The sequence below is a fragment of the Kribbella sp. DT2 genome, from assembly GCF_049844575.1.
Taxonomy (GTDB): domain Bacteria; phylum Actinomycetota; class Actinomycetes; order Propionibacteriales; family Kribbellaceae; genus Kribbella.
On the sequence record NZ_JBNCLH010000016.1, the window covers coordinates 1 to 96978 of the forward strand.

Sequence of the window (96978 nt, forward strand, 5' to 3'; positions counted from 1 at the left end):
TTGGCAGCTCGCACTTCACCCGGAGGTCTTCCCCATGTCAGCACGCCACGCCGTCACCAACGTCCGTGGTCAGTACACCTAGAGCGGGACCTGGAACCAGCCGCCGATGTCGATCCGGCCCGAGGCCTTGGCGGCCTCCAGCGCCGAGCGGTTGTTGGCGTGGATGACGCCGAGCAGGATCGGGCGTTCGTCCGGGAGCGCTTCGGTGAGCAAGGTGGGCAGGTACCGGCCGTAGCCGCGGCCGCGATAGGCCGGGTCGAGGATGAGCTCGCGGACGACGTACGCCGGCATGCCGAGCGTCTCCTCGTTCACGAACGCGCAGACGTACCCGGCCCACTCGCCGTCGACCAGTACGTCGAACAGCAGCCCGGCCTCGACCGACTCCGCCAAGTTCTCGGCCGGCTCGATCTTCGCCTGGTCCGGATGGCCGGGGTGCGCCCGGTCGATCGCCTCGTACGCCGCGACCGCCCGCGGGTAGTTGGCGAGGTCCTTCGCCGGCGCGAACCGCAGCTCGGGCGGGCTCGTCAAGTGGCTGCGGAGCTCGCTGACCAGGCCTGCCATGAACCGCCGGTCGACACCTGTCCCTGGGAAGTGGCCGATCGGCGCGGCACTCCACAGCCGCACGTACCTGGGCTCCAGTACGCCGTACTCCCGCCGCGCGGCCTCGGCCAACGCCTGCAGGTCCCCAGCGCCGACCGGCCGTGTCAGCGGAGTGGCATCGACGAACGGCTTGGTCGCGTCGCCGCCCTCGTACCGCATGCTCAGCATCGCGTGCAGGTCGCCGACCGGCGTCCAGCGGTTGAGCAGCAGCTCCGGCGGGTGCCCGGGCGCGAACCGCTCGGCCCGCACGGTCGCGATCCCGAGATCGGTCGCCAGCTCGACGTCCAGCGCGTGCTGCTCGGCGAGCAGCACGCGACGGACGTCGTCGGCGACCCACGTGCGCGTGACCGGGTGCTGCGCGGCGAGGCTGTACGCCGCCAGTTCCGTTGCCGTGGGCACGTTCAGGACTCGTCGGCCTTCCGGACCCAGACCTCACGGATGATCAGCAGCACCGCGGCCGCCGTCGGGATCGCCAGCAGCGCGCCGACCACACCGAGCAGCGCGCCACCGAGCAGCGCCGCGATCACCGTGACCGCGCCCGGGATGTTGACCGCGCGGCGCATGATCCGCGGCGCGACGATGTAGTTCTCGATCTGCTGGTAGATGATCCCGTACGCCAGGCAGGCGACACCGATCCACAGCCCGTCGGTGAACCCGATCGCCGCGACCAGGACGACACCGATCAGCCCACCGACCATCGGGATGAACGCGGTGAACATCACCACGATCGCCAGCGCCACGGCGTACTGGTTGAGGCCGACGATCTCCAGGAACACGAACATGAAGAACCCGGCGCACAGCGCGACCAGGAACTGCCCGCTGACGTACCCGCCGACCCGGCCGAGCACCTCGTCGCCGAGGATCGAGACCCGCTTGCGGCGGGACGCCGGGACCAGGCTGTACGCCGCGCGCTTGACCGTGGGGAGCGAGGCGAGGAAGTACAGCGTCAGGATCAGGATCGTGAAGCCGGAGAACAGGGCGTTCGCGACCACCTTGCCGACACCGAGGATGCCGCCGAACGCGCGCTGCGCGAGCGCCGGGTCCTGGATGTAGTCCTGGGCCTTCTGGATGAACTGGTAGCGGTCGTTCAGCTCGTTCAGCGTCTTGGACTTGGTCAGCAGGTCGAGCCAGTCCGGGGCGTTCTTGATCAGCCCGTTGATCTGGTCGGTGACCACCGGCACGATCGCGAACCCGACGCCGGACACCGCGAGGATCATCAGGATGAACACCACGCCGACGGACAGGCCACGCTTGAGGCCGCGGCGCATGAACCACTCGACCAGCGGGTTGAGCCCGACCGCGATGAACATCGAGACGACCAGCAGGATCAGGACCGACTTGGCCTGCCCGAGCGCGTTCCACAGGCCCCAGGCGACCAGTACGCCGAGCGCCGCGAAGAAGCCGAAGACGAACGGGTTGGAGCGCCGCAGCGGCGGGCCGGGACGGCCCATGCCTTCGTCCGGGTGCCGCTCGTCCATCAGGAGCTGCCCGGCGATGTTGTCGTCGGTGTCGGCCTCCTGCGCCGACTTCCGCGCGACACTCGCGGACTCCCGCGCCACCCCGGCCGAGGTCTCCGCCTCGTCGGCGGACTCGTCGGCTTCGTCCGCCGACACGTCAGCCTGCTGCGCCGCACCCGTCGCCTGCTCGGCGGACTCGTCCGCCTCGTCGGCCGACTTGTCGGCGAGCTGTGCCGCCCGCGCGGCATCCGCCGCGGCAGCCTTGGCCTCCGCCGCAGCCGCCGCGATCGCCGAAACCTGATCGGCCCCGCCGTTGGCTTGGTCGTCGGAGGGCTGCTCCGGGCCCCCGCCGGTGGGCGGGGGGCCTGGCTTCTTGCTGTCTTCCGTGGAGTTGTCGTCGCCGGCTGGCGTCACTTCTCATCCTTGTCGGCGGCGTCGTTCTCAGGGTCCTTCGGCGCGAACGGGCTGTCGCCGGTGATCCGGGTCTCCTCGGCCGTCAGGTCGTCGAGCCGGAACTCGTCGATCCTGGTCGAGTCCTTCGGCTCGTCCGCGTCCTTGCTGTCCTTGTCGAGCACCTGCGGGTCGACCCGCAGGTCGGTGTCGATCCGCGTCTCGTCGACCCGCGCCGCACCGGCGTCCGCCCCGGCGAACGGGCTCCGCCCGGTGAACGTCGCCGACGCGTCGTCCTTCGAGTCCACCGGGTACGAGCTGTCACCCGGGGCCTTGTACGACGACTCCACCGGGTACGCCGCGTCGCCGGCCGGTACCGCGAACGGGTTGGCCGAGGAGGCAGACTTGTCCTCCGCGAAGGGGTTCGCCGACTTCCCTTCCGCGAACGGGTTGGCCGACTTCTTCTCCGCGAACGGGTTCGCCGAGGATCCGGCGTTCGAGCCGTCCGCCGCGAACGGGCTCGCGGACGGCGCCGGCTTGCCGGTCGCGAACTGGTTGCCGGAGACGCCGGCCGCTGAGTCGCCTGCCGCGAAGGAGTCCGACTTGTCGCCCGCGAACGGGCTCGCGGAGGATCCGGCGTTCGACTCGTCCGCCGCGAACGGGCTGGCCGGCGAGTCCGACTTCTCCGCCGCGAACGGCCGCGCCGACGAGTTGCCCGCCGGGGCGTCGTACTGGTTCGCCGAGCTCGCTTGGCCGTCGTACGGGCTGGCCTGCGCGTTGCCGGTCGGGCCGGCGGTCGAAGCGTCGCCGGTCGTTCCGGACTCCGCCGCGAACGGTCCCGCGGCCGGGGCGTCGTACGAGCTGCTGTCGGACGGCGCAGCCTTGTACGAGCCGCTCTCCGACGGGCCGCCGGTCGAGGCGGCGTCGTACGAGTTGCTCGACGTGTCGCCGCTCGGGGCGTCGTACGTGGTCGGCGGGGGTGTGTACGAGCTGGTCGGTGCGAACGGGCTGCCGGCCTGCGGGTTCGCCGGGGGAGCGGCGAATGGGTTGTACACCGCCGGAGCGGCCGTCTCCGAGTCGAGCTCGGCGGCCTGGCGCGCGATGTTGCTCGCGATGTCGTTGAGCCCGGCGATCTGCGCCAGGATCCCGTCGCGCCGCTTCGCCAGCCGCTCGGTCTCCCGGGCGACGATCGTCCGCGACCGCTCGGCCTCGTCCGCCGCGCTCGCCAGCTCGGCCTCGGCCCGCGTCCGTGCGGCGGTCAGCACCTGCTCGGCCTCGCGCCGCGCGCGGGTCAGCGTGCGCTCCGCCGACTCCTCCGCCTCGGCACGGATCTTGCGCGCCTGCTCGGTCGCCTCCGCGACCCGCCGCTCGGAAGCCTCGGCGGCCTCCTTCATCTGATCCGTCAGGTTCTCGGTGTCGGCCGCGATCTGCTGGTGCTTGTCGGCCAGCTCCTTGGCCTGCTGCTCCCGCTCGTCGGCCAGCCGCGCCCGCAGCGCCGCCGACTCGCGCTGGATCGCGGTCCGGATCTTCTCCGCCTCGTGCAGCGCGCCGTTCTTCAACGTGCTCGACTGCGACTCCGCCGTCAGCTGCAGCTGCTCCGCCTTGCGCCGCGCGGCCGCGAGCACCTCGGCGCCCTCGGTCTCCGACGTCCGCCGGATCTCGGCCGCGTCACCCTCGGCGGTCCGGCGCATGCTGTCGGCCTCGTTCAGCGCGACGGTCCGGATGTCCTGCGCCTCGCGCTCACCGGTCGCCCGGGCCGCGAGGGCCTCCTTGTTCGCCGTCGACCGCAGCTCCTCGGCCTCGCGCCGGGCCTCCTCGAGGGCCTCCGACGCCTGGTCCTGAGCGAGCCGCAGGATCTGCGCGGCCCGGTCACCGAGCCCGGCGTACGACGGGTTGGCGCTCGCCTCGAGCTGCCGCTTCGCCTCGTCCAGCTGCCGCTGCAACGGCGCGGACCCGGCCTGCAGCTCCTCCGCCTTGCTCCGCGCTTCGCCCAGCTGCGCCTCGAGCGCGCGGACGTAGTCGTCCACCGCGTGTTTGTCGTACCCACGGCGTGCGACGGGGAATCCCCCGGCCGCGGTCGCCGTACGGTCGAAGAACGGCAGGCTCGACTCGTCGCCCATCCCTGAGTGTCCCTTCTGGCGGAGCGGATGAAACCCCCAGCGTAAGCCTGTCAGAACCCAGGCCCACAAACCTAACCGGCGACGGTCGGCCTGTGGACGGCGAGCTGACGCCGGCGCACCCGGTTGCTCTCGCACTCACGGCCGATCCGGGTCAGGCCTGTCGCGCCCGCCCGCCCCCTGTGTGGACGGGCGGCGTGCTCACGCTGACGCCGGCCGCACGACGGCCACCTCACCGACGCGTTGCCCGACGACTGACGCCTGGCCTCACGACTGACGCGGTCCATCGCAGCAGCCGTCAAACAACGCGGCAGTCGTCAAACAACGCGGCAGTCAACGCCGTCGCTACCGCGCCGCGGGTACTGCGCCGGTGAGACCTGCGCAAATGCGGCTGGGCAGCCGCTCCCGGACCTGATTGGCAGCGCCCACGGCCGCGGCTTCTACTCCCCGGCGCGTGGACCAGCGTCCCCACGGTCGGCAGGCCCGGCGACCAGTCCTCCCAGACCCCGGTCGACCCGCGTACTACCAAGCCCTACTTGTCCCGGAAGCGGTTGATCGCATCCAGGTGCTCGGCGCGCAGTTCCTCGTCGCGGACCCCCAGCCCCTCCGAAGGCGCCAGTGTCAGCACCCCAACCTTCCCCTGGTGCAGATTCCGATGTACGTCGTACGCCGCCTGCGCCGTCTCCTCCAGCGCGTAGACCCGGCTCAGCGTCGGGTGTACCATGCCCTTTGCGATCAGCCGGTTCGCCTCCCACGCTTCGCGGTAGTTCGCGAAGTGCGATCCGATGATCCGCTTCAGGTTCATCCACAAGTACCGGTTGTCGTACTCGTGCATGTAGCCCGACGTCGACGCGCACGTGACGACCGTGCCGCCGCGCCGCGCGACGTACGTGGAAGCACCGAAGGTCTCCCGGCCGGGGTGCTCGAACACGATGTCCGGATCGTCGCCGCCGGTGAGCTCGCGGATGCGGGCGCCGAAGCGCTTCCACTCCTTGGGGTCCTGCGTCGTCGGGTCCGACCAGAAGCGGTAGTCGTCGGCGTTGCGGTCGATGATCAGCTCGGCGCCCATCGCGCGGCAGATCTCGGCCTTCTCCGGCGACGACACGACGCAGACCGGGATTGCCCCGCCGTTCAGCGCGAACTGGGTCGCGTAGGACCCGAGCCCGCCCGAGGCGCCCCAGACCAGGACGACGTCGCCCTGCTTCATGTTCGCGCCGTTGGCGGAGACGAGCTGCCGGTACGCCGTACTGTTCACCAACCCGGGCGTCGCCGCCTCTTCCCAGGTCAGGTGGGCGGGCTTCGGCATCAGCTGGTTCGACTTCACCAGCGCGATCTCGGCCAGGCCGCCGAAGTTGGTCTCGAAGCCCCAGATCCGTTGCTGGTCGTCGAGCATCGTGTCGTTGTGGCCGTCGGGGGACTCCAGCTCGACCGACAGGCAGTGCGCGACGACCTCGTCGCCGGGCTTCCACGCGTTGACGCCGGGGCCGGTGCGCAGGACGACGCCGGCCAGGTCGGAGCCGACCACGTGGTACGGCAGGTCGTGGCGGGCGGTGAGCGGCGAGAGCTTGCCGTACCGCTTGAGGAACGAGAACGTCGAGACCGGCTCGAAGATCGACGTCCAGACCGTGTTGTAGTTGATCGCGCTGGCCATCACCGCGACCAGCGCCTCACCGGGGCCGAGCTCGGGCGTCGGGACGTCGTCCAAGTGCAGGCTCTTGCGCGGGTCCTTCTCCTTCGTCTCCAGGCCCTCGAACAGACCGGTCTCGTCGGCGTGCACGGTGATCCCGCGGTAGTGGTCGGGGACCTCCAGCCCGCCGAGGGCGGCACTGTCACCGGCGAGGATCGCGTCGAGGATCTGCTTCACGTCATACCTCCTGGAGCGGCGGTCGGGTGAGCGGAACTTACCGTCGAGTATGCAGTGCTCGCTGTGCTGCGTGACACAGTTCGCGCCTGGTGAGACCACCATCACTTTTCCAGTCCAGCGGATGCAGTGGTCTTATCGCCGCGCTGTCCTTCGATGTCAGTACGGCGTCAGCGCGCGCGGGTGTGAAGCCGGACCTGCGTCCCGTCCGCGCCCGACCGGACCTGCACCAGGTCGCAGAGCTGGTTGGCCAGCCAGACCCCGCGCCCGCCGGGCCCGTCGACCGGCGGCAGCACCCGCCCGATCAGCAGGTCGTCGATCCGGCCGTGGTCGGCGACGTCGCAGACCAGTTGGCCGTCGGCCGCCCACCACGACAGCGTCCCGCGGCCGCCGCCGAAGCGGACGCTGTTCGTGCAGATTTCGTGCAGCGCCAGTTCGAGATCGTCGATCCGGTCGTCGGTCAGCTGCAGGGATCGAGCGGCCACGTTCACGCGACGCCGTACGGCGTTGAGGTCGCCCATGCCGAACTCCTGCTGCTCCGCCTCGGCCGGTACGGCGGGCAGCGGGCACCGGAAGCTCAGGTCGGCGCCGCGCTGCGGCCCGGTCGAATGCAGCTCGGCGGGATCGACCGCGAGCTCGGCTGAGTACGGGCACCGCAGCTGGAACCGCCCGGCGTACTCGGTGAAGGCAACGCCCAGCAGGTGCTCGTGCAGGGCGGTCTCCTCGAGCTCCGCCGGTGAGCGGCCGACGTACGCCGGTTCGCCCAGGCCGCGGATCGGGAGGTCCGGCGGCACCTGGTCGAGAAGCCTGCGCCACAGCGGGATGAGCCGCGCCGGATTGCGGCCGACCTCGCCCATGTCGAGGAAGATCACCTGGTCCGCGACGCCGTCGAGAGCCTTCCGCAGCAGGCTGTTGCGGTCCTCCGGGAGGACAGCGACGACGGTCTCGCCGGCGTCCAGGCCTTCGTGCACGTACGTGGCGGACTGCCGGACGAAGTCTTCCTCATCGGTGTAGACGAAGGCGTCGTGCCGGAACCCCGATGCGACGGGGTGGTAACGGTCCGGAGCGCTGTCCCTCAGCACCTCAACAGACTAGCTCCGTACTCACGGGTTGTGACCGTCGGCAGCGCGTCTTGGGCAGAACTTCACGCACCGTCAGCACAGGAAAACGTTTGAGTCAGCGGACGCCGACGCGATCCGGCCTCAGCGGGCCGGCTCGACCAGTTCGACGAGGACGCCGCCGGCGGACTTCGGGTGGACGAAGTTGACCCGGGAGCCGGCCGTGCCGCGGCGCGGTTCGTCGTACAGGAGCTGGGCGCCGCGCTCGCGCAGGATCGCGGACACCTCGTCCAGGTTGCCGACCCGGTACGCGAGCTGCTGGATGCCGGGCCCGTTGCGGTCCAGGAACTTGGCGATCGGCGAGCTGTCCGACAGCGGAGCGAGCAGCTGGATCGACGAACCGGAGTCGCCGACCGACAACATCGCCTCCCGGACGCCCTGCTCCTCGTTGACTTCCTCGTGCGCGACCGTCATGCCGAAGGTCTCGGCGTAGAACCGGACCGCGGCGTCGAAGTCCGCGACCGCGACCCCCACGTGGTCGATCGCCTCGAACAGCGTCTTGGTAACGGGCTCCATCCGACCAAGATGGCCCGGCCGTCAGCAGATGCCAACAAAAGGTGGCGGATGCGACACTGGACGACTCGATGAGTGTGACGCACGACATCTACCGGCTGGTGCTCGGCCCGTCCTGGTCCCGGGCCGCACCAGCTCGGCTCGAAGCCGCCGTCGGCGACCGTGTCGTGCTCGTCACCGGCGCGTCCTCGGGCATCGGAGCCTGTACGGCGGAACTGCTGGCCGCCGCCGGCGCGCACGTCCTGCTCGCCGCCCGGCGCGTGGATCGCCTGCAGGAGTTGGCGGATCGGATCACCGCGACGGGCGGCCGCGCGACGCCGTACGGGGTGGATCTGACGGATCCCGAGGCGGTCGACCGGCTGGTCGTGGACGTGCTGGCCGACCACGGGCGGGTGGATGTCGTGGTCAGCAACGCCGGCAAGTCGATCCGGCGCTCGCTCGCCGCGACCGAGGGGCGCTTCCACGACGTGACGCGGACCGACGGGGTCAACTACCTCGGTCCGGCGCGGCTGCTGTCCGGCCTGCTGCCCGGGATGCGGGCACGCGGAACCGGTCACATCGTCAACGTGAGCAGCCTGAACGTCGACCTGCCGGTCGCGCACTGGGCCGGGTACAGCGCGTCCAAGGCCGCGTTCGAGACCTGGCTGCGCTGCGTGGCGCCGGAGATCCGCGCGGACGGGGTGGTGGTGACGTCGATCCATTTCCCGTTGGTGCACACGCCGATGAGCGCGCCGACGTACAGTCCTCGTCTGCCCGGCCTGACCGCCGAATCCGCCGCTGAGGTGATCGCCCGCTCGCTCGTTCACCGCCCACGCCTGCTCGTCCCGTGGTGGGTCCGCCCGGCCGCCGTCCTGACAACCCTTGCCCAAGGCCCCTATGAGGCCGTCCAGTCCCAGGTCCTCCGATGGTCACGCTGACCGGCCTGCTGCGCCTCCTCCGAGCCGTCCCGCTCTGGCGCCCTCAGGTCCTCCGAACCCTTTACGCACAAGGCCTCACGCTGAGCGCGTTGATCACCGTCGCCGCCCTCAAGAATCCCGACGGGGTTGCTCTGATCGACGACGACGGTCCACTCACGTACGCCGAGCTGGACCAGCTGATCGAGGAGGTCGACGTCAGCACCACCCGGGTCGACGTCCGCGAGCCGAACCACAGGACCTTCGTGGTCGCAGCAGCCGCAGCCCTCCGCCACAACGCGGACGCCGTCCTCCATGCACCGGCGGGGCGGGAAAGGAGGGGCGAGAAGCGGCCGCCAGACGGCGAAAGCGTGGTGCTCGGCGGGCGGGCTGGATCGGGAGACGACGCCGAGGGAATGGTGCTCGGCGGGCGGGCTGGATCGGGAGACGAAGCCGAAGGCGAGTCGGGGGCGGCGGCTCACCCTCCCCACCCTTCTTCTCCTCGCCGCCGCGACCGCAGGTCGCGGCGGCGAGGGCAGGTGATCCTGCTGACCTCCGGCAGCACCGGCGTACCCAAAGAAGTCGAGCGTGGGGGAGCGCGCCTCGCGCAAGCACTCCCCATCGGCACCCTGCTCGGTGTGCTGCCTGTCCATGGGCCCGTGGTGCTGACCGTGCCCTTGTTCCACGGCTTCGGCCTGGGCTTCCTGGCGCTTGGCCTGGCGCTCGGAGTGCCGGTGGTGATGTGGCGAAAGGTGGACGCCCGAACAGTCGCCAGGTTCATCGGCGAACACCCCGGCTGCCTCCTCGTAGGAGTACCTCCGGTGCTGGCCCGGATCGCCCGTCTGCAAACCGCCGCACACCTGTCGGCCGTGGTCAGCGGAGCCGGCCAGCTCCACCCGATCGTCGCCGAACGCCTGCGCACGGCGTACGGAGACGTCGTCTTCAACTTGTACGGCTCCAGCGAGGAAGGCTGGTCGACGATCGCGACCCCAGCCGACCTGCGTGCGGCGCCGGGGACGATCGGGCGCGCGGCGGCAGGGGTGAAGGTGGCTGTGCTGAATGACGACGGACGCCCGGTGGGAGACGGTGAGGTCGGGCACCTGTGCGTCTCGGGACGGCTCGAGTTCAAGCAGTACGGCGATGGCGGGCGCCGCGCCCGCCTGGGTGGGATGAGCGACTCCGGCGACCTCGGCCACCGCGATCCCGACGGCCGGTTCTTCGTCGACGGCCGCACCGACGACATGGTCGTGACCGGCGGCGAGAACGTCTTCCCGGCCGAGGTCGAGAACGTGCTGCTGCAGCACCCGGCCGTCGCCGAGGTCCGCGTCGACGGCGTACCGGACGACGAGTACGGAGCCCGTCTCGAAGCGACCGTCGTACGGCGTCACGACGTACAGGCCGAGGAGCTGATCGACTGGGCGCGCGCCGGACTCGCGGGCGCGAAAACCCCACGGGGAGTGCGATTCGTCGCCGAGCTGCCGGCAACCGCGAGCGGCAAGTACCGGCGTCGTGTGACCTGATCGACACCGGCGTACCAGTGCCGTCGCAGGTATCGTGACAAACATGTCTGACACCACCAGCGCGCAGAGCGCAACCGTCATCGTCGCCGGCGCCAGAACCCCGATCGGGCGGCTGCTGGGCGGTCTCAAGGGCTTCACCGGCGCGGAGCTCGGTGGGTTCGCGATCAAGGGCGCGCTGGACAAGGCCGGCATCACCGGCGACCAGGTCGAGTACGTGATCATGGGCCAGGTGCTGCAGGCCGGCGCCGGCCAGATCGCCGCGCGCCAGGCCGCGGTCAAGGGCGGCATCCCGATGCACGTCCCGGCGATCACGATCAACAAGGTCTGCCTGTCCGGGCTGAACGCGATCGCGCTGGCCTCGCAGCTGATCAAGGCCGGCGAGTACGACGTCGTCGTCGCGGGTGGCATGGAGTCGATGACCAACGCGCCGCACCTGCTGCCGAAGTCGCGCGAGGGCTTCAAGTACGGCGACACGACGCTGGTCGACTCGATGGCGTACGACGGGCTGTGGGACGCGTTCACCGACCAGGCGATGGGTGCGCTGACCGACCAGGCGAACACCGAGGGCCTGAAGCTGACCCGCGAGGAGCAGGACCAGTTCAGCGCGCGGTCGCACCAGCTGGCCGCGGAGAGCTGGAAGAACGGCGTGTTCGCCGACGAGGTGGTTCCGGTCGAGGTCCCGCAGCGCAAGGGTGACCCGCTGACCGTCGACACCGACGAGGGCATCCGCGGCGACACCACGGTCGACACGCTGGCGCGGCTGCGTCCGGCGTTCGGCAAGGAAGGAACGATCACCGCCGGTTCGGCCTCGCAGATCTCCGACGGCGGCTGCGCGGTCGTCGTGATGAGCAAGAAGAAGGCCGAGGAGCTCGGCCTGACCTGGATCGCCGAGATCGGCGCGCACGGCTCGGTCGCGGGTCCGGACTCGTCGCTGCAGAGCCAGCCCGCGAACGCGATCGCCAAGGCCTGCGCGAAGCAGGGCGTCGACCCGGCGTCGCTGGACCTGATCGAGATCAACGAGGCCTTCGCCGCGGTCGGCATCGCCAGCGCCCGCGAGCTGAACGTCGACCTCGACAAGGTCAACGTCAACGGCGGCGCGATCGCCCTCGGCCACCCGATCGGCATGTCCGGCGCCCGCCTCGTCCTGCACCTCGCGCTCGAGCTCCAGCGCCGCGGCGGCGGCACCGGCGCCGCAGCCCTCTGCGGTGGCGGCGGCCAGGGCGACGCCCTGATCCTCCAGGTTCCCGCGAAGAGCTGACAGGAGCCTGATGCCGACGCCGGTCCCGCCCCCACCCCGGCCGCTGCCCCCGGCGTCGGCTCACCACTCAGCCTGTACGCCGACTCACCCAACCCGGTCGCCGTTCCCGGCGTCGGCTCACCACTCGGCCCGAACGCCGACTCACCCAACCCGGTCGCCGGTCGCGACGCCGGCTCAGCCGATACTGATCTGATGCCACGACGTACGCCGCCGGTCGCCGAACTGGTCGAACGCGCCCGGGCCGGTGAGTCCCGGGCGGTCGCCCGGTTGATCTCGCTGGTCGAGGACGAGTCGCCGCTGCTGCGCGAGGTGATGGCCGCGCTCGCGCCGCACGCGGGGCAGGCGCACATCGTCGGCATCACCGGCTCGCCCGGCGTGGGCAAGTCGACGTCCACGTCAGCGCTCGTCTCGGCGTACCGGGCCACCGGCAAACGCGTCGGCGTACTGGCGGTCGACCCCTCGTCGCCCTTCTCCGGTGGGGCTTTGCTCGGGGATCGGGTCCGCATGCAGGACCACGCGACGGACTCCGGCGTGTTCATCCGGTCGATGGCGTCGCGCGGGCACCTGGGCGGTCTGGCGTGGTCGACCCCGCAGGCCCTGCGGGTGCTCGACGCGGCCGGCTTCGACGTCGTACTGGTGGAAACCGTCGGTGTCGGACAGTCCGAGGTGGAGATCGCCGGCATGGCGGACACGACGCTGATCCTGCTCGCGCCGGGGATGGGCGACGGGATCCAGGCCGCGAAGGCCGGCATCCTCGAGGTCGGCGACATCTACGTGGTCAACAAGGCCGACCGCGACGGCGTGCAGAACGTCACCCGCGACCTGCGCGCGATGCTCGCCCTGGCCGAGCGCGACGCCGACGCGTGGACGCCGCCGATCCTGAAGACCGTCGCGAGCCGCAACGAGGGCGTCGACGAGGTCGTCACGGCGATCGAGGAGCGGCTGGTGTGGATGCGCGCGTCCGGCATACTGGAGGATCGGCGCCGCAGCCGGGCCCGCGACGAGATCGAGGCCATCGCGATGACGGCCCTGCGCTCGCGCTTCGCGCACCTGCACGGTGACGCCCGCCTGGACGTCCTCGCGGCCAAGGTCGCGACCGGCGCCACCGACCCGTACTCAGCGGCCGACGAACTGATCTCCGCGCTCTGAGACGTCTCGCTGCGACAGCTGATGACTCTCTGTCACAGTGTCGGCCGAAGGTGGTTGGATGGTTCCGAATACGGGCAGGTAACCCGGCGCATCCGGGCGGTGAGCGATCTGCGTCTCACGGCGGCGCGCCGGTGGCTGCCATGCCCCCCGATCCGTAACACAATGGGACTTGTAGCTGGTGAGCATCATGCTGTGGGCTGTGTTCAGTCAGTGACAGATGGTGACTATCCGTGATAGAAACACAGTCGACCGACAAGGTTTGCGAACGAGGAGTGGTGACATGCCGAAGAAGCTGCTGATCTGGCTGGTCATCGCCTTTGCGGCGTTCTACCTGTTCACCCAGCCAGAGGGTGCTGCGGACGCCGTAGGAGGTGCGTTCTCGGCCGTCGGTGATGCGTTCGGGAGCGTGATCACGTTCCTGTCCGCGCTGTTCAACTGATCATTGCGTCAAGTGTCCCGGCACGACCGTTCGTGCGGGACACTTGGCTGTAAGGATCGTGGCCGAAGGGCCGACAGCGGGGTGGACAGGGGAGTGAGTGGATGGCCGGAATAGGCCTGTTCCGGATTTTCGATCCGAAGGTCCGGCGCCATCTCATCTCGGACGAGGGCGAAGTCGTCATCGACGAGGTGCGGCACCACTGGGTGGTGTTCGCGGTGCCGATGCTCGAGGTCGCGCTGGCGACGGTGCTGCTCGCCGTCACGCTGTGGCAGACCCCCGGAGCGGCGGCCGTCGCGCTGCTGGCGATCGTGCTGATCCTGCTCGGGCACGCCTTCTGGCGTTTCCTCAGCGAGCACCGGGACCGGTTCGTCGTCACCAACATGCGCGTCATGCGCATCCGGGGCGTGTTCTCCCAGACCGTCGCGACGACGCCGATCGCGCGAATCCTCGACATCACCCTGCAGAAACCGATCACCGGAAGGTTCCTCGGCTACGGCCACTTCGTCTTCGAGTCGGCCGCGCAGGACCAGGGTTTCCGTGAGATCCGGTTCGTCAGCCGTCCCGACGACCGCGACCTGACCATCCAGCGCGTCATCCAGCGGACCGGCCTGCGGGCCTCGGCCTCGGTCGACGTAGTCCAGTCCGACGACGATGACGACACCGACGACGACGGTACCGGCCCGATCGGGATGGACACCGCGCAGGAGGTCACCACGACCATCCCGCGCCAGGCCCCCGCGGCCTCGGCGTCCACCCGGGTGGCCAGCAGCAGTTCGAAGTCGATCTTCAACAGCGAGCAGGCCAACTGGACCGACCAGGACCGCGACGACTAGCCCGTACGGCGTACTGCCCGAAGTTTTCTTCCAGCACAGGTCAAGATCCCGCGACCGGGTCCGACCTGATGGCGAGGGTCCGCCGCCCGGCGGTCCTCGTCATCACAGGAGGAACACGTGGCGCAACTGCTGAAGGTCCAGAACTTCAACGTCTCGAGCGACGGGATCGCCGCCGGGTTCGGTGATCTCCAGACGCTGGAGAGCCCGTTCGGTCTGCCCAGCCCCGAGCGCCTGTTCGGCTGGGCGGGCGCCACCGCGAGCTGGCCCAACCGCACCGAGCCCGGCGGCAGCCGCGGCCTGGACGACTTCCTGACCCGCGACTTCACCCACAACATCGGCGCCGAGATCATGGGCCGCAACAAGTTCGGCCCGTACCGCGGCCCGTGGGAGAACGAGGACTGGCGCGGCTGGTGGGGCGACGAGCCGCCGTTCCGTACGCCGGTGTTCGTGATGACCCACCACGTGCGCCCGTCGTACCGGCTCTCGGACACCACGTTCCACTTCGTCGACGGCGACCCCGCGACCGTGCTCGCCCAGGCCCAGGAAGCCGCCGAGGGCAAGGACGTCCGGATCGGCGGCGGGGTCACGACCATCCGCCAGTTCCTCGACGCCGGCCTGATCGACACTCTCCACGTCGCCGTCTCCCCGATCGAGCTCGGCTCCGGTCTTCACCTTTGGAAGTCCCCCGACGAACTGCTCGACCGCTACCACCTGGACGTCGTACCGAGCCCGAGCGGCGTGACCCACCACCTTTTCTGGCGCAAGTAGCGGCATGATCCAGGCGGGGCGGCCGGCAGTGCGGGTCTCGAGAAGTCGTCAGTCTCGCCGGGCGATCCTCGGACGAGCGGGGTCCTCGTTGTCGACCACGATCTGCGCCCGCGACCGCGGCCGGATCTGGTCGACGTACAGGCGCTCGCCGGGGATGTACCTGCTGCGGTAGCGCTCCGCGGCCGCGGCCGCGGACGTCATCCACGCCTGGTCGCGGGCGGTCCCGCGCCGCAGGACCTCGTCGAAGCTGACGTCCACGTAGATCCGCAGGTCCCAGTGGTCGATCAGGGCCGGCACCTGCAGGAACGCGCCGTCTGCCACCAGTACGGCGTCCGGAGCCGCCGTGTGAACGGATGCCTCGGCCAACGCCCGGCCGTTGGATTCCCTGATCGCGGTCGTGTACCGCCGGTCGCCTCCCGGCCCGAGCGGCACCAGCAACCGCTCCCGGATCGCATCGTGGTCCCAGCTGTCCAGGTAGTAGCTCTCCGGCGATTCGACCGGGTACGCCGTGCGCAACTCCGGCGCCCGCTTGAAGTAGTCGATACCGGCCCGAACGACCTCACGGGTGGTCCGGCTCCGCAGTACGCCGGCCAGCTCGTCCGCGAGCGTCGTCTTGCCCGCCGCCGAACAACCGTCGACCGCGACCCGCACCGGGTGCACCCGCTCGACGCTCAGGATCGCATCGGCCAACCCGGCCAGAACCCCGCTCCGCTGGCTCATTGCGTCTCCTTCTCGTTTCGGCTGTTTCGGATAGGATGGAGCCGAGAGGGGGTACCGTGGCTGCGAAGAAGAGCGTAAGTGCTGTTCGGAAGGTAAGAGCGAAGAAGCTCGCCGGGTCTGCGGCGCGCAGGCACGGTTCGGGTCATGACGCGGCGTCGGGCCTTGCCGCGACGGCGCCGACTCGAACCAAACGCCGTCGGAAGCCGGCTGAGGAGTCAGGTCACAAGCCTCCGGCGCAGCTGGCAGGGGCTTCTCGGCGGGGTGCGTTGCTGATGCCGATCGCATCACCTCCGCGCGACCGGCTTCGGGAGCTCGAAATGATCGTCGCCAGGGGTGGAGAGATCACGATCGTCGAAGGTCAGTCCAGCCTGAAGGTCGATGGACAGACACTTGCCGCGATTCGTCAGATCCTCGCCGCACTCAGTTCCGGTTCGGTGACCTTGGTTCTCGGCAACACCCGCGACACAGAGTTGACCAGCCAAGAGGTGGCTGACCTGCTGAACGTCTCCCGGCCGCACGTGGTCAAGCTCGCCCGCGAAGGCAAGCTCTCGCACAAGATGGTGGGGAATCGTCACCGGTTCCTGCTCTCCGACGTCCAGGAGCACGGCCGGCGCCACCGGCTGGAACGTGAGCAGGCGCTGACGGCGATGGTCCCCGGCGATGGCTACGACCCGGCGGACTTCTGACGGATGTCGTCCGTGCTGCCGGAGTGGCCCGTAGCCGCTCTTGACGCGTGTGTGCTGATTCCTCCGGGCCTACGGGACCTGTTGCTGTCGTGCGCCCACGAATCAGTGTTTCGCCCTGTCTGGCAGGACGAAATTCTCGACGAGGTGCGACGGAACTCGGTGACGCAGCTGATCGAGCGGTCGGAGCTGTCCAAGGACGCGGCGGTTGCTGCCGTGGGGCAGACCATGGCTCAGATGCATCGAGCGTTTCCCGACGCATGTGTGCCGGGCGAGTTCTGGATTCCCCTGGTGCCTGACCTGACGTGTCATCAGAAGGACCGGCACGTTCTTGCTGTCGCGGTCGGCGTCGAGGCAACCCACCTGGTGACCGACAACACGCGGGACTTCCCGGTCGCGTCTCGGCCGGCAGGGCTTGCCGTCCTGAAGCCGGACCGATTCATGCTGGAGCGAATGGCCGCTGTGCCCGATCTGGTGCTGGAGGCTGTCGAAGGCATGTCCAACCGGATGCGAAACCCGCGGAAGACCCCGGCCGAGTTGGCGGCGTACATGGCCAAAGGGCAGCACCTTCGGCGTTTCGGCGTGCAGCTCGGGGAGATGCTTGCGGGCTCCTGAGCGGCCGGTCATGCCCGGCAGGATCGGCCGGTTTCGGCGTTGGTGGTGGCGGCGGTGATGACCTTGTCGAGTCTGTCGCGGGTGGTGAGGAGGGCCGTGGCCTGCTCGGTGATGCGGTCGCGTTCGGTCGCGAGGCGGGTGATGAGCGCGGGAGTGGCGCGGCCGTCGACGACGCAGGGGAGGAGGTCGACGATCGACTTGCTGGACAGGCCCGCGGCGTACAACTCCTGGATGAGCTGGACTCGGTCGACCGCGCTCTCCGGGTAGAGGCGCTGGCCGCTGGGGCTGCGGGTGGCGTCGAGGAGGTCGTGCTCTTCGTAGTACCGGAGGGCGCGGACGCTGACTCCTGCTCGGGTGGCTAGTTCGCCGATGCGCATGGTGACCTCCGTAACAAGACTTGCCCCTGACGTCAGCGTCAGCTTTTAGCGTGGATCCATGATGACATCGAACGCCGGGTTGACGCCGGCGAGTCCCATTGTTTCGGTCAAGCCGGTGGTGCTGGCGGCGCCGGGTCGTGGTGTGGACCTGAGGGTGAAAGTCAGCGCGCCGGTGAGCGGCGGCGCGCTGCCGGCCGTTGTGCTGTCGCACGGCCACGGGTCGTCCTTGGAGGGATATGGGCCGCTGGCGGACTTCTGGGCTGCTCACGGGTTTGTGGTGATCCAGCCGACGCATCTCGATTCGAGGACCGTTGGGCTGTCGCCGGATGACCCCCGTACGGCGAGGTTGTGGCGGTATCGGGTCGAAGATCTGAAGCGCATCCTCGACCAACTGGATCTGCTCGAGGCCGCCGTACCGGGGCTTGCCGGGCGGGTCGACCGGGATCGGCTGGCGGTGGCCGGTCATTCGTTCGGCGGTCAGTCGGCGGGGGTCCTGCTGGGCTTGCGAGTGCTCGAACCGGCTCGCGAAGTCCTCTCCGACTCGCGGGTGCTCGGTCCAGTAGGCGAGGATCTCTCGGACTCGCGGGTCAAGGCCGGCGTACTGATCGCGACCGCGGGCAAGGGCGGCGCCGATCTGACGCCGTACGCGGCTGAACACTTCCCGTTCATGAATCCGGACTTCACCCACCTGACGGCGCCGGCCCTCGTCGTTGCCGGGGACAAGGACGACTTGCCGCTGACGCATCGCGGCCCGGAGTGGACGACGGACCCGTACCACCTCAGCCCTGGCGACAAGAGTCTGCTGACAGTGTTCGGGGGTGAGCACTCGCTGGGTGGCATTGCCGGGTACGAGGTCCGCGAGACGACCGACGAGGACCCAGATCGCGTCGCGCTGATCCAGCACACGACCTGGGCCTACCTCCGGCACGCACTCGGGATCGAGAGCGCGAGCTGGTCCGCGGTACGAAAGGAGCTGTCGGCAACCAGTAATCCTCGCGGGATGATCGAGTCCAAGCAGGGCTAGGACGCACGGTCGCCCGGCCCGGCCCGGTCCGCTCGATGCCGGTCCGCCCGCCCGGCCGGTCCGCCCGGCATCGAGGCCCGCCGACCTGCCCGGTCTCGAGGGCCGCCCGACCCTGCCTGCCCGGCGTCGAGGCCTGCCCGGCCTGCCCGGCCTGCTCGGTCTCGAAGGCTGCCGACCCGCCCGACCTACTGGTGCTGTTCGTCGCGCGGGAGGTCTTCTCGCTGCCGCTGACCGGTCTCGAGGCCCCCGTCGAGGAAGAACGCGCGGACGTCCTCGGCGAGCAGGTCGGGGACCTCCATCGCGGCGAAGTGGCCGCCGCGGGGGAGCTCCGACCAGTGGACGATCTGGTAGCGGCGCTCGGCGAGGGGACGGACCGACTGTGTGATGTCGTGCGGGAGGACTGCGACGCCGACCGGTACGGGGCAGGGCTCGATGCGGCGTGGCGCGTCGTGGTGGAGGCGCGCCGAGGACGCGGCGGTGGCGGTCAGCCAGTACAGGGAGATGTCGGTCAGCATTCGGTCGTCATCAATCGGTGAGGCCGGGTCCGTCCACTGGGCGAAGCGCTCGGCGATCCAGGCCAGCTGGCCGACCGGTGAGTCGGTGAGCGCGTAGCCGATGGTCTGCGGGGCGCTGGCCAGCAGAGCTTGGTACGGCGGGCGGTTCGCCATCAGCTCCCTGGTTTTGGCGAGACGTGCCTCGTCGGTTGCGGACAGTTCGAGGTTCAGGTCGGGATCCGGGCGGGTGGGCAGGTAGTTGACATGAACGCCGACCACCCGCTCGGGTGCCACCGCGCCGAGGGCGAGCGAGATGCCCGCTCCGAAGTCGCCGCCGTGGGCGCCGAAACGGTGGTAGTCCAGGCGGCTCATCAGTTCGGCCCAGGCGCTTGCGATCCGGACGACGTCCCAGCCGCGTTCGTGGGTCGGCCCGGAGAAGCCGTAGCCGGGGATGGAGGGGACGACCAGGTGGAAGTCCTGCGCCAAGGGCTCGATCATGTCCAGGAACTCGAGGAACGAGCCGGGCCAGCCGTGGGTCAGGACCAGGGGGAGAGCGTCGGGCTTGGGGGAGCGGACGTGCAGGAAGTGGATGTTCTGGCCGTCGATCTCGGTGGTGAAGTGCGGAAGCTCGTTGAGCTCGGCCTCGTGCTTGCGCCAGTCGTACGTCGTGCGCCAGTGGTCGGCGAGCTCTTGGAGCCGGGCCAGCGGGAAGCCGTAGTCCCAGCCGGCGTCGTCGACCTCGTTGGGCCAGCGGGTGCGGGCGAGGCGGTCGGTGAGGTCGTCGAGGTCGGCCTGGGGGACGGCGATGCGGAAGGGCTTGATCATGCTGCTCGGCTCCTGCTGGTCGTTAGTGGGATTAACGTTAGGACAACTAACGTTTATGGTCCGAACGATAACACGATCGTTGGGAGGACTAACGATTCGCTAGGGTGGGGGGATGGAGAACTCGTCCGACAAGGCGTCCCCTGCGTGGATGAAGCTGCCCAGCTGGCTGTTGTCGCAGACCGCCGGTCATTCGCAGCGACTGCTGGCGGAGGGTTTCGCGTCGGTAGGCGCGCGGGGGTACCACTACCGGCTGCTGGCGACCCTGGAGGAGTTCGGGCCCGCGAGCCAGGCCGAGCTGGGGCGACGGAGCGGGATTCATCTCAGCGACATGGTGGCGACCCTCAACGAGTTGGCCGAGGAGTCTTTCGTCGAGCGTTCGCCGGATCCGGGTGATCGGCGGCGCAACGTGATCTCGCTGACCGCGGCGGGCAAGCGACGGCTGCGGGTGCTGGAGGGGCAGTTGGCCCAGACCCAGGACGAACTGCTGGCACCGCTGTCACCGGCGGACCGCCGAAAGCTGACCGGCTTGCTGACCAGGCTTCTGGCCCACCACGACCAGCAAGCCGGCGAGGCCGAAGGTCCCTGGCGCTGAGCGGCACCGGAGCGGCGGTCGCCGTGGGCGCGGCGATCGCCGGGCGGGGCCTGTGGGTGGAAGGAGGGCGATGAGCCACACGCACCAGGTGGAGATCGACGGTGAGGTGGTCACCAAGACGTACGTCGACTGGAGCCGGGGCGAGCATCTACGGGAGTGGACCGTCCTACAGGTGGTCTCCGCGGCGAGACCCGACTTGGTGCCGGTCCCGCTCGAACTCACCTTCGCCGCACCGGGCGGAGAGACCGGACCGGATGGGGGAGCAAGTCCGGCGCCGGGAGGGCGAGCAGCCGGGGAAGCGCATCCGATGTCAGGTGGGGGAGCGGGGCCGCTGCCGGAAGCGGGAGCGGGGCCTGTGCTGGGTGCGGGATCGGGTGGGGGTGTGCGGCCGGCGCCGGGAGGGCGAGCGGCTGGGGGAGCGGGGCCGCTGCCGAGTGCGGGAGCGGGGCCTGTGCTGGGTGTGGGAGCGGGGCAGGTGCCCGGGGCGGGTGGGGGAGCGGGGTCGCTGCCGGGTGGGGGAGCGGAGTCCGTGCTGGGTGCGGGATCGGGTGGGGGTGTGCGGCCGGCGCCGGGAGGGCGAGCGGCTGGGGGAGCGGGGCCGCTGCCGGGAGCGGGAGCGGAGTCCGTGCTGGGTGCGGGATCGGGTGGGGGTGTGCGGCCGGCGCCGGGAGGGCGAGCGGGTGCGGGACCGGGGCCGCTATCGGGTGCGGGACCGGGGCCTGTGCTGGGTGCGGGAGCGGGGCAGGTGCCCGGGGCTGGTCGGGGAGCGCATCCGGTGCCGGGTGAGGGAGCGGCTGGGGGAGCGGGACCCGTACTGGAAGCGGAAGCGGGTGGGGGAGCGGGACCCGTACTGGAAGCGGAAGCGGAAGCGGGTGGGGGAGCGGGACCCGTACTGGAAGCGGAAGCGGGATCGGGTGGGGGAGCGGGGCCGGTGCCGCGAGGGAGTGCGGCTGGAGGAACGGGGTCGCTGCCGGCTGCTGGATCGCGGCCCGTGCTGGGTACGGGATCCGGATCCGGATCGGGTCAGGTGCTCGGGTCGGGTCGGGGAGCGCATCCAGCGTCCGGGTCGGGAGCCCGAGTGGGTGGGGTGCCGGGGCTTGGAGGGGGAGCGGGCCCGATGTCCGGGGCGGAAGCGGATGCGGTGCCGGGGCCGGGAGGGGGTGTGCCGTCGGGGGTGGGTGCTGCGGTGGTGGGCGCTGCCTTGGCGGGGGTGCGGCCGGTGGTGCGCATGAGTCGGCTTCCTGGGTGGGCGTTGGGGGGAGCGTTGTCGGCGGCGCAGTTGGATGGGCTTCAGGTGGCGTTGGATGCGTTGTGGTCGGTTCGTTCGGGGGAGGTTGAGCCGATCGACTTCGAGGGATTTGTTGCGCGGGTCAGGCGAGGGATCTCCTCCTGGGATGGTGGAGGTCTCGTTGGCGAGGCCCATCGGGCCGCGGGGGAGTGGCTGGCGGGAACGGCGGTGGACGCGCTGGTGGAGCCGGCGCATCCTGTGATCGGGCACGGGGATCCGAACCTGGCGAACTACCTCTGGGACGGCGAGCGCGTGCGGATCATCGACTTCGAGGATGCCGGGGGCAGTGATCTCGCGGTGGAGCTGGCCAACCTCGTTGAGCACCTCGCGTCCCGTGGGACCGACTGGAGTGCGTTCCTCGGTCGCTACCCGGTGGATGCCGAGCGGCTCGCGGATGCGCGGCGACTGTTTGCGGCGTTCTGGCTCACGTTGATTCGCCCGGGTGGTCCGTCAGCTCATCGCAATCCGCCGGGAACCGCAGAACGACAAGCCGAACGCTTCCTTGGGCTGCTCGAGTAGCCGACGCCGACGCCGGCATCGCGGTCTGCTGTGCGACGCCGACGCCGACGCCGACGCCGAGGCCGACGCCGGCATCGGCCCAGCTGCATGTGGTGGTTCGCCGTCGCCGGCCATCGACGCGCGGTGGTTCGAGTTGGTCGGCGGAAATTGTCGGAGCAGTGGGCCAGACTGCTGGAATGGCTGCTGACTTCGTACAGAGTGACCAGTTTCAGGGTGGGCGGATTCATCTGTCGAACCTTGCCGGGCTCGAGATTCGCGACTGTGAGGTCGACGGGCTGAAGATCGTCGACTGTTACGGGAGCGAGGTCTCTCTCGGTGGGGACTTCGAGCGCCTCGTGGTGAACGACGTCGACGTGACCGCGTACGTCGAGGGAGAGCTCGACCGGCAGCACCCCGCGCGGCGGATGGCGCGTGAGGTGCAGACCCCTGACGACTACCGCGCGGTCTGGGATGTCGTCGAAGCCCAGTGGGCGGAGACGATCGAGCGCGCCAGAAAGTTGCCTGAGGCAACGCTTCAAGAGCGGGTCGATGGGGAGTGGTCGTTCGTGGAGACCCACCGGCACCTGCTGTTCGGCAGTGATGCCTGGCTCGGGAACGCGGTGCTCGAGGAGGCCGAGCCGTACCACCCGCTGGGTTATCCGGCCGGTGGGATGCCGGCCGAGGAGTCGGCCAAGCTCGGGCTCACCACCGACGCCAAGCCGTCGCTCGATGAGGTCCTCGCGCTGCGGCGGGCGCGGATGGCCGTCATGCGTCGGACCGTCGACGCGCTCACCGAGGCCGAGCTCGACCGCGTCTGCGGGCGCAAGCCGGCCGATCCCTACCCGGACCAGGAGTACGTCGTACGGCGTTGCCTGAAGGTGATCCTGAAGGAGGAGGCCGAGCACCACCGGTACGCCGTACGGGACCTGGCGAAACTGCAGGCGTAGACGGTGTCGGATCGCGGCCGCGGCGTTCGTTGCAGGGATGAACGACCACAGACGAGGAGAGCACCGTGACCGCGATCTACACCTACGACATCTTCGCCAGCCTCGACGGCTTCGCCTCGTACGACGCTCCCGGCGACTGGGGCGGCTACTGGGGCAAGCATGGCCCGGAGTTCCTCGAACGCCGCCTTGCCCTGTACGGCGAGGAGCAGCGCCTGGTCCTCGGCGCGACCACCTTCCGCCAGATGGCGGAGATGCTGGGCTCGATCGAGCTCGACCCGGTGAACGCCCGGATGCGTAGCCTGCCGACCACGGTCGTGTCGACCACCCTCGAAGGCCCGCTCGACTGGCCCGACGCGACCGTCGTGACCGGCGTCGACGCCATCGCCCGGCTCAAGGAGGAGTCGCCGATCCCGCTGCGGTCGAACGGCAGCCTGTCCCTCAACCGCGCGCTGATGGCCGCGGGCCTCGTCGATCGCGTGCAACTGACGATCTTCCCGGTGATCACCGGCCGGACCGGCGCCGAACCGGTCTTCCAGGGCGCCGCCGACTTCGACCTCGAGCTGCTCGAGAGCCGGACCCTCGACGGCAACATCCAGGAGCTCATCTACCGACCGACCCTCCACGACTGACACCCCACGCGGTCCGCCCGTCCTGCGCCGGCCGGAACGTGCTCAGCACCTACGACCGACGCCCACGGCTGCCGCTCGCCGCCCACGACTGACAGCCCAGCGCCGACACAGCTACCGCCGACACAACTACCGCCGATAAGCCCCGTACCGCCGCAGCCAATCAGCCTGGACCTCCGGCGGATGCGCGTCCTGCACGCAGAACTCGTTGCCCTCCGGGTCGGCCATCACGATCCACGGCCGGCCCTCGCCCTGCCCAATGTCGACGCACGTAGCGCCCAGCGTCTCCAGTCGGGCGACCTCCGCCGCCTGGTCCTCGGGGCGCAGGTCGAGATGCAGCCGGTTCTTGCCCGACCGGGCCTCGGGCACCTTGATGAACAGCAGGTCGGCCACCACGCAGTCCTCGCGACTCCCCTCGGGCGGCTCAACAACCCACTCGGGATCCACGTCACGGCTGATCACCCAATCCAGCGCCTCCGCCCAGAACCTGGCCAGCCGGCCGGGATCGGCGGAGTCGACGATCAGTGCACCGATGCGCAGGCCCATGCGGCCACCGTACGGACGGCGGCCGCGCGACGTCGACGGAGTTTCAGCGCAGGTGCTTGATGACCTCGGCGAACGCGTGAAGCGATCGACCAAGACACGACATCTGGACGCCGAGGTCGACGGCCTGAGCGTGCACTACCGCGAGGCCGGCGTACGGTCGTCGACCGCGGTGGTCCTGCTGCACGGCTTCCCGAGCTCCTCCTACTCGTTCCGGGACGTGCTCCCGGCACTGGGCGAGCGCAACTACGTGATCGCCCCCGACCTGCCGGGCTTCGGTTTCTCGGACGCGCCACAGCTGGACGAGTGCACGTTCGAGCGCCTGGCGCAGGTCGTCGAAGCCCTGATCGCCGACGGCGACGCGTTGGCCGGCTGGATGCGTCACGCGGGACTGCGGCCGGCCGATGCCGCGCCGTCGTCCGCCGCCGACGACGTGCTGCTGCACGAAGCCCGGGCGCTCCGCAGCCTGCTCTGGCCGATCTTCGACGCGCAGGCCGACGGTCGCGACGTACCGGTCGAAGCTCTCGACGGGCTCCTCGGGGCAGCACGGAACGGCGAGGTCTCCTTGAGCTTCGACGGGACCATCACGCCCCGAGATGCCCGTGGCGCCCAAGCGTTTCTCGCCCTGCGCGGCATCGGGCTGGTGCTGAACCCGCCCGATCGTCCGGTCCGCAGGTGCGATCGCTGCGGCTGGTTCTTCCTCGACCACTCCCGCGGCCGCCGGCGCCGCTGGTGCAGCATGAAGACCTGCGGCAACCAGGCCAAGGCCGCCCGCTACCGCGCCACTCATCCCTGATCAGGTCGTGCACTCCGCGACGCGACCACGGAAGGCCTTGACGGCCTCTGGAGACCCGGACGTCTGTACGGCGCTGTCGTCGTGCCGGCCCCAGAGCCAGAGCAGCACGTCAGTGGGGTCGCCGTAGATCTCGGCGGCGACCTCGGCGTCGGTGTCGCGGGTGACGATCGCGCTGGTGGCGTCGGCCTTGATCGTCCAGGAGTTGCCGTCGGCGGTGACGCGGACGGTCGCGTCGACGGGCGCCGTCGTGTCGCCTTCGGCCCACCAGGGCCCGCCGACCATCAGCGTGAGCACCTCGTCGATGCCGTCGAGCGCGAGGTCGCGGTCGATCGGCGTCACGACGGCGTGGGCCAGCTCGGCGTCGACCCGGTGGACAACGGTTTCGAGGGCCATTCGGCGGTACCAGAAGCCCGAGGTCCGGTCCGACGGGGAGAAGGTCCAGGTCTCCAGCGACGTGCCGGCCTTCTCCAAGGCGTTCAGGAGGGCCGCCCGCGCTTCGTCGTACAGGGCCAGTGGTTCGCGGTCGGTGAGGTCCGGCGGCCACGGGTCGGGCAATCGGCCGAGGCGGAGGATCTCGATCTTGTGCAGGTACACGGTCGCGGTGTGCCGGACGACCGAGTCGACGGTCCAGCCGGGGCACGACGGTACGGCGGCGGTCAGGCCGAGGCGGGCGACTTCCGCGAGGCGGTCCGAATCGGCGCGCAGGCAGTCGAGGTAGAACGCAGCAGGCAACGACATCCGCAGAGCATGGCAGGTCCCACGGACAGTTCTGCCACGGCAGTGGCCGGGGACGGTTAGTGTTTCGGGCATGGCGAGGAAGAAACCGTTGCCGTTCGACCCGATCGACGAGGCTTCGCGGCAGTGGGGGCGGCGCTGGGGTGCGGTGGAGCAGATGCGGGCGGTGACCTCGCTGATGCGGGCCCAGCAGATCGTCATCGGTGAGCTGGACGAGATCCTGCGCAAGCACAACCTGAGCTTCGCCCGGTTCGAGGCACTCGTGCTGCTGACCTTCTCCCGCCGCGGGTCGCTCCCGCTCGGCAAGATGGGCGAGCGCCTGCAGGTCCACCCGACCTCGGTCACCTCGATCGTCCGGCGGCTGGAAGCGGCCGGCCTGGTCACCCGCACGCCGCACCCGGACGACGGCCGGGCCGTCCTCTGCGAGATCACCCCCGAGGGGCGCGAGCTGGTGGAAAAGGCCACCGACGACCTGGTCAAGGCCGACTTCGCGCTGCGCGGACTGACCGACGAGCAGCTCAAGGTGCTCTGGTCCGTGCTCGAGCCGCTGCGGCACAACGCCGGCGACTTCTGAGGCAGGAAAACCCGCCCGACACCTCCCCGCGCTGGGAAATAGTTGGACGTCCTAGTATTTTGGGGTCATGGACGCTGAGCAGATCGGTGCCGGCCGCAGCCGGTGGCAGGCGCGGTACGACGCTTCCCGGCGGCGGGAGGCAGACTTCACCACGCTGTCCGGCAGCGAGGTGGAGCCGGTCTACGGCCCGCCCGAGGGGTACGACGACCCGCGGATGGAGCGGATCGGCTGGCCGGGCGAGTTCCCGTTCACCCGCGGGCTGTACGCGACGGGGTACCGGGGGAGGACCTGGACGATCCGGCAGTTCGCCGGGTTCGGCAACGCCGAGGACACCAACGCGCGCTACAAGATGATCCTGAACGGCGGCGGTGGCGGCCTCTCGGTCGCGTTCGACATGCCGACGCTGATGGGGCGCGACTCCGACGACCCGAAGTCGCTGGGTGAGGTCGGGCACTGCGGTGTCGCGATCGACTCGGCGACCGACATGGATCGCCTGTTCAAGGACATCCCGCTGCAGGACGTCACCACGTCGATGACGATCTCCGGGCCCGCCGTACCGGCCTTCGTGATGTACCTGGTCGCCGCCGAGCGGCAGGGCGCCGACATCACCAAGCTCAACGGCACGCTGCAGACCGACATCTTCAAGGAGTACATCGCCCAGAAGGAGTGGCTGTTCCCACCGGAGCCGCACCTGCGCCTGATCGGCGACCTGATGGAGTACTGCGCCGCCAACATCCCGGCGTACAAGCCGCTCAGCGTCTCCGGCTACCACATCCGCGAGGCCGGCTCGACGGCCGCGCAGGAGCTGGCCTACACGCTGGCCGACGGTTTCGCGTACGTCGAGCTCGGGCTGAGCCGCGGGCTCGACGTCGACGTGTTCGCGCCCGGCCTGTCGTTCTTCTTCGACAGCCACCTGGACTTCTTCGAGGAGATCGCCAAGTTCCGCGCGAGCCGGCGGATCTGGGCCCGGTGGCTGCGCGACGAGTACGGCGCGAAGACCGGCAAGGCGCAGTGGCTGCGGTTCCACACCCAGACCGCGGGCGTCTCGCTGACCGCCCAGCAGCCGACGCTCAACGTCGTCCGGACCGCGGTGGAGGCGCTCGCCGCGGTGCTCGGCGGCACGAACTCCCTGCACACCAACGCGCTCGACGAGACGCTCGCGCTGCCGACCGAGGGGTCGGCCGAGATCGCGTTGCGGACCCAGTCGGTGCTGATGGAGGAGATCGGCGTCACCAACGTCGCCGACCCGCTCGGTGGTTCCTGGTACGTCGAGGCGCTGACCGACCAGATCGAGGCCGAGGCCGAGGCGATCTTCGCGCGGATCAAGGAGATGAGCCCGGACGGCACGATGACGGCAGGCATCCTGCACGGCATCGAGGAGGGCTGGTTCATGGCCGAGATCGCCGACGCCGCCTTCGAGTACCAGCAGAAGCTGGAGAAGGGCGAGAAGAAGATCGTCGGCGTGAACACGCTGACCGACACCGTCGCCGGCGAGCTGGAGATCCTCCGGGTCAGCCACGAGGTCGAGGTCGAGCAGTGCCGGGTGCTCGCGGAGCGCAAGGGGCAACGCGACGAGGACCAGGTGCGTCGTACTCTAACGGCGCTGGTCGCAGCGGCAAGGGGGACCGGCAGCCTGATCGAACCCATGCTGGAGGCGGCGCGTGCGGAGGCCACGATGGGGGAAATCTGTGACGTTCTTCGGATCGAGTGGGGCGAGTACCGAGAGCCCGCCCGCTTCTGAGGAGACCGTCGCCGAGGTCCCGCCGTCCACAGGACGCCGGCGGGGCCGTGCCTCCACCCAGGCTGACAAGCAGGCCCAGACCCCGGACAGCAGGGCCGTGGTGGTCTGCGGGTCCGACCGGACGATGCTCCGCGTCGTCACCGAGCTGGTCAGCTCCGGCGAGCAGGTCATCGCGATCGTCAACCCCGCCTCGCGGCACATCGAGCGGATCGGTGAGCTCGGCGCGCAGGTGATGGGCGTGCGGGTGGTCAGCGAGTCCGTCCTGCGGCGCGCCGGGATCGACAGCGACGGGACCAAGCCGTCGGCCGCGCGGGCACTGGTGCTGCTCGACGCGGACGACGTGCACAACGTCCACACCGCGCTGACCGCGCGCGACATGGACGAGAACTTGCGGATCGTCGTCCAGATGGTCAACCCGCGGATCGGCGCCCAGCTGCACCAGCTGCTCGGCGACTGCGTGGTGATCTCCGGGCCCTCGCTGGCCGCGCCCGCGTTCGTCGCGGACGCGCTGGAGGACGACGAGCTGACCTGGCTCGAGCTCGGCGGCCGCCGGATGGTGGCCGGCCCGGCCGCGCTGATCCGCGAGAAGGTCACGGTGCTGGCCGACACGACGTCGTCGGCCACGCCTGACCTGCTGCCGCAGTCCAGTGACGACCCGGCCGGGGACATCGTGCTCGGCACCGGCGTACGGCACGACGTACGGCGCAAGCGGGACGTACGACGTAAGGGCTGGGTGATGGCGACGCGGGACGTGCTCGACCGCCGGGTCCGGATCATCGCGGCCGTGATGGCTTCGCTCGTGGTGGTCGGTACGGCGCTGACGCACTGGATCACCGGCGTGGAGTGGCTGCGCGCGCTGTACCTGGTGATGGGCGCGGTCACGTCGGCCGGGATCGAGGACGACGTGTTCGCCGACGCCCCGCCGTACGCGAAGGTGGCGGCGGTGGTGGTGCAGCTGACCGGGATCGTGCTGGTCGCGCTGCTCACCGCGGTGATCGTCGACTCGCTGATCGGGGCGCGGCTGTCACGCGTGATCGGCGGGGTGCGCGGGCGGCCGCGCAACCACGTGATCGTCTGCGGGCTCGGGACCGTCGGCGCGCGGGTGCTGGAGATCCTGTCCGAGCGCGGGGTCGCGGTGGTCGGCGTCGAGCAGGACGAGGAGGCGCCCGGCGTACAGACTGCTCATCGGTTGCGGATCCCGGTGGTGATGGGCGACAGCAGCCAGGAGGAGACGCTGCGGCTGGCCGGTGCACCGCAGGCGCAGGCCGTGCTGGCGCTGACCGACGGAGACATCACCAACCTGGAGACCGCGATGGTCGTCCGGGACCTGAACGACGACGTCCGGATCACGATGCGGATGTTCGACCACGACCTGGCGCACAAGGTCGAGCGGATGCTCGGGCTCGGGCACAGCCGGTCCGTGTCGATGCTGGTCGCGCCGGCCATCGCGGCCGCGGTCGCGAACCGGCGCAGCCAGACGACCGTGCCGGCCGGACGCCGGGTGCTGCTGCTCACCGAGGTGACCGTCGAGCGGGACTCGGTCGCGGTCGGCCGACGGCTCGGCGAGCTGGACGAACCGGGCGGACTGCGGGTGCTGGCCAGGGCGGACGGCGTCGAGTGGGACTGGACGCCGACCTTCGAACGGGCGCTGCGCGCGGGCACCCGGCTGGCCGTCGCAGGGACCCGGAGCGGGCTGGCCAGACTGCTGCTGGTGACCCGCGCGCCACACCGGCCGGACCGGTCGGGGAGGATAGGACCATGAACCGAGACGTAGTGACCGGAGGGCAGCGGTGAGCCAGCCGAACTTCTCCCGACCTGGAGCGATCGACCTGTCGGCCTTCCGGCAGCCGCCCGCGCGTCCCGGCGGCGCCGGACCGGGTGGTCCGGGCGGCCCGGGGGCCGGTGGACCTGGCCCTGGTGGCCCGGCCGGACCTGGTGGCGTGACCGGCCCGTACGTGCTGAACGTGTCCGAGCCGACCTTCCAGTCGGACGTGCTCGAGCGGTCCGTCCAGCACCCCGTGGTGGTCGAGTTCTGGTCGCCGCGGTCCGAGGCGTCGGTGGCGCTGAGCCCGATCCTGGCCCGGCTGTCGACCGAGTACGACGGCAAGTTCGTGCTCGCCCGTGTCGACGTCGACGCGAACCCGCAGCTGGCCCAGGCGGTCGGCGTCCAGAGCATCCCGCTGGTGATCGCGGTGCTGCGCGGCCAGGTCGTGCCGCTGTTCCAGGGTGCGCTGGGTGAGCCCGAGGCCCGGCAGTACCTCGACCAGCTGTTCACGGTCGCGGTCGCGAACGGGATCACCGGTCGCGCCGAGCCGGTCGGGCCGGCGGCCGCCGGTGACGAGGCTGCTGAGCCTGAGTCGGACCCGCGGTACGAGGCCGCCGAGGATGCTGTCGCTGCCGGAGACCTGGACGGCGCGATCGCGGCGTACGAGGCTCTGCTCAGGGAGGCCCCGGCCGACGCCGAGGCGAAGGCCGGGCTGGCGCGCGTCCAGCTGGTCAAGCGGACGCGCGACGTACCGGCCGAGGTGCGCACGCGGGCGGCGGAGAACCCCGAGGACGTCGAGGCGCAGATGCTGGTCGCCGACGTGGACCTGATGGGCGGGCACGTCGAGGACGCGTTCGCCCGGCTGATCCGGACGATCCAGGCGACCGCGGGCGACGAGCGGAACACGGTGCGGCTGCACCTGCTGGAGCTGTTCGAGGTCGTCGGCGGTGACGACGAGCGGGTGATCCGCGCGCGCAAGCAGCTGATGACCGCGCTGTTCTAGAAGTCGGTGGGTGGCACCGGTCCGGTGCCACCCATTTCTTTGGCGTGGGGTGTGAACTATTGACAGTTGTGCTGTCAGGTTCTGAGAATCATTCACATGCCTGCCGCCGAGTCACCGCCCTCCAGCGTGGAGGCGCGCATCCGGGGGTTGCTGCCGTCGCTGAGCCCGGCGCAGGCGCTGGTCGCGCAGGAGGTCCTGCGGGATCCGGCGACCGTGGCTTCCTCCACGATCGGTGAGTTGGCCGCGCGCTGCGGTACGTCGCTGCCGAGCGTGACGCGTTTCTGTCTGGCGCTCGGGCTGCCTGGGTACGCCGAGCTGCGGCTGGCCCTCGCCGCTGAGAGCGGGCGCAGTTGGGAGCGGGGGACCGGCACCGAGGTCAGCCCGGACGACACGTTGGCCGACGTACTGCGGACTCTCCTGCGCTCGGACACCAAGGCGCTGGAGGACACCGTCGCGCAGCTCGACGTCGAGGCGCTCGGCGCGGCTGTTCGCGCGGTCGCGAGCGCACGACGGATCGACCTGTACGCCGTGGGCGGGTCCGCGTCCGTCGCCGAGGACCTGCGGTTGCGGCTGCACCGGATCGGTCACGTCGCGAGCTGCTGGAGCGACGTGCACAACGCTCTGACGACCGCCGCGCTGCTCGGTCCGGGAGATGTTGCCCTCGGCATCTCTCATACCGGGGAGACCAACGAGGTGCTCGAACCGTTGCGCCGGGCCCGTGCTCTCGGGGCCACGACCGTTGCCGTCACCAACTACCCGCGCTCGCCGCTGGCGCGGGCTGCGGATCTCGTGCTGGTCACCGCCGCGCGGGACATCACCTTCCGGACCGGCGGGATGGCCGGCCGGCACGCGCAGATGATCGTGCTCGACGCGCTGTACCTGGGGGTCGCGCAGTGCGACTACCAGCGTTCCACCCAAGCCTTCGACCGCACTGCCGAAGCGGTCGCCGACCACCGAACTCCCCACCGCTGAGCTCCACCGCCATGGAGGAACCATGCAAAGCCCCCACCAGAAGCTAGGCCCTACTCGCCGGACGCTGCTCCTGGGCGCCGGTGCCGCAGCCGCCGCGGCGGCTACTGCCGCACCCGCGGTCGCCGCACCCGGCTCCGACTCGGCCGGCTCCGCCGCGTCGGGCTCCGGCCCGGCCGCGGCGTCCTCGTCCCAAGTAGTTGCCACCAACAACATTCCGTCGCCGGACGACCTGCCGCTCACCGGCGGCCCGGACTTCCCCATCGGCCTGTTCTGGCCGCCGCACCCGTACGAGAGCACCGCCAAACGCTTCACCGAGATCGCCGACGCCGGCTTCGACTTCGTCCTGTCCGGCAACTACGCGAGTGACGGCAACATCTTCCAGTACCAGCTCGACCTGGCCCGCACCGCCGGCCTGCAGATGCTGATCTCCGACGACATCCAGATCCGCAACATGTCCCGCTGGTTCTCGATCTCCGACCAGCCGGCCGACTTCCTGAGCATCAGCCCCGCCGAGGCCCGCGAGTTCTACACCCGCGCCCGCGACGCCTACGGCCCGTACTCCTCGCTCGCCGGCTTCAACTTCTACGACGAGCCCGGCGCCGGCTGGTTCCCGACGCTGGCCAAGGCGCTCGCGATCTCCCGCGAGCTCGCGCCGCAGCTCCTGCCGTACGTCAACCTCCTGCCGTCCGACGACCCGGCGTACTACAACTCCTTCGTCGACGTGGTGAAGCCGTCGCTGGTCTCCTTCGACCGCTACCCATTGCTCGCGGACGGCCAGGAGGACGGCAACTACTTCCACAACTGGGCGATCGTCCGCGACGCCGCGCTGCGCGGCAACGTGCCGGCGTGGGTGTTCATCCAGACCCTCGCCTACAACGGTCACCGCGAACCGACCGCGGCCGAGCTGCTCTGGCAGGTCAACATCAGCCTCGCGTACGGCGCCAAGGGCATCCAGTACTTCACCTACTGGACGCCGGAGGCCGCTCGCGGCGAAGGTTTCGGGCCCGCGCTGATCACGGTCGACGGCAAGCGCACACCCCGGTACGCCGCAGCCAAGAACATCAACAACTCCTGGCTGCACCCCGTCGGGCGCGAGTTGAAGCCGCTGGTCTCGGAATCGGTCGTTCACGCCAACGAGACACCGCTGCCGAACGGGACGGTCGGCTTCACCCCGACCGACCTCGTCACCGCTGTGACGGGCTCCCCGACGGTGATCGGCACGTTCCGTTCCCGCGACGCGTCGTCGACCGACCGCTGGCTCCTGGTCGCCAACCGCTCCCACTCGACGGCCTCCCGGACGACGCTCACGTTCAACCCGGCGAAGGTGACGGGCGTCGACGTCTTCCACCCGGTGTCGGCCAAGTTCGGCGCGAACCGGGGGAGCGGCCTGCCGGTCAACCTCCCCGCGGGCGGAGCCCAGTTGCTCCACCTACACACCCGCTGACCCGCGCCTCACCCCGCAGAGCGCACTTTGTGCACCGGCCAGCCGTCACCAGCGCGGATTCCCGGCTGAGCCGTGCACAAGGTCGCGATCCGTGGACCTGCACAGAACCTTCACGAGTCGTCCCCGGTTCCTGACCAGTCCGGCTCCTAGGCTCGCAGCATGCCAGTCAACGGAACGGGCGCGAGGATCCTCGTCGTCGAGGACGAGCCGGTCATCAACCAGGCGGTCGCTGACCGGCTGCGAGGATCCGGGTACGACGTCGTACAGGCCTGGGACGGTCCAGGTGCGGTGACGCAGTACGAGTCGACCCAGCCCGAGCTGGTGGTGCTGGACGTGATGCTGCCTGGGTTCGACGGCCACGAGGTGTGCCGCCGGATCCAGGCGGCGCGCCCGGTCCCGGTGCTGATGCTGACCGCCCGCGACGACGAGGCCGACATCCTGATCGGCCTCGGTGTCGGCGCCGACGACTACCTGACCAAGCCGTTCCGCATGCGCGAGCTCGTCGCCCGCGTCGGCGCCCTGCTGCGCCGGGTCGAGCGCGCCACCGAGCTGGCGAACCGCCCGGACACCCCCGACCTCGGCGATCTCCGCGTCGACGCGGCCGCCCGCCGCGTCTGGGTCGGCGGCGCGGAGATCCACCTGACGCCGACGGAGTTCGACCTCCTCCTCTGTCTGGCCGCCAGCCCGGGCGTCGTACTGACCCGCGAGAACCTGTACGCCGAAGTCTGGGGCTGGCCCGGCGCGTCCGGCACCCGCACGGTCGACAGCCACGTCAAGGCCCTCCGCGCCAAGATCGGCCCCGACCGAATCCGCACGGTCCACGGCATCGGCTACGCCCTGGAACCAGGCAGTACGCCGTGAGCAGCGAGTCGAAGGACCTTCCTTTCACCGAGGGAGCCCCGCGGTCCGCACCGCTCGACCAAGTGCGCTCGGTCAAAGCCAAGCTCGGCCTGCTGGTCGCCGTCAGCACCACTCTGGCCTCCGTCCTGGCGGCGGTCGGCGCCGTCGGCAGCGTGCCGGTCTGGCTCAGCATCCCGGTCACCGTCGCCCTCGCCCTCGCGGTGACCCAACTACTGGCCGTCGGCATGACCTCGCCGCTGCGCGAGATGACCGCCGCAGCACGCGGCATGGCGCGCGGCGACTACTCGGTCCGCGTCACCGCGTCCTCCAGCGACGAGGTCGGCGAACTCGGCCGCGCCTTCAACCGCATGGCCGAGGACCTCGCCGCCGTCGACCGCCAGCGCCGCGAACTCGTCGCGAACGTCAGCCACGAGCTCCGTACCCCGCTGGCCGCCCTGTGCGCCGTACTGGAGAACCTTGTCGACGGTGTCGCCGAGCCCGACCCCGTCGCCCTGCGAACGGCTCTGGACCAGGCCGAGCGCCTGTCCGCACTGGCCTCCGACCTGCTCGATCTCGCCCGCGTCGACGCGGGCAAGGCCAAGCTGACCACCACGCAGGTCGCCGTACAAGAGCTCCTGGACCGCGCCGTCGCCGAGGCGCGGGTGACCGCCAGAGAGGTCCGGTACGACGTCCGCGTGACCCCTGCGGCCCTGACCGTCCCGGCCGACCCCGCGCGCCTGCAGCAGCTGATCGCCAACCTGCTCGACAACGCGTCCCGGCACAGCCCAGCCGGCGGGGAGGTCCGCATCACCGCCCGCCGCAGCGCCGACGGCTGGCGCCTGGAGGTCGCCGACGACGGCCCTGGCATCCCCGCCGCCGACCGCGACCGCGTGTTCGAACGCTTCGGCACCCTCGCCGAAACCGACGGCGGCGGCGGTACCGGCCTCGGCCTGGCGATCGCCCGCTGGGTCACCGACCTCCACGGCGGCACCATCCACTTCGTCGACCCCGAACCGACCCGCCCCGGCGCCCGAGTCCGCGTCGACCTCCCGAACCACCCTCGCCCCGGCCCGCAGGTCGCCGCTGACCTTCCCCAGTACCCCCGCCCGTCCGCCCCACCGCGCCCGCCCGCGCCAGCATCCGCACAAGCACCGAGAGAGGCACAGGAACCAGCGATGACGACACCAGGCGACACCCCAGACCGGCGCTCCGACGCCGAGTCCGACGGCGCGCCCAAGGCTGCAGCCAGTACGCCGCCGCCCGCACCCCCCGGCAGCAAGCCGATGGCTTTGCCGAGCGCTGTCTCCAGCACCGCGACCATCACCCCACCCGGCGCCAAAGCTGCGACTGCGCCCCGCCCGCCCGAGTCCGGGATGGACCTGATGTTCGGCAAGTTCTGGCCCGACGCGCCGGTGCCAGGAAGCTTGCGGGCCTTGGTCTGGTGCCTGGGCGCCGGTCTGCTGGCGGCGATCATCCTCCCGTTCCGCGATCTCGGGCTGGGGACGTTCGTGGTCCTGGTGGCGGCCGGGGGAGTGATTCTCGGGTTCAGCGTCAACCGGCGTTCGCGGTTCACGGTCACCTGCGCGGCGCTCTGCTTGTTGCTGGCAGCAACAGTCGTCGTACGGGACGCCGAATGGATCGCCGTTCTGTGTCTGTTCGCCGGTGGAGCGCTCTGCATGGCGGCGCTGGTGAACGGTCGCAGCGTCCCGTCCTTTGTGCTGGCCGGCATCGCCTGGCCGCTAGCCGGGCTTCGCGGGCTGCCCTGGCTGGGCCGTTCGGTGCGCCGCGTCGGCGGGCTGCGGGCCAACGCCGCGATGGTCCGGACGATCGCCATCTCCGCTGTCGGCGTACTGGTCTTCGGCCTGCTGTTCTCGTCGGCCGACGCGGTCTTCGGTGAGTGGATGGGCGCGATCGTCCCCGACCTCGAGCTGGACTCGTTCGTGCTGCGCGCCTTCATCACCATCGCCGTCGGCGGCGTCGTACTGGCCGCGACGTACCTCGGAATCAACCCGCCGAACGTCGAGGTCGACGCCGGTACGGCGCGGCCGGTGGCGCGACGGTACGAGTGGCTCGCGCCGGTGCTGCTCGTCGACGGGGTCTTCCTGGTCTTCCTCGCCGCGCAGACGACCGTGATCTTCGGCGGGCACGACTACCTGGAGCGGATCACCGGGCTCACGTACGCCGAGTACGTACATCAGGGCTTCGGGCAACTAACCATCGCGACCGCGCTCACCCTGCTCGTCGTCTGGGCCGCTGCCCGCAAAGCACCTCGTACGACGTCCGCCGATGTCCTCTGGCTGCGGGTCTCGCTCGGCCTGCTGTGCGTACTCACGCTCGTGGTCGTTGCCTCGGCGCTCTACCGGATGCACGTCTACCAGGAGGCGTACGGCTTCACCGAGCTGCGCTTGCTGGTTGATGTCTTCGAGGGCTGGCTCGGGTTGCTCGTCATCGGCGTGATGGTTGCCGGGGTCACCCTCGAGGCCGGTTGGTTGCCTCGGGCAGCGCTGCTCAGCGGGGCGAGCTTCCTGCTGATGCTCGCGGCAATCAATCCCGACGCCTGGATCGCTCAGCACAACGTCGACCGGTACACCGCGACCGGCAAGGTCGACTGGTGGTACCTGCACAACCTGTCCGACGACGCCGTACCGGTGCTCGCGAAGCTGCCCGACGAGGTCGCCGACTGCGCGCTGTCCGGCTACGAACGCAGCACCGACGACTGGCTCGAGTGGAATCTTGGCCGGCATCGTGCGCAGGACCTGATCAGCCCGAGCTCCACCGGGCGAATGTCCCCGCCGCCGACCTGCCCGCGGGGCTGATCGGGGGAGCAGGTGACAGCCACCTCCCCACGTGAAGAGGTGGTTTCGGATCGGCTTTGCGGAAGCAGCCGAAGGGCTGAGGTCGCGCGTCAGGTGGTCTCAGGGCCGGTGTAGACGCCCAGGGTGCGGAAGCGCAGCGGTGGGGCCGCGTACTCCTCCAGTGCGTGCGCGGTCCACCCGATCGTCCGGGCGATCGCGAACAGCGCCTCGCCGGCCTCACCGGGCAGACCTTGCGCGTGCAGTACGGCGGCCAGCGCGAGGTCCGAGTTGGGGAAGCTCGGTACCCGAGCCGTCAGTTCCTCGACAGTTCCGACGACGGGATGGTCGCCCAGCATCCCGAGCAGCACCTCCGCACGCGGGTCGCGCTCGCGGTAGATCTTGTGCCCGAACCCAGGAACCGGCTCACCCGACCGAAGCTGCTCGGACAGCGCTTTGGTCGGATCGGCGAGCGCCCGCCCGAGGAAGTCGTAGGCGAGAGTCGGAGCGGTCCCGTGCAGATGCCCGTCGAGCGCGCCGAGCCCCGCCGAGACGACGGCGTACAGATTCGCCCGAGCACTGGCCGCGACCCGCGCCGCGATCGTCGAGACGGCAAGCCCGTGATCGGCGAGCAGGATGACAGCCGCATCCAGCAGGTCACCATCGGTACCAGGGCCGCGAGGCCGTCCCGGCTGGGTGGGAGTAGCGAGCTTGGGGCGGAGGCGGGTGCCGAAGGTTTGGGCCGTGGCAGGGTCGGGGCCGGGGAGGGCCGCCACCAGGGCTCCTAGGAGGCGGCGGGCGGTTCGGGTGACAGCTTCGGGGGAGAGGTCGTAGCGGAGGGGGTCGCCGGCGCCTAGTACGGCTACGGCGATTCGGAGTTGGTCGGTGAGGCGGGCGCCCGGGGGAGCTGCGGCTATCGCTTGGCGGGCGAGGGTGACGTCCTGGGGCGCGGCGGGGAAGAAGGAGGCGGCCGTCCGGGGGCTTGGGAGGGTGCCTGTCCACAGGAGGGTGGCTACTGATTCGACGGGGTGGGTGGTGACCAGGTCGCGGACTCGGTGGCCTCGGTAGAGCAGGTCGTCCTTGTCGGTGATCAGGGTGAGCTGGGACTCGATGCGTTCGATGGCGCCGGGGTGGTCGACGGTGCGGCCGGCCAGGCGGTCGACGTCGGCGGCGACGAACAGGCTGCCGCGGCGGCCGCGGGCGCGGGTGCTGGTGAGCAGGCCGCGGCTGACGTAGGCGTAGACGGTCTCGGGTTTCACCTTCAGGCGCGCGGCGACCTCGGCGGTGGTGAGGTAATGCTCGTCACTCGGATCGGGCACGCCACGCTCCCAGCTGCGGTGAGGTTGACTTGATCAACATTGACAATAGTGGATTCTGAGATCAACTTGAATCCATGTCAATCAATGTAGATCAACTCTTCGAGGTGCCGCCCGGGCTGCGGAACGTGGTCGTGACGGAGACCGAGCTGGGCGACGTACGAGGTGACGAAGGCTTCTATCACTACCGGCAGTACTCGGCGGTCGAGCTCGCGAGGACGAAGACGGTCGAGGATGTCTGGTTCCTGATGTTCGAGGGGCGACTGCCGAGCGCGGAGGAGCGGGCGAAGTTCCTGGCGGAGGTCGCGCCGTTGCGCGTGCTGCCGGACGAGGTCCGGGGGATCCTGCCCGCTGTCGCGGCGGCCGGCGTACGGGAGAAGCCGCTGGCGGGACTGCGGACGGCGCTGTCGGTTCTGGCTGCGGCGCGCGACCTGCCGCCGTTGTGGGACGCCGACCCGGTACGACGGAAGGCCGACGCGATGCTGGTGTGCGCGGTGACGCCGACGATCCTCGCGGCCCTGCATCGGCTGCGGCAGGGCGAACAGCCGCTCGAACCGCGCGACGACCTGAGCGCGGCGGCGAACTGGCTCTACCTCGTCAGCGGGACAGAGCCGACGCCGCAGCAGGTCGCCGCGATCGAGAGCTACCTGATCGCGACAGTCGACCACGGCTTCAACGCGTCGACCTTCACCGCCCGCGTGATCGCGTCGACCGGGGCGGACGTGGTATCGGCCGTCGCCGGAGCGCTCGGTGCGTTCTCGGGCCCGCTGCACGGCGGCGCACCTGATCGAGCGCTGGCGAGTCTCGACGAGATCGGTACGCCGGACCGTGCGGACGCGTGGGTGCGGGCGAAGGTCGCGACCGGGGATCGGATCATGGGGTTCGGGCACGCGGTCTACCGCACCGACGACCCGCGCTCGCTGATGCTCCGGGAGATCGCGCAGGACATCGGCGGGGACCTGGTGGACTTCGCCGTCACCGTCGAGCGGACGGTGGTCGACGTACTGGCGGAGCTCAAGCCGGGGCGGAACCTGTACGCCAACGTCGAGTTCTACGCCGGCGTGGTGATGGAGCTGTGCGGGTTGCCGCGGTCGATGTTCACGCCGACGTTCGCCACCAGCCGGGTGATCGGGTGGACCGCGAACATCCTCGAGCAGGCCGACGACGGGAAGGTCATCCGCCCGTCGGCCCGCTACGTCGGCCCGCCGCCACCGGCCCCGATCGGCTGACGGCAGTACAGAACCGAGCTAGCTGAAATGCAGATCCGGATTCGTCAGCTTGCCGAAGCGTAGGGCGACCAAATCCCGTGGGTAGTTCTGCCGGAGGCGCCAGGGGCCGGTAGTGCCCTGGCGAGGGAGTAGGGCGGCGGCTCGCTGGATATAGCCGGAGGTGAGGTCGACGACCGGACGGGCCGGCTTCTCGTACTCCTCGGCGGCGATCTCCGGGAGACAGATCCTCGTACCAGTGCGCGTCAGGTGGTTCAGCAGCCGGCAGACGTACTGCGAGGTCAGGTCGGAGCGCAGCGTCCAGGAGTTGTTGGTGTAGCCGATGCACCAGGCGAGATTCGGGACGCCGCTCAGCATCATCCCGCGGTAGACGAAGGTCTCCCCGACCGGCACGGCACGCCCGTCGACCGTCAGAGAGACCTTGCCAAGAGCAACCATCTTCAGTCCGGTGGCGGTGACGACGACGTCGGCGGGCAGGTGTTCGCCGGAGCGCAGGCGGATGCCGTCGGGGGTGAACGTGTCGATCTCGTCGGTGGCAATCGACGCCGTCCCCGCCCGGAAGGCGCGGAACAAGTCGGAGTCCGGGACCAGGCACAGCCGCTGGTCCCACGGCTTGTAGCGGGGGACGAAATGCGGTTCGGCGGGGATCGACGAAGGCAGCTGGCGGGCCGCCGCCTTGTTGAGGAAGGCCGCGGCGTGAGCAGGGAAGCGGCGGAAGGCGCCGTACGCGAGGGAGCTGAAGGCAACGTTCTTCCCGCGGATCACTCGATGTGCAAGCCGCTCGGGCAACACAGCGCGGAGCCGGTCCGAGACGGCATCGACAGCAGGACGGGAGGCGATGTACGACGGCGAGCGCTGCAGCATCGTCACGTGCTCGGCGCGCCCGGCCATCGCGGGCACCAGCGTGACGGCCGTCGCGCCGCTGCCGATCACGACGACCCGCTTGCCCGTGTAGTCGAGATCGTCGGGCCAGTGCTGCGGGTGCACCACCCGCCCCTCGTACGACGACAGGCCCGGGAAGTCCACGACGTACCCGCTGTCGTAGTCGTAGTACCCGCTGCACACGTACAGGAAGTTGCACGTGTACGACTCCTCCGGCGTCTCCACCGTCCACCGCGCATCGGCGGTCGACCACGACGCCGACACCACCCGGCGCCCGAAGCGGATCTTCGAGGTGATCCCGTACGCCGACGCGGTCTCGTGCAGGTACCGCAGGATCGACGGCCCGTCCGCGATCGCCTTGGCCGCCGTCCACGGATGGAACGGGAAGCCGAGCGTGAACATGTCCGAGTCCGACCGGATCCCCGGGTAGCGGAACAGGTCCCAGGTCCCGCCGAGGTCCTCGCGCCCCTCCAGTACGGCGTACGAGCGACCGGGGCTCTGCGTCTGCAGACGGTACGCCGCACCGATGCCGGACAGGCCGGCTCCGACGATCAGGACGTCCAGGTGTTCCACGCGTGCCTCCCTGCCGCGGCCGGGGCCGCCTTGTTGAGTACCTCGTCAACAATAGTCCCCCGCGACGTCACGTGACCCACACGCAAAGTTGCCGTCGGGGTCTGTCGATTCCGCTCGGACGCGATCGTCAGCAAGATGTCAGTAGAAGCCCGAGACGAGGGAGCCCGTGATGGCGCAGTACATGTTCATGCTCTTCGACAGCGAGGAGTGGTACGACCAGGTGACGCCGGAGGAGTGGCAGCAGCAGATGAAGCTGCACACCGAGTTCATGGCCGCCGTGGAGGCCGCCGGGGCGCGCGTCGTCGGCGGGGAGGCGTTGCTGCCGTCGTCCACCGCGAGCACGATCAAGAAGGGCGACGGCGAGCCGCTGGTCACCGACGGCCCGTTCATCGAGACCAAGGAGGCGCTCGGCGGCTTCTACCTCGTCGAGGCCAAGGACCTGGACCAGGCACTCGCGCTGGCCAAGCTCGTCCCGTCGGGCACCATCGAGGTCCGTCCGGTGATGGACACCTCGGAAGGCTCCGAGGCGCCGGCGTAGTCGCTGGGGCGGACGCGGAGCGTCCGAAGAAGCGAGTACCGCGTCGTAGCGTCCGAAGAGGCGAGCGCTATAGCCTCGGCTTCTTCGGACGCAGCGAGTTTCTTCGGACGCTCTGGCGGTGCTTCGGAGGAGGGAGGGGGAACGGTGGACGTCACTGCCAGGGTGGTGGCCGAGCGGGTGGAGGCGGCGCACCGCGAGTCCTGGTCGGTCGTGCTGGCCTCGACCGTCCGCGTCACCCGCGACCTCGACCTCGCCGAGGACTGCGCGCAGGAAGCCTTCGTACGAGCCCTGCGGACCTGGCCCGAGCAGATCCCCGACAACCCCGCCGGCTGGCTGACGACCGTCGCCAAACGGCTGGCGCTCGACAAGCTCCGGCGCGAGACGACCCTGCGGCGCAAGTTGCCGCTGCTCGTCGAGGAGCCGGGCGAGACCGAGGAGCCGACCGATCCGCTCAGGCTCGTGTTCACCTGCTGCCACCCGGCGCTGGCCCGCGACTCCCAGGTGGCGTTGACGTTGCGGCTGATCTGCGGGCTGACGACGCGGGAGGTCGCGGCCGGCCTGCTGATCAGCGAGGCGACGGCGGCCGCGCGGATCACCCGGGCGAAGAAGAAGATCGCGGCCGCCGGCATCCCGTACCGGATCCCCGCCGACGACGAGCTCGCGAGCCGGCTGGACGTCGTACTGACGGTGGTGCAGCTGGTCTACACCGCCGGGCACGTCGCCGCCGGACCGGAGCTGACGCGCGCGGACCTGACCGGGCGCGCGATCGAGTTGGCGCAGCTGCTGGTGCGGCTGATGCCTGACGAGCCCGAGCCGCAGTCGTTGCTGGCCTTGCTGCTGATGACGCAGGCCCGGGGTGACGCGCGGGTGAGCGAGGACGGCGAGCTGGTGCTGCTCGCGGACCAGGACCGGTCGCGGTGGGACATCAAGATGCTCGCCGAAGGCGTCAGCCGCGCGACCGCGGCGCTGCGGCAGGGAGAGCGGGGAGCGACGGCGGCCGGCGGGCAGACGTCGCCGGAGCCTCGGGCGCCCGGGCGGTTCGCCTTGCAGGCGGCGGTGGCCGGCCTCCACGTGACGGCGCCGAGCTGGGAGAAGACCGACTGGGTCCAGGTCGTTCGCCTGTACGACGCGATGCTCGTCGGCTGGCCCTCGCCGATCGTCGCGCTCAACCGGGCGGCCGCGCAGAGCCTGGTCCCGGGCGCGGACCTGGTCGAGGTGCTCGGCGAGTTGGATGCCTTAGGCAAGGAGCCGGCGCTGAAAGCCTACGCGTACCTGCCGGCCGCGCGCGCCGACGTACTGGCTCGGTTGGGACGGCCGGACGAGGCGGCCGAGGCGTACGACGCAGCGATCGAGCTGACCGCGAACGGCGCCGAGCAGCGCTTCCTCCGCCGCCGGAAGTCCGAGCTCGCCCACTAGGGTGTGTCTCCTGATTCCCGCCTACTGCGCGGCACTCGGCACGGCGGGAACCAGGAGACACACCCTAGGTCAGTACGGTGAACCGTCGCGCAGGTTGTGCAGCACCGAAGGATTCGCCAGCAGCACCGGCAGCCGGCGCGCGTTGAGCGGCGAGACCAGTCCGGCGAGGTCCTCGGCGGCGTACCAGTCCACTCCGAGGATCTCGAACCCGTCCGGCTGCAGCGTGGAGATCAGCGACGCCTCGTGCACGCCGCCGTCGTACAGGATCTCGATGGCGTCGCCCCAGCCCTCCCAGCGCGGCAGCCAGTCGATCGCGAGCACGCCGTTGACGGGCAGCACCGTGCCGAGCTCTTCCTCCATCTCGCGCCGGGCGCCGGTCAGTGGGTCCTCGTCGGGCTCGACCACACCGCCGGGCAGCTCGAGGTCCTTCTTGTAGCTCACCTTGCACAGCAGCACGCGCCCGGCCGGGTCCCGGACGACGACGTGCGCGATCACCCGCTTCTTCGGCAGCACCGAGTCCATCAGCGCGGTCCAGCCGGACAGCGTGTCGGCCCGCGGGTCGTCGCGGCGCAGGCCGTAGACCGCGACGTCACGCCGCTCACCCTGCAGTACGGCGCCGCCGCGCAGCAGCCCTTCGCGCCGGAAACCGGACCGGATCGCGACCCGCGCAGCGGCCCGGTTCTCCGGGTCGACGTGGACCTGCAGCCGGTCGAGCCCAAGCTCGCCGAACGCGTACACCACCAGCACCCGGACCGCGCGCCGCGCGATCTGCCGGCCGCGGTACGGCTTGTACGTCGTCCAGGTGACCGCCCCGACACCCGGTGAGATCCGCCGGACCTCGACCGTGCCGACCGGGCCGGTCTCGCCGGCCAGCTCGACCACGAAGTTCACCGCCGACCGGTCGTCGGCGTACGCGCGGTGGGACCGCTCGACCGCGTCGGCCAGGTCGGACCGCGGCGGCGTACCGGCCAGGCCGAACCAGCGGACCATCTGGTCGTCGGCCAGTCCGTGCACGACGTCGATGTCGTCGTCGCGCCAGGGGCGCAGCGTCAGGTCCCCGTCGGTCAGCGTCGGTTGCGGCGGCACACCAGTCACGTCCGGAACGGTACCCGACGCAACTTGATCGGCCTCCGCTGCATCGAGGAGGCTCGCCGACCGTGGGACGAGACCTACAGCGGCATCTTCACGCTGACCGTTCGCTGAACCTTTCGGGCGAGTCCTGCATCGTTCCACGTAAGACCGCCTGGGGGGCACATGCTGAAACGAACACTCGCACTCGCGCTGCTGCTGACCGCACCGGCCGCCGTTCCGGTCCCGGCGCACGCCGCCGGGACCGGGATCGGAGCGGTGACCATCGCGTGGTCCGACGCCACGCACACGAAGGTCCGGATCACCTGGACCGAGACCGCGCCGGTGGCCAACACCGTGGCTGTCGAGACCGGCGAGCTGGGGAAGACGACCGCCGCGCAGCCCGACCAGCTGGTCCTGAACGCCGTGGACTTCCCCAAGAGCTCGGCCGGCCAGAGCCTGCACGTCACGGTCACCGGGACGGACGGCACCGAAGCGGTCTCGGTCGCGTTCGACAGCTACGTCGATCCCGGACGAGGGATGACGATGTCGTTCCTGGCGTACGACCAGCTGCGGTGGACGCTGCGGCCCGACACCACTGTCGACACCACGCCGAACGATCCGCTCGATCTGCCGGACTCGTACAGGTACGTGGTCAGCCGGGCGATCGACCCGCGACCCGAGGTGTGGAGCAGCTCGGACTGCACCGAGACCACACCCGCCGAGAGCACGGCCCCCACCGGCGTGATCCCGAGGCCCGACGCCCCGTTCGAGCTGCGGGTCAGGCCGAAGAACGAGTGGGGGACGTGGCAGTTCGACTACGCCTCGCGGTCCGTCAACGTCATCCCCGATCTCCAGGTGACCGGTCCGACCGCGACGCCGTACGGCGGAACGACCACGCTGACCGGGCACGTGGACGAGCACGGGATGTTCATCGAGTGGATGCCGCAGACCTGCGACTCGCACCGCTGGCCCCTGGTCCGGACGGACCTCGTCGTGCACCAGCGCACTTCGCCCACGGCACCCTGGACGGTCGTCGGCACGACCAGGACCGGCGACGACGGCAACTACGTCGCGACCTTCCGCAACCCGGGCCCGCGCGAGTACCGCGTGGTCGCGGTCGACACCATCGACTCCCTCGGCACCCCGCGCTTCGGCGCCGACAGCTTCACGCACTCCGTCCGCTCCACCACCCGGGTCGTCTCGGCGAAGTTCATCCAGCCGACCGTCAATCTCGGCACCCAGCCGCAGGCCTACCTGTGGGTCGATCCGCCGGGCAGCCAGAAGGCCGCGCTGCAGTTCAAGAACGCGTCGGGTGCCTGGCAGGGCGTCACCTACAAGACCTTGTACGCCGGCCGCGGCCTGCTCACCTTCCCGTGGAACAAGCGCGGCACGACCCAGTTCCGCTGGGTGGTGCCGGCCACCGGGTCGATCGCAGGGACATCCAGCGGCACCTTCACCCTCACCGTCCGCTAAGGGGACCAGTCATGCTGAAACGAACTCTCGCACTCACTCTGCTGCTGGCCGCACCGCTCGCGATCCCGGTCCCGGCCGATGCCGCCGGGACCGGGATCGGTCCGGTGACGATCGCCTGGTACGACGCGGCCCACACCAAGATCCGGATCACCTGGACCGAGACGAGCCCGGTGGCCAACACGGTGAAGGTGGAGCAGGGGTTCTTCACCGGCGTGCTCGGCTCCACCCCGGCGACCGGCGCGAACGAGCTCATCGCGAACGCCACGTCCTTCCCGCGGTCGGCGGTGGACGAGAAGACGCAGCAGGTCGTCGTCAGCGGTGCGGACGGCACCTCGGCGCGCTCGGTCGCCTTCGACAGCTACGTCTACGGTCCCGGCTACCCCAGCCTCGTCCTGTCGTTCCCGGCGTACGACCAGCTCCGTTGGACGCTGCCGGCCGACCCCGGAGTCGACGCCACGCCGAACGACCCGCTCGACGTTCCGGACGGGACCAGCTACCTGGTCACGCAGGGGTTCGACCCGGAGCCCGACACGTGGGGGACCTGGTCGTGCACCGAGACCACGACCGTCAGCACGGCCCTCACCGGCGTGCTGCCGAAGGCCGGGCACGCGTTCACGCTGAAGGTGACGCCGAAGAACGAGTGGGGCCGTTCGTCGTACGGCGGCGGGACGGACGTCGGCACGACGCCCGTCGTCCAGGTCACCGCTCCTGTCGCCACGGCGTACGGCGGCACCACCACGCTGACCGGGCACGTGGACCAGACCGGGATGATCGTCAGCGGAAGCCCGCCGCAGTGCGACGAGAACCGCTACGCCTCCGGCCAGACGTCCCTCATCGTCCACCAGCGCACCTCCGCCGCGGCACCGTGGACGGTGGTCGGCACCACGAAGACCGGGGACGACGGCAACTACACCGCGACGTTCCGGAACCCCGGCTACCGCGAGTACCGCGTCGTCGTCGCCAGCGGGCTCGTCGAGGGCAGCTATCCGCGCTTCGGCGCCGACAGCCAGACCGTGGCGATCCGCTCGACGACGCGGGTCGTCTCGGCGAAGTTCATCCAGCCGACCGTGAACCTGGGCACGCAGCCGCAGGCCTACCTCTGGGTCGACCCGGCCGGCAGCCAGCAGGCGGCCCTGCAGTTCAAGAATGCTTCAGGTGCCTGGCAGGGCGTCGGCTACAAGACCTTGTCCTCCGGCCGGGGCATCCTCACGTTCCCGTGGAACAAGCGCGGCGTCACCCAGTTCCGCTGGCTCGTTCCCGCCTCGCCGGGCGTCGACGCGGCGTACAGCGCGACCTTCTCCCTCACCGTCCGCTGAAGGGGATCACCCATGCTGAAACGAACTCTGGCCCTCAGCCTGCTGCTGACCGCGCAGGCCCTGCCCGCACCCGCTGCACCCGCTGCGCCGGCCGCGATCGGCCCGGTCACCGTCGCCTGGTCCGACGCGACCCACACCAAGATCCGGATCACCTGGACCGAGACCACCCCGGTGGCCAACACGCTCTCGGCGGACTCCGACGCCGACGAGGGCGACGGCTTCCCGGTCGGGGAGTTCGGGACGACCACCGCGGCGCAGCCGAACGAGTACCTGGTGACGGCGAAGCAGCTGAGCAAGACGACCGACCCGGCCTCGCACAGCTGGATCGTCGTCGCGGGGGGCGGGACCCAGGCGCGGTCGGTCGACTTCGACCAGTTCCTGTACGACGGGGACCTGCAGCTGTCGTTCGTCGGGGACAAGATCCGGTGGACGCTGCCGCCGGACGACTCCGTCGACGGCACTCCGGGTGACCCGCTGGACCTGCCGAAGAAGTTCACCTACACCGCTCGCCAGCGGGTGGACAGCAACCCGGCCAGCAGCGACGAGTGCAGCAACACGGACTACGTGTCCACGACCCCGACCGGAGACCTGCCGAACCGTGGTCAGGCCTACGCGCTGCCCGTCTTCACCGAGAACGAGTGGGGCGGCCGCGTCGACTACGGATGGGTCGCGTACACCAAGAGCATGTCCGTCGCCTCACCGGCCAGTACGCCGTACGGCGGGACGACGACGCTGCGGGGCACCGTCAACGAGACGGTGCTGAACGAGGAAGTGAGCACGCCGTACTGCGAGGAGCTGTTCCTGCCGGCTGCCGACGAACCCGTGACCGTGATGCAGCGGACCGCGGGGAACGCGCCGTGGACGGTCGTCGGCACCACGAAGACCGACGGGCTCGGCAACTACACCGCGGTCTTCAGGAACCCCGGCCATCGGCAGTACCAGGTGGTCCGCCCGAGCAAGGTGGAGTACGGGACCAGCGCGACGTATGGCTACACCCGGTACGTCGAGCCGGTCCGGGCGACGACGCGGATCGTGTCGGCCAAGTTCATCAATCCGGTGGTGAACCTCGGCACGCAGCCGCAGGCCTACCTGTGGGTCGATCCGGCCGGGACGCAGAAGGCGGCGCTGCAGTTCAAGAACGCATCGGGTGCCTGGCAGGGCGTCACCTACAAGACCCTGTACGCCGGTCGCGGGCTGATCGCGTTCCCGTGGAACAAGCGCGGCGTCACCCAGTTCCGCTGGTACGTCCCGGCGACGCCGGTGGCCGATGCGTCGTACAGCGGAGTCTTCACGCTGACCGTGCGATGAGTCCGCAACTTTCCGCGCGACGCGTGCATCATGACGGGTAGAGACAAGGGGATGAGCATGCTGAAGAGATCTATCGCGCTCGCTGGGGCGGCAGCGCTGGTGACCGGGCTGGGCGTGCAGACCGCCGCGGCCACGCCGGTGCGGGCCGCGAGCGTGAGCAACGTCCAGCTCGACTGGGCCGACGCCGAGCACACCACGATCAAGATCACCTGGACCGAGTCGGCGCCGTCCGCGAACAAGCTGACGCTGTCCGGTGCCACCGAGTTCGGGACGACGACGGCCGCGCAGCCGAACGAGTACCTGGTCGACTCGGCGAGCCTGTCCAACACCAGCGATCCGGCCGACAAGAGCTGGATCGAGGTCGCGGACAGCTCCGGCGTCGCGACGAAGTCGGAGCTGTTCGACCGTTTCAACTACGGCGGGGGACCGGCGAAGGCCTCGTTCACCGCCGACGGCAAGCTGCAGTGGACGATGCCGGCCGACACCTCCGTCGACGGTACGCCGGACGACCCGCTCGACCTGCCGAAGAACTACACCTACGCGCCGCAGCAGCGGGTCGACATCGACCCGGTCGGCACCTACGAGTGCGAGGACACCAGCCTCCCGGCGACCACCGTCCCGACCGGCACGGCGCCGAACCCGGGCAAGGCGTACGACCTGTTCCTCGACGTCGACAACGAGTGGGGCGCCGCGCGGTACATCTACGTCCCGGTCGGCACGACCAAGAGCCTCACGATCGCCGGCCCAGCCGCGACCAGGTACGGCGAGACGACCACGCTGACCGGTGTGATGACCGGATCGTTCCTGTTCGAGCAGGGCAGGCCGCCGGTCTGCGAGGAGACCACCGAACCGGTGGCGAACGAGTCGGTGGTGATCCAGCAGCGCACGTCACCGACCGCGGCCTGGACCACGGTCGGTTCCACCAAGACCGATGCCAACGGCAAGTACACGGCGGTCGTGAAGAACCCGGGCCACCGCGAGTACCGCGTGATCCGGCTGAACACGGTGCACACCGAAGGCGCGTCGTACGGTCTGACCGGCGGCAGCAAGTCCGTCCGCGCGACCACCCGCGTCGTGTCGGCCAAGTTCATCAACCCGGTGGTTGCCCTCGGCACCCAGCCGCAGGCCTACCTGTGGGTCGACCCGGCCGGCACGCAGAAAGCGGCGCTGCAGTTCAAGAACGCGTCGGGTGCCTGGCAGGGGCTGAGCTACAAGACCCTGTACGCCGGCCGTGGCCTGCTCGCCTTCCCGTGGAACAAGCGCGGCGCCACGCAGTTCCGTTGGTGGGTCCCCGCTACGGCAACCGCCGACGCCACCTACAGCGGAGTCTTCACGCTGACCGTCCGCTGACCCACATTCGTTGCAGGCGGTGCCCTCAATCCCCCGGCCCCGCCTGCAACTTCTTTTGGGCGGAGCAACAACTTTTCCGTGCGGCCGTGCATCGAGCCACGTAGACGACTACTGGGGAGCTCGCATGCTGCAAGGACTCCTGGCCACCGCCCTCGGCCTGGCCTTGGTTACCAACCCTTTACCCGCCTCCGCCGCCGCGACCGTCGACGGCGTGACGATCGCGTGGGCCGACTCCACCCGCACCAAGATCCGCGTCACCTGGAACGAATCGGCGCCGGTCGCCAACACGCTGCGGTTCGAGAGCTCCGGTGAGCCGCTCGACCTCGGCGCCACGACGGCGGCCCAGCCGAACCAAGTACTGCTCAACGCGTCCCACCTCGGATCGTCCGGCCAGTACGACGAAGGCCGCGTCGTCGTCACCGCGACCGGTGGCACCGAGGCGAGCTCGCCGGCCTTCGACCGCTTCCTGCCGGACATCCAGCCGGCGCTGAACTTCGCGGCCGACGGGCGCTGGACCTGGCGCACCGAGTTCTCCGTCCCGGACGACACCACGCCGGACGATCCGCTCGACGTCGACCTGCTCGCCCGGTACACGCCGCGGCTGCTCGTCGACCAGGAACCGCGGGTGCTCGGCGGCTGCGGCGTGATCGATGGACCGACCACCAGTACGACGACCGGCCCGGTGCCCGTGATCGACCAGGCCGCCGCACTGGTGATCAGCTCGGCGAACGAGTGGGGACCCGGCGGCCGCGCCGGCCAGAGCCTGCCGGTGACCACCGCCACGATGTCACTCACCGCGCCCAGCAGCACGGCGTACGGCGCTCCGCTGGTGCTGACCGGCCGGTCGATGGAGAAGCGGATCATCTTCTCGCCGTCGACCGGTTCCTGCGGGATCTACAACGAGTCCCTGAGCGGCACCCGCCTGGAGGCGCGCGACTCCGCCGGCGGGCCGTGGTACCTGGTCGGAACGCTTCCGCAGCAAGGTGGCGACGGAGCCGTCGAGGCCAACCTGGTCAACCGAGGCGCCCGTGAGTACCGGTTGAGCCGTCCCGAGATCCACTCCTCGAACTACGTCTACATCGGGGCCACCTCACCGATCCGGGCGGTGCGCACCACCACCCGCGTCGTCTCCGCCAAGTTCATCCAGCCGGTCATCACGGTCGGCACCCAGCCCCAGGCCTACCTGTGGGTCGATCCGGCCGGCAGCCAGACCGCCGCGCTGCAGTTCAAGAACGCGTCGGGCGCCTGGCAGGGCGTGACCTCCAAGACCCTGTCCTCCGGGCGCGGGCTGGTCGCCTTCAACTGGAACGTGCGCGGCACGTTCCAGTTCCGCTGGTGGGTCTCCGGCAGCACGACCGGTCTCACGGTCGACCCGACGTACAGTCCCGTCTTCCCTCTCACGATTCGGTAGATCCGCTGATGATGACTTCCTTGCTCGCGACGACTCTGCTCTCCACCGCGCTGACCGGTTCGCCGTCCGTGCTCGCCGCCGACGTCCAGCTCGCCTGGACCACCGACGGCAAGATCCGGATCATCTGGACCGAGACCACGGCCGCGCCCAACACCGTCGCGCTCGAACGGGCGGGCGCCGCCGACCTGCCGCTGGGCACCCGGACGGCGGCCCAGCCGAACGAGCTCGTCGTCGAACCGGCCGCGCTGGACCCCTCGACCGCCGGCACCAGCGCCGCGCGGATCGTGGTGTCCGAACCGACCGGCGACGTCGCCCGCTCGGCAGCCTTCGACCGCTACACCCGCGACCGCGCCGTACCGCAGATCAGCCACCTCCCGAACGGGGACCTGGCCTGGTCGGTGCCGCCGGACACGGTCGCCGACAGCACGCCGAACGACCCGCTCGACTCCGACCAGCCGACGACGTACGGGTTGCGGCTGATGACGGGGGAGAAGCCGTGGACCTACGACCGGTGCCGGATCGACTACACGACACCCACCGTCGCGCCGAACGGCGTGGTGAGCAAGCAGGGGTCGATGGAGATCAGGACCATGGCCTACAACGAGTGGGGTCCCTCGGAGCTCGACTGGCGGCTGGTCGGGAGCAGCAGCGTCACGCTGAACGCCGCGAGCACGTCGCCGTACGGCGGGACGACCACGCTGACGGGCAAGGTCGCCGCCCACGGGATCTACGAGAACCCGGCGCCGCCCAACGGCGCCCTGCCGATCTGCTTCGACAACGACGCCGACGGTGTCCGCGCCAACACGGCGATCACCCTGCAGGCGCGGGACTCCGCCACCGGTCCCTGGTACGTCGTCGGCCCCGGCAAGACCGATGCCGCAGGCAACTACAAGTTCGCGCTGCGGACGCCGGGCACCCGCGAGTACCGGGTGACGGTCGGCGGCACCTCGACGATGCGGCCCGCCACCAGCCCGGCCGGCACGGTCCGTGCCACCACCCGGGTCGTCTCGGCCAAGTTCATCGACCCGACCATCACCGTCGGCACCCAGCCGCAGGCCTACCTCTGGGTCGACCCCGCGGGCACCCAGAAGGCCGCGCTCCAGTTCAAGAACGCGTCGGGCGCGTGGCAGGGCCTCACCTACAAGACCCTGTACGCCGGCCGCGGCCTGGTCGCGTTCCCGTGGAACGTCCGCGGGACCTTCCAGTTCCGCTGGTGGATCCCCGCGAGCACCACCTCGACCGGCCTGCCGGTCGAAGCGGCGTACTCAGGAGTGTTCTCGCTGACGGTTTCCTAGCCGTCGTACCGGAACCAGACGGCGGCCAGCGGCGGTACCGAGATCTCGGCGCTGCTGGCCATGCCGTGCCAGCTGGTGCCGTTGGCGTCGACGCCGCCGAAGTTGCCGACGCCGGAACCGCCGTACGCCGCCGCGTCGGTGTTGAGGATCTCGTGCCAGTGGCCCTCGAACGGTAGGCCGAGGCGGTAGCCGTGGTGGGGGACCGCCGAGAAGTTCACCACAGCGGCGACCGTCGGCTCACCCTCGCCGCCGAAGCGGACGAACGAGAACGTGTTGTTGCCGGCGTCGTTCGCGTCGATCCAGCTGAACCGCTCGGGCACGTGGTCGTTGGCCCACAGCGCCCGCAGCTCCTTGTACGACACGTTGAGGTCCTTGACCAGCTGCCGCAGGCCCTGGTGGTCGGCGTGCTCGAGCAGCCACCAGTCGAGCTCACCCTTCTCCGACCACTCCGACTCCTGGCCGAACTCGCCGCCCATGAACAGCAACTGCTTGCCCGGGTGCGCCCACATCATCCCCAGGTAGGCGCGCAGGTTCGCCAGCTGCTGCCAGCGGTCGCCGGGCATCTTGCGCAGCAGCGAGCCCTTGCCGTGCACGACCTCGTCGTGCGACAGCGGGAGCACGAAGTTCTCGGAGTAGGCGTACATCATCGAGAACGTCAGCTCATGGTGGTGGTACTGGCGGTGCACCGGCTCGTGCTCCAGGTAGCGCAGCGAGTCGTTCATCCAGCCCATGTTCCACTTGAAGCCGAAGCCGAGCCCGCCCAGATGCGTCGCCCGGGTGACGCCCGGCCAGGACGTCGACTCCTCGGCGACCGTGATCACGCCGGGCACCCGCTTGTAGAGCGTCGCGTTCATCTCCTGCAGGAACGACACGGCCTCGAGGTTCTCGCGGCCGCCGTACTGGTTCGGCACCCACTGGCCTTCCTGGCGCGAGTAGTCCAGGTAGAGCATCGAGGCGACCGCGTCGACCCGCAGGCCGTCGATGTGGAACTCCTCGGCCCAGTAGAGCGCGTTCGCGACCAGGAAGTTGCGCACCTGCGGCCGGCCGAAGTCGAACACCAGCGTGCCCCAGTCGGGCTGCTCGCCGCGGCGCGGGTCCGGGTGCTCGTACAGGGCGGTGCCGTCGAACTTGGCCAGCGCCCAGGCGTCCTTCGGGAAGTGCGCGGGCACCCAGTCGACCAGCACGCCGATGCCGGCCTGGTGCAGCTTGTCGACCAGGAAACGGAAGTCGTCGGGGTCGCCGAAGCGCGAGGTCGGCGCGAAGTACGACGTGACCTGGTACCCCCAGGAGCCGCCGAACGGGTGCTCCATCACCGGCATGAACTCGACGTGGGTGAAGCCCATCTCGTTGACGTAGGCAACGAGTTCGTCGGCCAGCTCGCGGTAGCTCTTTCCCTTGCGCCACGACCCGATGTGCACCTCGTACACGCTCATCGGCTCGGCGTACGCCTCGGCGGCCGCGCGGCGCTCGAGCCAGTCCGCGTCCTGCCACGCGTACGTCGTCTCGTGCACGACGGAGGCGTTGGCCGGCGGGACCTCGGCCAGGTTCGCCATCGGGTCGGCCTTCTGCCGCCAGACACCGTCGCGGCCGCAGATGTCGAACTTGTACCGGGTGCCCGGACCGACGCCCGGGACGAACAGCTCCCAGACGCCGCTCGACCCCATCGTGCGCATCGGGTGCGCGCGGCCGTCCCAGAAGTTGAAGTCGGCGGTCAGCCGGATGCCCTGCGCGTTCGGCGCCCAGACCGCGAACGACGTGCCGGTCACGGTGCCGCCCGGGCCGTCGTACCGGCGGACGTGCGCACCGAGCACGGACCAGAGCTGCTCGTGGCGGCCCTCACCGATCAGGTGCAGGTCCATCTCGCCGAGCGACGGCAGGTACCGGTAGGGGTCGTCGACCTCGAGCGCGGGGCCGTCGGTGTAGGTCACCTCGAGCCGGTAGTCGGGCACCTTCTCGACGTCGAGCACGCCGACCCAGATGCCCTCGAACTCGTGCTCCAGCTCGATCCGCTCGTCGTCGTACAGGGCGGTCACCGTCGCCGCGAACGGCCGCAGGACGCGCAACGTCACCGATCCGTCGCCCAGGTGCGGGCCGAGGACCTGGTGCGGATCGTGGTGAGTCCCGGCGACCAGCCGCTCGAGCACCGACCGATCGACGTCGACCCGCTGCACACCGGCCGTCGCGGTACCGGTCACGACCTGCCCGGTCGCGGTCGGAACCACCTGCTCAGCAGGCTTCCTGACCGGTTCCGTCATCGCCTCCGACAGCGGCGTCCGCACCTCGGAGTCGTGCTCGTCGCGCTCGTTCGATCCCATGCACCCAATCCTGCCCGATGGACTCTTCGATTCCCGCATCCCGTACCCGTCCGGCAGGGACGTACACAAGAAACGCCTACCGCTGCAGCGTGTAGTCGCGCACGGCGCCGGGCACCCGGAAGCGCCGGCCGTCGTGGTCCTCGACCAGCAGCAGGTTGCGGTCCGCCAGCTCGGTCAGCGCCGGAGCGACGTCCCGTGGGTCCGCGGCGATGCGCTCGGCATCCTCCAGGGTGAATCCGCCGGCGAAGACGACGACCTCGTGCAGGACCTTGCGCTCCGCCGCGCCGAGCAACTGGTACGTCCAGTCGAGTACGGCGGACAGGCCGCTGCTCAGCTCTTCGGCCACGCGTGCGACAGACAGCGTGCGGGTGAGACCCGCAGCCAGTTCGATGCCGAGCGGCAGGTGCTCGGTCGCGGTGCAGATCGCCGCGACCTCCGAGGCGACAGCTGCCTGCGCGTCCGCGGCGCAGCGCTCGGTGAACAGCTGAGCGGCGGAGTGCTCGTCGAGTGGTTCCAGCATCCGCAGCTCTTCGTCGGGCAGCTGGAGAGGTTCGCGAGAGGTGACCAGCACGGTCAGGTTGGTGCGTTCGAGCAGGTGGGCGACCGTCTTCGCGACCGGCTCCAGCTGGTGCTCGGCGTCGTCGAGCACCAGGAGCCCGGTCTCACGGCGTTGTGCCGATTCCAGCTCGGTGGCCTCGATTGCCCGGAGCGGGATCAGCTGCACCGGGTGTCCCGCGGCGGCCATCGCCCGGGTCGCTTCGAAGGCCAGCCGGGACTTCCCGCTCCCGGGCGCACCGGTGAGCGTGATCAGGCCGGGGGTGCGCAACCGTCGTACGAGGTCGGACAGCTCGGCCTGGCGGCCCACGAACGTTGTCATAGGCAACGGAAGGTCGAAGGGCTCGGGAGGGGCCGCGTGGACCTGGAGGCTCGGGTCCTGGCGCAGCAGGCGGAGCTCCATCTCGGCCGTCTCCGGCGCCGGGTCCACGCCCAGCTCGTCCGCCAACCGTGCCCGCAGCTGTGCCAGCCGGTTGAGTGCATCCGCCTGCCGGCCGGTCCGGTAGAGCGCTAGCGCGAGCGAGCACCACAGCCGTTCGTGCAGCGGATGTTCGGCGGCCAGTGCCTCCAGCTCGCGCCCGGCCTCGGTCGCGCCGCCGAGGGCGAGCTCGGCATCGAGTCGCTCCAGCTGCAGATCCAGCCGCCAGGTGTCCAGCTGCTCGGCCTCGGTCGCGGCGTACGGAACCGCACGCAGATCCGCGAGCGAAGCGCCTCGCCACAGCCCGAGCGCTTCCCGTCCGAGCGCGCTCACCGTCGCGTGATCGCCTGCGCGCGCGGCGGCGTACAGGCTCTTCGCCAGCGATCGTGCGTCGACGAGGTCCGTCATCTGCGCGGACAACGCGTAGCCGTTGGAGGCTCGCGTCAGTACGTCGGGAGTGCCGAGCGCCGTGCGCAACCGGGAGGCGAGCACCCGCAGGCGTTCGGTCGGACGGGCCAGATCGACGTCGCCCCACAGATCGACAGCGAGCCGTTGATCGGGAACCGGCAGACCGTTCGCGAGCGCGAGCCGCACCAGCAGCGCGCGCTCCAGGGGCCGGTCGACCGCGATCGCTCGCCCGTCGAGCCGCACGGCGAGAGGTCCCAGGACGAGGACCTCCAGCTGCGGCTCGGACGGCATAGCCAGCAGTATGTCAGCGCGCCAGCTCTCCAGGCCGGGCAAACCGTCGCTTGTGGACACCCCTGCGGGCGCCCACAATCGCGACCTGCCGCAACCGGTCAGTCCTCGTCGTCGTGGGACTCCGTCGTGCTCAGCTGAGCGGCCGCGGCGAGCGGGATCGGGAGCCAGCTCGGGCGGTTGCGTGCCTCGTACATGGTCTCGTAGATCACCTTGTCGGCCAGGAACGCGCTGAGCAGCACACCCTGGTCGCGCGGGTCCGTGCCCGCGACCTCGGCGTACCCGTCGCAGAAGGCGCGACGGTTCCGGTTCGCCCACTCGGCCGCCCGGTAAGCGATCTGCTGATCGCCCTGGTGATCGGCCAGCAGCGACCGCGCCGCGTAGTCGAACGAGCGCAGCATCCCGGCGATGTCCTTGATCGGAGTGTCCAGCGCCCGCCGCTCGATCAGTGACTTGGCCGGCTCGCCCTCGAAGTCGATCAGCTTCCAGCCGTCGATCGTGCGCAGCACCTGACCCAGGTGGAAGTCACCGTGGATCCGCTGCACCGGCACGGCCTCGCCGTACTCCGCGAGCGCGGTGAAGGCCCGGCTCAGGCCCTCGGCGTACGGCTGCAGCTCCGGGATCGCGGCGGACGCCTTGTCCAGCCGGCGCTGCATCGCGGCCGCGTGCTGAATCATCAGGTCCGGCGCCCAGACGTCCGACCCGAGCGCTTTGGCCAGCTCCGAGTGCACCTCGGCCGTCGCCGCACCGAGCCGGTGCGACTCCCCGGCGAAGTCGCCACCGACCTCTTCGGCGTGCAGGTCGGCCTCGGCGTACAGGTCCCGCACGGACGTCGTGGCGTACGACCAGCCGTCGGTCGAGTTCTTCTCGAACGCCGTCATCATCGCCAGGTCGCCCGAGTCCGTGCCGCCGCCGGCGCGCGGCCAGGAGCCACGCGCCGACCCGAGCACCTCGGGCACCAGCTCGGAACCCGCCTCGGTGAGCGCCGACTCGATCTCGACCCCGGGGTTGCTCCCGGGCTCGAGCCGGCGGAACACCTTCAGCAAGGCGGTGTCGCCGAAGACCAGCGACGTGTTGCTCTGCTCGACCGTCAGCACCAGCGACTGCGCGTCGTCCGGTACGACGAGCGTGCGCTCCGGCGAGTGCACCGGGTGGAACTCCAAGCCTGTTAACTGCCGCCCGTGGGTCAGTGCGTCCAGCCAGTACGGCGTGGCTTCCTTGTCGTGCAGGGCGTCGTACACCCAGACCCTGGTGTCACCCAGGTCGGGCTCGGACCAGTCGCCGATCAACGCGTGGCCGAGGTTGTCGACCGGCGCGGTGCGGTAGCTGAGCGGCAACTGGTACACCCGGATGGCGGTCGCCGCCCCGGGCGGGCCCGAGCAGTAGACGAACCCGATCCGGACCGCGGGCCAGACGCCCTCGTCCGACAGCCACGCTGAGGTGGCCAGCGCTTCGACGTCGACGTCATGTCCTTTCTCACCGAACCATCGCTGGTGGGTGCAGAAGGACTGGACCTGGTCCAGATGGGAAGTCACGAAATGCTCTCCTCACGATCGGCCGACCTGTTCACCGGCAACCGGAACCAGTAGAAGCCGTGCGCGCCCAGCGTCAGCAGGTACGGCAGCTCACCGATGGTCGGGAAGTGCACACCGCCGAGCAGCTCCACCGGCTCGACGCCCTGCCACTGCCGCAGGTCCAGCTCGATCGGCTGGGGGAACCGCGACAGGTTGTTCACGCACAGGACGACGTCGTCGCCGAACTCCCGGATGTACGAGAGCACGCTCGGGTTCGAACCGCCCAGGTCCGTGAAGGTACCCATGCCGAAACACGGGTGCTGCTTACGGGTCTGGATCATCCGCCGCGTCCAGTGCAGCAGCGACGAGGCGTTCTCCATCTCGGCCTCGACGTTGACCGCCTGGTACCCGTACACCGGGTCCATGATCACCGGCAGGCTGAGCTTGCCCGGCGTCGCGGTCGAGAACGAGGCGTTGCGGTCCGGGGACCACTGCATCGGGGTCCGGACGCCGTCGCGGTCACCGAGCCAGATGTTGTCGCCCATGCCGATCTCGTCGCCGTAGTACAGGATCGGGGAGCCGGGCAGCGACAGCAGCATCGCGGTGAACAGCTCCATCCGGTTCACGTCGTTGTCCAGCAACGGCGCGAGCCGGCGGCGGATCCCGATGTTGGCCTTCATCCGCGGGTCCTGGGCGTACTCGCCCCACATGTAGTCGCGCTCCTCGTCACTGACCATCTCGAGCGTGAGCTCGTCGTGGTTGCGCAGGAAGATGCCCCACTGACAGGTGTCGGGGATCTGCGGGGTCTGGGCCAGGATCTCCGAGATCGGGAAGCGCGACTCGCGTCGTACGCCCATGAAGATCCGCGGCATCACCGGGAAGTGGAAGGCCATCTGGCACTCGTCGCCGCCGGAGTCGCGGTCGCCGAAGTAGTCGACCACGTCGGCCGGCCACTGGTTGGCCTCGCAGAGCAGGATGCGGTCGGTGTAGTTCGCGTCCACCTCCTTGCGGACCCGCTTCAGGAACTCGTGCGTCCTGGGCAGGTTCTCGCAGTTGGTGCCCTCCTCCTCGAACAGGTACGGCACCGCGTCGAGCCGGAAGCCGTCGATGCCGAGGTCGAGCCAGAACTTCAGCGCCTCGATCATCGCGTCCCCGACCGCCGGGTTCTCGAAGTTGAGGTCGGGCTGGCTGGAGTAGAACCGGTGCCAGAAGTACTGCTGGCGGACCGGGTCCCAGGTCCAGTTCGAGGTCTCGGAGTCGACGAAGATGATCCGCGCGTCCGAGTAGGCCTCGTCGTTGTCGGACCAGACGTAGAAGTCGCCGTACGGGCCGTCGGGATCGGTGCGCGACGCCTGGAACCAGGGGTGCTGGTCCGAGGTGTGGTTCATCACGAAGTCGACGATGACGCGCATGCCACGGGTGTGGCAGGCGTCCATGAACGCGGCGAAGTCGGCGATCGTGCCGACCTCGGGCATCACGTTGGTGTAGTCGGAGATGTCGTACCCGCCGTCACGCAGAGGTGAGGGGTAGAACGGCGGTAACCACAGACAGTCCACGCCGAGCCACTCGAGATAGTCGAGTTTCTCGGTCAGGCCTTGCAGATCGCCGATTCCGTCGGCGTTCGAGTCCTTGAATGACCGCACGAGGACCTCGTAGAAGACGGCCCGCTTGAACCACAGCGGGTCACTCTTCGTCAGTCCGTGGTGCTGCTCCGGCAGCATGTCGGTCACGCTCACCTCCATCGGGTGTATTCCCCTCGGTCCAAACCTAGCGGTACTTGCGGCTGCCACCACCGGACGATTCCGGCGACGCGCGGGTGGACACCGGGGCGGGCTCCGATTCCAGTACCCGTCGCGCGGGCATCTCAAAAGGAACCAGGGTCCGGGGTGTCCGGGGGTGCAGTGGATTGACGCCGTGGGACTCGGTCCGGACCGGCGTTGAAGTCAGTGTGACGCCGCTTTGCCAGTACAAGCAAATAGGGGCCACATCACCCTATTCCAAGGCCGATTCGTTACCTCGACCGCGTTGCTTCCGCGCCGTTCGCGCGTTAGTTCTGGTCAGTCCGTGGCGACCGGCGGGGCTTGCGGACGTACTTGGTGAAGCCGGCGCGTTCGGCGTCGGCCTCGGTGCGGAACCAGACCTCGGGCTTGGTGCGGCCGTAGTACGGCGAGTCCGGCGTGTGGAAGAGCATCGACTGGGCGTTGCCCTTGATCGTGAACCCGTCGGGCGGGCTCTGGTGCTCCACGGCGTCGGCCGAACCCGGTCCGTACTTCCCCGGTACGACGGCCCGCCCGGACCCGTCGAACAGCGTCGGCTGCGAGGAGTCGACCAGGTCCATCCGCTGGGAGAAGGCGGGTTGCTCCTCCGCGGGGGTCGGCTTCGCCGGAGCCGGGCGAACCTCCGGCTCCACCTGTTGCTCTTCGCTTCGCGCGAGCGGCGCCCCGGCGGTGACCAGCACCTTCTCTTCTTCGACCGCTGCTTCTTCAGGTACTTCGGCAGCCACCGGCTCCCGGCGGTTGAGCAGGAGCCACGTGATCACCGCTCCCAGCGCGAACGCCAAGAGCTCCCACGGCCAGTTGTTGCGGGCCAGGGTGCTCATCGCTGGGTGCTCCGGTGGATGACGTAGGCGGCGGCGCTGCCCAGGACGAAGGCGGCCAGCAGCAGTACCCACAGCTGCGCGTACAGCGAACTCATCGACGACCCCTACAGGACTCGGATCTCCACCCGGCGGTTCGCGATCCGCCCGGCGGAGGTGTGGTTGGACGCGACCGGCTCGGACTCGCCGTACCCGCGGCTGATGATCCGCCCGGCCGGCACTCCCAGCCGGACCAGCTCGGTCGTCACCGCCTCGGCGCGCTGCTGCGACAGCGGCAGGCTCGTCGCCGGGTCGCCGAGGTTGTCGGTGTGACCGCCGACCTCGACCCGGGCGGTGGCACAGCTCTTCAGCAGCGCGGCGACCCGCGCGACCGATCCGCGCGACCGTTCGTTGACGATCGCCGTACCGGACAGGAACACGATCTTGTGCTGACCGGTCACCTGCGCCAGCCGGTTCTCGAACGTCTGGCAGGCCTCGCTCACCGGCGGCTTGGTCGCGGTCGGCACGCGCAGCTGGTTCGCGACGACGGCACCCGGTACGGCCTTGGCCGCGGCCCGCGCCGCCGTCGCCTTGGTCGCCTGGTCGGCGACGTCACCGGTCAGGGTGACCGTCTCCCCGTCGTACCGGACGGCGACGTCACCCGTCGCCGACCGCAGAGCTTGCAGTACGCCGACGAGCGCGTTCGGGTTCACCAGGCCGGTCGACTCGTCGACCGTCAGCTTGTCGCCGAAGGTCTCGCCGTCGTCGAGCAACGCCTGGATGTCGCCGGCGACCTTGTCCTTCGCGGCCTGGTTCCGCAGCACGGCGGTGACCTGCAGCCCGTCGGTCTCGGTCCAGGCGACGGAGAACGGAGCCGCCTCGGGCTCGGCCGGTACGACGCTCGCCGACTCACTCGGTGCCGGGGGAGTGGTGCTGGGCGGTCTCGTCGCGGGCGCTTCCGGCGTACCGGCTTCGTCGGCGGTCGCGTTGCTCAGACCGTCGCCCTTGAAGGCGACCAGGACCGCGGTGAGCAGCAGCGGAACGACCAGAAGGGCAAGCAGCCAGATCCGAGCGGGTCGCCGCGGTGATCCAGGCACGTGTTCCTCCGTCGATACGGTCATTGACCGTGCGCGAGGAGATTACTCCGTGAAGCGGTTCGGATGCACGCCGGACCACGGTCTGATCCCGGCGTCGTCCGAGGCAGGCCAGGACCTCGTGACCGAGGGGTCCGGTGATCGCGTGAACATTTTTATTTGGGTTTCTTCTTTTCTTAACCCGGTGTGCTGAGTAGGGTGCGGACAGTGCCTCTCCCGCCCCCCTGGAGGAACACCATGAGGATCCGAACCCTGCCCACCCTGGTCGCCGCGCTCGCACTGCTCGGCACCGGAGTGGTCCCCGCCGCCGTCGCGGCCACCCCGTCCGAGGACGCCGGCTCACTGCCGACCCAGGTGGTCGAGCAGCAGGACGGCACCCACGCGACCGCCGCCGGCAAACGCGTCGTCGGCTACTTCACCGAGTGGGGTGTCTACGACCGCAACTACCACGTCAAGAACATCAAGACGAGCGGGTCGGCCGCGAAGCTGACCAACATCGTCTACGCCTTCGGCAACACGACCGGCGGCCGCTGCACGATGGGTGACTCCTACGCGGCGTACGACAAGGCCTACGACGCCGCCGGGTCGGTCGACGGCGTCGCGGACACCTGGGACACCGGTGCGCTGCGCGGCAACTTCAACCAGCTGCGCAAGCTGAAGAAGGAGTTCCCGAACATCAAGGTGGTCTGGTCGTTCGGCGGCTGGACCTGGTCCGGCGGCTTCACCGAGGCCGCCAAGAACCCGGCCGCGTTCGCCGAGTCCTGCCACGCGCTGGTCGAGGACCCGCGCTGGGCCGACGTGTTCGACGGCATCGACATCGACTGGGAGTACCCGAACGCCTGCGGCCTGAGCTGCGACACCTCCGGACCGAACGCGTTCAACAACGTGATCAGCGCGCTGCGCACCAAGTTCGGCTCGTCCGCGCTGGTGACGGCCGCGATCACCGCCGACGGCACCAACGGCGGCAAGATCGACGCCACCGACTACGCGACCGCGGCGCAGAAGCTCGACTGGATCATGCCGATGACCTACGACTACTTCGGCGCCTTCGCCGCCCAGGGGCCGACGGCACCGCACTCGCCGCTCACGTCGTACAACGGCATCCCGACCGCCGGGTTCTACAGCGACGCGGCGATCCAGAAGCTCAAGTCCAAGGGCGTCCCGGCGTCGAAGCTGCTGCTCGGGATCGGCTTCTACGGCCGTGGCTGGACCGGCGTCACCCAGGCCGCACCCGGCGGTAGCGCGACCGGCGCCGCTCCCGGCAAGTACGAGGCCGGCATCGAGGACTACAAGCTGATCTCCACCCGCTGCCCGTCCACCGGCACCGTCGGCGGTACGGCGTACGCGTTCTGCAACGGCCAGTGGTGGGGCTACGACACCCCCGCGACGATCCGCAGCAAGATGTCGTACGCGAACCAGCAGTCCCTCGGCGGCGCCTTCTTCTGGGAGCTGTCCGGCGACACCAGCAACGGCGAGCTGATCACCGCCGTCAAGACCATCGGCTGATCCGGCAGCCCTCCCCGCGTCCGGTCCTCTGCCCCGTCCGGCAGAGGGCCCGGACGCCTTCGGCTACCCCCGACACCCGGCTCCGCGTCTGGCGGCGCAGCCGGGCGTACGCCGTACTGCGGGCGTTCGCAGTACGGCGTACCGGCATGTCCGGAGGCCACTACTACGGGAGACGGATCAACGGCCGGCGCACCGGCGCGGCGAGGTGTCCACCGTGGCTGGTGTCAGCCAGGTCGCATTTGTGCCACGCGCTCGCGCAGGGTTTCCCTTGACTTCACCTTCGCGGTTGAGCGTACTTGTCTCTGCGCCTGACCCGGCAAACGTTTGAGCGGAGGGGCCCCATGGAGGCTGTGCCGGACTCGTCGTTGATCATCGGCGTCGCCACGACCAGTGCCGAACGCGTCCAGCTGGCACGCCTGCTGAGCGGTGCCGATGCCCTGCTCTTGGTGTCCAGCGCCGAACAGGCAAGGACCTTCCTGGACCTCACCACAGCCCTCGGCACCCAGCCCGTGGTCCTCGCTCCAGGCGTCCTCCCACCGGATCCCGCCGTTGAGACTCCTGCCCAGATCGAAGCAGCCTTGCCCAGAACAGACAACGTGGTCGCCCTCCCAGCCGCCCTACGCCTCGACGAAGACCGCCGAGTAGTCCGCTGGAAGGACCGCGAGGTCCCCCTTACCCGCCTGGAACACGACTTCCTCCACTGCCTCGTCCAAAAACCAGGCCAGGTCTGGACCTACCAGCACCTCCACCACGCCGTCTGGGGCAACGAACACCTCGGCCACGGCTCCCACATCCACTCAGTGGTCAAACGCCTCCGCCAAAAACTCGCCCACCTGGGCGCGACCGTAACCATCCACGCAGTCCGAGGCGTCGGCTTCCACTTGCTGCCTGCGGCCTGACCGGGCGGAGCGCCGACCCAGTTCGGAGCGGACAGCCGCCCGGCCTGCACGGCAAGACCCGGTCACGGGCGGGCCGCTGGTTTGCCGGCCGATTACGGTGGCGTGATGACAGAGGTGAAGCTCGGAATGTCCAAGCACGAGGTGACTGAGCTGCTCGGGCCGCCGCTGGACTACATGTCGCTGGGTGGTCTGCTCGGCACGACCCCGTACAGCGGGACCTTGTACGGCGGGACTGTGCGGCCTACCGGCTTGTTCGGCCGCTTCCGCAAGCCCAAGGTGGTGCCGAACGATCAGGTGCGGCTCACCGGCGGCAAGGTGACGTGGCTTTACCGTGACGTGCCGCCGGGCATGGAGACGCTCGTGACGTTGACCAACGGCGTCGTCACCGACGCCTTCGACCGGCCGTACGACCCGTCAACTCGCACACAGCCCGATCACGAGTGGAGCCGGGAGCTGCTGCCGATCGCACTCACGAAGGTCGAGGCCGACCCGACCTTCGCGCAGACCGTCCGTCTGCCCGGCTGGCAACGCCAGCGCAGCGACGAAGTCAGCGAGTTCGTGGCCGGTGCCTCCGCAAGGTCGGAGGACAACGAGCTCGGCCGGTCCGCGAGCAGATTCGGCGAACTGGACGTCATCGTCAGCTACTGCGAGGACCTCCCGATCACCGACGTGCGCCCGCGCTACTTCCCCCACGGCTACCTGCCGGTGCTGACCGGCCTCGTCGACGGGTTCGGGATCCCACCGCGCCGGCGTGACCTCGCGCACTGGGTCCTCTGCCGCTCGACCGAAGGCGAGACGATGGCCCACCTGGTCTACCTCCCAGCCACCGAACAGACGATCGTGCTGCCCTGGGACCTGATGTCCCCGGAAGAGCAGTCAGGCCGAACCCCCAGCTCCTGACCCGTTCAGTTCATCAGCCCCCGGGCTGTTCGCACCCGGTTCGATCAGAAGCCCGCGCGAGAAGTTTCGCCGGTGAGCCAACCTGAGAGGACCCGGCTCGAATCCTGTTGGGTGTGACCGAGAGCCTTCCCGCGCACGTCGTGGTTCGTGAGGAGTCCGGCCGCCTCTCGGCGGATGCGGACTTCGAGGGCTTCGTCGCGGCCAACTACCAGGCCCTGGTGAGGGTCGCGTACCTGCTCACCCAAGAGCGGCAGTTGGCCGAGGACCACGTCCAGACCGCGTTGCTCAAGTGCTGGAGGGTGTGGGGGAGGATCGAGGCCGAGGACCCGTACCCGTACGTCCGGCGGACGTTGCTCAACACGTACTTCGCGTGGTGGCGCCGTGCCAAGGACCGACGTGAGCACCTCACCGAGGCGATCCTCGACTCCGGTTCGTACGACGCGCACGCGGTCGTCGACAACGCCGACCTGCTGGCCGCCCTGCGCCGGCTCCCGAAGAAGATGCGCGCGATCGTCGTACTGCGGTACTTCGAGGACCTCAGCGAGGCGGACACCGCCGCCGTCCTCGGTTGTTCCGTCGGTACCGTGAAAAGCCAGTCCCACCGGGCGCTGAGCAAGCTGCGCCTGGACCCCGACCTCACCCAGGCGGCCCGACCGTGAACGAGCAGGAACTCCGGACCCGCCTCCACAACCTCAGCGAGGCAGTCGCTACGGCCGACCCCATGCCGGTACTTCGTCAGCGCCGCCGTCAGCGACGCATCGCCAAGACGGCACTCGTGGCTGTGGCGGGTCTGGCGGCGGCGATCGCAGGCACCCAAGGGATCGCAAGCGTGCTGTCGCGCACCACGGATGCGGCGGCATCACCGCTGACCTGGGAGGAGATGCTCCCCGCGCACGCCGACGGATTCGTCCTGACTGAGCGGCTGATGGAACCGCCGATGGCCAGCAAGCTGCGCCACGAATTCGCTGCTGCCGGGGTGGATCAGGTCAGGGTCGCCGCTCGCTGCACCGGCGCACGGACAACCGCCATGGTCGTCGTCAGCACGTCGGAGACCATCATCCAGGGCCCCTTCCTGGACTGCACCCCCACCGGAGCCAGCACGTCCGTACCGGTCGCCTGGGCCGTGAACGGCCCCCAGGGACGCAGAACGAGTGTCACCGTCACGGTCGAACTGACGCTGGACAACGGCGCTCCCCGGAACATCGGCGCGGGGGCCGAGGTCGCCATCGGCCTCTACCAGAACCAGGCCACGCCAACCCCCGAACGGTAGGCAGTCACGGCCACACGACCCTGTTGTCGGTCCAGGTGACCTCTTCGTGGCGGCACAGGCAGAAGGGGTGCCCGGCCTCGAAGTCGAGGTGGAACTGCTTGGGGTGTTCGTCGCCAGCTACTCACCCGGTGCTGGGTCGGCATATCGACGACTGGTTCCTTCTTCGACCGCTGCCGCGATGTACCGCGCCAGTCGTCCAACAACGAGCCAGTCGACCGCGGCGGAACGGCCCGGCCCCCGTCCAGAGGTTCCTGGGCGGGGGCCGGGGGTGTTGCTAGGTGGTGACTACTTGATGGCCTTCAGGGCGAAGTCCTCGGTCACCGGTTCGCCTGCTACCAGGCGGGTGGCGCGGGTCTGGGGCTTGTAGCCGTCCTTGGCGGCGATGAGGGTGAGGGGGTTGTTGCGGCGGTCCAGCCAGTAGGCGTAGTTGCCGCTGGTGTCGGTCGTGAAGGTGTACGACGACGCCCACGAGTCGACCTGGACGATCGCGCCGGGCAGGGGAGCGGTGCTGCCGTTGGTGGCGACGCCGGTGACGGTGCCGGACAGCTTGCTCCACGTGGTCGGCGGGGTGACGTTCATCGTCACGGCCACCGGCTCCACGCTGTACGGCGTGTTCTCGGCGATGGTGACCGAGCCGGAGTACTTACCGGGCTGGTCGACGCTCGCGGTGAGCGTGACCTTGACCGTCGTGCTGGCGCCCGGGGCCAGGGTGGCCTCGGTCTTGTCGATGCTCAGCCAGCTGACGTCGGCCGACGACTCGGCGCAGTCCTCGAGGCCCGGCAGGGCCTCGCTGTCGACGGTCGCGGTGAAGCCGCCGGACGAGCCGCCGACCTTGTAGAAGCCGCACGCCGCCCCACCGCGGTACCGCGGCTGGTTGGCGTTCGGGAGCGCGGTCCACGTACCGGCGGCAGCGTCGAACGAGAAGCCCGCGTTCGTCACGGCACCGGCCTGGACACCGCCGACGACGAGGAGCTTGCCACCGGCGACGGCGAACGACGCCGCCCAGTGGTCGGTCGGGGCGTCCGGGATCGACGACCAGGCGTTGGTCGACGGGTCGTAGACGTAGCTGGACTTCAGTGCCGCGACGCCGTCGTTGCCGCCGGAGCAGTAGACCTTGCCGTCGATCGCGCCGCAGGAGGCGAACGCCACCGACTTCGGGTAGTTCGCAATCGGCGCCCAGGTGTTGGCGGCCGCGTCGTAGGCGACCGCGGTGTTCGACATCGGGGTGCAGTTCGCGGTGGTGCAGCCACCGACGGCGTACAGCTTGCCGTCGAGCACGGCCTGACCGGCCGCCGCACGCGGCGACGGGTTGTCGGCCACGGCCGACCAGGCGTTCGCGGCCGGGTCGTACGACCAGGTCGCGGCGTCCGGTCCGGCGGCGCCCCAGCCGGAGCTGGCGATGATCTTGCCGCCGACGGCGCCGACGGTGATCGCGTTGCGGGCGCCCGGCAGCGGGGCGATCGCGGTCCAGGCCAGCGAGGCCGGGTCGTACACGTAGCTGTTCGCACTGGACACGGTGCCGTTGCCGCCGCCGAGCGAGTAGATCTTGCCGTCGACGGTGACCACGCGGTTGTCCATCACGGTCGCCGGGTAGTCGGCGATGTCGGCCCACGGAGCCGCGAGCGGCTTCGGTACGGCGGGAGCGACCGGCATCTTGCCGGACATCTTGCTGCCGAACGAGGTCGGCACCGAGAGCCGCTGCAGCGGCGCGCCCTGGCCGGTGAGGACCTGGGACTTGGTCGTCTTCGAACCGTTGGCTCCTGCGATCTCGAAACCACCGTCGCGCTCACCGAACTTCACGTCCACCGGTGCGCCACCGGTGTTCTTGACCGTGAAGGACTTGGTGACCTTGCCGGTGGGCAGCTTGAGGTCGCCGGTGATCGCACCCGGCGTGACCGACAGCTGACCGGCCAGAAGGGTGTAGTCGGCGGCGGTGACCCAGTCGGCCTCGACGTCGACGTTCTTCTTGCCGTCGCTGTAGCCGCCGGCTTTGGCGGTGTAGCCGTGCTCGCCCGAGTCGGCGGAGTACAGCCAGTAGAAGCCGTCGTTCAGGCCGGTGTCCTCCGGCGTGGCGACGGTGGTGGCGGTCTCAGTGGCCTTGTCGTCACGGGTGACGACGGCGCCGTTGACGAAACCGTTGGTGTTGGCGTCCTTGACGTTGCCGACGACGAGGCCGCCGCCGGTCGGCTCACAGGTGATCTGGCTGCCGATCAGCACGCTGTCGACCTCCCACCACCACTCGTACGTCGCGTCGTAGTAGTGGAAGCGAACCTGGACGTCGGCCTGGCCGGCCGCCTGCGGGATCGCGATCTCCTTGACACCGGTGACGTCGGCGGTCGCCTGGCTGAGCACGTTGCTCCAGGTCTCGCCGCCGTCGATCGACAGGTCGACGTCAGCCTTCTCGCCGCCCTGCCAGTTGTAGCTCTGGTTGAAGCGGATCACCGGCGCCGCGACGTCGGTGAGGTCGACCGTCGGGCTGACCAGGGAGGAGTCCTGGGACTGACCCGAGCCGTAGTCGTCGCTGTCGATGATGGCGAAGCCGCCACCGCCACCGGTCAGGTTGCCCCGCGCACCGGCGTCGTCGAACTTCCAGACCTGACCGTTGCCCTTGTTGTCGACGATGGTCCAGCCGCTCGGCGCCGAGGTGGCGTCGAAGGTCTCGTAGACACCGTCCGAGCCGTTGCGGTAGCCCGGCGCGGTCGCGCAGGCGTCGCTCCGGACCGGTACGGCGACGTTCTTGGTGACGTTGCCCGCGCCGACCGTGACCGGCTCGCTGACGGTCTCGTAGCCCGGGTACTGCGACTCGACCTTCAGCGTGTACGTCGTGCTGGACGGCACCTTGAAGCTGTACCGGCCGTTGGTCGGGGTGGTGTAGTCGAACACGCCACCCGGTCCCTCGACGCTGACCTTCGCGTACAGCGGCCAGCCGTGGCCGGAGCCGTCCGTGACGGAGCCGCCGATGTTGACGGTCGGCGCGGACTCCAGCGCGAAGTCCTTGGTGGTGGTCGCGTTGGCGGTGACCGTGGCGGTCGCCGTCAGGCTCTTGTAGCCGAACGACGCGGCGGTCAGCGAGTACTCGCCGGCCGGGAGCGCGGACGAGTAGCGATCGTCCGCACCGGTGGTCAGCGCGCGGTCGGGCTGACCGGCGGCCTTCACCGTGACGGAGGCGCCGGCGAGCGCCGTACCGGCGGAGGTGACCTTGCCGGTCAGGGTGCCGGTGTCACCGATCGGGGCGGCGTTCAGCAGCGCGAGCGCGTCCAGCCGGCCCTCACCGAAGACGTTGTTGTCGTCGGTGGTGCCACCGCACTGGGCGTCGCCCTTGTCGACCGACGAGTTGTCGAGCAGCGCGCGGGTGGCCGCGACGTCGCCCTTCAGTGCCGGGGCCGCCGACCACAGCAGCGCGACGGTGCCCGCGAGGTGCGGGGAGGCCATCGACGTACCGTTGAAGCTGGCGTAGGCGTTGCCCGGGACGCTCGAGCGCACGTTGACGCCCGGGGCCGCGAGGTTCGGCTTGATCTCGCCGTTCTGGCCGGCACCGCGGCCGGAGAAGCTGGCGATGTTGTTGTTGATGTCGTAGGCGCCGGCCGAGTAGTTGCTGACCGAGCTGCCCGGAGAGCCGCTGGTCTGGCAGGCCGAGCCGCTGTTGCCGTTCGACCAGGCACCGAAGATGCCGGAGGCGGTCCAGGCGTTGGTGACGTCCTCCATGAACGGGTCGTTGGAGGGCAGCTGGGAGCCCCACGAGTTGTTGATGATGTTCGGCCGCTTGCTCGCGTCCGGGTTCTGCCCGGCGAGGTTGGTCGGCTCGAGCATCCACTCACCGGAGGTGACCAGGGCCGCGTCGGTCGGGCAGCACCCGTTCGCCGCGATCCACTTGACCGCCGGGGCGACGCCGATCTGGTTGCCCGCACCGTCGTCGCCGGCCATCGTGCCCATCGTGTGGGTGCCGTGGCCGTTGCCGTCGGCGGGCTGGTTCGGTGAGGTGCCGGCCGCGTCGAACCAGTTGTAGTTGTGGTCGAACTGGCCGCCGCCCAGGTTGCCGCGGTAGGAGTTCACCAGGGCCGGGTGGTCGAACTGGACGCCGGTATCGATGTTGGCGATGACGATGCCCTGGCCCTTGTCGCCGTACTGCGACCAGACGTCGTCGGCGTTGATGTTGGCCAGGCCCCACTCGAGGGCGTTGACCTGCCGCTCGTCCTTGCCCTGGGTGACCTTCGGCACCTCGATCGTCGTCGGGTTGTACAGCCCCTCGACCTCGGCGTGCTTGGCCAGGTTCTGCGCCAGCGCCAGCGAGCCGCCGTTGATCCGGATCGCGTTGGTGCCCCAGAAGGTCTGGTACTTGACGTGCTGCGCGTCGAGCTCGGCCTTGACCGCCACCTGGCTCTCGGCCGCGGTCTTGCGCAGCGCCGCGGCGACCGCCGTACCGCGGGCGTTCCAGTCGGCGATGGCACTGGCCTTGGTCAGGTCGGCCTTCGCGGCGAAGCGGACCCAGTAGTCCGTGGACTCCTTGGCGTCCTTGCCCTGGAGCTTGCTGAGCAGCTCGGGCTTGATCTTGGAGGCCGGGTCAGCGGCCGGTTTGGTCGGCGGTGCGGCCTGGGCGGCGCCGGTGGCGGCCAGCCCGGTCGTGACGACGGCCACTGCCGCCAGAGCACTCACCAGAGATCTGGCCAGGCCCCTTCGTCTCATGTGTGACATTCTCTGCAGCCCCTCACTTGAACGACCCCGAAATCGACTCCCCCGAGTCATTGGTGCAGAGGTGCTCGTGTTCGCCGCTCCGGTCGTGGTGAACCGGTTCTGCGACGCCCCGTGCCCCCCAGGTCGCAAGCTGTGACGCTGCGAGCCTGTCGTGGACCTTATGTGTCAGACATCGGCGCGAACAAGCACACTTGGTGAGCAAGTTGTCACCAGGGGTGGAGCCGTTCTGGGCAAGTTCCGCCAGATTTTGTCAGTCCGTTGACGATAAGAGGCAGAGGTTGACATCGTGACCGGATGGTCACCGCCCGTGTCCCCGCCCCTGGTGACGACGGAACCATCGATCACCAGGACTTCCCGCTGCTGATCGCCGTCGCCGCATCCGTCGAAGAACGCGTCCGTCTCGCCGAACTGGTCGACGACGTCGCTCCGCTGCTGCTCGTCTCCAGCCTGGACGAGCTGCGCAGACTGCTGACCCCCGCGCAGGATCCACCGCCTGCTCCGGCCGAGCACTCCGACCCACCCCGTACGCCGGACGCCGGCCCGAGTGCTGGGGACGACGACCCGTTGACCATCGACTCGCGCCGGTCGCTCGCGCGGTGGCGGGACCGTGAGGTGCCGCTGACGGATCTCGAGCACGACCTGCTCACGCAGTTGATGACCGAACCGCTGAGGGTGTGGACGTACGAGGAACTGCACCAGGCGGTCTGGCGGAAGCGGCACCTGCGCGGTACGGCGGACGTGCACTCGCTGGTGAAGCGGCTGCGGCGCAAGCTGGACGAGCTCGGGACTACGGTCACGATCGACGCGGTTCGGGGGACGGGGTTCCGGTTGGCGGATCACCAGCGGCCGGCGATCAGTGGGCTGCGGGCTGGGTGAGTCCGGACTGTAGACGGTGTACGGCGGTCAGTAGCCGGGCGGAGTAGCGTCCAGCTCGTGCGCTTCTCCGCTTTGACCCAGCTGGAATGTCCCAAGTGCGGCCTCCGCCACGACCCGGACCAGGTGATCGGCCTGTGCTCGTGCGGCTCGCCGTTGCTGGTCCGGTACGACCTGGACGAGGTCCGGGCCGGGCTGACCAAGGACGACGTCGCGGCCCGGCCGCCCGACCTGTGGCGGTACCACGAGCTGCTGCCGGTCCGCGACCCGGCGAACATCGTGACGCTGGGGGAGGGGATGACCCCGCTGCTCCGGCTGCCGTCGTACGGGCGTGAGCTCGGCGTCGAGAACCTGCTGATGAAGGACGAGGGCCTGATCCCGACCGGGACGTTCAAGGCGCGCGGCGCGGCCGTCGGTGTGTCGCGGGCGAAGGAGGTCGGGGTCCGCAAGATCGCGATGCCGACGAACGGCAACGCCGGGTCCGCGTGGGCGGCGTACGGCGTCCGGGCCGGGATGGAGGCGCTGATCGCGATGCCGGAGGCGGCGCCGGAGATCTGCCGGCGCGAGGTCAGCGTCGTCGGCGCCGAGCTGCAGCTGATCGACGGGCTGATCAGCGACGCCGGGGTGTGGATCCGCGAGCAGCTCGCGATCCGCGAGGGCTACCAGGACGTGTCGACGTTGAAGGAGCCCTACCGGATCGAGGGCAAGAAGACGATGGGCCTGGAGATCGCGGAGCAGCTCGGGTGGCGGCTGCCGGACGTGATTCTCTATCCGACCGGTGGTGGCGTCGGGCTGATCGGGATCTGGAAGGCGCTGAACGAGCTGCTCGAGCTCGGCTGGGTCGAGGGTCCGCTGCCGCGGCTGGTCGCCGTACAGGCCACTGGGTGCGCGCCGATCGTGCAGGCGTGGGAGCAGGGCAAGGCCGAGAGCGAGCCGTGGCCGGACGCGAAAACCGTTGCCTTCGGCATCACCGTGCCGAAGGCCCTCGGCGATTTCCTTGTCCTGCGGGCGATCCGGGAGACCGACGGCTGTGCCGTCGCCGTGGACGACGAGGAGATCCTCGCCGCCGTACGACGGTGCGCCGAGCTGGAAGGCTCCTTCGTCTGCCCCGAGGGAGCCGCCAACTTCGCCGCGATCGCACGGCTGCGCGCCCAGGGCTGGATCGAGGCCGGTGAGACGGTGGTGGCCCTCAACACCGGCACCGGCCTCAAGTACCCGGAGACAGTGACGCTTTAAGCCTGCCCTCGCCTGACGGCGAGGACGTGGGCGGGGTCGCCGTTGGGGTCGAGCTTGACGTAGTTGCTCTGGCCCCAGCGCCATGTGGCGCCGGTGATCTCGTCGTACACGGTGAAGGTGTCGTCGGCGCGCATGCCGAGGGCGGCCATGTCCAGGTGGACCATCGTCTCGCGGACCGAGTGCGGGTCGGTGTTCACCACGACGATGACCGTGTCGGTGTGGCCGTCGGGACCGGTGGTGCGCTTGGAGAAGCACAGGATCGCGTCGTCCTCGACGCTGTGCAGGCTCAGGTTGCGCAGCTGCTGCAGCGCCGGGTGCCGGCGCCGTACGGCGTTCAGCAGCGTGATGTACGGCGCGAGCGTGCGGCCCTCGGCCTCGGCGGCGGCCCAGTCGCGCGGGCGGAGCTGGAACTTCTCGGTGTCCAGGTACTCCTCGGAGCCCGGCCGGAGCGCGACGTGCTCGAACAGCTCGAACCCGGCGTACACGCCCCAGGCCGGCGACGAGGTCGCGGCGATCGCGGCGCGGATCTTGAACGCGCCCGGTCCGCCGTACTGCAGGTACGCCGTGAGGATGTCGGGGGTGTTGACGAAGAAGTTCGGCCGCAGGAAGTGGCCGGTCTCCGACGACAGCTCGGTCAGGTACTCCTCGAGCTCCCACTTCTCGTTGCGCCAGGTGAAGTAGGTGTAGGACTGGTGGAAGCCGACCTTGGCCAGCTCCTGCATCATCGGCCGGCGGGTGAACGCCTCGGACAGGAACACCACGTCCGGGTCGGTCTGCCGGACCTCGCCGAGCAGCCACTGCCAGAAGTTGACCGGCTTGGTGTGCGGGTTGTCGACCCGGAACACCGTGACGCCGTGGTCGATCCACAGCTTCACGACCCGCAGCACCTCGGCGTAGATGCCTTCGGGGTCGTTGTCGAAGTTGATCGGGTAGATGTCCTGGTACTTCTTCGGCGGGTTCTCCGCGTAGGCGATCGAGCCGTCGGCGCGGACCGAGAACCACTTCGGGTGCTCCTTGACCCACGGGTGGTCCGGCGAGGCCTGCAAGGCCAGGTCGATCGCGACCTCGAGGCCGAGCTCGCGGGCCCGGCCGACGAAGAAGTCGAAGTCCTCGAAGGTGCCGAGCTCGGGGTGGATCGCGTCGTGGCCGCCGTCCTCGGAGCCGATCGCCCACGGCGAGCCGGGGTCGCCCGGCTTCGGGTCGAGGGTGTTGTTCGGGCCCTTCCGGTACGACGTACCGATGGGGTGGACCGGCGGCACGTACAGCACGTCGAAGCCCATCGCGGCGACCGCGTCGAGGCGTTCGGCGGCGGTCCGGAAGGTGCCGGACTTCCACTCGCCGGCTTCCTCGTCGTACTCGGCGCCCTCGGAGCGCGGGAAGAACTCGTACCAGCTGCCGTACAGCGCGAGCTGCCGGTCGACCCAGACCGGGTAGGTCTCCGACGACGTGATCAGTTCACGCACCGGGTACCGCCCGAGCGCGGACCGGACCTGCGGCGAGATCCCGGCGGCGAGCCGGGCCTCGGGCGGCAGCGCGCCGTTGGCCAGTGCCTGCGCGGCGTCGCCGAGCGTGCTGCGGTCGAGCCGGACCGCCGGCGGCACACCAGCGGCCGCGCGGTCGAAGAAGGCGGCGCCCTCGGCGAACATCAGGTCGACGTCGATCCCGGCGGGCACCTTGATCTCGGCGTTGTGCCGCCACGTCCCGTACGGGTCGCTCCAGCCCTCGACCGCGAACGTCCAGGCGCCCTGCTCCTGCAGCGTGACGTCGACGGTCCACCGGTCCGAACCCTGACCGACCGGGGTCATCAGCATCCGTCGGGTCTGTCCCGACGGTGACGTCAGGACGACGTTGGCGTTCACCGCGTCGTGGCCCTCACGGAACACGTTGGCCGCGATGGTGAACGTCTCGCCCACCGAGGCCTTGGCCGGATACGCTCCGGCGTCGACGGTCGGGGTGACGTCGGTGATCGGGATGCGCCCAGTCATGGTGGTCGATGAACCTTCGCTTTCAGATCGCCGGGGAGAGTCGCTGGCACCGGACAAAGAGTTGGCAGGTATGACGTTATCGGTTCCCGAAGCGGCCGCGTGACATGCGGGCGGCGTGGTTCGGTCCACACTTCGGACCATCCTGCACGAATTCCGTGCGCGGTCCCGCCTGAGGGCTCTGCAAGATCTTGCTCGTGTTGCAAAATCGATGCATACCGAAGGTGCTCCGGCCCGGTCTGGGCGCTACGGTGTCCCGGTGCGAGCGATACGACGATTCTCCGTCCGCCCTGTCCTGCCCGAGCCGCTGACCGGCCTCGGCACCCTGGTGAACAACCTGCGCTGGGCCTGGCACCCCGAGACGCAGGACGTGTTCGAGGCTGTCGACCCGCAGCTGTGGCGCAGTACCGGCGGTGACCCGGTCCGGCTGCTCGGCGAGGTCCCGGCGGCCCGGCTCGACGAGCTGGCCTCCGACCACGCCTTCCTGCGCCGGCTCGAACTGGCCGTGACCGACCTGAACGGGTACGTCACCGACGACCGCTGGTTCCAGGCCGACGCCGGTTCCCCGGTCAGCTCGGTGGCCTACTTCTCCCCGGAGTTCGGCATCACCCACGTGCTGCCGCAGTACTCCGGTGGTCTCGGCATCCTGGCCGGCGACCACCTGAAGGCCGCCAGCGACCTCGGCGTACCGCTGATCGGTGTCGGGCTGCTCTACCGTCACGGGTACTTCGGCCAGTCGCTGAACCGCGAGGGCTGGCAGCAGGAGCGCTACCCGCTGGTCGACCCGGACGGGCTGCCGATCAGCCTGCTCCGCGACGGAGACGCTCCCGCGACCGTCACCGTGACCCTGCCCGGCGGCCGTGAGCTGCGCGCCCAGATCTGGGTCGCCCAGGTCGGCCGCGTGCCGCTGCTGATGCTCGACTCCGACATGGAGGAGAACGAGCCGGCCGAGCGCGAGGTGACCGACCGCCTGTACGGCGGGACGACCGAGCACCGCCTGCTCCAGGAGCTGCTGCTCGGTGTCGGTGGTGTCCGCGCGGTCCGCGCCTTCTGCCGGATCACCGGCCACGCGGCCCCGGAGGCCTTCCACACCAACGAGGGCCACGCCGGGTTCCTCGGCATCGAGCGGATCCGCGAGCTGGCGACCGACCAGAGCCTCGACTTCGACACCGCGCTCGAGGTCGCCCGCGGCGGCACCGTGTTCACCACCCACACGCCGGTCCCGGCCGGCATCGACCGGTTCCCGGTCGAGCTGATCCAGCAGCACTTCTCGCCGGACGTGTTCGGCGACGGCGTCCCGATCGACCGGATCCTCGCGCTCGGCGCCGAGGACTTCGAGAACGGCGACCCGAGCGTCTTCAACATGGCCATCATGGGCCTACGGCTGGCTCAGAGGGCGAACGGTGTCTCGAAGCTGCACGGGGTCGTCAGCCGCGGGATGTTCGCCGGGCTGTGGCCGAGCTTCGACCCGTCCGACGTACCGATCAGCTCGATCACCAACGGCGTCCACGCGCCGACGTGGGTGGCCCGGGAGATCTCGGCGCTGACCTACGCGAACGCCGACCAGGGTGACTCCGAGGGCATGTTCGAGGGTCTGGACAAGACCACGGACGCGGCGCTGTGGGAGACCAAGCGGATCCTGCGCCAGCGCTTCATCGACGACACCCGGTCCCGCGTCCGCGCGTCCTGGGTGAACCGCGGTGCCAGCGAGGCCGAGCTCGGCTGGGTCGACTCGATCCTCGACCCGGACGTGCTGACGATGGGCTTCGCGCGGCGCGTTCCGTCGTACAAGCGGCTGACGCTGATGCTGCGTGACCCGGAGCGGCTGAAGGCACTGCTGCTGCACCCGACCCGGCCGATCCAGATCGTGATCGCGGGCAAGGCGCACCCGGCCGACGAGGGTGGCAAGAAGCTGATCCAGGAGATGGTCCGGTTCGCCGACGACCCCGAGGTCCGGCACCGCATCGTGTTCGTGCCCGACTACGACATCGCGCTGGCGCAGCCGATGTACCCGGGCTGCGACGTCTGGCTGAACAACCCGCTGCGTCCGTACGAGGCCTGCGGCACGTCCGGCATGAAGGCGGCGCTGAACGGCGCGCTCAACCTGTCCATCCGCGACGGCTGGTGGGACGAGTGGTACGACGACGAGTTCGGCTGGTCGATCCCGTCGGCCGAGGGCGTCGAGGACACCGACCGCCGTGACGACCTCGAGGCGCACGCGCTGTACGACCTGATCGAGAAGCAGGTCGCGCCGCGGTTCTACGACGGTGAGGTCCCGGGCCGCTGGATCGAGATGCTGCGGCACACGATCAAGGAGCTCGGCCCGAAGGTGCTCGCCACCCGGATGGTCCGCGACTACGTCGAGCGGCTCTACGTGCCGGCGGCGCGCTCGTCGCGGCAGCTCAACTCGACGTACGACGGCGCCCGGCAGCTGGCCGCGTGGAAGAAGCAGGTCCGGGCCGCGTGGCCGCAGATCCGCGTCGACCACGTCGAGCTGCAGGGTCTGGGCGACGTACCGCAGCTGGGGACGACGGTCGGGATCCGCGCGTTCGTCACGCTCGGCGAGCTGACCCCGAACGACATCGACGTCGAGGCGCTGCACGGCCGGGTGGACTCGGCCGACGAGATCACCGACGCCGTCCGGGTCTCGCTGTCGCTGGCCGAGACCTACGAGGGCAACCGGCACCGCTTCGAGGGTGAGCTGAAGCTCGACCGCACCGGCCCGTTCGGCTACACCGTGCGCGTCCTGCCCAAGCACCCGATGCTCGCCAGCCCGGCCGAGCTGGGCCTGGCCGCCGGCCCGTCCGACCCCGAGGACCCGGACACCCCGGACCTCCCGGCCGGCTCGGAGTTCTGAGCCAGTACGACGAAAGCGCCGGGCACCTAGCAGGGTGCCCGGCGCTTTCGCTGTTGCTTATGAGTCGACGGCGCCGGCCTTGTTGCCGGCCGATGAGATGAGCGAGGGCGACGCTTCAAGGGTCGCCGCCCTGCATGCGAGACCGGTGGTCCTAGCCGGCGCAGGAGCCGTGGGCCCAGTCGACCGTGCCGGGGACGCCGGCGATCGCCCAGAGGCCGCCCTGGATGTTCAGGTCGACGCGGGCCGCGGACTTGACCCGGCTGTTGTAGAAGACGATCGACTGGATGTAGTTGGAGTCCCAGGTCGGGTCCGGCGTCCACTGCGCCATCACCTTGTCCTTGACCATGACCTCGACGTAGACGTGCTGGCCGGGGCCGCAGTACGTCGTGCCCTCGATGTAGTTGGCGGCCTGGCCGTCCGGTTCGAGCGGAGCCGCGCCGGCGGTCAGGCTCGTGGCCAGCAGCGCCGGTACGGCGAGCAGCCCGATCGCGCCGATGCGCTTCAGCAGGTGTCCGGTCATCAGACGCACACCCCTTCCCAGCCGTTGAACGCTCCGTCAGGTCCGCCGATCACCGAGGCGGACCAGGTGGCGGAGTGGTGCCAGGTCGCCTGGGTCCGGTTGATCAGGATGACCCCGAAACCGGCCGGGTAGTCGTAGTTGCGCTGGCCGACGTCGGCGCTGTACGTCGCGATCCGCAGCGGCCAGGCGTCGAGGTACTGGACCCTGACGGCGACGAACTTCCCGGTCGCCGTGCAGTCGGTGTAGCCGTTCACGGTGCCGTCGGCCAGCACCGTCATCCGGTTCACGGTGCCGTCCGGTCCGAGCGTGGTGCGGGTCGCGGCCGCCGGGGCCTCGGTCCCGGTCTCCACGGCCGCGGCCGGAATGATGCCTGCGGCCCCTAACGCGGTGGCTGCCACCGCGGTGGCGATCATCGTCGTTGCTCTCATCGTGGCGCTCCTTCTTCCTCAGCGAGGAATGTGATGCCGCTTGATCGGTGTGCCCCTCAACCGTCGCGCCGCCGGCTGTGCGGGGACAACGCATTCGGGTCTCCCCGAAAGGCTCGATCTCACGATGGAGCGGACCTGCTCGGCGGGTGGTCAGGCGAGCTTCTGCCGGCTCACCAGGTCCACCTTGTACGGCGCGCCGCCGGTGGGCGAGTGGACCATGATCTTCTCGCCGGGATGGAGATCGGGGTCGGACCGGTACCAGTCGCGCAGCTTGGTCGCGGCCGCCTCGTCCCCGGCGTCGGAGGCGATCAGCAGCGCGGCGAGCTCGTCGGTCGGGGTGAGGTCCATCTCCAGGTCGTCGGCCATCGCGCCCCAGCCGTCCCACAGCAGCAGCTCGTCGCCGTACAGGTGGGCGACCTGGAGGAACACGTAGTCGCGGATGAACCAGCCGCCGCGGATCGGCAGCGACGGGTCCACGCCGTACAGGTCGGGGTCGATCTCCCCGGCCCGGAACGCCTGCCACACCTCGGCCGCCGACCGGAACGGGCCCTCCGGCATGTCGTGCACGTCGAAGCCCCAGTGCTCGCCGGGGTCGAGCTGCCCGTCCACCCGGACCCAGCGCTCGCCGTCGAAGTACTCGGCGATCACGTGGTCGTGGTTCCAGCCCGGGACGAAGTACGACGCGAACCCGATCCGGCTGCGGGCCGGGACACCCTGGTGCCGCAGGGCCGCGACGAGCAGCAGCGCGAAGTCGCGGCAGCAGCCGGCGACCTTGTCCTCGGGCTTGCGCGGCGTGGCGAGCGGGCACGCGTTGCGCCGCTGGTCGGTGCCGAGGATCGCCTCGACCCACCGGTTGTTCACCTCTTCGAGGTGCTCGCCGGTGAACTCGATGCCACCGCCGCGGTAGTGGATCAGCACGTTCCGCAGGACGTCGGTCAGGCCGGCGATGTCCCTCGGCAGCTCGTCCAGGAGTCCGGCGTACTTGCCGGGGTCGCTGTACGGCGTCTGCTGGGCGTAGTTCATGTCAGTCCTCTGATCGGGTGGGCGATGTCGACCGCCGGCTCGGAGCCGGTCAGGTCACGGAAGCCGGGAAGGTAGATCTCGCGGACCGGTCCGGTGGTCACGTGGTTCGAGGTCCGGACCCAGTCGTCGAGCAGGTCGTAGGCGAGCATGATCCGCGGGTACGCGCACTCGTCGCGGCTGATCGTGCAGTACGCCTCGGTGTGGGCCGGCTCGATCCGGATCCCGATCGGCCCGGCCGGGTCGACCGTCCCGCCGAACGGCACGCAGATCTCGACCGTCGCCTCGCTCTCCGGCGTGACCGCGCCGTGGTAGATCACCCACGACCCGCCGGGCAGCTCCGCCCCGGCCGCGGTCAGGTGGGCGCGGATCTCCAGCGTCGAGGCCACGATGACGCCCATCAGGCCCTGCTGGTCGACGTCCACCCGGATCGACGCGAGCTTGGTCTCCGGCACGTCGCGCAGCAGGACCGGCCGTGGGCTCAGCCCGGGGGACCCGGATCGGAGCAGCCGGTCGCGCAGGTACTCGACGGTCTCCTGGCGGGCCTCGTTGGTGGCCTGCTGGGCGGCCCACCAGCGGTCGAGCCGGATCAGCGCCTCCTCGTCGGTGCCCGCGAGCACCTCGGAGATCGTGGCCAGCGGCATCTCGACCTGGCGGAGCACGCTGATCCGCCGGGCGCGTTCGAGCTGCTCCTCGTCGTACTGGCGGTACCCGCTGACCGGGTCGACCGCGGCAGGGGCCAGCAGGCCCGACACGTCGTACAGCCGCAAGGCTTTGTGGGAGAGTCCGGCGCGGCGGCCGAACTCGCTGATCGTCAGCATGGTGGTACTCAACACCCTGCCCCTGGGGCAGAGTAAATACCTGGCCAGATGGCGCGGCCCGGTCGATCATGGGGTGATGTCCGTCGAGCCGGTCTGGTCGGGGCTCGTCGAGATCGCCTGTGACGAGTCCGGCTTCTCGGGGACCAACCTGCTCGACCCGGACACGCGGGTGTTCGCCCACGCGAGCGTGCAGCTCGGGCCGGGGGAGGCGCGGCGGGCGGTCGAGGAGCTGAGGGACCGGTCGCGGTACGTCGCGGGGGAGTACAAGTCGGCCAGGCTGTTCAAGCAGCGCCCGGCGCTGACCTGGCTGCTCGGGCCGGAGGGGCCGCTGCTCGGGCGGTCCGCCGTACAGCTGACGGACAAGTACTTCTTGCTGGCCGGTCGGCTCAGCGCGCTGTTCACGGACGGCCTCGACTACCGGACCGGCACGAGCCTGGACCCCCACGACCCGGAGACCGTTCTTGCTCTGCACCGGCAGGGTCCCCAGCACGGTGACGTCTGGTGGACGCTGCTGCAGAGCTTCATCGACCTGCTCCGCTCGAAGAACCGGACCATGTACGACGACCGCGTCGAGGAGTTCCTGGCAGCGGCTGCCCGGCTCACACCACTGGAGCCGGTCCTGCACATCACCCGCCCGCCCCTGGACTCCCTGCGGAACAGGCTCTTCGACGACCGCACCCTGCTGCCCCCGCTCGAGGTGCTGATCCCCGCGCTCGTCGAGACCACCCTGCATTGGTACGCCGACGGCAATGCGGTCGCGATGGTCCACGACGAGCAGAGCGCCCTGACCGTCCACCGGATCGCCCAGGTCAACCTGCTGATGGACGACTCCCCGCTGGTACTGCGGCAGACCGACTCACGCACCGACCCCCGCGTCCAGCTGGCCGACCTCCTGGCGGGCTCAGCTCGGCAGATCGCGACCGCGGAGCTCAACGGCCAGGGCGATCCCGCCCTGACCGCTCTGCTCGGGCCCTACCTGACACCGCACCCCATCTGGGCGGACGACGCGAGCTGGACTCGGTTAACGAGGGCCGGCCGCTCCGGCAACGCTCGAGATGCCGCGCTGTAGGTGGACCGCCGGTAGTGCAGCCCGTAGGGCGTCGGCGTGCTGCCGGTAGCCGAAGTTGTTGGGGTGGAAGTTGTCCGGAGCCAACAGGCCACGCCACGGCGGCCGGGCGTACCGGGAGACCTCCGCGACCGGCAGACCGCGTTCCGACGCGGCAGAGTCGATCAGCTGGTTGACGCTGGTCACGTACGGGCTGATGGCGCCGCCGACGCGCCAGAAACGGTCCGGCACGGTCAGGTCCATCACCACCGAGGAGGAGGGCAGCCGGCCGATCACCTGACGCAGGTGGTCGCGGAACCGCTTCGGCGGAGTACCGAGGACGTCGTTGGTCCCGATGCCGCAGGTGACGAGTGCTGGTTGCAGTCCGTCCATCAGCGGCAGCTGGTCGTTCAGCACGTGCTGGGTCTGGGCTCCGGAGCGGGAGAGGTTCAGCACGCGCCACGGCGTACCGGTGGAGCGGAGCGACCGCAGCACCTGGCCGACGTACCCGTGCTGCGGTGCGGACGCGCCGAGACCCTGCGCGGTCGAGTCGCCGAGCACCACCCACAGCGGCCCGTCGCCGGCCATCGCCTCCTCGTTCTGCCGGGTCCAGAACTCGGCGTACGTCTTGGCCTGGACGTCGACGTAGGCCACGCCGTCGCACCAGCGGCGCACCGCCAGGCGCGAGCTGTTGCGCTCTGCCTCGCCCCAGCGCTGGACCGCACGGTGCAGTACGCCGATCGGCGTGGTGCGTTCTCGGGCCTCCCGGCGCAGCAACAACATTGGTCCCCCCTCCGGTGAACAGCAGGTGACCAGTGAAGATACTTGCCGAAGGTGAACAACCCCTCAGAGTGCGCGGAGCAGCACCACGCAGCGCGGCGCGAGCGGTACGCGAGCGCCCGCCTCGACCTCCGTGACACCCGACCCGGACGTGTCCACCACGACCTCGTACCCCGGCGCCCACGACGCGTCCGGGACGACGACCTCACGGGCGTCGGCGGTCGCGTTCAGCACGAGCAGGAACGAGTTGTCGGTCAAAACGTTGCCCTCGGCATCGGTGCCGCGCAGCGCGTCGCCGGCCAGGAACATGCCGATCGTGCGTAGATTCCCGTCATGCCAGTCGTTCTCGGTCATCTCGCCGCCGTGCGGAGCGATCCAGGACAGGTCCTTGCGTCCGCTCGGTACCACCGGCTGCCCGGAGAAGTAGTGCCACTGGCGCAGCGCGGGGTGCGCCGCCCGGAGCGCGAGCAGCTGCTTGGTCAGCCCGAGGTGCTCCGACCAGGCCGACGGCAGCGTCCAGTCGAACCAGGAGATCTCGCTGTCCTGGCAGTAGGCGTTGTTGTTGCCGTACTGCGTCCGGCCGCACTCGTCGCCCGCGGTGATCATCGGTACGCCGGTCGACAGCACCAGCGTCGTCATCAGGTTCGCCATCTGCCGCTTGCGCAGTGCGGCGATGCCCGCGTCGTCGGTCTCGCCCTCGGCGCCGCAGTTCCAGGACCGGTTGTCGTCGGTGCCGTCCCGGTTGTCCTCGCGGTTCGCCTCGTTGTGCTTGTGGTCGTAGGAGACCAGGTCGCGCAGCGTGAACCCGTCGTGCGCGGTGACGAAGTTGATCGACGCGTACGGGTAGCGCCCGTCGTCGCCGTACAGGTCGCTGGAGCCGGACAGCCGGTAGGCCAGGTCCTGCACGCCGTACGACGAGGTGCGCCACACGTCGCGGACCGAGTCGCGGAACTTGCCGTTCCACTCCGACCACGGCGTCCCGAAGTTGCCGACCTGGTAGCCGAACGGGCCGACGTCCCAGGGCTCGGAGATCAGCTTGACCCGGCCGAGCACCGGGTCGGCGGCCACCTCGGCCAGGAACGGGTGGTCGATGGTGTCGACCTCGTGCCGCTCGTTGCGGATCAGCGTCACGGCCAGGTCGAACCGGAACCCGTCGACGCCCATCTCCTCGACCCAGTAGCGCAGCGAGTCCATGACCAGGCGCCGGACCTGCGGGTGGGCGGTGTTCACCGAGTTGCCGGTGCCGGTCACGTCGTACGTGACGCCGCCGTGGGTGAGCCGGTAGTAGGCGCGGTTGTCGATCCCGCGGAAGCTCAGCGTCGGGCCGTCGAAACCACCCTCGGCGGTGTGGTTGTAGACGACGTCGAGGATGACCTCGATGCCCGCGGCGTGGAACGCGGCGACCATCGCCTTGAACTCCGCCACCTGCTCCCCGGCCGAGCCGGCCGACGAGAACGGTCCGTGCGGGGCGAAGTAGTTGAGCGTGTTGTAGCCCCAGTAGTTCGGCAGGCCGCGAGCGGCGATCGCCGGTTCGGTGAGGAACTCGTGGATCGGCAGCAGTTCGACCGAGGTGATGCCGAGCTCGGTCAGATAGTTGATCACGGACGGGTGCGCCAGACCGGCGTACGTACCGCGCTGGTGCTCCGGTACGTCGGGGTGCAGCTTGGTGAAGCCCTTCGTGTGCAGCTCGTAGATCACCGTCTCGCTCCACGGGACCGGGCGGCTGATCGGCGGCGGCGGTTCGCCGTCCGCGACCACCACGCCGACCGGGACGTGCCCGGCCGAGTCGCCGTCGGAGGAGTCGTAGATCAGCGGGCCGGCGAAGTCGAGCGTGCCGTCGACGGCCCGGGCGTACGGGTCGAGCAGCAGCTTGGCCGGGTGGAAGCGCAGGCCGTTCGACGGGTCGAACGGGCCGTGCACCCGGTAGCCGTAGCGCTGGCCGTGGCCGACGCCGGCGACGAAACCGGTCCAGAACTCGCCGGTGTGGACCAGGTCGAGGTTGCGCTGGGCACCGTCCGGGCCGAGCAGCGCGAGCTCCACCCGCTCGGCGGCCGGGGCCCAGAGGGTGAACGTGGTGCCGTCGGCAAGCACCTGGGCACCCAGGCGGGTGCCGGGGCCTGCTTCCTGGTCGGAGGCAGGGCCGAGCTCGTTCGGGGCGGCGGTGGCTTCGGTCACCGGCACATTCTGCCCATGACGTGTCAAACCTCCGCACAACGGGCAGGAGTTGTGTGTAGCGATGTTGATGTTGTTCGTGGAAGGGTAGTTGCGAGCAGACACGCGCAATGATAGAAACGCAGAAACCGTTATTAAGTTACCTGAAGGACCCTACCTCAGGTAAGAGGTTGACTCTCGAGCCGTGAGCCGAGGAGAAGAACAGATGCGAATCCCCACCCTGCTGGCCGGCGTCGTCCTGGCCGCCACCGCACTCACCGCCTGTGGCGGGAACTCCGGCAACGACGCCGGTGACGCCAAGGTCCCCGACGATCCCGCGCAGGTGAAGGGCGACCTCACCTACGCGATCTGGGACGTCAACCAGCAGCCCGCGATGCAGCAGCTGGTCAAGGCGTTCAACGTCAAGTACCCCAACGTCAAGGTGTCCATCTCGCTGGCCACCTTCGACCAGTACTTCACCAAGCTGAAGACCCAGGGCACCTCGGACAACCTGCCCGACGTGTTCTGGATGAACGGCCCGAACCTGCAGCTGTTCGCGGCCAACAAGCAGCTGGCCACGCTCGACGGCCTGATCGAGGGCAAGCAGGTCGACCCGGCCAACTACCCGAAGGCCCTGGACGACCTCTACTCCTGGGACGGCAAGCAGTACGGCGTCCCGAAGGACTTCGACACGATCGCCTTCTGGTACAACAAGAAGCTCTTCGCCCAGGCCAAGGTCGCCGAGCCGACCGCCGACTGGACCTGGGACGACTACAAGGCCGCCGCCGCGAAGCTGAAGGCCGCGCTCGGCCCGAAGGGCATCTGGGCCAGCGGTGATGAGCTGGGCAACCAGGGCAACTACTACCCCGCGATCATGAGCAACGGCGGCTACGTGATCAAGGACGGCAAGTCCGGGTACGGCGACCCGAAGACGGTCGAGGGCCTGCAGTTCTGGTCCGACATGGTCAAGTCCGGCTACACCCCGACCGCCGCGCAGAACTCCGAGACCCCCGGCCGTGAGCGGTTCTTCAGCGGCAAGGCCGCGATGATGTGGAACGGCAACTGGCTGGTCTCGATGGCGCTGAAGTCGCCGGTCAAGAACGACCTGGCGATCCTGCCGATCCCGAAGGCCCCGAACGGCGAGCGCAAGACGCCGATCCACGGCCTGGCCAACGTGATGAGCGCCAAGACCAAGAACCCGCAGGCCGCGGCCGCGTTCCTGGCCTTCCTGGGCAGCAAGGACGCCGCGCTGATCCAGGCCAAGGCCGGCGCCGCCAACCCGGCGTTCAACGGCACCCAGGGCGACTTCGTGAGCTCCGCGCCGTACGCGCTGAAGACGTTCATCGACGCGGCCTCGCAGTACGCCGAGCCGTACCCGGTGAGCAAGGACACCTCGGTGTGGAACAAGCTCGAGACCGACCAGATCGCACCCGCGTTCGGCGGTGACAAGCCGATGTCCGAGGTCGGACCGGACGTCGCGGCCAAGATGGACGAGGCGCTGGGCAAGGAGAAGTGACTGCGCTGGCTGAGAAGAAGCGACGGCGGGCCGACGGCAGCTGGCCCTGGCTGTTCGTCCTGCCGACCTTCCTCGGTGTCGGCGTCTTCTACCTGTGGCCGCTGCTGAAGACCCTGTACGACAGCTTCACCGAGACCGGCCCGTTCGGTGGCAGCGAGTGGGTCGGCGTGGCGAACTACGGCACGCTGGTCGCCGACACCGAGGTCTACCGGGCGATCGTCAACACGGTCGTCTACACCGCGATCGTGCTGCTCGGGATCCCGCTGGCGGTGCTGTTCGCCAGCCTGCTGAACCGTCCCGGGCTGCGCGGCGCGATGGTCTACCGGACGCTGTTCTTCCTGCCGTACGTCGCACTGCCGACGGCGATCTCGCTGGTCTGGCGGATCATCTACAACGGCGAGTACGGGATCCTCAACCAGGCGCTGAAGGTGATCGGCGTCGACGGCCCGTCCTGGATCACGCAACCGTGGTTCGCGCTGGTCGCGGTCGCGCTGCTCGGGCTGTGGATGTCGATCGGCTTCAACATGATCGTGCTGTCGGCCGGGCTGAAGGGCATCCCCGGTGAGCTGTACGAGGCGGCGTCACTGGACGGCGCCTCGCGGCTGCAGCAGTTCCGCTCGATCACCGTGCCGCTGCTGACGCCGTCGATCTTCTTCCTGTCGGTCGTCACCACGATCGCCGGGTTCCAGCTGTTCGACCAGCTGTTCGCGCTGCTCGGGCCGACCAACCCGGTGATGCCCAAGACGCAGTCGCTGGTGTTCCTGTTCTACGACGCGGCCTTCGTCGGCAACGACCGCGGGTACGCCGCGGCGGTCGCCGTACTGATCCTGGCCGTGGTCGGGCTGCTGACCCTGTTCCAGTTCCGTCTCCAGCGCCGGTGGGTGAGCTATGACTAAGCGCGACACGCAACGACTCGGCAGCAACCGGCTCGCGCACGTCGTCCTGATCCTCGGCAGCCTGGTGATGATGTTCCCGTTCCTGTGGCAGCTGAAGATGGCCTTCTCCAGCCAGTCCGAGATCCAGTCGGTGCCGCCGGACGTGTTCCCGTCGAAGCTGGAGTGGGCCAACTTCTCCGAGGTGTTCCAGCGGCTGCCGTTCCTGGACCAGTTCTGGGTGTCGGTGGCGGTCACCGCCGGCCGGACGATCGGCCAGCTGGTGCTCTGCTCGATGGCCGGCTACGCCTTCGCCCGGATGTCGTTCCGGTTCAAGGGGCTGATGCTGGCACTGATCCTGTCCATCCTGATGGTGCCCAGCCAGGTGTACCTGATCCCGCAGTACCAGATCATCCAGTCGCTGGGCTGGCTCGACTCGATCCAGGGGATCATCGCCCCTGGCATCTTCAGCGCGTTCGGCACGTTCCTGATGATGCAGTTCTTCCGGACCATCCCGGCCGAGCTGGAGGAAGCCGCCCGCCTCGACGGGTGCAACCCGTGGCAGACGTTCTGGAAGGTCGTCCTGCCGGTGGCGCGGCCCGGCCTGGTCTCGCTGGCGATCATCACCGTGCTCGCCTCCTGGGCCGACCTGCTCTGGCCGCTCGTGATCGCCTCGAGCCCCGAGAAGATGCCGCTCTCGGTCGGTCTGGCCACCCTGGCCGGCTACCAGGGCACGATCTCGCCCGGGGTGCTGATGGCCGCGGCGCTGATGGCGATGGCGCCGGTTCTGATTCTCTTCGTCGTACTGCAGCGTCGCGTCGTCGAAGGTATTGCTTTCTCTGGTCTCAAGTAAGGAATCTCCATGACAGACCTCACCGGCCTCACGGTCGGACTGGTGGGTGCGGGCAACATCGCCCACGTCCACGTCGAAGCCTGGAAGGCGCTCGGCGCGCGTGTCCTGGTCCACTCGGCCGAGGGCGCCGACGAGCTGGCGGCGGAGTACGGGCTGGAGGTCGCGGGCTCGCTCGACGAGCTGCTGGCCGCGGTCGAGTTCGTCGACATCGTCACGCCGTCGGCGACCCACCACGACGTCACGCTGGCCGCGATCAAGGCCGGCCGGGACGTGATCTGCGAGAAGCCGCTGACGCTGACCGCCGCCGCGTCGCACGAGCTGTCCACGGCCGCTGCGGCGGCCGGGGTCAAGCTGTACCCGGCGCACGTGGTGCGCTTCTTCCCGGCGTACAAGGCGGCGTACGACGCCGTGCGCAAGGGCCGGATCGGTCAGGTCGCGGTGGCCCGCTTCTCCCGGCAGGCCAGCTCGCCCGCCGGCAAGGGCTGGTACCGCGACGTCGCCCGCTCGGGCGGCGTGATCATGGACCTGATGGTGCACGACCTCGACCAGGCCCGCTGGCTGTGCGGCGAGGTCGAGAGCGTGTACGCCGTGCAGAGCCCGCCGTCGGTCGACGGGATCTCGCCGGTCAACGTCGCGGCCCACGTGACGCTGACCCACTCCGGTGGCGCGATCAGTCATCTCCGCGCGACCTGGGGAGCGACCGGCACGCCGTTCAAGACCACGTTCGCGATCGCGGGCTCGACCGGGCAGCTGCGGTTCTCGTCCGCGGAGAACACCGGGTACGCCGAGGAACTGAAGGAGGGCGCCGCGAGCGGCGACCTGCTGATCCCTGCCAGCACGCTCGGCGAGAGCCCGTACCTCACCCAGCTGCGGGAGTTCGCCCTCGCGCTGCGCGGCGGTCCCGAGCCACGGGTCGACGCCGCGGACGGCGCTGCCGCCGTCTACCTGGCCGAGGCCGCCCGGGCGTCGATGGAGACCGGGCGCACGATCGACATGAAGAGCTTCGACCCGGCAGGAGTGGCCCGATGAGCCTCAAGGTTGCGATCGCCTCGTTCGCGCACACGCACGCCTCCTCCTACGCCTCCAAGCTGGCCGCGCTTCCGGGGATCGAGGTGCTGTCGTCCGACCCGGACGGCGCCGCTGCGCCGGACGCCGGTGAGCGGGGTGCCGCCTTCGCCGCTTCCCACGGCGTGGACTACGTCGACACGTACGACGAGTTGTTCGCCTGGGGCCCGGACGCGGTCGTGGTGACGGCCGAGAACGCGCTGCACCGGCCGCTGGTCGAGCGGGCCGCGGCAGTGGGCGCCCACGTGCTCTGCGAGAAGCCACTGGCCACCGAGGTCGCCGACGGCGAGGCGATGCTGGCCGCGTGCGCGGCGGCCGGGACGATCCTGATGGTCGCCTACCCGGTGCGCTTCGCGCCGTCGTACGGGCGGTTGAAGGCGTCGGTGGAGGCCGGACGGCTGGGCGACGTGTTCGCCGTACTGGGGACCAACAACGGGAAGATCCCGTACGACCAGCGCCAGTGGTTCACCGACGCGAAGCTGGCCGGCGGGGGAGCGCTCGTCGACCACACCGTCCACTGTGCCGACCTGATCGACGGCCTGACCGGTGGAGCCGGGGCCGCCCGGGTCCACGCCGCTGCCAACCACGTCCTGCACCAGGACAAGGACGTGGCGGTCGAGACCGGCGGTCTGGTCACCATCACGTACGACAACGGGCTGCTGGCCACCATCGACTGCTCCTGGAGCATGCCGGACAACGGCCCGACCTGGGGTGGCGTGACGCTGCAGGTGACCGGTACCAACGGCTCGGTGGAGATCGCACCGTTCCAGGAGCACGTCGGCGGCACGGACGCGTCGGGCGAGGTCTACCTGGGCGTCGGCGGCGACCTGGACGGCGCGATGCTCGGTGAGTTCCTCTCCGCGGTGCGGGCCTCCGGTCCGGCCGTAGCGGGTCAGCCGCCGGCCGTCGTACCGCAGCCGGACGGCGCCGTGGGGCTCCGCACCCTCCGAATCGTCGACGCGGCCCGCCGCTCGGTCGCAGCAGGCCAGCCCGTCGACCTCTGACCACCTCGGGGCGGAGGTGGACGCGGGGTGGGAGCAGCGCTCCCACCCCGCTCGACTAGGGCGTGTCTCCAAATCCCTCGCCTACTGCGCGGCACTCGGCACGGCACCTCGGAGCACTGGAGCAAAGCCCACGATGGAAAAACATCGAGGGCTTCACTCCAGCACTCCGAGCTACCGCACCGAGCACCTGCTCGCTACGGCGAGGGATTTGGAGACACGCCCTAGCTCTTGACCACCGCGGAGGCGAGGTTGCCGAGGGAGTCCTCGAGCTGCTCCTGCGAGACCAGGGGGAACGTCACCTTCTGCAGGATCTCGCGATCGGTCACCTTCGACCAGTCGTAGGTGAGCGTGACCTGGGTGTCCCCGGCGTCGAGAGCCTTGAGCTCCCAGACCCACTGCCACCCCGGCGGCTCGGTGCCCGCCGGCGCGGTCTGCCACGCGAGCAGGTGGTTCGGGTCGTAGCCGACGACGGTGTTGTCGGTCTGGTACTCGCCGCCCATGTGGTCGCCGGTCATGTTCATCCGGAACACCTGCCCGCTGGCGGTGATCCGGTCCGACTTCTCGTCGCCGACGACGAATCCGGAGCCGTCCAGCTCGGCGTGCCGCTCGGGGTTGCTGAGGATGCCGAACAGATCCTTCGTCGAGGCATTGATCGTACGGGTCACGGTGATGGCCTTGTCGTCGCTCATGACCACCCGGTGCCCGGTGCGGGCGATCGGAATCCTCGTCCGGTACGGTGCCGGGGATGTGACCGGCGGGTAGTACCACGACTGGAGGAGCGAGGCGATGGGCGAGTTCGTCAACCTGACGGTGGCCGACGGGGTCGGCACGATCCGGCTGGACCGGCCGAAGATGAACGCGCTGAACGTCCAGGTCCAGGAGGAGATCCGGGCCGCCGCTGACCAGGCCGCGGCCTCCGACGAGGTGCGCGCGGTGGTGATCTACGGCGGCGAGAAGGTCTTCGCGGCCGGCGCGGACATCAAGGAGATGGCCGACATGTCGTACGCCGACATGGTCCGCCGCTCGGGCCCGCTGCAGTCGTCGCTGTCCGCGGTCGCGGCCATCCCGAAGCCGACGGTCGCGGCGATCACCGGCTACGCGCTCGGTGGCGGCTGCGAGCTCGCGCTCTGCGCCGACTACCGGATCGCGGCCGACGACGCCAAGCTCGGCCAGCCGGAGATCCTGCTCGGCATCATCCCGGGCGCCGGCGGCACCCAGCGGCTGTCCCGGCTGATCGGCCCGTCGAAGGCCAAGGACCTGATCTACACCGGTCGCTTCGTCTCCGCCGAGGAGTCGCTGCGGATCGGTCTCGTCGACCAGGTCGTTCCTGCTGCTGAGGTCTACACGGCCGCTGTGGCCTGGGCCTCGCAGTTCTCCGGGGCCGCCGCGCTGGCGCTGCGCGCCGCGAAGGAGTCGATCGACGCCGGGCTCGGCGTCGACCTGCACACCGGGTTGGAGATCGAGCGGCAGCAGTTCGCCGGGCTGTTCGCCACCGAGGACCGCGCGATCGGGATGAAGTCCTTCGTCGAGAACGGCCCTGGTAAGGCCGAGTTCAAGGGAAACTGAATGACCACGTCTGCTGAGAAGCCTGCTGCCACTGCCGAACAGGTTGAGGCGGCCTGGAACGACAACAAGCTGGCCCAGGTGCTCTACCACGACTGGGAAGCCTCGACGTACGACGAGAAGTGGTCGATCTCGTACGACGAGCGCTGCGTCACCTATGCCCGCGACCGCTTCACCGCGATCGCCGGCGACCAGGGCTGGCCGTACGGCAAGTCGCTCGAGATCGGCGCCGGCACCGGCTTCTTCACGCTCAACCTGAAGCTGGCCGGCGTGCTGGCCGAGGCGCACGTGACCGACCTGTCCCCGGGCATGGTCGAGGCGGCGCAGAAGAACGCGGCCACGCTCGGCTTCGCCGTCGAGGGCAAGGTCGCCGACGCGGAGAAGCTGCCGTACGACGACAACACGTTCGACCTGGTGATCGGCCACGCGGTGATCCACCACATCCCCGACGTCGAGCTGGCGTTCCGCGAGATGCTGCGCGTGCTCAAGCCCGGCGGCCGCTTCGTGATCTGCGGCGAACCGACCCGGTACGGCGACTTCGTGGCGCGCCGGCTGTCGCGGTTCACCTGGTGGGCGGCCACGAACCTGACCAAGATCCCGGCGCTCGGGGACTGGCGGCGTCCGCAGGCCGAGCTGGACGAGTCGTCCCGCGCCGCGGCGCTGGAGGCCGTCGTCGACCTGCACACGTTCGACCCGGACACGCTGGCGCGGATGGCGTCGCGGGCGGGTGCGGTCGAGGTGAAGACGGTGACGGAGGAGCTGCTGGCGGCGTGGGTCGGCTGGCCGATCCGGACGTTCGAGGCCGCCGTACCGGAGCAGAAGCTCGGGTTCGGGTGGCGGATGTTCGCGTACCGGTCGTGGTTGCAGCTGTCGAAGGTGGACAAGGTGCTCGCGCAGGTGGTTCCGGACGAGTTGTACTACAACGTGTCCATCACTGGTGTAGCGGAGTAGATACTGGCCTGATGCGGTTGCTGTCGCTGGAGAACGTGCGCTGGGTGGTCCGCCACCGGGCGTGGACGCCGTACTACCTGAAGCGGTACTGGCGGTTCGCGTGGTTCAAGCTGCGGCACCCGCAGGTGATCACCGAGGGTTTTGTCTTCCTGGGCAAGAAGCTGGAGATCGTCGTTCGCCCCGGGCACGGCCGGATCGTGCTCGGCCGGTGGGTGCACCTGGGCGACGAGACCCGCCTGCGCGCGCACGAGGGCACGCTGCGGATCGGCGACAAGGTGGTCTTCGCCCGCGACGTCACGGTGAACTGCTACCTGGACGTCGAGATCGGCGCCTCCACGCTGGTCGCGGACTGGACCTACATCTGCGACTTCGACCACAGGACCGACGATCTCGGCCTGCCGATCAAGGATCAGGGACTGGTGAAGTCGCCGGTCCGGATCGGCCCGGACTGCTGGCTGGCCACGAAGGTGACCGTGACCCGCGGCACCGATATCGGCCGCGGCGCGGTGATCGGCGCGAACAGTGTTGCCCGTGGCAACATTCCGGAGTACGCCGTGGCGGTCGGGATCCCGGCGGTCGTCGTACGGGATCGGGTCAGCCGGTACGCCGACGGTGCCGAACGGCGCGAGTACCTGGCCGGCCTGGCGCGGGAGAATGAGGCGACGGCGGCCCGGCTGCGTGCTGGTCTGGACCCGACGGGTGGGGCTGAAGTGACCAGTGGTGCGGAAATCCGGCCACGGCGCGGCGTGGCGGGTGGTGTGGACGGTACTCCGGTGGGTAACCGTACTTCTACGACTGGTGACGCGCCGTCGAGCGCCGAGGGGTTCTCAAGTTACTCACCAGTCGGGCAGTATGTCCCGGAAGTCGTCGGAGAGGAGTCCCCGCGTGGTTGACCAGACGGGCAGCGCACGCCTGTCCGCCCTGGGCTCCGGCGGTCCGGCCGCTGAGGAGACGGCCGGCGACCGTACGTCGCTCGACCAGGCGGCCGCCGACGGCTCGATCACGCAGGCACGGTACCGGGCGGTCGATCCGGTGCCGATCGTGACGGAAGGTCCGGCTGTCGCTACGTTGGACAGTGTGGATCAGCGCCCGCTGGGCGTCCGGCGACGGTTGTCGCCGCGCCCGGTCCCGGGCAACCGGCGCAAAAAGACGCCGCAGGTGGCGGACGAGGAACCGACCCCGGCTGAGGAGATGGACGACGTGAGTACACAGGACGACAAGGCGGCGAAGGCCACCGAGTCCGACCAGGCCACCCAGCCGGCGGACAACGCCGACGCGGCGGCGGACTCGAGTCGGGGTGTGACGGCCACGAAGACCAAACCGAAGACCGCGGCCGAGATCGTCGCGGCGCAGAAGGCGCGCGAGGCGGAGGCCGCCACCGCGGGACCGAAGGACGACGAGACCGCGGTGACCAAGCCGGTCACCCGCCAGCCGGCCGCGACGGGCGCTTCCGCGACAGGTGCCTCGGGCAACAATGCGGGGGAGAACCCGCTGGCGGCCGCGCGGGCCGCGCGCGAGTCGTCCTCACCCGGCAAGGGCCGGGCCGCGATGTCGACGATGGGCTCCGGGGTGAAGCGGGTGCGGAACCTGGTCGCCTCGCTGGTGTGGCTGATCGCGGTGCTGGCGGCCGCCGTACTGGCGCTGGGGGCGTTGTTCACCGCGCTCGACCAGGCCAACCAGAGCAACGAGATCGTGCGCTGGGTGCTGGAGCGCGGGCACGACCTGGTGGGCCCGTTCAAGGACCTGTTCCGGCTGGAGACCGCGAAGAACACCCTGCTGGTGAACTGGGGGATCGCGGCGCTGGTCTACCTGATCGTCGGCAAGATCATCGAGCGGTTCGTCCGGCCCTAGCGACCAGGACGAGGTCCAGGCAGTCGTCGCCGGGCGGGCCGATCTCGAAGTCGAGCGCGTTCGTACGTCGTACGAGCGCGCTCAGCTTTTCGTCCCACTCGGTGTGGTCGGCCTCGAGCTGCCGCTCGACCGCTGAGCCGTGCTCGGCCTCCCACGCCGTGAGGCGCTCGCCGTGCCGCAGCCCGTACGTCTGGACGACCTCGAGCGCGGGCTCGGTGAGCTCCACGAGCTCCGCCATCGTCAGCTCTGTCGTGTGGTACCAGTTCCCCGGCGGGAAGGTCAGCCGGTTCGGCGTGGTCAGGACCAGCGTGCCGCCCGGCGCGAGGATCCGCGCGCACTCGGCGACGAACCGCGGCTGCTCCCACAAGTGCTCGATCGTCTGCAGGCTGGTGATCAGGTCGAAGGAGCCGTCGGCGAACCCGGTCTGGACGAGGTTGCCCTGCACCAGATTGACCTGTGGATAAGCCCTCGCGGCATGGCGAATGCTCGTATCTTCATAGTCGAGACCGAACACCTGCCGCGCACCCCCAGCGCGCAGCAGCTCCGCGCCGTACCCCTCGCCGCACCCGGCGTCGAGCACCCGGCCGTTCGGTCCCACGCTGTCCACGATCCAGCGGTAGGCGGCCTCGTGGCGCGCGAACCAGTAGTTCTCGTGCCAGATCCCCGGGGCGGTCCGCTCGCCGGTAAGAGGTAACGTCTCGGTCACCCGGTCAGCGTAACTGTGATGGGACTCGCACACGTCATATGTTTCTCGTGAGTAACATCCGTGGCAGGCTGGGAGAGACCGTTAACCAGAAGGGGTCCCACACGCTATGAAGATCGTCGTCTGCGCGAAGTTCGTGCCGGATGCCACCGCGGACCGCCGCTTCCGCTCCGAGGACAACACGGTGGACCGCGCCGGTGTCGACGGGCTGCTGTCCGAGCTGGACGAGTACGCCGTCGAGACCGCGCTCACCGTCAAGGAGAACGGCGACGCCGAGGTGACGGTACTCACCGTCGGCCCCGAGCAGGCCGCCGACGCCGTGAAGAAGGGCCTGCAGATGGGCGCCGACGCCGGCGTCCACGTGATCGACGACGCGATCCACGGCTCCGACGCCGTGGCGACCTCGTTGATCCTGGCCAAGGCGCTGGGCAAGCTCGAGGCCGACCTGGTCGTGTTCGGCATGGGCTCCACCGACGGTGGCATGGGTGTCGTCCCGGCGATGGTGGCCGAGCGGCTCGGCCTGCCGGCCGTCACGCTGGGCTCGGAGGTGACTGTCGACGGGAGCACGGTGAAGATCCGCCGTGACGGCGACACCGCCAGCGACACCGTCGAGGGCACGCTGCCGCTCGTGCTGAGCGTGAGCGACCAGGCCAACGAGCCGCGGTACCCGTCGTTCAAGGGGATCATGGCGGCGAAGAAGAAGCCGGTCGAGACCTGGTCGCTGGCCGACCTCGAGCTGTCCGGTGAGCAGGTGGGCCAGGCCGGTGCCTGGACCGAGGTCACCGAGGTGACCGCCCGCCCGGCGCGCACCGCCGGCACGATCGTCGCCGACGAGGACGGCAGCGGCGCTGCCCAGCTCGTCGAGTTCCTGTCCACCAACAAGTTCCTCTGAGGAGCGACCCGAATATGTCGAACGTTCTCGTTCTCGTCGACCACACCGGCGGCACGGTCCGCAAGACCACCGCGGAGCTCCTCACGATCGCCCGTCGTCTCGGCGAGCCGGTCGCGGTCTACATCGGCGAGGGAGTCCAGGACGCCCTCCCGGCCCTGGGTCAGTACGGCGCCACCAAGGTGATCGCGCTGACCAACCCGGAGCTGACGCAGTACCTGGTGGCTCCCAAGGCCGAGGCGCTGCAGCAGGTCGCGGCCAAGCTCGAGCCGGCCGCGATCCTGATCTCGTCCAGCGCCGAGGGCAAGGAGATCGCCGCCCGTCTCGCGGTCAAGCTGGAGTCCGGCCTGATCACCGACGCCGTCGACGTGCAGGAGGGACCGGTGACCACGCAGTCGGTGTTCGCCGGCAACTACACGGTCCAGGCCAAGGTCACCCACGGCACGCCGATCATCACGGTGAAGCCGAACGCGGCCACTCCCGAGGCGGCCGAGACGTCGCCGGAGGTGGAGGAGTTCGACGTAACGATCTCCGACGCCGCGAAGACCGCGCGCATCACCGACTCCAAGCCGCGTGAGGCGACCGGGCGTCCGGAGCTCACGGAGGCCGCCATCATCGTCTCCGGCGGCCGTGGGACCGGGGGAGACTTCGGCCCTGTCGAAGCCTTCGCCGATTCCCTGGGCGCAGCTGTCGGTGCTTCCAGGGCCGCTGTGGACTCCGGGTGGTACCCGCACGCCTACCAGGTGGGCCAGACGGGCAAGACCGTCTCTCCCCAGCTGTACGTCGCCGCGGGCATCTCGGGCGCCATCCAGCACCGGGCCGGTATGCAGACCTCGAAGACCATCGTCGCCATCAACAAGGACGAGGAAGCTCCGATCTTCGAGCTGGTCGACTTCGGCGTCGTGGGGGACCTGCACAAGGTCCTGCCGACGGCTACCGAAGAGGTCACCAAGCGCAAGTCCTGAGCCTGTCGGGGCCCGTCGGTACCCCGTGCCGTCGGGCCCCAACCCTCGATTTGCATCTGCACCCCGAATGTCAGTAATGTTCTTCTTGTTGGAGCGAGTGCGGGACGCGAAAGCGGCCGGTCGCCTCAACACAATCCTTGAAGATCTTTGAAGCCGAGACGCGCCTCGTGCGGGTTTGGGCTGCTGGGTCACGCAGGGATGCTGGTTCGAAAAGCCCGATTTGACCGGGCCTGGACGAAACAGTAAGGTTTGTCGAGTTGCCCCGGAGCTTCGCACGAAAGTGTGAAACGCGGTGTGCGCCCGATTCTTGAGAACTCAACAGCGTGCCGAAAGTCAATGCCGAAATATGCATTAACCCCGTACACAGGCATTGGGTGACTCTCCTACCCCTGGTCTCTTCGAGATTGTGGGTGTTGGGTTGTCTGTTGTTCTGTGTCGGATTCCTTTGAATGAAATTTCTGGATTCAAGTCAGTTTGATTGTCTCTGATTCAAAGGATCACTCAAAGTAGTCTGTTATCTGCAGCTTGCTGTGGTTGACATATAGATTTCAACGGAGAGTTTGATCCTGGCTCAGGACGAACGCTGGCGGCGTGCTTAACACATGCAAGTCGAG

82 protein-coding genes and 1 rRNA gene are annotated in these 96978 nt (G+C 69.7%); 53 read left to right on the forward strand and 30 right to left on the reverse strand.

From position 1 onward, the window contains the following. Positions 1-78 precede the first annotated feature (78 nt). The 6 genes from ACLQ2O_RS40045 to mce form a co-directional block, all read right to left on the reverse strand. Positions 79-999, reverse strand: a complete 921-nt coding sequence (locus ACLQ2O_RS40045; protein WP_425842765.1) for a GNAT family N-acetyltransferase — start codon at positions 997-999, stop codon at positions 79-81. Between the two features lie 2 nt (positions 1000-1001). Continuing rightward, complete coding sequence (locus ACLQ2O_RS40050; RefSeq protein ID WP_425842767.1) at positions 1002-2471, reverse strand: AI-2E family transporter; 1470 nt, start codon at positions 2469-2471, stop codon at positions 1002-1004. Beyond that, the gene (locus ACLQ2O_RS40055) at positions 2468-4567 is read right to left on the reverse strand and encodes a transposase (RefSeq protein WP_425842769.1); all 2100 of its coding nucleotides are present in this window, start codon (positions 4565-4567) and stop codon (positions 2468-2470) included. Before ACLQ2O_RS40055 ends, ACLQ2O_RS40050 begins: the two co-directional genes overlap by 4 nt. A 529-nt stretch (positions 4568-5096) precedes the next feature. Beyond that, positions 5097-6428: a crotonyl-CoA carboxylase/reductase gene (gene ccrA / locus ACLQ2O_RS40060; protein ID WP_425842771.1), complete on the reverse strand. Its 1332-nt coding sequence runs from the start codon at positions 6426-6428 to the stop codon at positions 5097-5099. A 167-nt stretch (positions 6429-6595) separates the two neighbouring features. Then, entirely contained in the window at positions 6596-7507 is a 912-nt protein-coding gene (locus ACLQ2O_RS40065; RefSeq protein ID WP_425842773.1) for an anti-sigma factor RsbA family regulatory protein, read from the reverse strand. 120 nt (positions 7508-7627) lie between these two features. Then, on the reverse strand, positions 7628-8059 hold the full coding sequence (mce, locus tag ACLQ2O_RS40070) for a methylmalonyl-CoA epimerase (protein ID WP_425842775.1): 432 nt from the start codon (positions 8057-8059) through the stop codon (positions 7628-7630). 68 nt (positions 8060-8127) lie between these two features. Here mce and ACLQ2O_RS40075 point away from each other — a divergent pair, with 68 nt between their 5' ends. The 7 genes from ACLQ2O_RS40075 to ACLQ2O_RS40105 all read left to right on the forward strand — a co-directional run bounded on the left by ACLQ2O_RS40075 (position 8128) and on the right by ACLQ2O_RS40105 (position 14916). Beyond that, positions 8128-8973: an SDR family NAD(P)-dependent oxidoreductase gene (locus ACLQ2O_RS40075; protein WP_425842777.1), complete on the forward strand. Its 846-nt coding sequence runs from the start codon at positions 8128-8130 to the stop codon at positions 8971-8973. Then, a complete protein-coding gene (locus ACLQ2O_RS40080; RefSeq protein ID WP_425842779.1) occupies positions 8961-10469 on the forward strand; it encodes an AMP-binding protein in 1509 nt (502 codons plus the stop codon). Before ACLQ2O_RS40075 ends, ACLQ2O_RS40080 begins: the two co-directional genes overlap by 13 nt. A gap of 43 nt (positions 10470-10512) precedes the next feature. Continuing rightward, the gene (locus ACLQ2O_RS40085; RefSeq protein ID WP_425842781.1) at positions 10513-11727 is read left to right on the forward strand and encodes an acetyl-CoA C-acetyltransferase; all 1215 of its coding nucleotides are present in this window, start codon (positions 10513-10515) and stop codon (positions 11725-11727) included. 192 nt (positions 11728-11919) lie between these two features. Further along, positions 11920-12876, forward strand: a complete 957-nt coding sequence (meaB, locus tag ACLQ2O_RS40090) for a methylmalonyl Co-A mutase-associated GTPase MeaB (protein ID WP_425842783.1) — start codon at positions 11920-11922, stop codon at positions 12874-12876. A gap of 280 nt (positions 12877-13156) precedes the next feature. Continuing rightward, complete coding sequence (locus tag ACLQ2O_RS40095) at positions 13157-13315, forward strand: hypothetical protein (RefSeq protein ID WP_184796222.1); 159 nt, start codon at positions 13157-13159, stop codon at positions 13313-13315. Between the two features lie 101 nt (positions 13316-13416). Beyond that, complete coding sequence (locus ACLQ2O_RS40100) at positions 13417-14148, forward strand: PH domain-containing protein (protein ID WP_425842786.1); 732 nt, start codon at positions 13417-13419, stop codon at positions 14146-14148. Between the two features lie 117 nt (positions 14149-14265). After that, positions 14266-14916 carry a dihydrofolate reductase family protein gene (locus ACLQ2O_RS40105; RefSeq protein WP_425842788.1) on the forward strand — a complete coding sequence of 217 codons (651 nt, stop codon included), beginning with the start codon at positions 14266-14268 and terminating at the stop codon, positions 14914-14916. 48 nt (positions 14917-14964) lie between these two features. Here ACLQ2O_RS40105 and ACLQ2O_RS40110 read toward each other — a convergent pair whose 3' ends face one another. Next, complete coding sequence (locus tag ACLQ2O_RS40110; protein WP_425842790.1) at positions 14965-15636, reverse strand: uridine kinase; 672 nt, start codon at positions 15634-15636, stop codon at positions 14965-14967. Positions 15637-15692: 56 nt separating this feature from the next. Between ACLQ2O_RS40110 and ACLQ2O_RS40115 the strand changes: the two genes are divergently transcribed. Together ACLQ2O_RS40115 and ACLQ2O_RS40120 are read left to right on the forward strand one after the other, a co-directional pair. Then, on the forward strand, positions 15693-16322 hold the full coding sequence (locus ACLQ2O_RS40115) for a helix-turn-helix domain-containing protein (protein WP_425842792.1): 630 nt from the start codon (positions 15693-15695) through the stop codon (positions 16320-16322). Positions 16323-16334: 12 nt separating this feature from the next. Beyond that, positions 16335-16934 carry a hypothetical protein gene (locus ACLQ2O_RS40120; RefSeq protein ID WP_425842794.1) on the forward strand — a complete coding sequence of 200 codons (600 nt, stop codon included), beginning with the start codon at positions 16335-16337 and terminating at the stop codon, positions 16932-16934. Positions 16935-16942: 8 nt separating this feature from the next. Here ACLQ2O_RS40120 and ACLQ2O_RS40125 read toward each other — a convergent pair whose 3' ends face one another. Beyond that, a complete protein-coding gene (locus ACLQ2O_RS40125) occupies positions 16943-17311 on the reverse strand; it encodes a MerR family transcriptional regulator (RefSeq protein ID WP_425842796.1) in 369 nt (122 codons plus the stop codon). Positions 17312-17369: 58 nt separating this feature from the next. On the opposite strand from ACLQ2O_RS40125, the gene ACLQ2O_RS40130 reads away from it, so the two are divergent. Beyond that, complete coding sequence (locus ACLQ2O_RS40130) at positions 17370-18335, forward strand: alpha/beta hydrolase family protein (protein WP_425842798.1); 966 nt, start codon at positions 17370-17372, stop codon at positions 18333-18335. Between the two features lie 185 nt (positions 18336-18520). Here the strand turns inward: ACLQ2O_RS40130 and ACLQ2O_RS40135 are convergent, their stop codons facing one another. Then, positions 18521-19654 carry an epoxide hydrolase family protein gene (locus ACLQ2O_RS40135; protein ID WP_425842800.1) on the reverse strand — a complete coding sequence of 378 codons (1134 nt, stop codon included), beginning with the start codon at positions 19652-19654 and terminating at the stop codon, positions 18521-18523. A gap of 112 nt (positions 19655-19766) precedes the next feature. Here ACLQ2O_RS40135 and ACLQ2O_RS40140 point away from each other — a divergent pair, with 112 nt between their 5' ends. From ACLQ2O_RS40140 to ACLQ2O_RS40155, 4 genes are all read left to right on the forward strand, one after another. Continuing rightward, positions 19767-20246 (forward strand): MarR family winged helix-turn-helix transcriptional regulator, encoded by a 480-nt coding sequence (locus tag ACLQ2O_RS40140; protein WP_425842802.1) that lies wholly within the window; start codon positions 19767-19769, stop codon positions 20244-20246. Between the two features lie 1228 nt (positions 20247-21474). Next, a complete protein-coding gene (locus ACLQ2O_RS40145; protein WP_425842919.1) occupies positions 21475-22053 on the forward strand; it encodes a phosphotransferase family protein in 579 nt (192 codons plus the stop codon). A 176-nt stretch (positions 22054-22229) separates the two neighbouring features. Then, positions 22230-22979 (forward strand): DinB family protein, encoded by a 750-nt coding sequence (locus ACLQ2O_RS40150; RefSeq protein WP_425842804.1) that lies wholly within the window; start codon positions 22230-22232, stop codon positions 22977-22979. A gap of 65 nt (positions 22980-23044) precedes the next feature. Next, complete coding sequence (locus ACLQ2O_RS40155; protein WP_425842806.1) at positions 23045-23608, forward strand: dihydrofolate reductase family protein; 564 nt, start codon at positions 23045-23047, stop codon at positions 23606-23608. A 126-nt stretch (positions 23609-23734) separates the two neighbouring features. Here ACLQ2O_RS40155 and ACLQ2O_RS40160 read toward each other — a convergent pair whose 3' ends face one another. Further along, positions 23735-24151, reverse strand: a complete 417-nt coding sequence (locus tag ACLQ2O_RS40160) for a VOC family protein (RefSeq protein WP_425842808.1) — start codon at positions 24149-24151, stop codon at positions 23735-23737. A 52-nt stretch (positions 24152-24203) separates the two neighbouring features. Between ACLQ2O_RS40160 and ACLQ2O_RS40165 the strand changes: the two genes are divergently transcribed. Further along, positions 24204-24944: an alpha/beta fold hydrolase gene (locus ACLQ2O_RS40165; protein ID WP_425842810.1), complete on the forward strand. Its 741-nt coding sequence runs from the start codon at positions 24204-24206 to the stop codon at positions 24942-24944. Here ACLQ2O_RS40165 and ACLQ2O_RS40170 read toward each other — a convergent pair whose 3' ends face one another. Beyond that, on the reverse strand, positions 24945-25682 hold the full coding sequence (locus ACLQ2O_RS40170) for a maleylpyruvate isomerase family mycothiol-dependent enzyme (RefSeq protein ID WP_425842812.1): 738 nt from the start codon (positions 25680-25682) through the stop codon (positions 24945-24947). Between the two features lie 70 nt (positions 25683-25752). On the opposite strand from ACLQ2O_RS40170, the gene ACLQ2O_RS40175 reads away from it, so the two are divergent. The 8 genes from ACLQ2O_RS40175 (at position 25753) to ACLQ2O_RS40210 (ending at position 36834) form a co-directional block, all read left to right on the forward strand. Next, a complete protein-coding gene (locus ACLQ2O_RS40175) occupies positions 25753-26253 on the forward strand; it encodes a MarR family transcriptional regulator (protein WP_344178894.1) in 501 nt (166 codons plus the stop codon). Positions 26254-26320: 67 nt separating this feature from the next. Next, the gene (locus tag ACLQ2O_RS40180) at positions 26321-27994 is read left to right on the forward strand and encodes an acyl-CoA mutase large subunit family protein (protein WP_425842814.1); all 1674 of its coding nucleotides are present in this window, start codon (positions 26321-26323) and stop codon (positions 27992-27994) included. Next, the gene (locus tag ACLQ2O_RS40185; protein WP_425842816.1) at positions 27942-29756 is read left to right on the forward strand and encodes an NAD-binding protein; all 1815 of its coding nucleotides are present in this window, start codon (positions 27942-27944) and stop codon (positions 29754-29756) included. The genes ACLQ2O_RS40180 and ACLQ2O_RS40185 overlap by 53 nt, the downstream gene beginning before the upstream one ends. A gap of 28 nt (positions 29757-29784) precedes the next feature. Further along, positions 29785-30762: a co-chaperone YbbN gene (locus tag ACLQ2O_RS40190; protein WP_425842818.1), complete on the forward strand. Its 978-nt coding sequence runs from the start codon at positions 29785-29787 to the stop codon at positions 30760-30762. Positions 30763-30858: 96 nt separating this feature from the next. Beyond that, positions 30859-31734 carry a MurR/RpiR family transcriptional regulator gene (locus ACLQ2O_RS40195; RefSeq protein WP_425842820.1) on the forward strand — a complete coding sequence of 292 codons (876 nt, stop codon included), beginning with the start codon at positions 30859-30861 and terminating at the stop codon, positions 31732-31734. Between the two features lie 22 nt (positions 31735-31756). Further along, positions 31757-33178 carry a hypothetical protein gene (locus ACLQ2O_RS40200; RefSeq protein WP_425842822.1) on the forward strand — a complete coding sequence of 474 codons (1422 nt, stop codon included), beginning with the start codon at positions 31757-31759 and terminating at the stop codon, positions 33176-33178. Between the two features lie 159 nt (positions 33179-33337). After that, the gene (locus ACLQ2O_RS40205; RefSeq protein WP_425842824.1) at positions 33338-34039 is read left to right on the forward strand and encodes a response regulator transcription factor; all 702 of its coding nucleotides are present in this window, start codon (positions 33338-33340) and stop codon (positions 34037-34039) included. Further along, positions 34036-36834, forward strand: coding sequence for a DUF4153 domain-containing protein (locus ACLQ2O_RS40210; protein WP_425842826.1), 2799 nt, complete (start codon positions 34036-34038; stop codon positions 36832-36834). Before ACLQ2O_RS40205 ends, ACLQ2O_RS40210 begins: the two co-directional genes overlap by 4 nt. Before the next feature lie 89 nt (positions 36835-36923). Here the strand turns inward: ACLQ2O_RS40210 and ACLQ2O_RS40215 are convergent, their stop codons facing one another. Then, positions 36924-38129, reverse strand: coding sequence for a citrate/2-methylcitrate synthase (locus tag ACLQ2O_RS40215; RefSeq protein WP_425842828.1), 1206 nt, complete (start codon positions 38127-38129; stop codon positions 36924-36926). A gap of 74 nt (positions 38130-38203) precedes the next feature. On the opposite strand from ACLQ2O_RS40215, the gene ACLQ2O_RS40220 reads away from it, so the two are divergent. Further along, positions 38204-39355 (forward strand): citrate/2-methylcitrate synthase, encoded by a 1152-nt coding sequence (locus ACLQ2O_RS40220; RefSeq protein WP_425842830.1) that lies wholly within the window; start codon positions 38204-38206, stop codon positions 39353-39355. An 18-nt stretch (positions 39356-39373) separates the two neighbouring features. Here ACLQ2O_RS40220 and ACLQ2O_RS40225 read toward each other — a convergent pair whose 3' ends face one another. Next, a complete protein-coding gene (locus ACLQ2O_RS40225; RefSeq protein ID WP_425842832.1) occupies positions 39374-40807 on the reverse strand; it encodes a flavin-containing monooxygenase in 1434 nt (477 codons plus the stop codon). Positions 40808-40976: 169 nt separating this feature from the next. Between ACLQ2O_RS40225 and ACLQ2O_RS40230 the strand changes: the two genes are divergently transcribed. Further along, positions 40977-41345, forward strand: a complete 369-nt coding sequence (locus tag ACLQ2O_RS40230) for a YciI family protein (RefSeq protein WP_425842834.1) — start codon at positions 40977-40979, stop codon at positions 41343-41345. A gap of 144 nt (positions 41346-41489) precedes the next feature. Further along, positions 41490-42761 carry an RNA polymerase sigma factor gene (locus ACLQ2O_RS40235; protein ID WP_425842836.1) on the forward strand — a complete coding sequence of 424 codons (1272 nt, stop codon included), beginning with the start codon at positions 41490-41492 and terminating at the stop codon, positions 42759-42761. Between the two features lie 69 nt (positions 42762-42830). On the opposite strand, the gene ACLQ2O_RS40240 is transcribed toward ACLQ2O_RS40235, so the two are convergent. Beyond that, the gene (locus ACLQ2O_RS40240; RefSeq protein ID WP_425842838.1) at positions 42831-43856 is read right to left on the reverse strand and encodes an NUDIX hydrolase; all 1026 of its coding nucleotides are present in this window, start codon (positions 43854-43856) and stop codon (positions 42831-42833) included. Positions 43857-44015: 159 nt separating this feature from the next. On the opposite strand from ACLQ2O_RS40240, the gene ACLQ2O_RS40245 reads away from it, so the two are divergent. The 6 genes from ACLQ2O_RS40245 (at position 44016) to ACLQ2O_RS40270 (ending at position 51985) form a co-directional block, all read left to right on the forward strand. Further along, complete coding sequence (locus ACLQ2O_RS40245; RefSeq protein WP_425842840.1) at positions 44016-45305, forward strand: hypothetical protein; 1290 nt, start codon at positions 44016-44018, stop codon at positions 45303-45305. A gap of 11 nt (positions 45306-45316) precedes the next feature. Continuing rightward, positions 45317-46621: a hypothetical protein gene (locus tag ACLQ2O_RS40250; protein WP_425842842.1), complete on the forward strand. Its 1305-nt coding sequence runs from the start codon at positions 45317-45319 to the stop codon at positions 46619-46621. Positions 46622-46633: 12 nt separating this feature from the next. After that, entirely contained in the window at positions 46634-47929 is a 1296-nt protein-coding gene (locus ACLQ2O_RS40255) for a hypothetical protein (protein WP_425842844.1), read from the forward strand. 57 nt (positions 47930-47986) lie between these two features. Further along, positions 47987-49279, forward strand: coding sequence for a hypothetical protein (locus ACLQ2O_RS40260; protein WP_425842846.1), 1293 nt, complete (start codon positions 47987-47989; stop codon positions 49277-49279). Positions 49280-49403: 124 nt separating this feature from the next. Beyond that, positions 49404-50690, forward strand: coding sequence for a hypothetical protein (locus ACLQ2O_RS40265; RefSeq protein WP_425842848.1), 1287 nt, complete (start codon positions 49404-49406; stop codon positions 50688-50690). An 8-nt stretch (positions 50691-50698) separates the two neighbouring features. Beyond that, positions 50699-51985 (forward strand): hypothetical protein, encoded by a 1287-nt coding sequence (locus tag ACLQ2O_RS40270; RefSeq protein ID WP_425842850.1) that lies wholly within the window; start codon positions 50699-50701, stop codon positions 51983-51985. Here ACLQ2O_RS40270 and glgB read toward each other — a convergent pair. The 6 genes from glgB to ACLQ2O_RS40300 form a co-directional block, all read right to left on the reverse strand. After that, the gene (glgB, locus tag ACLQ2O_RS40275) at positions 51982-54300 is read right to left on the reverse strand and encodes a 1,4-alpha-glucan branching protein GlgB (RefSeq protein ID WP_425842852.1); all 2319 of its coding nucleotides are present in this window, start codon (positions 54298-54300) and stop codon (positions 51982-51984) included. The two genes, ACLQ2O_RS40270 and glgB, sit on opposite strands and share 4 nt — an antisense overlap. A gap of 76 nt (positions 54301-54376) precedes the next feature. Continuing rightward, a complete protein-coding gene (locus ACLQ2O_RS40280; protein ID WP_425842854.1) occupies positions 54377-55972 on the reverse strand; it encodes a BTAD domain-containing putative transcriptional regulator in 1596 nt (531 codons plus the stop codon). A 98-nt stretch (positions 55973-56070) separates the two neighbouring features. Further along, positions 56071-57504 carry a maltokinase N-terminal cap-like domain-containing protein gene (locus ACLQ2O_RS40285; RefSeq protein WP_425842856.1) on the reverse strand — a complete coding sequence of 478 codons (1434 nt, stop codon included), beginning with the start codon at positions 57502-57504 and terminating at the stop codon, positions 56071-56073. Further along, positions 57501-59225, reverse strand: a complete 1725-nt coding sequence (gene treS / locus ACLQ2O_RS40290; RefSeq protein WP_425842858.1) for a maltose alpha-D-glucosyltransferase — start codon at positions 59223-59225, stop codon at positions 57501-57503. Before treS ends, ACLQ2O_RS40285 begins: the two co-directional genes overlap by 4 nt. Before the next feature lie 305 nt (positions 59226-59530). Further along, a complete protein-coding gene (locus tag ACLQ2O_RS40295; protein ID WP_425842860.1) occupies positions 59531-60082 on the reverse strand; it encodes a hypothetical protein in 552 nt (183 codons plus the stop codon). Positions 60083-60186: 104 nt separating this feature from the next. After that, positions 60187-61155 carry an OmpA family protein gene (locus tag ACLQ2O_RS40300; RefSeq protein ID WP_425842862.1) on the reverse strand — a complete coding sequence of 323 codons (969 nt, stop codon included), beginning with the start codon at positions 61153-61155 and terminating at the stop codon, positions 60187-60189. A gap of 234 nt (positions 61156-61389) precedes the next feature. On the opposite strand from ACLQ2O_RS40300, the gene ACLQ2O_RS40305 reads away from it, so the two are divergent. The 5 genes from ACLQ2O_RS40305 to ACLQ2O_RS40325 all read left to right on the forward strand — a co-directional run bounded on the left by ACLQ2O_RS40305 (position 61390) and on the right by ACLQ2O_RS40325 (position 65727). Next, complete coding sequence (locus ACLQ2O_RS40305; RefSeq protein ID WP_425842864.1) at positions 61390-62658, forward strand: glycoside hydrolase family 18 protein; 1269 nt, start codon at positions 61390-61392, stop codon at positions 62656-62658. A 341-nt stretch (positions 62659-62999) separates the two neighbouring features. Next, positions 63000-63557 (forward strand): winged helix-turn-helix domain-containing protein, encoded by a 558-nt coding sequence (locus ACLQ2O_RS40310; RefSeq protein ID WP_425842866.1) that lies wholly within the window; start codon positions 63000-63002, stop codon positions 63555-63557. Positions 63558-63662: 105 nt separating this feature from the next. Next, positions 63663-64457, forward strand: coding sequence for a hypothetical protein (locus ACLQ2O_RS40315; protein ID WP_425842868.1), 795 nt, complete (start codon positions 63663-63665; stop codon positions 64455-64457). Between the two features lie 113 nt (positions 64458-64570). After that, positions 64571-65116: a SigE family RNA polymerase sigma factor gene (locus tag ACLQ2O_RS40320; RefSeq protein ID WP_425842870.1), complete on the forward strand. Its 546-nt coding sequence runs from the start codon at positions 64571-64573 to the stop codon at positions 65114-65116. A gap of 62 nt (positions 65117-65178) precedes the next feature. Continuing rightward, positions 65179-65727, forward strand: coding sequence for a hypothetical protein (locus ACLQ2O_RS40325; protein ID WP_425842872.1), 549 nt, complete (start codon positions 65179-65181; stop codon positions 65725-65727). Between the two features lie 285 nt (positions 65728-66012). On the opposite strand, the gene ACLQ2O_RS40330 is transcribed toward ACLQ2O_RS40325, so the two are convergent. Next, positions 66013-70410 (reverse strand): S8 family serine peptidase, encoded by a 4398-nt coding sequence (locus tag ACLQ2O_RS40330; RefSeq protein WP_425842874.1) that lies wholly within the window; start codon positions 70408-70410, stop codon positions 66013-66015. 303 nt (positions 70411-70713) lie between these two features. On the opposite strand from ACLQ2O_RS40330, the gene ACLQ2O_RS40335 reads away from it, so the two are divergent. Next, positions 70714-71295, forward strand: coding sequence for a winged helix-turn-helix domain-containing protein (locus ACLQ2O_RS40335; RefSeq protein WP_425842876.1), 582 nt, complete (start codon positions 70714-70716; stop codon positions 71293-71295). A gap of 57 nt (positions 71296-71352) precedes the next feature. Further along, positions 71353-72528, forward strand: a complete 1176-nt coding sequence (locus tag ACLQ2O_RS40340) for a threonine synthase (RefSeq protein ID WP_425842878.1) — start codon at positions 71353-71355, stop codon at positions 72526-72528. Here the strand turns inward: ACLQ2O_RS40340 and ACLQ2O_RS40345 are convergent. After that, on the reverse strand, positions 72525-74513 hold the full coding sequence (locus ACLQ2O_RS40345; protein ID WP_425842880.1) for an alpha-1,4-glucan--maltose-1-phosphate maltosyltransferase: 1989 nt from the start codon (positions 74511-74513) through the stop codon (positions 72525-72527). The two genes, ACLQ2O_RS40340 and ACLQ2O_RS40345, sit on opposite strands and share 4 nt — an antisense overlap. Positions 74514-74769: 256 nt before the next feature. Here ACLQ2O_RS40345 and glgP point away from each other — a divergent pair, with 256 nt between their 5' ends. Then, entirely contained in the window at positions 74770-77367 is a 2598-nt protein-coding gene (glgP, locus tag ACLQ2O_RS40350; protein WP_425842882.1) for an alpha-glucan family phosphorylase, read from the forward strand. Positions 77368-77518: 151 nt separating this feature from the next. Here the strand turns inward: glgP and ACLQ2O_RS40355 are convergent, their stop codons facing one another. The 4 genes from ACLQ2O_RS40355 to ACLQ2O_RS40370 form a co-directional block, all read right to left on the reverse strand. Continuing rightward, positions 77519-77887 carry a hypothetical protein gene (locus ACLQ2O_RS40355; RefSeq protein ID WP_425842884.1) on the reverse strand — a complete coding sequence of 123 codons (369 nt, stop codon included), beginning with the start codon at positions 77885-77887 and terminating at the stop codon, positions 77519-77521. Further along, entirely contained in the window at positions 77887-78315 is a 429-nt protein-coding gene (locus ACLQ2O_RS40360) for a hypothetical protein (protein WP_425842886.1), read from the reverse strand. Before ACLQ2O_RS40360 ends, ACLQ2O_RS40355 begins: the two co-directional genes overlap by 1 nt. Positions 78316-78465: 150 nt before the next feature. Then, on the reverse strand, positions 78466-79338 hold the full coding sequence (locus tag ACLQ2O_RS40365; RefSeq protein WP_425842888.1) for a transglutaminase-like domain-containing protein: 873 nt from the start codon (positions 79336-79338) through the stop codon (positions 78466-78468). Continuing rightward, positions 79335-80156: a MerR family transcriptional regulator gene (locus ACLQ2O_RS40370; protein WP_425842890.1), complete on the reverse strand. Its 822-nt coding sequence runs from the start codon at positions 80154-80156 to the stop codon at positions 79335-79337. The genes ACLQ2O_RS40365 and ACLQ2O_RS40370 overlap by 4 nt, the downstream gene beginning before the upstream one ends. A 76-nt stretch (positions 80157-80232) precedes the next feature. Here ACLQ2O_RS40370 and ACLQ2O_RS40375 point away from each other — a divergent pair, with 76 nt between their 5' ends. Then, a complete protein-coding gene (locus ACLQ2O_RS40375; protein ID WP_425842892.1) occupies positions 80233-81225 on the forward strand; it encodes a hypothetical protein in 993 nt (330 codons plus the stop codon). On the opposite strand, the gene ACLQ2O_RS40380 is transcribed toward ACLQ2O_RS40375, so the two are convergent. Next, positions 81178-81984 carry an SGNH/GDSL hydrolase family protein gene (locus ACLQ2O_RS40380; protein ID WP_425842894.1) on the reverse strand — a complete coding sequence of 269 codons (807 nt, stop codon included), beginning with the start codon at positions 81982-81984 and terminating at the stop codon, positions 81178-81180. The two genes, ACLQ2O_RS40375 and ACLQ2O_RS40380, sit on opposite strands and share 48 nt — an antisense overlap. Before the next feature lie 63 nt (positions 81985-82047). Then, on the reverse strand, positions 82048-84084 hold the full coding sequence (glgX, locus tag ACLQ2O_RS40385) for a glycogen debranching protein GlgX (RefSeq protein WP_425842921.1): 2037 nt from the start codon (positions 84082-84084) through the stop codon (positions 82048-82050). Between the two features lie 274 nt (positions 84085-84358). Between glgX and ACLQ2O_RS40390 the strand changes: the two genes are divergently transcribed. From ACLQ2O_RS40390 to ACLQ2O_RS40410, 5 genes are read left to right on the forward strand one after another with little or no spacing between them, the layout of a single operon-like run. After that, on the forward strand, positions 84359-85648 hold the full coding sequence (locus ACLQ2O_RS40390) for an ABC transporter substrate-binding protein (protein WP_425842895.1): 1290 nt from the start codon (positions 84359-84361) through the stop codon (positions 85646-85648). Beyond that, the gene (locus tag ACLQ2O_RS40395) at positions 85645-86544 is read left to right on the forward strand and encodes a carbohydrate ABC transporter permease (protein ID WP_425842897.1); all 900 of its coding nucleotides are present in this window, start codon (positions 85645-85647) and stop codon (positions 86542-86544) included. The genes ACLQ2O_RS40390 and ACLQ2O_RS40395 overlap by 4 nt, the downstream gene beginning before the upstream one ends. Continuing rightward, entirely contained in the window at positions 86537-87373 is an 837-nt protein-coding gene (locus tag ACLQ2O_RS40400; protein ID WP_425842899.1) for a carbohydrate ABC transporter permease, read from the forward strand. The genes ACLQ2O_RS40395 and ACLQ2O_RS40400 overlap by 8 nt, the downstream gene beginning before the upstream one ends. Before the next feature lie 9 nt (positions 87374-87382). After that, positions 87383-88402: a Gfo/Idh/MocA family protein gene (locus ACLQ2O_RS40405; RefSeq protein WP_425842901.1), complete on the forward strand. Its 1020-nt coding sequence runs from the start codon at positions 87383-87385 to the stop codon at positions 88400-88402. Then, the gene (locus ACLQ2O_RS40410) at positions 88399-89442 is read left to right on the forward strand and encodes a Gfo/Idh/MocA family protein (protein WP_425842903.1); all 1044 of its coding nucleotides are present in this window, start codon (positions 88399-88401) and stop codon (positions 89440-89442) included. Before ACLQ2O_RS40405 ends, ACLQ2O_RS40410 begins: the two co-directional genes overlap by 4 nt. Before the next feature lie 221 nt (positions 89443-89663). On the opposite strand, the gene ACLQ2O_RS40415 is transcribed toward ACLQ2O_RS40410, so the two are convergent. After that, positions 89664-90131 carry an SRPBCC family protein gene (locus tag ACLQ2O_RS40415; RefSeq protein ID WP_425842905.1) on the reverse strand — a complete coding sequence of 156 codons (468 nt, stop codon included), beginning with the start codon at positions 90129-90131 and terminating at the stop codon, positions 89664-89666. Between the two features lie 97 nt (positions 90132-90228). On the opposite strand from ACLQ2O_RS40415, the gene ACLQ2O_RS40420 reads away from it, so the two are divergent. The 4 genes from ACLQ2O_RS40420 to ACLQ2O_RS40435 are packed head-to-tail and all read left to right on the forward strand — an operon-like array spanning position 90229 to position 93807. Further along, the gene (locus ACLQ2O_RS40420) at positions 90229-91008 is read left to right on the forward strand and encodes an enoyl-CoA hydratase/isomerase family protein (protein ID WP_425842907.1); all 780 of its coding nucleotides are present in this window, start codon (positions 90229-90231) and stop codon (positions 91006-91008) included. After that, positions 91009-91956 carry a class I SAM-dependent methyltransferase gene (locus tag ACLQ2O_RS40425; RefSeq protein ID WP_425842909.1) on the forward strand — a complete coding sequence of 316 codons (948 nt, stop codon included), beginning with the start codon at positions 91009-91011 and terminating at the stop codon, positions 91954-91956. Between the two features lie 11 nt (positions 91957-91967). Continuing rightward, complete coding sequence (locus tag ACLQ2O_RS40430) at positions 91968-92849, forward strand: acyltransferase (protein WP_425842911.1); 882 nt, start codon at positions 91968-91970, stop codon at positions 92847-92849. Beyond that, positions 92842-93807, forward strand: coding sequence for a hypothetical protein (locus ACLQ2O_RS40435; RefSeq protein WP_425842913.1), 966 nt, complete (start codon positions 92842-92844; stop codon positions 93805-93807). Before ACLQ2O_RS40430 ends, ACLQ2O_RS40435 begins: the two co-directional genes overlap by 8 nt. Here the strand turns inward: ACLQ2O_RS40435 and ACLQ2O_RS40440 are convergent. After that, positions 93782-94513 carry a class I SAM-dependent methyltransferase gene (locus tag ACLQ2O_RS40440; protein ID WP_425842915.1) on the reverse strand — a complete coding sequence of 244 codons (732 nt, stop codon included), beginning with the start codon at positions 94511-94513 and terminating at the stop codon, positions 93782-93784. The genes ACLQ2O_RS40435 and ACLQ2O_RS40440 overlap by 26 nt on opposite strands. A gap of 106 nt (positions 94514-94619) precedes the next feature. Between ACLQ2O_RS40440 and ACLQ2O_RS40445 the strand changes: the two genes are divergently transcribed. The 3 genes from ACLQ2O_RS40445 to ACLQ2O_RS40455 all read left to right on the forward strand — a co-directional run. After that, on the forward strand, positions 94620-95402 hold the full coding sequence (locus ACLQ2O_RS40445; protein ID WP_184796151.1) for an electron transfer flavoprotein subunit beta/FixA family protein: 783 nt from the start codon (positions 94620-94622) through the stop codon (positions 95400-95402). A gap of 14 nt (positions 95403-95416) precedes the next feature. After that, positions 95417-96364 carry an electron transfer flavoprotein subunit alpha/FixB family protein gene (locus ACLQ2O_RS40450; protein ID WP_425842917.1) on the forward strand — a complete coding sequence of 316 codons (948 nt, stop codon included), beginning with the start codon at positions 95417-95419 and terminating at the stop codon, positions 96362-96364. 548 nt (positions 96365-96912) lie between these two features. Continuing rightward, positions 96913-96978, forward strand: a 16S ribosomal RNA gene (locus tag ACLQ2O_RS40455); the annotation flags it as partial.

What these genes read in the sequence shown, in the direction of transcription:
- ACLQ2O_RS40420 (WP_425842907.1), top strand. Translation starts at nt 90,229, where the DNA reads ATGGGCGAGTTCGTCAACCTGACGGTGGCCGACGGGGTCGGCACGATC.
- treS (WP_425842858.1), bottom strand. Translation starts at nt 59,225, where the DNA reads ATGGAGGTGAGCGTGACCGACATGCTGCCGGAGCAGCACCACGGACTG.
- ACLQ2O_RS40160 (WP_425842808.1), bottom strand. Translation starts at nt 24,151, where the DNA reads ATGGGCCTGCGCATCGGTGCACTGATCGTCGACTCCGCCGATCCCGGC.
- ACLQ2O_RS40380 (WP_425842894.1), bottom strand. Translation starts at nt 81,984, where the DNA reads ATGTTGTTGCTGCGCCGGGAGGCCCGAGAACGCACCACGCCGATCGGC.
- ACLQ2O_RS40145 (WP_425842919.1), top strand. Translation starts at nt 21,475, where the DNA reads ATGAGTCGGCTTCCTGGGTGGGCGTTGGGGGGAGCGTTGTCGGCGGCG.
- ACLQ2O_RS40100 (WP_425842786.1), top strand. Translation starts at nt 13,417, where the DNA reads ATGGCCGGAATAGGCCTGTTCCGGATTTTCGATCCGAAGGTCCGGCGC.
- ACLQ2O_RS40095 (WP_184796222.1), top strand. Translation starts at nt 13,157, where the DNA reads ATGCCGAAGAAGCTGCTGATCTGGCTGGTCATCGCCTTTGCGGCGTTC.
- ACLQ2O_RS40400 (WP_425842899.1), top strand. Translation starts at nt 86,537, where the DNA reads ATGACTAAGCGCGACACGCAACGACTCGGCAGCAACCGGCTCGCGCAC.
- ACLQ2O_RS40245 (WP_425842840.1), top strand. Translation starts at nt 44,016, where the DNA reads ATGCTGAAACGAACACTCGCACTCGCGCTGCTGCTGACCGCACCGGCC.
- ACLQ2O_RS40175 (WP_344178894.1), top strand. Translation starts at nt 25,753, where the DNA reads ATGGCGAGGAAGAAACCGTTGCCGTTCGACCCGATCGACGAGGCTTCG.
- ACLQ2O_RS40130 (WP_425842798.1), top strand. Translation starts at nt 17,370, where the DNA reads ATGATGACATCGAACGCCGGGTTGACGCCGGCGAGTCCCATTGTTTCG.
- ACLQ2O_RS40075 (WP_425842777.1), top strand. Translation starts at nt 8,128, where the DNA reads ATGAGTGTGACGCACGACATCTACCGGCTGGTGCTCGGCCCGTCCTGG.
- ACLQ2O_RS40180 (WP_425842814.1), top strand. Translation starts at nt 26,321, where the DNA reads ATGGACGCTGAGCAGATCGGTGCCGGCCGCAGCCGGTGGCAGGCGCGG.
- ACLQ2O_RS40330 (WP_425842874.1), bottom strand. Translation starts at nt 70,410, where the DNA reads ATGAGACGAAGGGGCCTGGCCAGATCTCTGGTGAGTGCTCTGGCGGCA.
- ACLQ2O_RS40200 (WP_425842822.1), top strand. Translation starts at nt 31,757, where the DNA reads ATGCAAAGCCCCCACCAGAAGCTAGGCCCTACTCGCCGGACGCTGCTC.
- ACLQ2O_RS40055 (WP_425842769.1), bottom strand. Translation starts at nt 4,567, where the DNA reads ATGGGCGACGAGTCGAGCCTGCCGTTCTTCGACCGTACGGCGACCGCG.
- ACLQ2O_RS40390 (WP_425842895.1), top strand. Translation starts at nt 84,359, where the DNA reads ATGCGAATCCCCACCCTGCTGGCCGGCGTCGTCCTGGCCGCCACCGCA.
- ACLQ2O_RS40325 (WP_425842872.1), top strand. Translation starts at nt 65,179, where the DNA reads ATGCCGGTACTTCGTCAGCGCCGCCGTCAGCGACGCATCGCCAAGACG.
- ACLQ2O_RS40195 (WP_425842820.1), top strand. Translation starts at nt 30,859, where the DNA reads ATGCCTGCCGCCGAGTCACCGCCCTCCAGCGTGGAGGCGCGCATCCGG.
- ACLQ2O_RS40425 (WP_425842909.1), top strand. Translation starts at nt 91,009, where the DNA reads ATGACCACGTCTGCTGAGAAGCCTGCTGCCACTGCCGAACAGGTTGAG.
- ACLQ2O_RS40450 (WP_425842917.1), top strand. Translation starts at nt 95,417, where the DNA reads ATGTCGAACGTTCTCGTTCTCGTCGACCACACCGGCGGCACGGTCCGC.
- ACLQ2O_RS40135 (WP_425842800.1), bottom strand. Translation starts at nt 19,654, where the DNA reads ATGATCAAGCCCTTCCGCATCGCCGTCCCCCAGGCCGACCTCGACGAC.
- ACLQ2O_RS40250 (WP_425842842.1), top strand. Translation starts at nt 45,317, where the DNA reads ATGCTGAAACGAACTCTCGCACTCACTCTGCTGCTGGCCGCACCGCTC.
- ACLQ2O_RS40410 (WP_425842903.1), top strand. Translation starts at nt 88,399, where the DNA reads ATGAGCCTCAAGGTTGCGATCGCCTCGTTCGCGCACACGCACGCCTCC.
- glgB (WP_425842852.1), bottom strand. Translation starts at nt 54,300, where the DNA reads ATGGGATCGAACGAGCGCGACGAGCACGACTCCGAGGTGCGGACGCCG.
- ACLQ2O_RS40355 (WP_425842884.1), bottom strand. Translation starts at nt 77,887, where the DNA reads ATGACCGGACACCTGCTGAAGCGCATCGGCGCGATCGGGCTGCTCGCC.
- ACLQ2O_RS40150 (WP_425842804.1), top strand. Translation starts at nt 22,230, where the DNA reads ATGGCTGCTGACTTCGTACAGAGTGACCAGTTTCAGGGTGGGCGGATT.
- ACLQ2O_RS40265 (WP_425842848.1), top strand. Translation starts at nt 49,404, where the DNA reads ATGCTGCAAGGACTCCTGGCCACCGCCCTCGGCCTGGCCTTGGTTACC.
- ACLQ2O_RS40140 (WP_425842802.1), top strand. Translation starts at nt 19,767, where the DNA reads ATGGAGAACTCGTCCGACAAGGCGTCCCCTGCGTGGATGAAGCTGCCC.
- ACLQ2O_RS40430 (WP_425842911.1), top strand. Translation starts at nt 91,968, where the DNA reads ATGCGGTTGCTGTCGCTGGAGAACGTGCGCTGGGTGGTCCGCCACCGG.
- ACLQ2O_RS40415 (WP_425842905.1), bottom strand. Translation starts at nt 90,131, where the DNA reads ATGAGCGACGACAAGGCCATCACCGTGACCCGTACGATCAATGCCTCG.
- ACLQ2O_RS40345 (WP_425842880.1), bottom strand. Translation starts at nt 74,513, where the DNA reads ATGACTGGGCGCATCCCGATCACCGACGTCACCCCGACCGTCGACGCC.
- ACLQ2O_RS40315 (WP_425842868.1), top strand. Translation starts at nt 63,663, where the DNA reads ATGACAGAGGTGAAGCTCGGAATGTCCAAGCACGAGGTGACTGAGCTG.
- ACLQ2O_RS40305 (WP_425842864.1), top strand. Translation starts at nt 61,390, where the DNA reads ATGAGGATCCGAACCCTGCCCACCCTGGTCGCCGCGCTCGCACTGCTC.
- ACLQ2O_RS40085 (WP_425842781.1), top strand. Translation starts at nt 10,513, where the DNA reads ATGTCTGACACCACCAGCGCGCAGAGCGCAACCGTCATCGTCGCCGGC.
- ACLQ2O_RS40125 (WP_425842796.1), bottom strand. Translation starts at nt 17,311, where the DNA reads ATGCGCATCGGCGAACTAGCCACCCGAGCAGGAGTCAGCGTCCGCGCC.
- mce (WP_425842775.1), bottom strand. Translation starts at nt 8,059, where the DNA reads ATGGAGCCCGTTACCAAGACGCTGTTCGAGGCGATCGACCACGTGGGG.
- ACLQ2O_RS40280 (WP_425842854.1), bottom strand. Translation starts at nt 55,972, where the DNA reads ATGCCGTCCGAGCCGCAGCTGGAGGTCCTCGTCCTGGGACCTCTCGCC.
- ACLQ2O_RS40220 (WP_425842830.1), top strand. Translation starts at nt 38,204, where the DNA reads ATGTCAATCAATGTAGATCAACTCTTCGAGGTGCCGCCCGGGCTGCGG.
- ACLQ2O_RS40335 (WP_425842876.1), top strand. Translation starts at nt 70,714, where the DNA reads ATGGTCACCGCCCGTGTCCCCGCCCCTGGTGACGACGGAACCATCGAT.
- ACLQ2O_RS40230 (WP_425842834.1), top strand. Translation starts at nt 40,977, where the DNA reads ATGGCGCAGTACATGTTCATGCTCTTCGACAGCGAGGAGTGGTACGAC.
- ACLQ2O_RS40295 (WP_425842860.1), bottom strand. Translation starts at nt 60,082, where the DNA reads ATGAGCACCCTGGCCCGCAACAACTGGCCGTGGGAGCTCTTGGCGTTC.
- ACLQ2O_RS40365 (WP_425842888.1), bottom strand. Translation starts at nt 79,338, where the DNA reads ATGAACTACGCCCAGCAGACGCCGTACAGCGACCCCGGCAAGTACGCC.
- ACLQ2O_RS40310 (WP_425842866.1), top strand. Translation starts at nt 63,000, where the DNA reads ATGGAGGCTGTGCCGGACTCGTCGTTGATCATCGGCGTCGCCACGACC.
- ACLQ2O_RS40260 (WP_425842846.1), top strand. Translation starts at nt 47,987, where the DNA reads ATGCTGAAGAGATCTATCGCGCTCGCTGGGGCGGCAGCGCTGGTGACC.
- ACLQ2O_RS40170 (WP_425842812.1), bottom strand. Translation starts at nt 25,682, where the DNA reads ATGTCGTTGCCTGCTGCGTTCTACCTCGACTGCCTGCGCGCCGATTCG.
- ACLQ2O_RS40375 (WP_425842892.1), top strand. Translation starts at nt 80,233, where the DNA reads ATGTCCGTCGAGCCGGTCTGGTCGGGGCTCGTCGAGATCGCCTGTGAC.
- ACLQ2O_RS40080 (WP_425842779.1), top strand. Translation starts at nt 8,961, where the DNA reads ATGGTCACGCTGACCGGCCTGCTGCGCCTCCTCCGAGCCGTCCCGCTC.
- ACLQ2O_RS40205 (WP_425842824.1), top strand. Translation starts at nt 33,338, where the DNA reads ATGCCAGTCAACGGAACGGGCGCGAGGATCCTCGTCGTCGAGGACGAG.
- ACLQ2O_RS40110 (WP_425842790.1), bottom strand. Translation starts at nt 15,636, where the DNA reads ATGAGCCAGCGGAGCGGGGTTCTGGCCGGGTTGGCCGATGCGATCCTG.
- ACLQ2O_RS40270 (WP_425842850.1), top strand. Translation starts at nt 50,699, where the DNA reads ATGATGACTTCCTTGCTCGCGACGACTCTGCTCTCCACCGCGCTGACC.
- ACLQ2O_RS40405 (WP_425842901.1), top strand. Translation starts at nt 87,383, where the DNA reads ATGACAGACCTCACCGGCCTCACGGTCGGACTGGTGGGTGCGGGCAAC.
- meaB (WP_425842783.1), top strand. Translation starts at nt 11,920, where the DNA reads ATGCCACGACGTACGCCGCCGGTCGCCGAACTGGTCGAACGCGCCCGG.
- ACLQ2O_RS40255 (WP_425842844.1), top strand. Translation starts at nt 46,634, where the DNA reads ATGCTGAAACGAACTCTGGCCCTCAGCCTGCTGCTGACCGCGCAGGCC.
- ACLQ2O_RS40445 (WP_184796151.1), top strand. Translation starts at nt 94,620, where the DNA reads ATGAAGATCGTCGTCTGCGCGAAGTTCGTGCCGGATGCCACCGCGGAC.
- ACLQ2O_RS40360 (WP_425842886.1), bottom strand. Translation starts at nt 78,315, where the DNA reads ATGAGAGCAACGACGATGATCGCCACCGCGGTGGCAGCCACCGCGTTA.
- ACLQ2O_RS40370 (WP_425842890.1), bottom strand. Translation starts at nt 80,156, where the DNA reads ATGCTGACGATCAGCGAGTTCGGCCGCCGCGCCGGACTCTCCCACAAA.